The 115,343-nt window shown below is 72.0% G+C and carries 95 protein-coding genes, 1 pseudogene and 1 riboswitch; of the genes and pseudogenes, 27 read left to right on the top strand and 69 right to left on the bottom strand.

The genetic code is table 11. From position 1 onward, the window contains the following. Nucleotides 1-79 precede the first annotated feature (79 nt). The gene (eccD, locus tag RM609_RS26600) at nucleotides 80-1,522 is read right to left on the bottom strand and encodes a type VII secretion integral membrane protein EccD (RefSeq protein ID WP_311614105.1); all 1,443 of its coding nucleotides are present in this window, start codon (nucleotides 1,520-1,522) and stop codon (nucleotides 80-82) included. Between the two features lie 218 nt (nucleotides 1,523-1,740). On the opposite strand from eccD, the gene eccCa reads away from it, so the two are divergent. From eccCa to RM609_RS26575, 5 genes are all read left to right on the top strand, one after another. Next, nucleotides 1,741-5,691 (top strand): type VII secretion protein EccCa, encoded by a 3,951-nt coding sequence (gene eccCa / locus RM609_RS26595; protein WP_311614104.1) that lies wholly within the window; start codon nucleotides 1,741-1,743, stop codon nucleotides 5,689-5,691. 126 nt (nucleotides 5,692-5,817) lie between these two features. Continuing rightward, on the top strand, nucleotides 5,818-6,264 hold the full coding sequence (locus RM609_RS26590; RefSeq protein WP_311614103.1) for a hypothetical protein: 447 nt from the start codon (nucleotides 5,818-5,820) through the stop codon (nucleotides 6,262-6,264). Between the two features lie 17 nt (nucleotides 6,265-6,281). Next, on the top strand, nucleotides 6,282-8,615 hold the full coding sequence (locus tag RM609_RS26585) for a hypothetical protein (protein WP_311614102.1): 2,334 nt from the start codon (nucleotides 6,282-6,284) through the stop codon (nucleotides 8,613-8,615). After that, nucleotides 8,615-9,721: a hypothetical protein gene (locus RM609_RS26580; protein WP_311614101.1), complete on the top strand. Its 1,107-nt coding sequence runs from the start codon at nucleotides 8,615-8,617 to the stop codon at nucleotides 9,719-9,721. The genes RM609_RS26585 and RM609_RS26580 overlap by 1 nt, the downstream gene beginning before the upstream one ends. Before the next feature lie 407 nt (nucleotides 9,722-10,128). Continuing rightward, nucleotides 10,129-11,175 carry a hypothetical protein gene (locus RM609_RS26575; RefSeq protein ID WP_311614100.1) on the top strand — a complete coding sequence of 349 codons (1,047 nt, stop codon included), beginning with the start codon at nucleotides 10,129-10,131 and terminating at the stop codon, nucleotides 11,173-11,175. Here RM609_RS26575 and RM609_RS26570 read toward each other — a convergent pair. After that, nucleotides 11,085-11,936, bottom strand: coding sequence for a helix-turn-helix domain-containing protein (locus RM609_RS26570; protein WP_311614099.1), 852 nt, complete (start codon nucleotides 11,934-11,936; stop codon nucleotides 11,085-11,087). The genes RM609_RS26575 and RM609_RS26570 overlap by 91 nt on opposite strands. A 273-nt stretch (nucleotides 11,937-12,209) precedes the next feature. On the opposite strand from RM609_RS26570, the gene RM609_RS26565 reads away from it, so the two are divergent. Beyond that, on the top strand, nucleotides 12,210-12,686 hold the full coding sequence (locus tag RM609_RS26565; protein WP_311614098.1) for an ATP-binding protein: 477 nt from the start codon (nucleotides 12,210-12,212) through the stop codon (nucleotides 12,684-12,686). A 62-nt stretch (nucleotides 12,687-12,748) separates the two neighbouring features. Here RM609_RS26565 and RM609_RS26560 read toward each other — a convergent pair whose 3' ends face one another. The 5 genes from RM609_RS26560 to RM609_RS26540 all read right to left on the bottom strand — a co-directional run bounded on the left by RM609_RS26560 (nucleotide 12,749) and on the right by RM609_RS26540 (nucleotide 16,576). Continuing rightward, the gene (locus tag RM609_RS26560) at nucleotides 12,749-13,057 is read right to left on the bottom strand and encodes a WXG100 family type VII secretion target (RefSeq protein WP_311614097.1); all 309 of its coding nucleotides are present in this window, start codon (nucleotides 13,055-13,057) and stop codon (nucleotides 12,749-12,751) included. A 53-nt stretch (nucleotides 13,058-13,110) separates the two neighbouring features. Then, on the bottom strand, nucleotides 13,111-13,428 hold the full coding sequence (locus tag RM609_RS26555) for a WXG100 family type VII secretion target (protein WP_311614096.1): 318 nt from the start codon (nucleotides 13,426-13,428) through the stop codon (nucleotides 13,111-13,113). 78 nt (nucleotides 13,429-13,506) lie between these two features. Next, entirely contained in the window at nucleotides 13,507-14,670 is a 1,164-nt protein-coding gene (locus RM609_RS26550; RefSeq protein ID WP_311614095.1) for a S8 family serine peptidase, read from the bottom strand. A gap of 82 nt (nucleotides 14,671-14,752) precedes the next feature. Next, entirely contained in the window at nucleotides 14,753-16,114 is a 1,362-nt protein-coding gene (locus tag RM609_RS26545) for a hypothetical protein (RefSeq protein WP_311614094.1), read from the bottom strand. Nucleotides 16,115-16,132: 18 nt separating this feature from the next. Further along, a complete protein-coding gene (locus RM609_RS26540) occupies nucleotides 16,133-16,576 on the bottom strand; it encodes a DUF2563 family protein (protein ID WP_311614093.1) in 444 nt (147 codons plus the stop codon). A 359-nt stretch (nucleotides 16,577-16,935) separates the two neighbouring features. On the opposite strand from RM609_RS26540, the gene RM609_RS26535 reads away from it, so the two are divergent. Further along, nucleotides 16,936-17,226: a DUF397 domain-containing protein gene (locus RM609_RS26535; RefSeq protein WP_311614092.1), complete on the top strand. Its 291-nt coding sequence runs from the start codon at nucleotides 16,936-16,938 to the stop codon at nucleotides 17,224-17,226. 43 nt (nucleotides 17,227-17,269) lie between these two features. Here RM609_RS26535 and RM609_RS26530 read toward each other — a convergent pair whose 3' ends face one another. From RM609_RS26530 to eccB, 4 genes are read right to left on the bottom strand one after another with little or no spacing between them, the layout of a single operon-like run. After that, nucleotides 17,270-18,724, bottom strand: a complete 1,455-nt coding sequence (locus RM609_RS26530) for an outer membrane protein assembly factor BamB family protein (protein ID WP_311614091.1) — start codon at nucleotides 18,722-18,724, stop codon at nucleotides 17,270-17,272. Between the two features lie 46 nt (nucleotides 18,725-18,770). After that, the gene (locus RM609_RS26525; RefSeq protein WP_311614090.1) at nucleotides 18,771-20,348 is read right to left on the bottom strand and encodes an outer membrane protein assembly factor BamB family protein; all 1,578 of its coding nucleotides are present in this window, start codon (nucleotides 20,346-20,348) and stop codon (nucleotides 18,771-18,773) included. Between the two features lie 43 nt (nucleotides 20,349-20,391). Then, nucleotides 20,392-21,708: a type VII secretion-associated serine protease mycosin gene (gene mycP / locus RM609_RS26520; RefSeq protein WP_311614089.1), complete on the bottom strand. Its 1,317-nt coding sequence runs from the start codon at nucleotides 21,706-21,708 to the stop codon at nucleotides 20,392-20,394. 9 nt (nucleotides 21,709-21,717) lie between these two features. Then, nucleotides 21,718-23,280, bottom strand: coding sequence for a type VII secretion protein EccB (gene eccB / locus RM609_RS26515; protein ID WP_311614088.1), 1,563 nt, complete (start codon nucleotides 23,278-23,280; stop codon nucleotides 21,718-21,720). Between the two features lie 194 nt (nucleotides 23,281-23,474). Between eccB and eccE the strand changes: the two genes are divergently transcribed. The 3 genes from eccE (at nucleotide 23,475) to RM609_RS26500 (ending at nucleotide 28,783) form a co-directional block, all read left to right on the top strand. Continuing rightward, nucleotides 23,475-24,812 carry a type VII secretion protein EccE gene (gene eccE, locus RM609_RS26510; RefSeq protein WP_311614087.1) on the top strand — a complete coding sequence of 446 codons (1,338 nt, stop codon included), beginning with the start codon at nucleotides 23,475-23,477 and terminating at the stop codon, nucleotides 24,810-24,812. Further along, on the top strand, nucleotides 24,812-25,594 hold the full coding sequence (locus RM609_RS26505; RefSeq protein WP_311614086.1) for a hypothetical protein: 783 nt from the start codon (nucleotides 24,812-24,814) through the stop codon (nucleotides 25,592-25,594). Before eccE ends, RM609_RS26505 begins: the two co-directional genes overlap by 1 nt. A 276-nt stretch (nucleotides 25,595-25,870) precedes the next feature. Continuing rightward, the gene (locus tag RM609_RS26500) at nucleotides 25,871-28,783 is read left to right on the top strand and encodes an SCO5717 family growth-regulating ATPase (protein WP_311614085.1); all 2,913 of its coding nucleotides are present in this window, start codon (nucleotides 25,871-25,873) and stop codon (nucleotides 28,781-28,783) included. Between the two features lie 66 nt (nucleotides 28,784-28,849). Here the strand turns inward: RM609_RS26500 and RM609_RS26495 are convergent, their stop codons facing one another. The 9 genes from RM609_RS26495 to rimP all read right to left on the bottom strand — a co-directional run bounded on the left by RM609_RS26495 (nucleotide 28,850) and on the right by rimP (nucleotide 42,419). Continuing rightward, nucleotides 28,850-29,815, bottom strand: a complete 966-nt coding sequence (locus RM609_RS26495) for a bifunctional riboflavin kinase/FAD synthetase (RefSeq protein ID WP_311614084.1) — start codon at nucleotides 29,813-29,815, stop codon at nucleotides 28,850-28,852. Between the two features lie 52 nt (nucleotides 29,816-29,867). Continuing rightward, nucleotides 29,868-35,018 (bottom strand): hypothetical protein, encoded by a 5,151-nt coding sequence (locus tag RM609_RS26490; RefSeq protein WP_311614083.1) that lies wholly within the window; start codon nucleotides 35,016-35,018, stop codon nucleotides 29,868-29,870. 283 nt (nucleotides 35,019-35,301) lie between these two features. Next, entirely contained in the window at nucleotides 35,302-36,204 is a 903-nt protein-coding gene (truB, locus tag RM609_RS26485; RefSeq protein WP_311614082.1) for a tRNA pseudouridine(55) synthase TruB, read from the bottom strand. After that, nucleotides 36,204-36,668 (bottom strand): 30S ribosome-binding factor RbfA, encoded by a 465-nt coding sequence (rbfA, locus tag RM609_RS26480; protein ID WP_311614081.1) that lies wholly within the window; start codon nucleotides 36,666-36,668, stop codon nucleotides 36,204-36,206. Before rbfA ends, truB begins: the two co-directional genes overlap by 1 nt. A gap of 54 nt (nucleotides 36,669-36,722) precedes the next feature. Further along, nucleotides 36,723-37,019: a DUF503 domain-containing protein gene (locus RM609_RS26475; RefSeq protein WP_311614080.1), complete on the bottom strand. Its 297-nt coding sequence runs from the start codon at nucleotides 37,017-37,019 to the stop codon at nucleotides 36,723-36,725. Between the two features lie 139 nt (nucleotides 37,020-37,158). Further along, a complete protein-coding gene (gene infB / locus RM609_RS26470) occupies nucleotides 37,159-40,239 on the bottom strand; it encodes a translation initiation factor IF-2 (protein ID WP_311614079.1) in 3,081 nt (1,026 codons plus the stop codon). 156 nt (nucleotides 40,240-40,395) lie between these two features. Then, complete coding sequence (locus RM609_RS26465) at nucleotides 40,396-40,677, bottom strand: YlxR family protein (RefSeq protein ID WP_311614078.1); 282 nt, start codon at nucleotides 40,675-40,677, stop codon at nucleotides 40,396-40,398. 210 nt (nucleotides 40,678-40,887) lie between these two features. After that, a complete protein-coding gene (gene nusA, locus RM609_RS26460) occupies nucleotides 40,888-41,880 on the bottom strand; it encodes a transcription termination factor NusA (protein WP_311614077.1) in 993 nt (330 codons plus the stop codon). 2 nt (nucleotides 41,881-41,882) lie between these two features. Then, nucleotides 41,883-42,419, bottom strand: a complete 537-nt coding sequence (gene rimP / locus RM609_RS26455) for a ribosome maturation factor RimP (protein WP_311614076.1) — start codon at nucleotides 42,417-42,419, stop codon at nucleotides 41,883-41,885. Nucleotides 42,420-42,661: 242 nt separating this feature from the next. On the opposite strand from rimP, the gene RM609_RS26450 reads away from it, so the two are divergent. Genes RM609_RS26450 through RM609_RS26440 form a run of 3 tightly spaced genes read left to right on the top strand, consistent with a single transcriptional unit; the run spans nucleotide 42,662 to nucleotide 44,632 of the window. Further along, nucleotides 42,662-43,219, top strand: a complete 558-nt coding sequence (locus RM609_RS26450) for a hypothetical protein (RefSeq protein ID WP_311614075.1) — start codon at nucleotides 42,662-42,664, stop codon at nucleotides 43,217-43,219. Beyond that, nucleotides 43,216-43,662, top strand: a complete 447-nt coding sequence (locus RM609_RS26445; protein ID WP_311614074.1) for a DUF4439 domain-containing protein — start codon at nucleotides 43,216-43,218, stop codon at nucleotides 43,660-43,662. Before RM609_RS26450 ends, RM609_RS26445 begins: the two co-directional genes overlap by 4 nt. 34 nt (nucleotides 43,663-43,696) lie before the next feature. Continuing rightward, nucleotides 43,697-44,632 (top strand): aminoglycoside phosphotransferase family protein, encoded by a 936-nt coding sequence (locus RM609_RS26440; protein ID WP_311614073.1) that lies wholly within the window; start codon nucleotides 43,697-43,699, stop codon nucleotides 44,630-44,632. A gap of 17 nt (nucleotides 44,633-44,649) precedes the next feature. On the opposite strand, the gene RM609_RS26435 is transcribed toward RM609_RS26440, so the two are convergent. The 9 genes from RM609_RS26435 to RM609_RS26395 form a co-directional block, all read right to left on the bottom strand. Beyond that, on the bottom strand, nucleotides 44,650-45,183 hold the full coding sequence (locus RM609_RS26435) for a GNAT family N-acetyltransferase (RefSeq protein ID WP_311614072.1): 534 nt from the start codon (nucleotides 45,181-45,183) through the stop codon (nucleotides 44,650-44,652). Between the two features lie 36 nt (nucleotides 45,184-45,219). Further along, on the bottom strand, nucleotides 45,220-46,065 hold the full coding sequence (locus RM609_RS26430) for a GNAT family N-acetyltransferase (protein WP_311614071.1): 846 nt from the start codon (nucleotides 46,063-46,065) through the stop codon (nucleotides 45,220-45,222). Between the two features lie 156 nt (nucleotides 46,066-46,221). Then, complete coding sequence (gene ispG / locus RM609_RS26425; RefSeq protein ID WP_311614070.1) at nucleotides 46,222-47,379, bottom strand: flavodoxin-dependent (E)-4-hydroxy-3-methylbut-2-enyl-diphosphate synthase; 1,158 nt, start codon at nucleotides 47,377-47,379, stop codon at nucleotides 46,222-46,224. Between the two features lie 182 nt (nucleotides 47,380-47,561). Then, complete coding sequence (locus RM609_RS26420; protein ID WP_311614069.1) at nucleotides 47,562-48,863, bottom strand: M50 family metallopeptidase; 1,302 nt, start codon at nucleotides 48,861-48,863, stop codon at nucleotides 47,562-47,564. Beyond that, nucleotides 48,860-50,134: a 1-deoxy-D-xylulose-5-phosphate reductoisomerase gene (gene dxr / locus RM609_RS26415; RefSeq protein WP_311614068.1), complete on the bottom strand. Its 1,275-nt coding sequence runs from the start codon at nucleotides 50,132-50,134 to the stop codon at nucleotides 48,860-48,862. The genes RM609_RS26420 and dxr overlap by 4 nt, the downstream gene beginning before the upstream one ends. Before the next feature lie 75 nt (nucleotides 50,135-50,209). Then, nucleotides 50,210-52,144, bottom strand: a complete 1,935-nt coding sequence (locus RM609_RS26410) for an acyl-CoA dehydrogenase family protein (protein ID WP_311614067.1) — start codon at nucleotides 52,142-52,144, stop codon at nucleotides 50,210-50,212. A 174-nt stretch (nucleotides 52,145-52,318) separates the two neighbouring features. Next, entirely contained in the window at nucleotides 52,319-53,764 is a 1,446-nt protein-coding gene (locus tag RM609_RS26405; protein WP_311614066.1) for an aldehyde dehydrogenase family protein, read from the bottom strand. Between the two features lie 244 nt (nucleotides 53,765-54,008). Next, the gene (locus tag RM609_RS26400; protein WP_311614065.1) at nucleotides 54,009-55,613 is read right to left on the bottom strand and encodes a PucR family transcriptional regulator; all 1,605 of its coding nucleotides are present in this window, start codon (nucleotides 55,611-55,613) and stop codon (nucleotides 54,009-54,011) included. A 103-nt stretch (nucleotides 55,614-55,716) separates the two neighbouring features. Then, the gene (locus RM609_RS26395; protein ID WP_438828542.1) at nucleotides 55,717-57,810 is read right to left on the bottom strand and encodes an ATP-binding protein; all 2,094 of its coding nucleotides are present in this window, start codon (nucleotides 57,808-57,810) and stop codon (nucleotides 55,717-55,719) included. Between the two features lie 352 nt (nucleotides 57,811-58,162). Here RM609_RS26395 and gabT point away from each other — a divergent pair, with 352 nt between their 5' ends. Together gabT and RM609_RS26385 are read left to right on the top strand one after the other, a co-directional pair. Beyond that, a complete protein-coding gene (gene gabT / locus RM609_RS26390) occupies nucleotides 58,163-59,515 on the top strand; it encodes a 4-aminobutyrate--2-oxoglutarate transaminase (RefSeq protein WP_311614063.1) in 1,353 nt (450 codons plus the stop codon). Between the two features lie 352 nt (nucleotides 59,516-59,867). After that, nucleotides 59,868-60,464: a phosphatase PAP2 family protein gene (locus RM609_RS26385; protein ID WP_311614062.1), complete on the top strand. Its 597-nt coding sequence runs from the start codon at nucleotides 59,868-59,870 to the stop codon at nucleotides 60,462-60,464. Here RM609_RS26385 and RM609_RS26380 read toward each other — a convergent pair. From RM609_RS26380 to RM609_RS26365, 4 genes are read right to left on the bottom strand one after another with little or no spacing between them, the layout of a single operon-like run. Beyond that, on the bottom strand, nucleotides 60,461-61,903 hold the full coding sequence (locus tag RM609_RS26380) for an NAD(P)/FAD-dependent oxidoreductase (RefSeq protein ID WP_311614061.1): 1,443 nt from the start codon (nucleotides 61,901-61,903) through the stop codon (nucleotides 60,461-60,463). The two genes, RM609_RS26385 and RM609_RS26380, sit on opposite strands and share 4 nt — an antisense overlap. A 5-nt stretch (nucleotides 61,904-61,908) precedes the next feature. Next, nucleotides 61,909-62,715: an ABC transporter permease gene (locus RM609_RS26375; protein ID WP_311614060.1), complete on the bottom strand. Its 807-nt coding sequence runs from the start codon at nucleotides 62,713-62,715 to the stop codon at nucleotides 61,909-61,911. Then, nucleotides 62,715-63,644 carry an ABC transporter permease gene (locus RM609_RS26370; RefSeq protein WP_311614120.1) on the bottom strand — a complete coding sequence of 310 codons (930 nt, stop codon included), beginning with the start codon at nucleotides 63,642-63,644 and terminating at the stop codon, nucleotides 62,715-62,717. The genes RM609_RS26375 and RM609_RS26370 overlap by 1 nt, the downstream gene beginning before the upstream one ends. A gap of 2 nt (nucleotides 63,645-63,646) precedes the next feature. Then, nucleotides 63,647-64,849 carry an ABC transporter ATP-binding protein gene (locus RM609_RS26365; protein ID WP_311614059.1) on the bottom strand — a complete coding sequence of 401 codons (1,203 nt, stop codon included), beginning with the start codon at nucleotides 64,847-64,849 and terminating at the stop codon, nucleotides 63,647-63,649. Nucleotides 64,850-65,207: 358 nt separating this feature from the next. Between RM609_RS26365 and ybiA the strand changes: the two genes are divergently transcribed. Then, nucleotides 65,208-65,834: a riboflavin biosynthesis intermediates N-glycosidase gene (ybiA, locus tag RM609_RS26360; protein WP_311614058.1), complete on the top strand. Its 627-nt coding sequence runs from the start codon at nucleotides 65,208-65,210 to the stop codon at nucleotides 65,832-65,834. Here the strand turns inward: ybiA and RM609_RS26355 are convergent. Continuing rightward, the gene (locus tag RM609_RS26355) at nucleotides 65,768-66,568 is read right to left on the bottom strand and encodes a DUF4190 domain-containing protein (RefSeq protein ID WP_311614057.1); all 801 of its coding nucleotides are present in this window, start codon (nucleotides 66,566-66,568) and stop codon (nucleotides 65,768-65,770) included. The genes ybiA and RM609_RS26355 overlap by 67 nt on opposite strands. Nucleotides 66,569-66,696: 128 nt before the next feature. Between RM609_RS26355 and RM609_RS26350 the strand changes: the two genes are divergently transcribed. After that, nucleotides 66,697-67,719, top strand: coding sequence for an adenosine deaminase (locus tag RM609_RS26350; RefSeq protein WP_311614056.1), 1,023 nt, complete (start codon nucleotides 66,697-66,699; stop codon nucleotides 67,717-67,719). Between the two features lie 16 nt (nucleotides 67,720-67,735). Further along, nucleotides 67,736-68,458, top strand: coding sequence for a glycerophosphodiester phosphodiesterase (locus tag RM609_RS26345; protein ID WP_311614055.1), 723 nt, complete (start codon nucleotides 67,736-67,738; stop codon nucleotides 68,456-68,458). A gap of 6 nt (nucleotides 68,459-68,464) precedes the next feature. Here RM609_RS26345 and RM609_RS26340 read toward each other — a convergent pair whose 3' ends face one another. Then, a complete protein-coding gene (locus tag RM609_RS26340) occupies nucleotides 68,465-69,628 on the bottom strand; it encodes a polyamine ABC transporter substrate-binding protein (RefSeq protein ID WP_311614119.1) in 1,164 nt (387 codons plus the stop codon). A 131-nt stretch (nucleotides 69,629-69,759) separates the two neighbouring features. Further along, nucleotides 69,760-71,211: a gamma-aminobutyraldehyde dehydrogenase gene (locus RM609_RS26335; RefSeq protein WP_311614054.1), complete on the bottom strand. Its 1,452-nt coding sequence runs from the start codon at nucleotides 71,209-71,211 to the stop codon at nucleotides 69,760-69,762. A 166-nt stretch (nucleotides 71,212-71,377) separates the two neighbouring features. Between RM609_RS26335 and RM609_RS26330 the strand changes: the two genes are divergently transcribed. The 5 genes from RM609_RS26330 to RM609_RS26310 all read left to right on the top strand — a co-directional run bounded on the left by RM609_RS26330 (nucleotide 71,378) and on the right by RM609_RS26310 (nucleotide 76,501). Next, nucleotides 71,378-71,881 carry an Lrp/AsnC family transcriptional regulator gene (locus RM609_RS26330; RefSeq protein WP_311614053.1) on the top strand — a complete coding sequence of 168 codons (504 nt, stop codon included), beginning with the start codon at nucleotides 71,378-71,380 and terminating at the stop codon, nucleotides 71,879-71,881. Further along, nucleotides 71,866-73,245, top strand: coding sequence for an aspartate aminotransferase family protein (locus tag RM609_RS26325; protein ID WP_311614052.1), 1,380 nt, complete (start codon nucleotides 71,866-71,868; stop codon nucleotides 73,243-73,245). The genes RM609_RS26330 and RM609_RS26325 overlap by 16 nt, the downstream gene beginning before the upstream one ends. Nucleotides 73,246-73,547: 302 nt before the next feature. After that, a complete protein-coding gene (locus tag RM609_RS26320) occupies nucleotides 73,548-74,285 on the top strand; it encodes an ABC transporter ATP-binding protein (protein WP_311614051.1) in 738 nt (245 codons plus the stop codon). After that, nucleotides 74,267-75,478 carry a hypothetical protein gene (locus RM609_RS26315; RefSeq protein ID WP_311614050.1) on the top strand — a complete coding sequence of 404 codons (1,212 nt, stop codon included), beginning with the start codon at nucleotides 74,267-74,269 and terminating at the stop codon, nucleotides 75,476-75,478. The genes RM609_RS26320 and RM609_RS26315 overlap by 19 nt, the downstream gene beginning before the upstream one ends. A 102-nt stretch (nucleotides 75,479-75,580) precedes the next feature. Continuing rightward, nucleotides 75,581-76,501 (top strand): DMT family transporter, encoded by a 921-nt coding sequence (locus tag RM609_RS26310; RefSeq protein ID WP_311614049.1) that lies wholly within the window; start codon nucleotides 75,581-75,583, stop codon nucleotides 76,499-76,501. Nucleotides 76,502-76,573: 72 nt separating this feature from the next. Here the strand turns inward: RM609_RS26310 and RM609_RS26305 are convergent, their stop codons facing one another. The 9 genes from RM609_RS26305 to rpsB all read right to left on the bottom strand — a co-directional run bounded on the left by RM609_RS26305 (nucleotide 76,574) and on the right by rpsB (nucleotide 86,525). Next, a complete protein-coding gene (locus RM609_RS26305; protein WP_311614048.1) occupies nucleotides 76,574-77,608 on the bottom strand; it encodes an ABC transporter ATP-binding protein in 1,035 nt (344 codons plus the stop codon). Beyond that, nucleotides 77,608-79,221 carry an ABC transporter permease gene (locus RM609_RS26300; protein WP_311614118.1) on the bottom strand — a complete coding sequence of 538 codons (1,614 nt, stop codon included), beginning with the start codon at nucleotides 79,219-79,221 and terminating at the stop codon, nucleotides 77,608-77,610. Before RM609_RS26300 ends, RM609_RS26305 begins: the two co-directional genes overlap by 1 nt. 119 nt (nucleotides 79,222-79,340) lie before the next feature. Next, nucleotides 79,341-80,432 (bottom strand): thiamine ABC transporter substrate-binding protein, encoded by a 1,092-nt coding sequence (locus RM609_RS26295; RefSeq protein WP_311614047.1) that lies wholly within the window; start codon nucleotides 80,430-80,432, stop codon nucleotides 79,341-79,343. Further along, a riboswitch (TPP riboswitch) is annotated at nucleotides 80,428-80,533 on the bottom strand. It overlaps the preceding gene by 5 nt. Before the next feature lie 79 nt (nucleotides 80,534-80,612). Continuing rightward, complete coding sequence (gene rlmN, locus RM609_RS26290; protein WP_229349131.1) at nucleotides 80,613-81,719, bottom strand: dual-specificity RNA methyltransferase RlmN; 1,107 nt, start codon at nucleotides 81,717-81,719, stop codon at nucleotides 80,613-80,615. A gap of 109 nt (nucleotides 81,720-81,828) precedes the next feature. After that, on the bottom strand, nucleotides 81,829-82,938 hold the full coding sequence (locus RM609_RS26285; protein WP_311614046.1) for a phosphatidate cytidylyltransferase: 1,110 nt from the start codon (nucleotides 82,936-82,938) through the stop codon (nucleotides 81,829-81,831). Beyond that, entirely contained in the window at nucleotides 82,938-83,495 is a 558-nt protein-coding gene (gene frr, locus RM609_RS26280) for a ribosome recycling factor (RefSeq protein WP_311614045.1), read from the bottom strand. The genes RM609_RS26285 and frr overlap by 1 nt, the downstream gene beginning before the upstream one ends. Before the next feature lie 184 nt (nucleotides 83,496-83,679). Continuing rightward, the gene (gene pyrH / locus RM609_RS26275; protein ID WP_311614044.1) at nucleotides 83,680-84,459 is read right to left on the bottom strand and encodes a UMP kinase; all 780 of its coding nucleotides are present in this window, start codon (nucleotides 84,457-84,459) and stop codon (nucleotides 83,680-83,682) included. Between the two features lie 162 nt (nucleotides 84,460-84,621). After that, the gene (tsf, locus tag RM609_RS26270; RefSeq protein ID WP_311614043.1) at nucleotides 84,622-85,458 is read right to left on the bottom strand and encodes a translation elongation factor Ts; all 837 of its coding nucleotides are present in this window, start codon (nucleotides 85,456-85,458) and stop codon (nucleotides 84,622-84,624) included. A gap of 176 nt (nucleotides 85,459-85,634) precedes the next feature. Further along, complete coding sequence (gene rpsB / locus RM609_RS26265; protein ID WP_311614042.1) at nucleotides 85,635-86,525, bottom strand: 30S ribosomal protein S2; 891 nt, start codon at nucleotides 86,523-86,525, stop codon at nucleotides 85,635-85,637. Between the two features lie 314 nt (nucleotides 86,526-86,839). Here rpsB and RM609_RS26260 point away from each other — a divergent pair. Then, nucleotides 86,840-87,328 (top strand): annotated as a pseudogene (locus tag RM609_RS26260) (peptidoglycan DD-metalloendopeptidase family protein); the annotation flags it as partial. A 135-nt stretch (nucleotides 87,329-87,463) separates the two neighbouring features. Here RM609_RS26260 and RM609_RS26255 read toward each other — a convergent pair. The 18 genes from RM609_RS26255 to proS all read right to left on the bottom strand — a co-directional run bounded on the left by RM609_RS26255 (nucleotide 87,464) and on the right by proS (nucleotide 102,273). Next, on the bottom strand, nucleotides 87,464-88,021 hold the full coding sequence (locus RM609_RS26255; protein WP_311614117.1) for a TetR/AcrR family transcriptional regulator: 558 nt from the start codon (nucleotides 88,019-88,021) through the stop codon (nucleotides 87,464-87,466). A gap of 74 nt (nucleotides 88,022-88,095) precedes the next feature. After that, nucleotides 88,096-88,932 carry an RNA polymerase sigma factor WhiG gene (whiG, locus tag RM609_RS26250; RefSeq protein WP_229349119.1) on the bottom strand — a complete coding sequence of 279 codons (837 nt, stop codon included), beginning with the start codon at nucleotides 88,930-88,932 and terminating at the stop codon, nucleotides 88,096-88,098. 246 nt (nucleotides 88,933-89,178) lie between these two features. Beyond that, entirely contained in the window at nucleotides 89,179-90,360 is a 1,182-nt protein-coding gene (gene dprA, locus RM609_RS26245) for a DNA-processing protein DprA (RefSeq protein ID WP_311614041.1), read from the bottom strand. Beyond that, complete coding sequence (locus RM609_RS26240; protein WP_311614040.1) at nucleotides 90,357-91,964, bottom strand: YifB family Mg chelatase-like AAA ATPase; 1,608 nt, start codon at nucleotides 91,962-91,964, stop codon at nucleotides 90,357-90,359. The genes dprA and RM609_RS26240 overlap by 4 nt, the downstream gene beginning before the upstream one ends. Further along, nucleotides 91,964-92,323: a YraN family protein gene (locus tag RM609_RS26235; protein ID WP_311614039.1), complete on the bottom strand. Its 360-nt coding sequence runs from the start codon at nucleotides 92,321-92,323 to the stop codon at nucleotides 91,964-91,966. The genes RM609_RS26240 and RM609_RS26235 overlap by 1 nt, the downstream gene beginning before the upstream one ends. Before the next feature lie 145 nt (nucleotides 92,324-92,468). Further along, nucleotides 92,469-92,777: a DUF2469 domain-containing protein gene (locus tag RM609_RS26230; protein WP_126916304.1), complete on the bottom strand. Its 309-nt coding sequence runs from the start codon at nucleotides 92,775-92,777 to the stop codon at nucleotides 92,469-92,471. A 39-nt stretch (nucleotides 92,778-92,816) separates the two neighbouring features. After that, nucleotides 92,817-93,335, bottom strand: coding sequence for an NUDIX hydrolase (locus RM609_RS26225; RefSeq protein ID WP_311614038.1), 519 nt, complete (start codon nucleotides 93,333-93,335; stop codon nucleotides 92,817-92,819). Between the two features lie 44 nt (nucleotides 93,336-93,379). Next, nucleotides 93,380-94,126, bottom strand: coding sequence for a signal peptidase I (gene lepB, locus RM609_RS26220; RefSeq protein WP_311614037.1), 747 nt, complete (start codon nucleotides 94,124-94,126; stop codon nucleotides 93,380-93,382). Nucleotides 94,127-94,251: 125 nt separating this feature from the next. After that, nucleotides 94,252-95,289, bottom strand: a complete 1,038-nt coding sequence (gene lepB / locus RM609_RS26215; RefSeq protein WP_311614116.1) for a signal peptidase I — start codon at nucleotides 95,287-95,289, stop codon at nucleotides 94,252-94,254. Beyond that, nucleotides 95,228-96,277 carry a signal peptidase I gene (lepB, locus tag RM609_RS26210; RefSeq protein ID WP_311614036.1) on the bottom strand — a complete coding sequence of 350 codons (1,050 nt, stop codon included), beginning with the start codon at nucleotides 96,275-96,277 and terminating at the stop codon, nucleotides 95,228-95,230. Before lepB (RM609_RS26210) ends, lepB (RM609_RS26215) begins: the two co-directional genes overlap by 62 nt. Next, on the bottom strand, nucleotides 96,270-97,112 hold the full coding sequence (gene lepB, locus RM609_RS26205; protein ID WP_311614035.1) for a signal peptidase I: 843 nt from the start codon (nucleotides 97,110-97,112) through the stop codon (nucleotides 96,270-96,272). The genes lepB (RM609_RS26210) and lepB (RM609_RS26205) overlap by 8 nt, the downstream gene beginning before the upstream one ends. A gap of 45 nt (nucleotides 97,113-97,157) precedes the next feature. Next, on the bottom strand, nucleotides 97,158-97,508 hold the full coding sequence (gene rplS, locus RM609_RS26200; protein ID WP_311614034.1) for a 50S ribosomal protein L19: 351 nt from the start codon (nucleotides 97,506-97,508) through the stop codon (nucleotides 97,158-97,160). 131 nt (nucleotides 97,509-97,639) lie between these two features. After that, nucleotides 97,640-98,455: a tRNA (guanosine(37)-N1)-methyltransferase TrmD gene (gene trmD / locus RM609_RS26195; protein WP_311614033.1), complete on the bottom strand. Its 816-nt coding sequence runs from the start codon at nucleotides 98,453-98,455 to the stop codon at nucleotides 97,640-97,642. Continuing rightward, on the bottom strand, nucleotides 98,455-99,012 hold the full coding sequence (gene rimM / locus RM609_RS26190) for a ribosome maturation factor RimM (protein ID WP_311614032.1): 558 nt from the start codon (nucleotides 99,010-99,012) through the stop codon (nucleotides 98,455-98,457). The genes trmD and rimM overlap by 1 nt, the downstream gene beginning before the upstream one ends. A 90-nt stretch (nucleotides 99,013-99,102) precedes the next feature. Next, entirely contained in the window at nucleotides 99,103-99,342 is a 240-nt protein-coding gene (locus RM609_RS26185) for an RNA-binding protein (RefSeq protein WP_014153811.1), read from the bottom strand. A 2-nt stretch (nucleotides 99,343-99,344) separates the two neighbouring features. Further along, entirely contained in the window at nucleotides 99,345-99,782 is a 438-nt protein-coding gene (gene rpsP, locus RM609_RS26180) for a 30S ribosomal protein S16 (protein ID WP_311614031.1), read from the bottom strand. 216 nt (nucleotides 99,783-99,998) lie between these two features. Next, the gene (locus RM609_RS26175) at nucleotides 99,999-100,592 is read right to left on the bottom strand and encodes a hypothetical protein (protein ID WP_311614030.1); all 594 of its coding nucleotides are present in this window, start codon (nucleotides 100,590-100,592) and stop codon (nucleotides 99,999-100,001) included. Nucleotides 100,593-100,857: 265 nt separating this feature from the next. Beyond that, nucleotides 100,858-102,273, bottom strand: a complete 1,416-nt coding sequence (proS, locus tag RM609_RS26170) for a proline--tRNA ligase (protein WP_311614029.1) — start codon at nucleotides 102,271-102,273, stop codon at nucleotides 100,858-100,860. Nucleotides 102,274-102,625: 352 nt separating this feature from the next. On the opposite strand from proS, the gene RM609_RS26165 reads away from it, so the two are divergent. Next, complete coding sequence (locus RM609_RS26165; RefSeq protein ID WP_311614028.1) at nucleotides 102,626-103,453, top strand: class I SAM-dependent methyltransferase; 828 nt, start codon at nucleotides 102,626-102,628, stop codon at nucleotides 103,451-103,453. 66 nt (nucleotides 103,454-103,519) lie between these two features. On the opposite strand, the gene ffh is transcribed toward RM609_RS26165, so the two are convergent. From ffh to nsdA, 5 genes are all read right to left on the bottom strand, one after another. Beyond that, the gene (gene ffh, locus RM609_RS26160; RefSeq protein ID WP_311614027.1) at nucleotides 103,520-105,064 is read right to left on the bottom strand and encodes a signal recognition particle protein; all 1,545 of its coding nucleotides are present in this window, start codon (nucleotides 105,062-105,064) and stop codon (nucleotides 103,520-103,522) included. 76 nt (nucleotides 105,065-105,140) lie between these two features. Next, nucleotides 105,141-107,546, bottom strand: a complete 2,406-nt coding sequence (locus tag RM609_RS26155) for a [protein-PII] uridylyltransferase (protein WP_311614026.1) — start codon at nucleotides 107,544-107,546, stop codon at nucleotides 105,141-105,143. Nucleotides 107,547-107,562: 16 nt separating this feature from the next. Continuing rightward, nucleotides 107,563-107,901: a P-II family nitrogen regulator gene (locus tag RM609_RS26150; RefSeq protein WP_311614025.1), complete on the bottom strand. Its 339-nt coding sequence runs from the start codon at nucleotides 107,899-107,901 to the stop codon at nucleotides 107,563-107,565. Then, nucleotides 107,898-109,184, bottom strand: coding sequence for an ammonium transporter (locus RM609_RS26145; protein ID WP_311614024.1), 1,287 nt, complete (start codon nucleotides 109,182-109,184; stop codon nucleotides 107,898-107,900). Before RM609_RS26145 ends, RM609_RS26150 begins: the two co-directional genes overlap by 4 nt. A 319-nt stretch (nucleotides 109,185-109,503) precedes the next feature. Beyond that, entirely contained in the window at nucleotides 109,504-111,021 is a 1,518-nt protein-coding gene (gene nsdA / locus RM609_RS26140; RefSeq protein WP_311614023.1) for a transcriptional repressor NsdA, read from the bottom strand. A gap of 414 nt (nucleotides 111,022-111,435) precedes the next feature. Here nsdA and RM609_RS26135 point away from each other — a divergent pair, with 414 nt between their 5' ends. After that, the gene (locus RM609_RS26135) at nucleotides 111,436-112,098 is read left to right on the top strand and encodes a bifunctional DNA primase/polymerase (RefSeq protein WP_311614022.1); all 663 of its coding nucleotides are present in this window, start codon (nucleotides 111,436-111,438) and stop codon (nucleotides 112,096-112,098) included. Between the two features lie 88 nt (nucleotides 112,099-112,186). Here the strand turns inward: RM609_RS26135 and ftsY are convergent, their stop codons facing one another. Further along, entirely contained in the window at nucleotides 112,187-113,431 is a 1,245-nt protein-coding gene (gene ftsY / locus RM609_RS26130) for a signal recognition particle-docking protein FtsY (protein WP_311614021.1), read from the bottom strand. A gap of 209 nt (nucleotides 113,432-113,640) precedes the next feature. Between ftsY and RM609_RS26125 the strand changes: the two genes are divergently transcribed. After that, a complete protein-coding gene (locus RM609_RS26125) occupies nucleotides 113,641-115,146 on the top strand; it encodes a purine-cytosine permease family protein (protein WP_438828540.1) in 1,506 nt (501 codons plus the stop codon). Nucleotides 115,147-115,343 lie beyond the last annotated feature (197 nt).

Below are 115,343 nucleotides of genomic sequence, written 5' to 3'. Positions count from 1 at the left end.
GGCGCGTACACAAACGGCCACTGGACACAGTACCAGCCCGGGGGCCTGATTCCGGCCCTGGGGCACGGCCCCGCGCAGGTCAGCTGCCCGCGAGGCCGCGCGCCCTCGCGTAGACGTCGAGAACGGCGAGGCAGAGGGGGACGAGGGCGAGCAGGACGGCGCTCTCGACCATGTCGGAGGCTCTCCCCCAGAAGGGTGACAGCCCCTTGCTGGGGATGATCAGCGCGACGGCGGTGAGCAGGGCCGCCACGGCGGCGACGGCCACGGTGATCCAGACCGTACTGATGTCGGAGGCGCCGCCGTGGGCACCGGAGAGCGGGCGCAGGGCCAGGCCGAGGACGAGCAGGGCGAGCCCGGCAAGCCCCGCGCCGAGGACGGTGGCGACCTGCGAGGTGTAGCGGAAGAGCCGGGCGCGCAGGGTCATGGCGAGCCCGGCGGCGAGGGCGAGGGCCGGGGCCCAGGGGCCGGTGGAGAAGGAGAGGACGGCGGCCGAGCCGACGACGACGGCCGAGCAGCCGCCCACGAGGCCGAGCAGCAGCTCGTGGCCCCGGCGGGCCCGCGCGGCGACGCGCTCGGCGTCGACGGGCACGGTGTCGGCGCCGCTCCGGGGCTCGTCCAGGTCGTCGCCGGCGGCGCGGGGCGCCGTGTAGCCGATGGGCAGCCGGGCGGCGCGGGCCGAGAGGGCGGGGAGGAAGGCGAGGGCGCCGATCGCGACGACGGCGCAGACGGCGGCCGCGGCGGAGGGCACGGCGCCGGTGAGGATCATCCCGAAGGTGGCCAGGACGCCGGTGGCGGAGGTCACGACAGTGGCGACGAAGGGGGCGTCGCCACGGGGGGTGACGGCGACGAGGACGACGGAGGCGATCAGGACGGTCGCGCAGCCGAGCAGGAACTGGAGGCGTCCCGCGCCCTGGCCCGCGGCGGGGCCGATGACGCCGGACCCGGCGATCAGCAGGTGCGGTACGGCCGCCAGGCCCAGGGCGACGGCCGAGCCGCGGTCCCCGTAGACCCGGGCCCGTACGCCCGCGTAGGCGGTCAGGAGGACGGCGACGGCACCGGCGACGATGCCGGGCAGGCCGTGGGTGTCGTGGCGCACGGGGTCGGCGTACCAGAGGACGAGGCCCAGGAGGACGAGCAGCAGGGCGGCGCCGGTGAGGCCCGCGGCGCGCAGCATGCCGGTGTTCCACAGGGCGCGGTCGCCGGTGACGGCCGTGGCCACGGCGTCGGAGACGTCGTCGTGGACGGCGGGCGGCAGGGATTCCGCGAACGGGCGGAGGGTGAGGATCTCGCCGTCGAGGACGCGCTGGGCCACGAGGGTGCGGGCGCCGTCGAGGACGGTGCCGTCGCGGCGGACGAGGTGGTAGCCGGTGGGGGCGCCCACGGGCTGGGCGCCTCCGGTCAGCCGGAGGATCTCGGGGTGGACGTCGGCGACGGGGAGGTCCTCGGGGAGGGCGACGTCGACGCGGCTGTCGGGCGCGACGACGGTCACCCGGCAGAAGCCGGTCGTGGCGGACGTACTCACCCGGATTGCTCCCTGATGCTGTCGGTGGTGTCTTAATTTGCTGCTGATTCAGATGTTTGGCCGACGGGTGGTCACCAACGGTGGCACTCGCGGCTGGTCACCCTACCGGGGGCGAACTCCCATACGCCGATAGGATCACCGTCTCGCGAGGGGCGGCCGGGGCCACAGGGGTGCCGGGCGGGAAACGGCCCCTCGGTGCAGAGGGGTTGAGCCGTTCCGTGACCCAGGTCGTCGTCAAACGCCAGCCTCGGGCCCTGCCGCCCGAGCTGCCGAGCGAGGAACTGCGGCTGGAGGCTCCTCCGGAGCTGCCGCGCGGCCGTCAGGAGGGCTTCCTGATGCAGCTGCTCCCCACGCTGGGCATGGCCTCGTCGATGGTCTACTTCTTCATGCCGGGCGCCAACCCCATGATGAAGATCATGGGCGTCCTGATGATGATGTCGACGCTCGGGATGACCGTCGCCATGGTCGTGCGGCACCGCCAGGGCACGCAGGGGCAGATGGCGGACGCGCGCCGCGACTACCTCAGATACCTCGCGCAGACCCGGCGCACCGTGCGGCGCACGGCGCGGGCGCAGCGCGACGCCCAGCTCTATCTCCACCCCTCCCCCGACCAGCTGTGGTCGGTGGTCGCCGAGGGGTCCCGCGTCTGGGAGCGGCGGACCGCCGACGACGACTTCGCGCAGGTGCGCGTCGGGCTGGGCGCGCAGCGGCTCGCGACGCCGCTGGTGGCCCCGGAGACGGCGCCCATAGACCAGCTGGAGCCGCTCACGGCGGGCGCGATGCAGCGCTTCCTGGCCGTGCACGGCTCGCTGGACGGGCTGCCCATGGCGGTGTCGCTGCGCGCCTTTTACCACGTCACCCTCTCGGGAGACCCCGACACGGTGCACGGCTGCGCGCGGGCGCTCGTCGCCCAGCTGGCCACGCTGCACTCCCCCGAGGACCTGGTCGTCGCCGTGGTGGCCGGGCGCGGCGCGGCGGCCCGCTGGGAGTGGACGAAGTGGCTGCCGCACGTGCAGCTGCCGGGCACGGCCGACGGGGCGGGCACGCGCCGGCTGATCGGCGACGACCTCGGCGAGCTGGAGGAGCTGCTGGCGCCTCGTCTGGAGGGGCGTCCCCGCTTCGGCCGTGACACCCGTCCCCTGGTGGAGCAGCCGCACGTGGTGCTGTTCCTGGAGGGCGCCGCGGTGCCGCCGGACTCGCTCTTCGCCTCGCCGGAGGGCTTGCAGGGCGTCACCGTCGTGGAGGTCGTGCCGGGCGGGCTGGACGAGCTGCGGGGCGGGCTGGCCATCAGCGTGGCGCCGGGCGCGCTGCGGCTGCGGTCGCAGGTGGCGGCGTACGACGGGGTGCCGGACACGCTGTCCCCGGAGGCCGCCGAGGCGCTCGCGCGACAGCTCGCGCCGCTGCGTCCGGGCAGTGGCGAGGAGGACGAGCCGCTGCTGGCCAACTGGGACTTCACGGAGCTGCTGGGGCTGGGCGACGCCGGCGCGGTGGACGTCGCCCGCACCTGGCGGCCGCGCACGCCCGCCGAGCGGCTGCGCGTGCCGATCGGCGTCGGCGAGGACGGCGCGCCCGTGATGCTCGACCTGAAGGAGGCCGCGCAGGACGGCATGGGCCCGCACGGCCTGTGCGTGGGCGCCACGGGCTCGGGCAAGTCCGAGCTGCTGCGCACGCTGGTGCTGGGCCTCGCGGTCACCCACTCCTCGGAGACGCTGAACTTCGTCCTCGCGGACTTCAAGGGCGGCGCGACCTTCGCGGGGATGTCCGGGCTGCCGCACGTCGCGGCCGTCATCACCAACCTCGCCGACGACCTGACCCTGGTCGACCGCATGCGCGACTCCATCACGGGCGAGCTCCAGCGCCGCCAGGAGCTGCTGAAGTCGGCGGGCAACTACGCCAACGTCCACGACTACGAGAAGGCGCGGGCCGCGGGCGCCGCCCTGGAGCCCCTGGCTTCACTCGTCCTGGTGATCGACGAGTTCAGCGAGCTGTTGACGGCCAAGCCGGACTTCATCGACATGTTCATCCAGATCGGCCGGATCGGCCGCTCCCTGGGCGTCCATCTGCTGCTGGCCTCGCAGCGCCTGGAGGAGGGCCGGCTGCGCGGGCTGGAGACGTACCTGTCGTACCGCGTCGGCCTGCGCACGTTCTCGGCCGCCGAGTCGCGTACGGCGCTGGGCGTGCCGGACGCCTACCACCTGCCGACGGTGCCGGGGTCGGGCTATCTGAAGTTCGGCACGGACGAGATGACCCGGTTCAAGGCCGCGTACGTCTCCGGCACGTACCGGGCGGGCGGGCCGGCCGGCGCGGACGGCGGGGCGCTGCCGGTCGAGCGGCGCCCGGCGCTCTTCACCGCGGCGCCGGTGCCGGTGACGTACGCGGCTCCGTTGGTTTCGGCCTCGGCACAGGTGGGGGACGACACCTTCACCGACACCGTCCTCGACGTGGTCGTACGGCGGCTGGAGGGCCAGGGCCCGCCCGCCCACCAGGTGTGGCTGCCCCCGCTGGACCGGGCGCCGTCCCTCGACCAGCTGCTGCCGCCGCTGGCGGAGGTCCCGGGCCGGGGCCTGACGGCCTCCGACCCCTCGCGCCAGGGCCGGCTCGTGGTGCCGCTGGGCATCGTCGACAAGCCCTTCGAGCAGCGCCGCGACGTCCTCCACCGGGACTTCTCGGGAGCGGCGGGCCACATGCTCATCGTCGGCGGCCCCCAGTCGGGCAAGTCGACGCTGCTGCGCACACTGGTCACCTCCTTCGCCCTCACCCACACCCCCGCCGAGGTGCAGTTCTACGGACTCGACTTCGGTGGCGGCGGCATGAGCGCCGTCGACGGCCTGCCGCACGTCGGCGGCGTCGCCTCCCGCCTCGACCCGGAGCGCGTACGCCGCACGGTCGCCGAGGTCGCGGGCATCCTGGCCCGCCGCGAGGAGTTCTTCCGCGCGCGGGGCATCGACTCCATCGCCACCTACCGGCGGCGCAGGGCCGCCGGCGACTTCGCCGACGAGGCCTGGGGCGACGTCTTCCTCCTGGTCGACGGATGGGGCAGCTTCAAGCAGGAGTACGAGCTCCTGGAAGGCGTCGTCACGGACATCGCGGCGCGCGGCCTCGGCTACGGCGTCCACGTCGTGGTGACCGCCTCCCGCAACATGGAGGTCCGCCCCGCCCTGAAGGACCAGCTCCTCAGCCGTCTGGAGCTGCGCCTCGGCGACACGATGGACTCGGAGTTCGACCGCAAGGTCGCCGCCAACGTCCCGGCCGGCGTCCCCGGGCGCGGCCAGCTCCCCGAGAAGCTCCACTTCATGGCCGGCCAGCCCCGGATCGACGGCGGCAGCGACCCGGCGACGCTGACGGACGCGACGGCCGACCTGCTCACGGCGGTCGGCGCCGCCTGGACCGGGCCCAGCGCCCCGCGCGTCCGGCTGCTGCCGCGCATGCTGCGGGCCGACGAACTGCCGAAGGGCTCCGAGTTCCCGGAGCGCGGCGTGGCCATCGGCCTCGACGAGACCAGCCTGGAACCCGTCTTCGTCGACTTCGAGACCGACCCCTTCTTCCTCGTCCTCGGCGAGAGCGAATCCGGCAAGACGGCGCTGCTGCGCCTGATCGCCAAGCAGCTCACCGCGCGCTACGGCCCGGACGAAGCGAAGATCGTCGTCGGCGACTACCGGCGCTCCCTGCTGGACGTCATCCCGGACACCCACCTCCTGGAGTACGCCCCGATCGCCTCGTCCCTCACCCTCCACGCCAACGCCCTCAACGGCCTGATGGAACGCCGCGCACCTCAGCCCGGCGTCACCCCGCAGCAGCTGCGGGACCGCAGCTGGTGGTCGGGCCCGCGCTTCTTCGTCATCGTCGACGACTACGAACTCGTCGCCACGGGAGGCGGCGGGAACCCCCTGGCGGTGCTGACGGAGAACCTGCCGTTCGCGCGCGACGTGGGTGTCCACTTCATCGTCGCGCGGAACTCGGCGGGCGCGTCGCGCTCCATGTTCGAACCCTTTATGCAGCGGGTGAAGGAGCTGGGCGCGCAGGGCGTCGTCCTGTCCGGCGACCCGGGCGAGGGCGACATCCTCGGCGGCGTCCGCCCGCGCCCGATGCCGCCGGGCCGGGGCTACTTCGTCTCGCGCAAGCGGGGGACGCCGCTGGTGCAGGTGGGGTGGGTGCCGGAGCAGCCGTAGGCGGGCGGGCGGCAGGAATCCGCCAAGAGATCAACAAGGGGGGTGCGTCACATGCGCCCCCCTTGTTAGCTTCGAACGTACGAATGCCTTGTCGTACAGGCGACTTGGCGACGATCTGGGGGGATCGTGACGTTCGAGAACGAGTGGGCAGAGCTGCGCGCCGACGCGGTGGCACGGACGCGGCTGAACGGGGTGCCGGGCGGCGCCGGTGGGGGGCCGGATCTCTCTTCCTCGGCCGCGAAGAAACGGTCAGCCGTATCGGCCCTGGAACAGCACATAGAACCGGACTCGCAAGCCGCCGGCCGGGTGGCGGACGAGACGTCCGAGGCCGCGGCGCGGGGCTTCCAGGACTGGGCCACGGGAGCCGGCATCACCGCGGCCCTGAAGGGCTGGCGCGCGTCGGTGAAGTCCCTCCAGGGCCGCCTCGCCGCCGACAAGGCGGCTCTGAGCGGCACGACCCGGCTGTTCACCGGCACGGACGCGGGAATCGCAGGCCAGTTCCCACTCCTGAAGCCGGGCGGCGACCCGCTGACGGCCAACCCTCCTTTCCCGTCGCGCGTAGCGAACTACTGAGGGGGCTCAGGACCACCATGCTCACGTACCACCAGGTCCTGACGACGGACCTCGCCCTCCTCACGACCGCGGCCGAGCAGTGGGACGCGGCGGCGAAGAAGTTCGAGTCCGTGCAGAAGGACTACGAGAGCCAGGTCAAGGCCATCGCCACCGACGGCTCCTGGACCGGCCAGGCCAACCTCGCGGGCAAGTCGGCCATGCAGCTGACGCACGACCAGTACACGGCGGCGGCGAAGGAGGCCCGCGCGCTCGCCTCCTTGCTGCGGGACGCCCATGCTCAGTTCACGGAGTTGCGGGGGAAGCTGAAGTCGGTGATCGCCGATGCCGGGAAGGACGGAATGCGGATCGGCGACGACGGGCGCGCGACCTGGACCAAGCGCGACGACCCCGCCGTCCTGCACGATCCCGATGCCCCAGCGGCGATCGCCAAGGCCGAGAATTCGTGGAACCAGCGCATAGCCGACGTAGTCCGCGCCTTCGACGACGCGGACCAGGGCGTCAAGCTGGCACTGACGAGTGCGGTCCAGAACACCGATGTCTTCAACAGCGGCCTCAACGGTTTCAACGCCCGGGCGGAAGGCGACATCGAGAAGGTCGAAGCTCGGGAGGCAGCCGAGCTGGCGACCAAGCTCGACTCCACCGGCCACCTCGACGCCAAGGACATGGCGGAGATGCAGCGCCTCTTCCGCGACAACAGCCACGACAAGGCGTTCAGCCAGACGCTCCTCAGCAGCCTCGGGCCCGAGAACCTCATCAAATTCACCAGCAGGGTGAACGCCGTCAGCCACGGCTCGGTCGCCGACAAGAACGCCTACCTGACACTCGACAAGGGGATGTCCGAAGCCCTCGCGACAGCCACCCGGGTCCCTGTCTTCAACGAGGGCGGCAAGCCGCTCAAGCCGGGCACCTTCGAATACAACGAGCAATACAAGAACTGGCTCGGCAGTTCCGACGGCAAGTTCTACAAGTCGTGGATGAACGACCTCAAGACCGCAGGTGTGCGGAAATACGACTACGACGGCATCACGGACGGGCTGCGGATCGGCGAGGGACACGAGCAGAAGGTCCGGGGATACCAGGCGCTCGTCACGATGATGCAGAACAGCGGCGACTACAACGCACAGTTCATGCAGGACCTGACGGACGACATGATCAAAGCGGAGCGCAAGGACAAGAACATCTGGGATCTTTACGGCCCCTTCGGGGGCAGGAAGCAGGACTGGTTCGCGCACGACCCGGTAGACCACGCTCTGGGCATCATGAGCAAGAACCCTGCCGCCGCCACGGCCTTCTTCGACCCCGAAGCCGCGATCTATGACCGAGACGCGAATGACGGCACGGGTGCATACCTGAAGAACGACAGGTTCGAATATCTGCGCGAGAAGCGCGACTGGGCCGTCAGGGACACCGTCGATATACTCGGGCAGAGGGAAGTCCACGGCCCGGATGCCGAAACCGACGACGGCCACAAGGGCTTCGGAGCTGCCCTGCAGAGCGCGGCAACGGGCCGCATTCCGGGCCAGGCCGCGACGGAGAGCCACCCGCACCACACGGAAACACAGACGCGGGTCTTCGAGGAGATCGCAACGAAATACGGCGAACTCACCAAGGCCAATCAGAGCGGCATGCCGGAGAACATCCGCCAGAATATGGCCCATGTGCTCGCCGATTATCCATCGGATGTCCACGACATTTTGGGCAAGGGCGGAGACATCGGCAGCCTGGACTCGGACCCGGGCCGGGCACACATTGACCGGGCCGGCCTCACCCAGTTCATCAGAGCCGCCTCGGAAGACGGCTCCGCGTTCCATATCATTCACCATTCGCAGAGCGCCGAAGCGGCCGAGAGAATCCACGGAATGAGCCGGGGCGACTTCCTCGGCAGGCCTCAGGGCGATGACACCGCCATGGGGCACGTGACCGAAGCGGGCAGAACGCTCGGTGCGCTGGATCGCATCAAGGCCGACGTCATCAGCGACCACCAGAACAGTGAGATATTCCGTAACAACTGGAACTCCAAGATCAATTACCATGTGCTTGGCGCTCCCCTCACTCTCATTCCTTATGCCGGAGACGGAATTCAGCGTTTGGTGGACGTAGGGACCTCCGAGTATGCGAACCATCTGAACGACAAGGTCACGGCGGACAGCACAGACCAGCTGATCTCCCAGTACGTCGGCGGCCAGCGGGAGCTCGAGAAGATGATCAGCAAACATGCCGACGCCCTCGGCGTCCCGTCGAAGGAGCTCATCGCAACGGGCACGCGCGGGCAGGATCTCCTGCTCGGGGCCGACAGCAGCTACGCGGACGGTATCGGGCGTGCCGGGCGAAGCACGGGCGGTGTCAACTGATGTTCCATCGCAGTTCTTCGTCGACATCTCCGAGGCGAAGAAAACTGGCGGTCGCCGTACTGGCACTGATCGTCGCGGCCGGCGCAGTCGCCTTCGCCGTCTCCAGGCCCTGGGAGACCACGGCACCTCAGCGGAGCATGTGCTGGGAGACTCTTTCCCGGCAGGACGCCGATTCGCTCCTCAAAAGCCCCACACCCGACTACGCCACGTACGACGGAAACGGCCCCCTCGATCTCACCCGGACGCAGAAGTGCCTCGTCTCGACGACGCCGAAGACTCCGCGCGACGATCTCTTGGACCCGCTGGCGTTCGTTGTCGAGTACGGCGGGGCGGAGAAGATCTGGCCGTACGGCGTCCGGTCGTTCTCGGAAGGCCCTCAGCTATACCGTGACCACTTTCCCCTGGGTAACAGCCTCAACGGGTGGACCGGAAACAAGAACGCCGCGGTGTGGCTGCCTGATGCATGCACCCGAAATGCGGCGAGCGGCGGAAATCCCGTCAAGGTCTCCATCGACCTCAGGGACGGCCAGGAGAAGGAGTGGGGCCCCGAGGAAACCCGCCGGCGCGTGACCGCAGCCCTCATGAAGACGGCCACCGGTCTGGCCGAAAAGCTCGGCTGCTCCACACCAGCCTTCCAGGCCGCGTCCTCGCCGCCCTCCCTGCCCACGCCTCAGGACGTAAACCCAGAGGGGGTTTGCGGGTTGACCGGTTTCGCCCCACTCACTCGGACACACGCGCAATACGTCCATAACACGGTGTCCGGAAGTGACTACCGCATGTGGAGTTGTGTACTCACAACCCCCGAAGAAGACTCCCGGGGCCAAGAGAGCGCGGGTTTCGCAGCATTCACCATCACCCAGAATCAACAATTGATCGCCGAGTACGAGCGACAGCGCTCCCGGTCCACGAAGGAAGCGCCTCCCTCAACCACATTGCTGAACTGTGACGCCACGAAGACGCTGGCGCACCTCGCCTATCCAGACGGCGGCAAAGCCCCTGCGGACCTCGACCGAGCCAGGGCGAATCTCGTCCCTGAACGGGACCTTTTCGATCAGTTCACGCTGGCGGTGTCCAAGTCGCTGAGATGCGATCGTACTGCGGCGTGACTTGAACGGAGCAGGGCAACATCCGCTCTCCCAACACCGGAACACGGGAAACATGACAGACCAGGCACAGGGTGACGTGTCACCCACCCATGACAACCAGTCACCTCAGCAAGGCAGCCAGAGCCTGGCGCAGGAGCTTCGAATATTTCTGATCGTTGTGCTAGCCGCAGGCGCTGTCTTCGCCCTGCTATTTCCGGTTAAACCAAGCAACACGTACGGCATATTCGACGAGAGAACCAGGAACTTCAGCTGTGGATCAGTCGTCTTCCCGAAAGGGCCTTTCGAAGAACGCTGCTCCATGGCCCACACACAACGTCTGGGGTTCGCAGGCCTCGGCCTGGCCGGAGCGTTCGTCTTGACGGCGGTCGCTCTCGCGAAGGCCGGTACCAGTCGAACGGAGTAGCTCAGTGCACCGCCAGAGCGTCATCCGATCAGCCGTTGTTCTCGCCTTGCTGGGCGGGATACTGACGGCCTGCGGCAGCATTTCCTCGAAAACGGAAGAGCCCAGGAGCGCGTCCGAGATCACCGACACCCTCGAGTTGATCCGCAGCGTGAACGACACCATGAAGTCCACGACGTTCCACTCCTCCGGCACGACAACCGCCCTCGACGGCGGCCAGGCGGAGACGTGGTCCGACCCACGCACCGGCGTCCACAGCACGGTGAAGGCAGGCAAGAACGGCGACACGTACTGCGAGGACGGCACGATATATCTCGGCGCGGCCATCGCTGCCGATACTTTGCAGAGGGTCGAGCACTCCCCGGTGACGGTGCCGGACTCTCTCGCCGGCATCTACGTGGCCACCAAGACCAAGTCGAGCTGCGACAGCCTCTACACCGTCTCCGAAGGCGCGGACCTCGCTCCGGAACAGAACTCCACGGTCAACGGGATCAGAACCATTGCCATGGTCACCACAGGTCAAAGCGCTTCCGACCAGAGCAGGGACGTCTATCAGATCGCGGCCACGGGGAAGCCGTACATCCTCCAGATCCAGTCGACCCGCGACGGCCGTACCAGCACGACCGTCTACGACTCGTTCGGCGACAAGGTTTCGATCCATATGCCACCGGCTGACCGGACGATGTCGATCGACGAGTTCCGCGCACGGGTCGTCCACCGGCGAACCGGCCGCGGTCCCGCCTGGGGTAGGCGGTCTCTAGAGGAACTGGTCAAGCTCGCCGCGCTTGGCGGCCTCTATGAAGTTGCGCAGGCCCTCACGGGTGGTGGTGACGAGCTCGTGGGGGCGGGCGGTCTCTCTGAGTATGGGGGTGCCGTCGGCGGTGAGGCCGACCTGGATGCAGGCGTTTCCGCCGCCCGAGCAGTAGGGCTCCTGCCACTTGATCTCCGACATGGCCGGTCCTCTCATGCTTCCTTGGCGATTGCGTGGATCAGTTCACGGGACTGTTTCAGCGACAGCGTCTTGCGCTCTGCGCGCTCGAACAAGCCGCGGTAGTTCTCCAACTGGTGCTCAGCGGTGAGGAAGACCGTGGTGTGCGCGGCGTCCAGTTGAACCGTGTCGAGCTGCGAGACCGCCCCGTAGGCGTAGAACACAGTCTGCCCAGCACCGGGGAAGCCCCCTGCGGCAAAAGGCAGGACACGGATTCGCACGTGGTCCCGCTCACTCACGGCCAGGAGATGCTCAAGCTGAGCGAGCGCAGCCTTGCGGCCCCCGAACTGCATACGCAATGCCGCCTCGTGGATGATCGCATCGAGCTGAGGTGGTTCCTTGTGGTCCAGTACCGCTTGCCGCCGCATGCGGTGAACGAGCCTGAGCTCCACTTCCCGGGTCGGCAACGGCTGCACCGCCTCCTCGAAGATCGCCCGTGCGTGATCCTCTGTCTGAAGCAGCCCGGGAATGTGGACGCTGGATGACGTGCGCATCTTGCGCGCACCATCCTCCAGCTCGGCGATGTCGAGGTACCCCGGAGGCAGAGACCCCCGGTACTCCTCCCACCAGCCCTTGTCCCGCTCGTCCGCCAACGCCACCAGCGCTTCCACGAGGCTCTCGTTCGCACAGCCGTAGTTGCATGCCAGGGTGCGCAGGCGGCCCGGGGTGATCCCCACGCGGCCGGCTTCAAGGTGGCTGACTTGATAGGCCTTGATGTTGATCAGCGCACCCGCGTCCTGGGCGCTCATGCCCGCGGCCTCGCGAAGCTTGCGCAACTCGATGCCCAGGCGTCGCTGCCGCTGCGTGGGATGGCTCCTCGACGGCATCCGACCCCCTCCTTGCGATCTATGCGAAGCATGCCGTGGCGTCAGGGGCCACGTCCACCGACAGGGTTGTCTTTGCGGACAAGGTTGTCCGGCGTGCCCGAGTGCCCCTACATTCGGTGACGCACCGCTCACACGCGACAGAGCCGGAAGCGCACCGCGCGAGCATGCCCAACTCTCCCTGGAGTGGGTGTACCCGCGCCCAGGGAGGCAAGCCACCGGCACAGGTCAGCGTGCCAGAACTCCCAACTGCCTCAGCACTTGGAGTGTCCGCGCATGAGCAACAGCGCACTCCGTCCACTGGAGACGTCGGCCGTGCCGACGCCCGCCAACTTCAACTACTCCCTCGGCTTGCCCGGAGGCCCGTACTGCCTTGGCGCCGCGCGCAATCTCGTACGTACCGTGCTGCGTGAACACGAGCTCGGCGATCTGGCTGAGCTCGGCGTCCTCGCGGCGTCCGAACTCCTCGCCAGTGCCTACGCGTTCACGCCCGGGCGTGAGACCCACCTGTCGATGCGGTGGCGCTTCGGCGTGCTGAGACTGACCGTGTTCGACGAGCACCCCGCGCACGAGGCAGCGGAAATCATCGCCGCGTGTCTTGAGCGGCGGAGGGAGGCGCTGTCATTGCTGGATACAGTCGCCGACACGTGCGGCCGGATCTGTGGGCTGGCCGAGGCCGACACGCCCCTCCGCGGGAGCAAGGTCTGGGTAGTGCTCCCGCGAGAGGCGGGAGCGCTCTACGCACGGATCTGAGCACGCGGAAGGGTGGGCTCCCGCTGTGCGGCTGCCCACCCCCGGTGCTCTGCGGACCAGGCTCAGTAGCCCTCGGTGAAGAGCCGTGACGCCTTCACGTCCGTGACCTGGTAGTGGTCGGCGCCCTCCTGGATCTTTGCCGAGACCCGCTCGAGGATCTCCCCGATCTTGTTCGCCTTGTCCTGGAGACGCTTCTGGGCGTCCTCCATCGCCGTCTTGGCCTCGCCCTCCCAGCCGGCAGAGACGTTGGCGACGGCCGACTTCATGGCCGCGATCTCGTTCTGGATCACGCCCGCCGCGCCCTTGATCTGCCCTGCGGTCTCCCGCAGGGAGGCGTAAGTGACAAGGAGTTCGCCACCGTTTGTTGCCATTTTCCCGCTCCCCATGTCGTGTTTGGGCGCTCAGGGCCCAGCTGTTCTGACTACTAGCTGTACTGGTCGATGGCGCTGGCGGAGCCAACGCTCGATGCGATTTCCTGGTCGGTGGCGCCGGTGAGGGTATGCGTCTTGGCCACCGCCTCGCTGACGTGGTCAATGAGGCGCCGCACGGCGTCGTGCTCCCTGTTCAGCTCCTCCTGCGCGGTCTTGAACACCGTGCTGGCCTGGCCCTTCCATGCGCCGTCGACGGTCGCGATGGCATTGGACAGGGTGCGCAGGTTGGCCGTGAACGCCTGGCTCGACTGGTCCATGGCGTTCTTGAACGTCCTGAACGCGTCGTCATTGACCTTCTGAGTGTTCGACATGTTTCACCATCCCCCATGAGTTGATTGCGAATCGGTACGTTTCGGATTCGCGCTTTGTGATTCGGCCCGTGCCCCTTGCTATTGCCGTCGGCGCCGCGCCATCAACGTGGTGACCGCGACACCGGCGATCGCTACGATGCCGATACCGACGCCCCACGACAGAGCGGTACCGCCGCCCTTGGCGGAGCCGGGCTCTGCGGCGGAACGGCGGTTCGGAGTCGCCGATGACGTCGAGCCACTCGAAGGCAGCGGCTTCGGCGAGGCGGATTCGCCGGCGGCGAGCAGCGGGTTGACGTCAGCGGGGCCGGGATCGCCCTCGCCGTCCAGGAGGACTTTGCGGGGGCGGACGATACCGTAGCCGATGTACGGGCTCGGGATCTTGCCCGTGGTCGGCTTGCCGGCGGTTTCCAGCAGGACCCTGAGGACCTGGTTGTTTGTCCAGTCCGGGTGTTTGGACCAGATCAGGGCGGCGGAGGCGGAGGCGAGGGCGGTGGCTTGGCTCGTGCCGCCGCCATCGCAGAACCCCTCGCTCTTGGTGCAGCGGCCCGGGATGTTCTCCCCCGGCGCGGCGAGGGCCACGTTGCTGGCGCTGTTCGACCACTTGGTGACCGTGCTGGTGCTGTCGATCGCGCCCACGGATACGACTCCGGGGATTGCCGCGGGGTAGTTGGGCAGGTTCCCCTTGTCCCTGTCGTTTCCTGACGCGGCGAAGATGAGCGCCCCCTTGGCCAAGGCGTGCCTCACCGCTGCTTCCGTCTGCGGCGACTGGCTGATGTCTCCGGGGGCACCCATCGAAATGTTGATGACACGAGCGCCGTGATCCACCCCGTAGCGGATTGCTCTGGCCATGATCGGATCACTGGCATCCGCAAGTCCCGCGCCCACGGTTCTGACGGGCAGGATCCTGGCTCCCGGCGCCAGCCCTTGGATTCCGCCTCCATCCCCGGCTCCTGCGATCAGCGTGGCCATATTCGTTCCGTGGCCGACTTTGTCGACGTCGGCTCCCAGGGGCTTGTTGGACACGTCGTCGCCCTGGACCGTTTTCCCCTTCAGTTCAGAAATCGACGAGTCGACCCCCGTGTCCACCACCGCGACGGTGATGCCTTCTCCCCGGCTCACAGTCCACATCTGCTGAGCCTGCATGGCGTCCAGATACCACTGCCGTGACGCCATCTCGTCCGCTACGGCATGCGGAGCGGTACCGCAGAGAGTCAGCGTTGCGGCGGCCAGGAGAGAGGGCACCGGCAGAGTGCGGTGTCTCAGGCGGTGGGGCCCGCGTGGCATTGGTCCGAAGTCTCCTTGAGAAGGGTGTGCAAGAGGCGAGCTACTCGATGACGGGCGGGACTGTGTTGCGCCGCCCACCTGTCCATGTCTCCTCATCCTCCGTGAGGTACGAAGGTCGGCCGCCAGTCGACCGCCGGGCAGCTCCAGGCGCGACGGCACCGACATGCGGCACCGCGCCCGGTGCCTGCGTCCCGCGTACGAGCCCGGAACCACCTTGGGTGAATTCCGACCTCGCGCGGGACAACGCCTGCTCCGAGACCGAACCACGGGGGCTGCCGACAACGCCACCCGGCTCGGAGGCCGACCTCCGGCCGACACCGATGCCGTGCGCACCGGGCATGCCAACAGCCGCTCCGGGGTAACCGCCCGCCCCCATCGGACCGCGACCGGGCAGACCGCGCTCGTCGCCGACGACCGTCCCCCTCGGCAGCTTCGCGGTGACGGCCCCGCCTCCCGGACGAGCCGGTAGACCTCCCACGATCCCTTCGTCCGGGCGTGGCAAGCCAGCACCCCGGGGCATGGTCAGGCCACCCGGCATCGGGGGCAACACGGGAGGTGGCCCGCCGGGCCCCTGCGGCGCAGGGGCACCGCCGTGATGCTGAACGGGATCAGGTGCCGGGACAAGTGTGTGGGACGACGGCAGAACAGTCGTTGAATCGACGTTCGTTCCCGATGTCGACCCGGCACCGGGGGCCGTTGCCGCCCCCGCGCCGACGCTTCCGTGTCCGACCGTGCCCGGAAGCAATGCACCGGTTGCCGCACTGTCGACATGAGGTGCGGCAAATGCCGCCCCGCCGGAACCGCCGACGGCATGCGATGAAGGCGACCCGAAAGACCCGCCGTCCGTCGCATGTCCGCTTGAAGGCGATGCCTCATAGGGCCGCTCCCAGCCTTCTTCCGGCGCGGCCTGCAACGCTGGCGGCAGCACAAACCGCGGCTCCTCCAGCCTCCCCAGATCCGCCTGCACCGTCCGGTAATACGAATCCAGCGTCCGCATCGCATCCACCGCGTGCTGGCGGTCCGTCTCCGCTGCCTTCAGGCGCGCCCGCTCCTTCTCCGGGTCCGTGAAGCACACGGACCCGGTCGGCTTGGGCATGCTCGACCGGGCCTTGGTCAGGCCCTCGGACGCGTGGTCCATCGCCGAGCCGACCGACGAGACATAATGCGCCAGCTTCGTGGTCTGCATGACCATTTGCTCGCCCCACTTGCGGAAGGCGTCGCCGCCCTCGCCCTCGAGTCTGACGCGGCCGACGTGTTCCTTCAGGTCCCTGCTGATCCCGTCCAGATCCGCGAAGGCCTTCTTGAGGGCCTTTCCGACTTCGTGCAAATGTTCCGGCTTGGCATCGGCCACCATGGCGTACAGCGCTTCGTGCGGCTTTCCCTGGAATTCCGCGTCCGACATTCCTGTCTCGTCCTCCCCCTAGAGTCCGGTCCCGCCGGTTCCCGCGGGCGTGCCGGGTGCGGTGCTCCGGGTGGTCGGGCCGTGTTCGTACGCGTGCGCGCGCTCCTGGATCGCCCGCATCCGGGCGGCCTCGTCCGCGTCGATACCGTCGTAGCCGCGCTCGGCGACGAGCGCGGCGAGGCCCATGGCCTCGACCTGATCGCCGAAGACCTTCGAGAGGGTCTCCAGCCTCGCGTGGACCGCGTCGTACAGCGCAGCCAGGCCTTCGGCCGAGCCGAAGCCCCTGCCAAAGGCGTCATGAGCGACCTTCTGGTCGCCCATCGACTTCGGTGAGGCCGCGGACGTCTCCAGGTCGGCCAGCACCTTGTCGATGCGGTTCTTGAACGTCGTCAGCGTCTCGGCCTCTTTGGCCAGGTGGTCGTTCGTCCCCCGGGCGTCCATCCCCAACTTCCCCTCCCCCATGTGCTCGTCACTGTAGTCACAGGCACTGACACGCTCCGACCAAATTCCGCCAGGCGCGCGTCAGATATGCGTCAGGCCGCGGCTACCGCGAGGTGGGCGACCAGGGTCCTGGGGCGAGCCGGACGCCATCCGGGCGTGCGGAGGTCGGGGATGAGGCGGGTGGTGCGGCGGATTCACCTGTGCGGGTGGATACGCGGAACGGTTGGGTCATGGAATGAACCGCTTTCCCCGCTTCGGATATTGAGTCGATCGATGGACAGGTGGCCGAACTCCCGTCGCCACGCCCCCGCCGATTGCTAGCGTCGGCGGCGGTGCCTCGCACCCATACCGTCGGTTGATCGGAAGAGGAGTCCCGCGCAGTGGCCACAGAAGAAGAGAAGGAAGCGCTGTACGCCATGGACATCTCGGGCGCCGAGTGGCTCAGCGCCCCGGGTGACACTTCCGAGGTGCGTGTGGAGATCGCGTATCTGGAGGGGGGCGCTGTCGGAATGCGGGCCTCGAACGACCCCGACACCGTGCTGCGTTACACCGCGAGCGAGTGGGAGGCGTTCGTCCTGGGCGTGCGTGACGGGGAGTTCGACATCGAGGTCGAGGACGGTAGCGGCGACAGCGTCGCCGCTACCGGCGCCCCGGGCGACGCCAAGGAGTAACGGCCGGCGTGGGGCGTACCGGGTGCCCCCGGCGCGCCCCCCGTCACGCGTCCGGTGCGCTGATCGCGAAGATGATGCCGTCGTTCTCGCCGCCGATCGGCCCGTCGTTGACCAGGAGCAGGCGGTCGTTCACCAGGTGGGGGGCGCCCGGCGCCTTGCCCATCGCGGCTTCGTTCTTGCGGTCGCGATCGTCGTTCGAGTGGTCGACCGTGCGTACTTCCTTGCCGGTCGCCGCGGATACGTACGCGGTCCGGCCGGGGCGGTCGGGTGTCGCGGGGATGAACGTGGCCAGTTGGCCCTTCCGTACGGCTACCGGGATCGTGACGCGGTTGGCGTCGCCCTTGTACGTCCAGCGTTCCTTGCCGGTGGTCAGGTCGTAGGCCATCGTCACGCCCTGGCCCGCGACGTACAGGCCGTCCTTGTCGACCAGCGCTCCGGTGCAGCCGGACGTCACGAGGAAGCACGTGCCCAGGCGCCAGTAGCTGTTGTAGGGGACGCGTGTCTTCTCCTTTCCGGTGCCCGGGTCCAGGACGACGAAGTCGTACCGGTTGTCCGTGCCGCCGACGCCGGGCGACTGCGAGAGGACCAGCGGGTCCGTGGAGATGACGGACACGAAGCCGTCATTGCGCTTGAGGGACGTGGTCCACTTCGGCTTGTCCAGTTTCCTGGGGTCGAGTGAGCGGATCTTGATTTCGCGGTCCCCGCAGTAGGTGATGGCGATCAGCTGTTTGCCGCCCGCCGCGTCGGCCCATTCGCAGGCGTTCTGCTTCTGCTGGTCCACGCGCTTGCCGTCGGCGAGGCCGCGCGTCTGCTCGCCGTCCTTCCAGGCGGTGTAGACGTGGCCGTCGTGGACGGCGAGCTTCGGGCCCGACTTGCCCCACTTCTCCGGGTCGAGGCTGTCCCCCGCGTCCTTCTCGTCCATCAGCAGCTCGTCCCACACCCGGTGGCCATCGCGCAGGTCGATGGCCTTGAGGTTCATGCAGTGGTTGCCGAACATGACGGCGACGACCGCCACGTCCCCCTCGGTGTCGCGGGAGGCGGCGCAGAGCGAGCCGGTGAGGAGGAGGGACCACTTCTTCTCGCCGGTCCTGATGTCATAGGCCGTGACCACGTCCGGCTCGGCCTTGACGACGAGCGTCGAGGTGAACCAGGTGCCGAGGGACTGTGCCATCTTGTCGTCGGGCTTGGTCCGCGACTTCGCCCACCAGACGGCCGCCCCCGCGGCCCGCGCCTGACCGCCGTCCTTCTTTCCCTGCTTGGAGGAGTCGTCGCCCATGGCGGACCACAGGGCCCAGCCGCCCGCCGAGAGCAGCAGGACGAGCGCCAGACCGACGAGCACGGCGGGCCTGCGCCACAGCGGACGGCGGGGGGTGAAGTTCCCGCCGAGGCTGGAGACGGGCCGCTGGGACGGCACGGTCGGCGGCGGTGCGACCTGCGGATGGCCCGGGGCCGTCGGGGGGTGCGGGTATCCGTACGAGGGGTGATGGGGTTGTGTCACTGACGGGGCTCCTGGATCGCTGTTCTCATTCGGGGACACGCACGCGTCAGTGGAAGGCCATCATCATCGTGCTGCCGGTCATGCCTTCCATGACGGCCACGTAGAAGTGGTCGTCATGGAAGTAGGCGATGCCTCGACGAGCGATGTCGTATTCGCGTTCGTTGGACTCCTGCGGCAGCCGCATGAAGTCGGCCGCCTTGCCGTCGGCCGGGTCGAGGGAGAGCAGCTTTCCGCTCTCGTCCTTCGTGGCCTGCTGGTAGACCAGCAGCCGTCCGTCCCGCATGGTCACGGGGCGGTTGCTGCGGTTGCCGCTCAGCGTGGTGCTCCAGCGCTGCTTTCCCGTGGTCAGGTCGATCGCGACGACGGCGTTGGGGTTGGCGCCGTCGTTGGTGTACTCCTTGCCGGCCGTGGACAGGTAGACCGTGTTCCCGTCGACCACCGCCATACGGCAGGAGGCCAGCTCACCGAAGGTGCAGTCCGAGAGGTCGTAGGGTCCGGCCGAGACGGATATCAGGGTCTTCAGCCGGCCGTTCTCGTCGAGGCTGGCGAGGTCCGAGGGGTCGTTGTCGTTCTCCCGGCCGACCACCAGGACGGCGGGCTTCACGGAGAGGACGTTCTTGACCTTGATGCCGTCCGGGACCTTCCAGATCCAGTTCTCATTGCCGGTCCTGGGGTCGACGTTCATGACGTAGATCCGCCCGAAGGCCTGGCACTGGGCGATGGTGAGCCGCCCGGAGCCGTCGGTGAACGAGCCGCGCTCCTGGCAGCCGTAGTCGTGGGGCTTGCGGCGGCTGCCGTCCGCGATGGCGAAGACCTTCGGGTCGCCGCCGTCCGCCACGGATATGACGCCCTGGCCGATCGTGATGTCGGCCGAGCTGGCGCTGCTGCTCAGGCCCTTGTCGTTGGTGAGTTCCTTGGACCACAGCACACGGCCGCGCGCCAGGTCCACGGCCATCACCATGTTGCAGTCGTAAGGACCCTTGCCGTGGATGACGGCGGCGACGCCGTCGGCGGGCTTCGCGGAGCTCTTGCAGGTGTACCCGCCGTCGGGGGCGGGGATGGTCCAGGCGACCTTGCCGGTCTTGCCGTCGTACGCGGTGACCGCCCGGCTGGTGGTCACGGCGACCTTGTCCTTGGCGAACCACAGCGGCCCCAGCGGGTGGGACTCCTTCTTGTCCTCCTCCGGCAGGGCCGCCACCCAGTCGAGCTTGGCGGCGACGGCCTGGGGCGGGCCCTTCGGCTTCGGTGAATCGTTTCCGCCGCGGCCCCAGAGCAGCCAGCCGCCCGTGCCCGCTCCGGCCACCAGCAGCAGCCCCAGCCCGATGATCAGGGCCTTGCGCCGCTTGCCGCCCCCGCCGGAACCCTGGGTACCACCGGAGCCCTGCCCGCCACCGGAGCCCTGGGCACCGGCGGCGTCCGAGGTGCCCGGCGTCGCCGGTCCGAACGCGCCGGGCGCGGGGCCGAAGCCGGCCGGGCCGCCTTGGGGCGCGGTGATGGGGGACGCCGGGACGGTGCTCGGGTCGCGCTGGTCGTAGCGGGTGTCCCAGATCTGGGGCGGCCGCTGCCGCGGGGCCTCCGGCGGGAGTTCGCCGCCGTGCGGGGGGTGGGGTGGTGGCTGAGTCATGGATTCCTTTCTGCGGTGCCGCCCGCAGCGGCCGATGGGGCGCTCACGTGTCCGTACGGACGCGGCGGCGGTTGCGGTCCCGTACGACGACGGCGGAGCCGGCGATCGCGGCGACCAGCGCGGCGGTGCCGCCCAGGGCGTAGGTGGCCAGGCGGGCCTGTCGCTCCTGCGGGCTCTCGCCCAGGGGGAGGGCCGCGGGTTCGGGGGCGGCGACGGGGTGGGCCGGGCCGCCGGGGGCGGTGACGCGGTCGAGGGGGTGGTCGTCCTCGGTGAGGGCGCGGGCGGGGTCGACGACGCCCCAGCCGATGTAGCGGTCGCGGCCGACGGACGGGCGTTCCGCGGTCTGCTCGATCTGGGCGACCACCTGGTGCTGTTTCCAGTCGGGGTGTTTGGCGCGGATGAGCGCGGCGACCCCGGCGACGTAGGGGGCGGAGAAGCTGGTGCCGTGGTCGACGCACTGTCCGCCGCCGGGGACGGTGGAGACCATGTCGACGCCGGGCGCGGCCACACCGACGAAGTCGCCGGACTGGGAGAAGGGCGCCCGCTCGTTGTTGCGGTCGGAGGCTCCGACGGCGAGGACGCCGGGGTAGGCGGCCGGGTAGGTGGCCTTGGCCTGGCCGTCGGCGCCGTCGTTGCCGGCCGAGGCGACCACGACGACGTCGTGGGCGAGGGCGTACTGGACGGCCTGTTCCAGGTCGGAATCGGGGCGCAGCGGGGTGGCGGTGTCCTGGGAGATGTTGATGACGCGGGCGCCCGCGTCGACGGCCTGCCGGATGCCGACGGCGAGAGTGCGGGAGGTGCCGGTGCCCTTCTCGTCGTTCTGCCGGATCGGGATGATGACCGACTCCGGGGCGATGCCGACGAATCCGCTCGTCGGGGAGGGGCGGGCGGCGATGATGCCGGCGACCTTGGTGCCGTGGCCGACGGGGTCGACGGTGGGACCCGCGGGTCCGGCGGCGGGGCCGGGTGCCGGGGCGGGGCCCTGGCCGCCCGGGTCCTTGGCGCCGGTGAGCAGGTCGGTGCCGCTCCTGGCGTCGACGGCGTCCTTGAGCTGCGGGTTGAGGTTGTCGACGCCGGTGTCGATGACGGCGACGCGGACGGGGTTGCCGTGGCCGTCCCTGCCCCGGGTGTCCTGCCAGAGCTGGTCGAGGAGGACGCGCTGGAGCGACCAGGGGGTGCCCTTGATGGGTTTGGCGGGGTAGGTGCACTCGCCGCTTCCGTCCAGGGCGACCGGGGCCGGGGAGGTGGGAGCGGGCGCCGCCCCCGTGGTGAGGGCGGTCAGCAGGGTGGCGGAGAGGAGGGTGGCGGAGCGGAGGGCCTGCGTTCGCTTACGGGCGTTCGTTCGCTTACGGGCGTTCACGGGCGTTCCTCACGAACCCTGTGGCTGCTTGGCGCTGTTGGTGTCCAGCCGTGGCCCGGTCGGCAGGAATTGGGACCAGTTCGCGGGTACGGGCACGGGCTCGACGTCCTTGTAGCCGAGCCGGACGCGGGCCTGGTCGGCCTCGGGCACCGTGGGCTGCTCGCCGGACCGGGCCCCGCCGGGCTCCTCGCCGATCCTCGACTTGTCGGTGGCGCTGTCGTTGTTGGACTGCACGGCGTAGCGCAGGCCGGTGTCGGTGACGAGGAAGACCGCGCCGCTGTGGGTCTGGCGCCCGGTGACCTGGCGGTAGAGGAGGCCGGAGCCGGGGGTGACATAGGCGCTGGTGGCGCCGTCGGGGAGGGGCGCGGGGTAGTCCTTGCCGGTCCAGACGCCGAGGCCGGGGGTGCCGGAGGCGTCGAGGCCGCCGAAGAGGGCGCACACGGTGCCGCCGCCGGCGAGAGGGTCGCCGGCGCCCGCGAGGCGGGGCACCTGGGCGGGCCAGTGGTCGCCGCCGTGGAACTCCTCGGCGTCGGGGGTGAAGTCGGCGGCGCTCACGCGCTCGGGGGCGCCGGCCTGGCCGAGGGGGGCGAGGTCGCGGCTGCTGAGGAGGAGCTTGGCGACGAACTCCGAGACGCGGGCGACCTTGCCGGGCAGCACGACGTAGTGCTGGGTGGTGGCGCCCGTGGGGGCCTGGAGGATCATGCCGACGCGGTTGGCCCCGGTCTTGAGGGTGGGGACGCCCGCCGGTTCGCCGACGCGGCCGCCGACGGCGGGGACGGTGATGGGCGTGCCCTCGCCGAGGGTGCCCAGCCACTCCTTGGTGACGTGCTGGGGCTGGGCGCCGTCGGGGAAGAGGGCGCGGAGGAGGACACTGCGGTCGGCGGGGTCCTGGTGCTGCCAGTCGGGTCCGCCGATGAGGTAGCGCGTGCCCTTGGGGTCGACGAGGTAGCGGGCGTCGTCGGGCCCCTGGACGTAGAGGGCCTGCGCGCCGCGCAGCCGTCCGGCGCCGTCGAGCGCCCTGGCCTTCGGGTCGTTCGCGGAGAAAAGGAAGACCGCTTTCTGGGTGGTTTTCCCATTGCCGCCGGGTTGTTGGCAAACCGCCCACTGTTTCGGTTTGCCCGCTTGGGCCGCCGTGGGCATTCGGTCCGGTGCGTACGGAATGCCGAGAGTGGGGCCGCGCGGAATATGTCCGTCGTCGAGCTCGGATTCCCGGACCTTGATCACTCCGGCCTTGCCGGGGGCGAGGAGCAGCCGGGCGGAGGCGAGATTGAGGACGGGGTGGAGCTGCTTCCTGCCGTCCGTCTTCAGCACGACGTAGCGGGTGGTGGAGTCGCTGCCGACGATCACATGGGCGGCGACGTCGTCCCATCCCTTGGGCGCCACGGGCCGGAACACACCCCAGGCGCCGAAGCCTGCGACGAGCAGGGCGCCGATGACGATGCCGGGCAGGACCGTGCGCAGCGGACGCGGGGCGCCTTCTTCGGAACCGGTGGGCGAGGGCTGAAGAAAAGCGGCAACCGTCCGTTTCTTCGCGAAGGTGTAGGCGTTGAGTTCGTCCCGCCGTGATGCCATCTCGAGCTGTTTCTCCCCAGTTTTCGCCGTGGCTTCCCTCGGTCGCCCGGCGCGGCCCTATCGGGTCCGGTGTCGTACCGAGCCTCTACTATGCCCGTAAGTGATCGACACCTGTCGCCGGGGGAGGGTTCCCGAGGCGGCATCCGATTTCCCGGCGGGTGTATTCCGGGATGTGCGAGGGGGCTTGACGGGTCGTGGCTGCCATGACGCGCGTACGGGCCGGGAGGGGTCCGGAGTCCGGGAGGCGTCCGGAGTCCGGTGCGCGGACCGCCGGTGCCGGGGGTATCGCCGGTGCCGGGGGTGTCGTTCCCCGGCCGGCGCCGGGGCACGGGACGCTGGGCCCGGTCCGGCTGCCGCAGCTGGTGCTGCTGGAGCTCGCGGCGGCCGTGGTGCTCGCCGGCTGGGCGGGTGGACGGGTGGCGCTCGTCCCGGCCGTCGTGGTCGCGGCGGTGCTGGTGGCGCTCGCGTTCGTACGGCTGGGACGGCGGCCCGTCATGGAGTGGCTGACCGCCGTGGCGGCGCTGCGGCGACGGGCGCGGCGCGCGACGGCGCAGCCGGTGCCGCCGGGTACGGATCCGCGGCTGGCGCCCCTGGTGGAGTGCGAACCGGCGCTGTTGACCGAGACGTTCACCGACCGCGACGGGCAGCCGGTCGGACTGGTCGGCGACGGTACGTTCCTGACGGCCGTGCTGCGCGTGGACGCCGTGGACCGGCCGCTGCGGGCCGCGCGGACCGAGCGGGCGCTGCCGCTGGACCTGCTGCGGGACGCGATGGACGTGGACGGCGTCCTGCTGGAGTCGGTGCAGGTGGTGCAGAGCACCCTGCCGGCGCCCGCCCCCCATCTGCCCGCGCAGGCGCTGCCCGCGCGGAACTACGCGCTGCTGCACGAGATGAGCGGCGCCCCGGCAGTGCGGCAGACCTGGGTGGCGCTGAAGTTCGACCCGGAGCTGTGCCCGGAGGCCGTGGCGGCGCGCGGCGGCGGCGCCGAGGGGGCGCGGCGCTGTGTGCTGCGCGCGGCGCGGCAGCTGGCCAGCCGGCTGCCGGGCGCCGGATTCACGGCGACGCCGCTGTCCGAGCAGGAGCTGATAGCCGCCCTCGCGGCGGCGGCCGACCTCAACCCGGCGGCCACGGCGCAGGCGGCCCGTATCGGCTCGCCCGGGCGGCGCACGGCGGAGACCTCGCGCGCCTGGCGCTGCGACGACCGCTGGCACTCGGCGTACTGGGTGAGCCGCTGGCCCCGGCTGGGGGCGGGCGGCGCCGGTCTGCCGCAGTTGGCCGCGCTGCTCACGTCGCTGCCCGCGCTGTCGACGACGCTGAGCCTGACGCTCGGCCGGGGGCGGATGCTTGAGGGGCGGCACGCGCCGACGCTTACCGGGCATGTACGGATATGTGGGCGCAGTGCGGATGAATTGGGCGCGGTGCGGCGCGAGTTGGAGCGGGCCGCCCGGGCGGTGAAGGTCGGGCTGGTCCGGCTGGACCACGAGCAGGTGCCGGGCGTGCTCGCCACGCTGCCGCTGGGAGGGACGCGTTGATGAACACTCCGGTGACGGACCCGGACGGGGTTGCGGACCCGGCTGGGTTGGCGAACCAGGCCGGGGCGTCGCCCGCCCGCCGGGCGCGGTTCGGCTTCGGGCTGCTCGGGCCGCGCCGCGGACGGCATGAGCTGGCGCCCGACGAGTTCGCGTCGCTGGCGCTGCCCGTGGGCGACGACGGGGTGGTCATCGGGTCCGACGAGCAGGGCGCGCCCGCCGTCCTGGGCCTCGGGCGGCCCGTTCCCTACGAGGTGGTCCTGGTCGGCGGCGCGTGGACGGCCCAGGTCATCGCGCTGCGCGCGGTCGGTACGGGGGCGCGGGTCGCCGTCGAGACCGGGCGGCGGCAGCTGTGGACGCCGCTCGCGCAGTCGGCGAACAGCGGGCAGCAGTGCGTCACGCTCCACGACGTCGGCCGGATGCCGCCGCAGGGGCCGTCCGTGCACAGCCCCGTGCTCGTCGTCCGCGACTGCGGGGCCCGGCCGCCGCGCGGCCGTACGGGCCCGGCGCCCTGGCAATCGGTGCTCACCCTGCTCCCCTATCCGAGTCCCACCACGCCGCGTCTGATGGCCCAGGCGGACCTGGTGGGCGTTCAGCGGGTCGCGCCCGACGAGGCACGGCAGATCGGCCGGACGATGAACCTGCCGCCGGAGGACGTCGAAACGCTGTCCGCGCTCCCCGATGGCGTCACGCTTTGGTGCACACGTTCGTCACGAATGCGTGTCACCACCCGGCCGACCGAGCCGGAGACGGGTCTGCTGGGAGCCGCCCGGCGCATGGAGTGACACCCGGCTCCACCGGCGTGGGAGCGGTGTCCCCGCCTCCGCGCGGGGAAGCCTTGCCGCACCGAGGGGCGGGTGGTGGGGCGGGGGCGGGCCTGCCGCGGAGATGCGGATGACGATTAGTCTGTAAGAACGTACGCACGCACTGGAAAGCCCGACGCCGGTTCTGTCCTGCGACAGATGGGGAAATCCGGGCGGTCGGGGCGACAGTAACGGTCGGCCCCGCCAGCTGAGTCCACCGAAACCCATGGGCAGCCGACCACACCAGCAGGAGGCATTGTGAGCAGCGATCGGGACGAGATCCGAGCGGCCGGGAAGACAGCCGGCGAGGACCGGTCCGACGCCGACCACGGTCCGGGGTACGAACACGAGCCCGAACACACGGGCGAGTTCACCATCGACTACACGCCGCCCGCGTGGTACACGCAGGGCGCGTCGGCGGCGGCGCCCGCGCCCGTGCCGCCGGTCGCTCCGGTTGCGCCGGTCGCGCCCGTTACTCCTGTTGCGCCCGTTGCGCCTACTTCGTCCGCTCCGAGCAGCGAGGAGGCGCGGGCCGCCGCGACTCCGGCGCCCGCGCCGGCCGAGGCCCCGGCGCCCACGTGGACCCCGCCTCCCGCGCCCCAGGCCTCCCTGCCGCCACTGCCGCCCAACTTCCCGCCCGCGGCTCAGCAGACCGCTCCCCCGGCCGCCTGGCCGCCGCCCCCGCAGGCGCCGTACCCCGCCGCGCCGGGTCATGGGATGCCGCACCCCGAGGCGGACGCGCCGGTCGCGGCCCAGGGCACCGATGCCGGGGAGCCGGTGGACGCCCCGGTGACGGAGAGCGACACGCCCGCCGCCCCGGCGGCGCCCGCCGGTGACGAGGCCCCGCGGCCCGTGTCGGCCGCGTCGACCACTTCGTCCCAGGACGGGGACGGTCCGGCGGGCGACGCCACCCGGATGGCCGACGCCGACACACGGCAGTCCGCGGACGCGTCCCCGGAGGCCCTCGCGCCGACCGGTGACGATGCCCCGGGCGACCCTGACAGCGTGCCGGCTGCCACTCCGTCCGGCGACGGCACGCCGCCCGTCCCGGGCATTCCGAGCGCGCCGACCGGCCCCGCCGACGTGCCGACCACCGCTCCGGCGGGCGACAGCGCCCCTGCCGTCCCGGGCGCACCGGTCACCCCCGCGCCGACCGGTCTCGACGGCGTGCCGACCACTGCTCCGTTCGGCGACGGCACCCCCGGCGCTCCCCCCGTGCCGAACGCCCCCGCGCCGGCCGGCCCGTACGGCGTGTCGGCCGCCGCCCCGATCGGTGACGGCGCTCCCGGCGTGCCGAGCGCGCCCGCTCCGACCGATGACGGCGCCCCCGCGTTCCCGGGCGCACCGGCCGTCCCCGGTACTCTCGGCGCCCCCAACGCCCCCGCCCCCTGGGGCGCCCCCGTCGGGCCCGCTCCGTACGGTGTGCCGGGCGTGCCGCCCGGTCCCGTGCCCGTGGCGGAGGTGCCCGGCGCGGTACTGGCGCAGCCGGTCCCCGGCGCCCCCGTGCCGCCCGGCATGCCCGGTGCGCCCGGCATGCCCGTTCCCAACGCCGCCTCGCCGCAGGCCGGTTACGGCTACCCGCGCCCCGAGGGTGCGCCCGTGCCGCCGTCGTACGACGGGTACGGCTACCCCCGGCCGGACGGCGCGGCCATGCCGCCCTCGCCCGCGCCCCAGGACGGCTACGGCTATCCGCGACCGACCGCGCCCGCGGAGCCCAACGCGTACCCCGGCGCGCTGCCTCCCACCGCCGCGCCCGGGCAGCCGCAGCCCGGTATGCCCGGTACGCCCGGGACGTATGCCCAGCCGGGCGCGCCGGTCCCCGGCATGCCCTTCCCCGGCACCGAAGGGGCGGCGGCCCACCAGCCGCAGCCCGGAGCCCTCCCGCCGGCCATGGACCCGGCGGCGCACCCGGGCGCGTACCAAGCCCAGGCCCCTGGCCAGGCTCCGGGTCAGGCCCCCGGTCAGCCCGGTGTCCCCGAGGTCCCCGTCGACCCCCGGGCCGGCGGCTGGCCGACCGTTACGCCGGAGCAGCGTCAGCGGTCCGTGCACGGCGCGCCGCTCGGCTTCACGGCGGCGGTCGAGCTGTCCTCCGAGCGGCTGCTGAAGGCGAAGCAGAAGCCGAAGAAGCAGAACCCGGCGGCCCGCTTCAAGTTCGGCGCCAAGAAGGAGGAGGCCGAGCGGCAGCGCAAGCTGGAGCTGATCCGTACGCCCGTCCTGTCCTGCTACCGCATCGCGGTCATCAGCCTCAAGGGCGGCGTCGGCAAGACGACGACCACCACCGCCCTCGGGGCGACGCTGGCCACCGAGCGCCAGGACAAGATCCTCGCGATCGACGCCAACCCCGACGCCGGTACGCTCGGCCGCCGGGTGCGCCGCGAGACGGGCGCGACCATCCGCGACCTCGTCCAGGCGATCCCGCACCTCAACAGCTACATGGACATCCGCCGTTACACGTCCCAGGCGCCCTCCGGACTGGAGATCATCGCCAATGACGTGGACCCGGCCGTCTCCACGACCTTCAACGACGAGGATTACCGGCGCGCCATAGACGTGCTGGGCAAGCAGTACCCGATCATCCTCACCGACTCGGGCACCGGTCTCCTCTACAGCGCGATGCGCGGGGTCCTCGACCTCGCCGACCAGCTGATCATCATCTCCACGCCGTCCGTGGACGGCGCGAGCAGCGCCAGCACCACCCTCGACTGGCTGGCCGCGCACGGCTACGGCGAGCTGGTCTCGCGCAGCATCACCGTGATCTCGGGGGTCCGGGAGACCGGAAAGATGATCAAGGTCGAGGACATCGTCTCCCACTTCGAGACGCGCTGCCGGGGCGTCGTGGTCGTGCCCTTCGACGAGCATCTGGCCACCGGCGCCGAGGTCGATCTGGAGATGATGCGGCCGAAGACCCGCGAGGCGTACTTCCACCTGTCCGCCATGGTCGCCGAGGACTTCGTCCGCGCCCAGCAGCAACAGGGCCTGTACGCGGCTCCCCACCAGGCCCCGCCGATGCCGGGCGGCTACGCGCCCGCTCCCGCGCCTGCTCCCGAGGCGCAGTACAACCCGTACGGCCAGGGCATGCCCCCGGCCCAGCCGGGCCCGTACGCACAGCAGCCCCAGCATCCCCAGCAGCCGCCCCAGCCGGACGGCTGGTCCCTGCCGCCGCAGCAGTAGGCACATGGGAAAGCGGAGGGCCCCGGGCGCGTACATCGCGCCCGGGGCCCTCCGTCGTAGCGTGCGCTAGCCGGCGACGACCGCAGCCTCGTGCGCGGCGACCAGGTCGCGCGCCTGCTTCACGTCCTGGGCCATGCGGTCCAGCAGCGCGTCGATGGACGCGAACTTCTCCATGCCGCGCAGATACGCGAGGAAGTCCACGGCCGCGTGCATCCCGTAGAGGTCGAGGCCGACGCGGTCGATGGCGTAGGCCTCCACCGTCCGCTCGGTCGCGTCGAACTGCACGTTCGTCCCGACCGAGATGGCGGCGGGCATGGCCTCGCCGTCGACGGTCAGCCAGCCCGCGTACACCCCGTCGGCCGGGATCGCGGTGTGCGGCAGGGTCTCCACGTTGGCCGTGGGGAAGCCGAGCTCGCGGCCGCGCTGGGCGCCGCGCACGACGACGCCCTCCACGCGGTGCGGCCGGCCGAGGATCTCCATGGCGCCCGCGACGTCGCCCTCGGCGACCAGCCGCCGGGTCAGCGTCGAGGAGAACGGCAGCCCGCCGCCCGCGTCGCCCGAGACGAAGAGGTCGATGACCTCGACGTCGAAGTCGTAGGTGCCGCCGAGCTCCTTGAGGAATTCGACGTTGCCCGCGGCCCGGTGGCCGAAGCGGAAGTTGGGGCCCTCGACGACGAGCTTGGCGTGCAGCTTGTCGACCAGCACCTTGACCACGAAGTCGGCGGGCGACAGCTTCGAGAACTCCGCCGTGAACGGCAGGACCAGCACCGCGTCCACGCCCAGCTCGGCGATCAGCTCCGCGCGCCGGTGGTGGGGCGCCAGCAGCGGCGGGTGGCTGCCGGGGCGCACGACCTCGCTGGGATGCGGGTCGAAGGTGACCACGACCGAGGGAACGCCCAGCGACCTCGCCCGGTCCACCGCACGACCGATGATCAACTGGTGTCCGCGGTGCACGCCGTCGTACGAGCCGATGGTGACGACGCTGCGCCCCCAGTCCTGGGGGATGTCCTCCAAGCCACGCCAGCGCTGCACTGTCCCCGCTCCTCGCCCGAACCCGAACCTTTGTCTGTCTGATGACGCAGGTCTAAGAGTGCCATGCCGGTTGGCGGCGTCCCGCATCGGCCGGTGCGGTGCCGGTCACGTCGGCTGGGTGCGTGGGATCCGATGCGCCCCCCTGACCCCCTCCACCCCCCTTCTCACGCCCTGCGGTCAGGCGGATACGGGCGCTCGGGCCCACGACCACGGCCCACTGGGCTGGCGCGGATTTCAGCCAACCGCGAACCTGGCCGCCGAAGACCGGGATCTCCCGGGCGAGCTGGGTCAGTCTCCGGTCGAAGCAGGCGGCGCCCTCGGGCGTACGCGCCATCAGCAGGCCCGTGCGGTGCACGAGGTCACGGGTGCGGGCCTCGGTGCGCTCGGCCGCGCCCGCGGCCACCGCGCGCAGCAGGGCGTCGAGGACGGTGGCGTCACGGTCGTACGGCCCGTACTCCTCGCGTTCCATCAGCACTTCGAGCAGTTCCTGGCGCAATGGGCGCGAGGTGGCCGTGCCGGGGTCGGCGAGGACGGGCGCGAGGGCGCGGCGCACCTGGGGCGTCCCGGTGCGCAGCAGGTCGACGACGAGCGGGAAGAGCACGGAACGGGTGGTGGGGCCGCACTCCAGGCGGCGGTCGACGAAGTCGGCGGCGTTGGCCGCGCCCTCGGGGCGGTGGTCGACGTGCTCTCGCACCAGCGTGGTGATCCGGCGGGCCAGGGTGGCGGGGGCGGAGATCCCGGCGAGGGTGCGCAGCACGGCGGCGGGCCGCTCCCCCGGCTCGTACAGGCGCGCCCGGAAGGCGTCGAGCACCTGGTCGGGGTGGGTGCCCAGGGCGGGGGCGAGCATGTCGGGCGGGAGGTCGGGCTCGCCCGTGGCGAAGCCCGCGAGGGCCTGTGGGAGGTACCGGGCGCGGGTGTCGGGGTCGCGGACGAGCAGGGCGAGCGCGGTGCCGTGCAGGGTGCCCTCGTCGGGCCGCTCCAGGAGGGCGAGCGCGGCGTAGCGCAGCAGCTCGCGGTCGGCGGACGTGACGACGTGCGGGGCGGTGCGCAGCGCGTACGCGGCGGCGGCCACGTGGCGCTCGACGCGGTCGTCGTGGGCCCAGCGGTCCACGGCCCGGCACAGCGCGGACGGCTCGTCCTCGGCCAGGGCGGCCAGCAGTTCGTCGGCCCGGGGGTGGGCGGCCTCCACCAGCGCCTCGGTCAGGTCGTCCACGGCCCGGCGGCGGTGGGTATGGAGGAGGGCCTGGGCGGCGGTGGCGACGGTGAGGCGGACCCTGGCCCCGGCGGGGGTGATCTGGAGGGGGCGCTCGTCGGCGAACCAGCGGCACAAGAGGGGCTGCGCGGCGCAGGGGTCGGCGGTGAAGAGGGTCACGACGGCGGTCAGGAACCGGTCGGCGAGCGATGCCGCGGCGTCGCCGGACGTACGCCGACGGGCGGGCGGCGCGGCGGCCGCGGCACCCTTACGGGCGGGGCCGTCGGCGGCGTCGCGCTCGCCGGCCTCGCCGCCCTCGTCCGGCATGGCGGGCGTGGTGGGCACCTGTGGTTCCTGAGGCTCTACCTCTACGTCTGCCCCTACCTCCAGCTCCACCTCCAGCTCGATGGACTCGATCGGCTCGTCCGGCCCGGCGGGCTCCTGGGCTCCGCCCGGCTCCTGACCGTCGGCGGAACGGGTCCGGGCCCACGCGTCCGACCATCCCTCGCTGTACGGCACACCGGGTTCGCGAGGCTCGTGGGGCTCGTAGGCCCCGGGGTGGGCGGAGGTGTAGGAGATGACGCGCTCCTCCTCCGGGACGGCCTTCCGGGGCCGCCCCAGCACCGGGGGGCGCCCGGCACCGTTCCACTCCTCCCCCGCGCCCCGCGTCTGGCCGGGGACACGCGCCGCCCGGCCACCCCAGGGGGCGCGCGCGTCGCCGTACGCCCCGTCGTCCGGCCGCCCGCGCCCGTTGGCGCCCTGCCCCTGTCCGGGCACCCATGCCGCGCCGCGTCCCCGGGCGCCGCCGGACGCGCGGTCCGCCCGGCCGTTCCCCGCGGCCCCGCGCCCGTCGGCCCAGTCGGACGCCTCCGGCTCGCCCCCACCGCTCCCCGCGGCGTGCCAGGCCGCACCGGCGCAAGCCGCCGCAGGCCCCCCGCGCCGGGCCCCCGCCCGGGGCGCTCCCCGCTCTTCGCCGGCCCGAGCCTCGTCCGCGCCGCCGTCCGGAGCGCCTCGGCCCGCGATGCGGCCTGCGGCACCGGCATCTGCGGCAGCGGCCGCCGCCCTGGACGTCCCACGTGCATCGTCCGACTCACCGATCCCGGCCCCGGGAGACCCTGCGGCGTACCCAGCGCCACGGCCCCCGTCCGGCGCCGGGGCACCGCTTTGCCCCGGGACCCGCCCGGCCATGCCGGGCCCCTGGACTCGGGCCCCGTTCACGCCGGCCCCGGCGGTCCCATGGGCCCCACCCGTCCCGGCCCGGTGCGCACCGGACCCTGGCGTGTCCGCCCTGGCCGCACCACCGGCAGCGCGCGCCCCCGCGCGCCCCCCAGCCGCCCGCGCCCCACCGCGCCCGGCCCCGCCGGCCCCGTGGGCCCTCTCCCCGTCTCCCCCGTCTCCCTCCCCGGCTCCGCCGGCCCGGGCCGCATCCCCGCGCGACTGCCCCGGCACCGCCGCCCGCGCCGTCCCGTCCGCCGACTCCGCCGACCCCGTCGACGGCGGGGCCGACAGGGCCGCCGCCTCCGGCATGACACCCGGGGGCGGGCCGTCGGCCGGGATCAGGACGCGCAGGAGCTCCAGGCGGTCGGCGAGGCCGAGCGGCAGCCGCAGCCAGAACCAGGGGCCGAACTCCGCGAGGCCGCCCAGCGTGCGTCCGGCCTCGCTGTCGAAGCCCCCGACGGCCAGGGAGCGGGCCGTGACGCGCTCGGCCAGGAGGCGGAGCACCCCCAGGTACGGCGTGGCGTCGGGGACGCGCAGCAGGGTCTCGCCCAGGAGGTGGGCGGCCCACCAGGCGGGGTCGCCGAGGCGACGGCCGGCGCCCTCCTCCTTGGCCTCCGCCTCCGCGGCCCGCTGGGAAAGGGTCTCGATGGCGTGGACGAGGGCGCTCAGGCGGCGGGAGAGCTCCGTCGGGCCCGAGCGCCGGGCGAGCAGGAGCATGGCCTGGAGCACTGGCCCGATCCGGTGGCGCGGAACCGGCAGCGGGCGCGGCGGCTCGGCCGGGCCCCCGCCGCGCTTACGGCGGCCCTTCGTCCCGCCGCGGCCGGCCGCGGAGCCGGGCGGCGGCGGCACATGGCCGCCCGGCGTGGGCAGCGGGCCCTTCCCGCCCGTGCGGGAGGGCAGCCGCACGGCGGCCTCGGCGGGCGGGCCCGCCGGCTCGTACCAGCGGTGGACCAGCGCGTAGAGCGCGGCGTCGAGGTCCAGGTGGGAGCCCTGCACCCAGTCGGCGAACTCCTCGTGGGCGAAGCGGTAGCCGGAGCCGGCCGGGACGAGCAGCCCCTCCGTGAGGACGGCGGAGGCCCAGCCCGTGCGCCAGGGGAACAACTCCTCGAACGCCTCCCGCTCCAGCTCCCCCTGCCCCGGGCCGAGGCAGCGCCGGGCGGCCTCGTGGACCTGCCCGGCCACCCGGGCCGCGAGCCGGCGGACGGCGGGTCCGCGCAGCGGCGGGCGGCGGGACGCGGCGAGGCGCACGGCGATGCGCAGACAGATCAGGTCCAGGTAGGCGGAGAAGACGCCCCACCGGTCGGGGGCGGCCTCACCGGTGCCTCCGGCGCCCACCGTGCCGTCGGGCAGCGCCGCCCGGACCTCGGCGAGCAGCCGCAGGGCGAGGGGGTGGGCGGCGTCGGCGGGGTCGACGGCGCCCGGGGGGATGCCGTAGGAGGCCCGGACCTCGGCGGCCTGGGCGTGGGTGAGCCCGGGCAGCCGTGAGCAGGGCGGCAGGGCCCGGGGACCCGAGGGCGGGGGCAGGGCGCACGGGCCGCCGCCGGGGCGGTGGAGGACGCCGGTCGGGAAGAGGGCGCCGGCGGTCTCCCAGTGCTCGGGGCGGCAGGCGACGATCAGCCGGGAGGAGGTCTCCTCCAGCCAGCGGACGGTCGCGGTGGTCCAGGCGGGCAGGGCGTGGGCGAGGACGGGCGGCATCTCCTCGGGCCCGTCGAGGAGGACGAGCAGGGGGTGCCCGACCCGGCGGGCGAGCCCGGCGACGGCCTCGGGCGTGGCGGCGGAGGTGTCCCCGATGGTGCCGGCGGGGCCCGCCGAGGCGGTGACGATGCGCCCGGCGGCCTTGAGGGACCGGGCGATGGCGTCCCGGACGCTCTCGTCGCCCACGCGCAGGTCCGCGCCGCGCAGCCAGAGGGTGGGCGCGGGCTGGGCGCCGCGCGCCCGGCGGCCGGCGAGCGCGCCGAGCTCGGTGGTCCGGCCCGTCCCGGGGTCGCCCACGAGGCCGAGCACCAGGGCGTCGCTCTCCGCACCGGGCTCCCCGTCCAGGAAGCGGGCGAACTCCCGCTCGGTCTCGGGGCGCTCCACGGGGTCGCGCCAGACGCGCGGGGTGACGACCGAGCCCAGGGCGGTGGCGGTGAGCTGGAGGGCGCCGGCCAGATTGAGGTCGGAGCCGAAGGCGGGGACGGTGGCGGAGTTGCGGTCGAGGAGCTCGGCGAGCGCCCCGCCCGGGCAGGACGCCGCGGCGGCCCGGAGCGGGATGGCGAATCCGGCGGCCCGGCGGTCGGCCTGGAGCGCGGTACCGAGGACGGCGACGACCGCCCCCGTACGGGCGTCGAGAACGGGCCCGCCGGTGGCCTCCTCGCCGAGCCGCAGCCCGGAGCGGCCGGACAGGGACAGCTCCAGCGCGGCGCCGAGCAGATGGAAGCGGTCGGTGGCGGTGTAGGTGACCGGGACGTCACCGATGATCCGCGCGTCGTACCAGCGCCCGGCGCGCAGCCGGACGTCCTTCTCGCCCTCGAAGCCCACGGCCGCGGCGACCGGCAGCGGGGGGACGCACAGGCCCTCGGTGCGCACCAGTGCCAGGTCGTACTCGGGCAGTGGCGTGACGTTCTCAGCGCCGACGACGCAGGTCAGATCGCCCGAGGCGTGGAGCACCAGCCGGGCCAGTCCATCGACCGCCTCATGGCTGGTGATCAGGGTGCCGCGGTCGTCGGCGAGGAATCCCGTACCCCGCTCGCGGCCCGCGAGGTCGCGAATGCGTACGAGTGATTCCTCGGCATCGGTCCGCCGACCGTTCATCTCCGTCGAACCTCCCCGGCGTGCTGGTCCCCACGACGGTAGGCAGCGGATGATCGGCGAAACCAGATCACATCCTGAACGCGCCCCCTTCCACCCCCCTGGTTCACTCCGAGCGCCTGCCCGTTGGGGTGAATCATCCGTCCCGGATGGATAGAGACCAGTGGGAGGGGGACCGTGGGGCGGGGGGGCGTCGTGACGACGCGCTCCCCGCCCCACGGTGGGTCCGGCCGGAGCCGGAAAAGGGCCGGGGCCGGGAAAGGGCCGGCCAGGCCCGCCGGCTCGGCTAGACGAAGACCGCCAGGCTCTTGGCCCGTCCGCCCTGGTTCTCCACCAGCACGAGGAAGCGGCCGTCCGGTCCGTAGACCGCGATCGGGCCCGTGGTGTCGAACAGCGGCACCTTGATCCGGACGCCGTTGGCCAGCAGCTTGGCCTGCTCCTCGTTCACATCCCAGCGCTGGAAGGCGGCGGCCGCCGCCTCGGCGACAGGCATCACGCTCAGCTCCTCCTGGAGCTGCTCGAGCGTGCGGGCGTCGCCGATCCCGTAGGGGCCGACGCGGGTGCGCCGCAGCGCCGTGAGGTGGCCGCCGACGCCCGTGTCGGCGCCCAGGTCACGGGCGAGCGCCCGGACGTAGGTGCCGGAGGAGCAGACGACGGACACCAGCAGGTCCTGCACCGGGGTGCCGTCCTCCGCCTGGGCGGGGATCACGGCGTGGAGGGTGAAGGACGAGACGGTCACCGGACGGGCGGGGATCTCGAAGTCCTCGCCCTCGCGCGCCCGCTTGTACGAGCGCACGCCGTCGATCTTGATCGCGCTGACCTTGGACGGGACCTGCATGATCGCGCCGGTGAGCTTGGCGATGCCCGCGTCCATGGCCTCCCGGGTGACCCCGGAGGCGTCGGTGGAGGAGGTGATCTCCCCCTCCGCGTCGTCGGTCACCGTGTTCTGCCCGAGGCGGATGGTGGCCACGTACTCCTTCTCGGTCAGCGCGAGGTGACCGAGGAGCTTGGTGGCCCGCTCGAGGCCGAGGACGAGCACGCCGGTCGCCATCGGGTCGAGCGTCCCCGCGTGGCCGACGCGCCGGGTACGGGCGATGCCCCGCATCTTGGCGACGACGTCGTGCGAGGTGAAGCCGGCCGGCTTGTCGACGATGACCAAGCCGTCCGGACCGCTGTACTTCTCCTTCATCAGGCGCCGGCGCCCTTTTCGTCGGTCGCGTCCTCATCGTTCTCGCCCGGCTTGCGGTACGGGTCCGCCTCGCCGGCGTACGTGGCGCCCGAGGACGCATCGCGCACCTGGGCGTCCGAGGTGCGCGCCCGGTCGAGGAGGTCCTCAATCGTCCGGGCGTTCTCCGGCAGGGCGTCCGCCACGAAGGTCAGCGTCGGCGTGAACTTGGTGCCCGCCGCCCGGCCGACCTCGGAGCGCAGGATGCCCTTGGCGCTCTCCAGTCCGGCGGCGACGCTGGCCCGCTCCTCGTCGTCACCGTAGACCGTGTAGAAGACCGTAGCCTCCCGCAGGTCACCGGTGACCCGGGTGTCCGTGATGGTCACATGCGAGCCGAGCCGCGGGTCCTTGATTCCGCGCTGCAGCTTCCGGGCGATGACCTCGCGGATGAGGTCCGCCAGCCTCTTCGCCCGCGCGTTGTCGGCCACTGGTCCGTCTCCTTCTCGTCTTCCTGCATTGTGCTCTCGGCGCCGCCGACGCGCTCAGTCGTCGTGCTCGCCGTGGAACCGCCGTCGTACCGACAGCAGCTCCACCTCGGGCCGTGCGGCGACCAGGCGCTCACAGCGGTCCAGTATGTCCGTGAGGTGCCCCGGGTCCCCGGACACCGCCGCCACCCCGATGGTGGCCCGGCGGTAGAGGTCCTGTTCGCCGACCTCCGCCACGCTCACCGCGTATTTGCGGTGGAGCTCGGCGACGATCGGACGGACGACGGAGCGCTTCTCCTTCAGCGACCGGACGTCGCCGAGGAGGATGTCGAAGGACAGAGTCCCTACATACATGTGTAACGGGTGAGGCCCACCCGGGAGGCGTGAGGTGTGCCCGTACGTGGTGTACGGACTCCTCGAACCGTACACGCAACGGCCGGGGCCGATCGACGGAAATATTTTCCGCCGACCGGCCCCGGTCGAGCTACACGGTTCAGCCGCGCGGCTTCTCGCGCATCTCGTACGTCGCGATGACGTCGTCGATCTTGATGTCGTTGAAGTTTCCGAGGTTGATACCGCCCTCGAAGCCTTCGCGGATCTCGGTGACGTCGTCCTTGAAACGACGCAGACCAACGATGTTGAGCTCCTCCGCGATGACCTTGCCGTCGCGGATGAGGCGCGCCTTGGTGTTGCGCTTGACCTCGCCGGAGCGGATGAGAACACCCGCGATGTTGCCCAGCTTGGACGAGCGGAAGATCTCGCGGATCTCCGCCGTACCGAGCTCGACCTCTTCGTACTCCGGCTTCAGCATGCCCTTGAGGGCCGCCTCGATCTCCTCGATCGCCTGGTAGATGACCGAGTAGTAGCGGACGTCGACGCCCTCGCGCTCGGCCATCTGCGTGGCACGGCCCTCGGCGCGGACGTTGAAGCCGATGACGATGGCGTCGGAGCCGGTCGCCAGGTTGATGTCCGACTCGGTGACCGCACCCACACCGCGGTGCAGCACGCGGATCTCGACCTCTTCGCCGACGTCGAGCTGGAGCAGCGAGGACTCGAGAGCCTCCACCGAACCGGACGCGTCGCCCTTGATGATGATGTTGAGATCCTGCACCAGACCGGCCTTGAGCACCTTGTCGAGGTCCTCGAGGGACACCCGGCGGGTGCGCTTGGCGAAGGCGGCGTTGCGCTCGCGCGCAGCGCGCTTCTCGGCGATCTGGCGGGCCGTACGGTCCTCGTCGACGACGAGGAAGTTGTCGCCGGCGCCCGGGACGTTGGTCAGACCGAGGACGAGGACCGGAGTCGACGGACCCGCCTCCTCCACGTTCTGGCCCTTGTCGTCGAGCATCGCGCGGACACGACCGTAGGCGTCACCGGCGACCATCGTGTCGCCGACGCGGAGGGTACCGCGCTGGACGAGGACGGTGGCCACGGCGCCGCGACCGCGGTCGAGGTGGGCCTCGATCGCGATGCCCTGCGCGTCCTGCTCCGCGTTGGCGCGCAGGTCGAGCGCGGCGTCGGCGGTGAGGACGACGGCCTCGAGCAGCTTGTCGATGTTCAGGCCCTGCTTGGCGGAGATGTCGACGAACATCGTGTCGCCGCCGTACTCCTCGGCCACCAGACCGAACTCGGTCAGCTGACCGCGGACCTTGGTCGGGTCGGCACCCTCGACGTCGATCTTGTTGACCGCGACCACGATCGGCACGTCGGCCGCCTTGGCGTGGTTCAGGGCCTCGATCGTCTGCGGCATGACACCGTCGTTGGCCGCCACCACGAGGATCGCGATGTCGGTCGACTTGGCACCACGGGCACGCATGGCGGTGAACGCCTCGTGACCCGGGGTGTCGATGAAGGTGATCTTGCGCTCTTCGTCGTTGACCTCGGTCGCGACCTGGTAGGCACCGATGTGCTGGGTGATGCCACCGGCCTCGCCCGCGACCACGTTGGTCTTGCGGATCGCGTCGAGGAGTCGCGTCTTACCGTGGTCGACGTGACCCATGACGGTCACGACCGGCGGACGCGCGACGAGCATTTCCTCGCCGCCCTCGTTCTCACCGAACTCGATGTCGAAGGACTCGAGCAGCTCGCGGTCCTCCTCCTCGGGGCTGACGATCTGAACCTGGTAGTTCATCTCGCCGCCGAGGAGCAGCAGCGTCTCGTCGGAGACGGACTGCGTGGCGGTGACCATCTCGCCGAGGTTCATCATCACGGCGACGAGCGACGCCGGGTTGGCGCCGATCTTCTCCGCGAAGTCGGTGAGGGAGGCACCACGGGAGAGACGGATCGTCTCGCCGCCGCCGCGCGGCAGCATCACGCCGCCCACGGACGGGGCCTGCATGGCCTCGTACTCCTGGCGACGCTGGCGCTTGGACTTGCGGCCACGACGGGCCGGACCACCGGGACGGCCGAAGGCGCCCTGCGTGCCACCACGGGCACCCGGACCACCGGGACGACCGCCGAAGCCGCCACCCGGACGACCGGCGAAGCCGCCGCCGCCACCGCCACCGGGGCCACCGCCACCGGGACGGCCGGCGAAGCCGCCGCCACCACCGGGACGACCGCCGCCACCCGGACCGGCCGGACGACCGGCGAAGCCGGGACGACCGGCGCCGCCACCGGGACGACCAGCGCCGCCACCGGGACCGCGACCGCCGCCACCGGGGCCCGGACGCGGGCCGGCAGCCGGACGCTGCGGCATCATGCCCGGGTTCGGGCGGTTACCGGCCGGAGCGCCGCCGGGACGCGGGGCGCCACCGGGGGCACCCTGCGGACGGGGCATGCCGCCCGGGGTCGGACGGGCACCGCCCTGACCCTGCGGACGCGGGGCACCGCCGGGGCCGCCCTGCGGACGCGGGGCACCCGGACCGCCGGCACCCGGACGCGGGGCGCCACCCGGACGGGGGGCCTGAGGACGGGCCATGCCGGTGGAGCCACCGGAGGTGAAGGGGTTGTTGCCCGGACGGGGACCGGCCGGACGGGCGCCACCGGGACGCGGGGCACGCTCGCCGGGGCCACCGGCACGCGGGGCACGCTCGCCACCGGGACGGCCACCCTCACGCTGGGCGGGACCCGGACGGGCGCCACCGGGGCGCGGGGCACCGGGACGCGGCGCGGCGGGGCGCTCGGACGGCGTGGCCGGGGCCGGGGCCGGCGCGGAGAACTCCGCGGCGGGCACCGGGGTGACCGGAGCCGGCTTGGCCGGGGCGGCCGGAGCGGGCTTCGGGCCCGGACGCGGACCGGGCGTCGGCGCGGAGCCGGCGGCCGGCGTCGCCGCGGCGGGCTTGGGGGCCGCGGCCGGCTTGGGGGCCGGGGCGGCGGGACGGGGGGCCTGTGCACCCGGAGTGGGGGCACCAGGCTTCGCGGGCGCTGCCTTGCGCGGCGCCGCGGGCTTCGCAGCGGACTTGCCGGCGCTGCCGCCGGGCCCCTGCAATGCGTCAGTCAACTTACGGACGACCGGCGCCTCGATGGTCGAGGACGCCGAACGGACGAATTCACCAAGTTCTTGGAGCTTGGCCATGACGACCTTGCTCTCCACTCCGAACTCCTTGGCGAGTTCGTATACCCGGACCTTAGCCACTTCGCTCCTTCTAGGTCCGGGTGTCCGCCGGACCGTCGCTACTTCATGGGCGTACTCATCGCGTACTCATCGAGTGCTCATCGCAATCTCGACCTACTTCCAACTCGCGAGGTACCTGACATGGGTCTCCCCCGCGTGTGAACGCGGGGCCGATCTCTACTGCTGACCGGTCTGTTCGATATACCGGCGAAGTTCCGCCGTGTCGAGCGGCCCCGGGACCTTGAAGGCCCGGAGAAACGCCCGGCGGCGCACCGCCAGATCGAGGCAGACCAGTGTGGGATGCACGGAGGCACCCCGGCCGGGCAGCGTACCGCGAGGGTCGGGGACGCACGATCCCTCGATCACCACGGTCCGCAGCAGTTCACCCTTGGCCGCTCGCTCCCGGCACCCCACACAGGTGCGCTCAGGGCATGCGCGGGCATGCGTCCGGCCAGACACTGATTAAGTCTACCTCCCCGCGCGGACCTCACCCCTTCGGGGCACTGGTCGTGCGCGTATGCGTTTCGGCCATGATCGGCTGGTTTCCCGGGCCCTTCCCGGCTCCGCCAAGGGCGGAAGCGGCCCGGCAAGGTCGTTTTACGGACCTTTCGGGGCCGCTCGGGGCGCCGTGTGCGCGCCCCCCGCCGCTTCCGGACGCCGGTACGCGACTCAGTCGCGCTCGGACGGCTGCTCGGTGTCCGGACGGATGTCGATCCGCCAGCCGGTCAGCCGGGCCGCGAGCCGGGCGTTCTGCCCTTCCTTGCCGATGGCGAGGGAGAGCTGGTAGTCGGGGACGGTCACCCGGGCGGAGCGGGCGGCCATGTCGACGACCTCCACCTTGCTCACCCGAGCGGGGGACAGCGCGTGCGCCACCAGCTCGGCCGGGTCGTCCGACCAGTCGACGATGTCGATCTTCTCGCCGTGCAGCTCGGCCATGACCGCGCGGACACGGCCGCCCATCGGGCCGATGCAGGCACCCTTGGCGTTGAGGCCGGAACGGGTCGAACGCACCGCGATCTTGGTGCGGTGACCGGCCTCGCGGGCGATGGCGGCGATCTCCACCGAGCCGTCCGCGATCTCCGGGACCTCCATGGCGAAAAGCTTCTTCACCAGGTTGGGGTGGGTACGCGAAAGGGTCACGGACGGGCCGCGGACACCCTTGGCCACACGGACGACATACGTCCGCAGCCGGGTGCCGTGCTTGTACTCCTCGCCCGGTACCTGCTCCTGGACCGGCAGGATGGCTTCCAGCTTGCCGATGTCGACCAGGACGTTCTTGGGGTCCTTGCCCTGCTGCACGACGCCCGCGACGACGTCGCCCTCACGGCCGGCGAACTCACCGAAAGTGATCTCGTCCTCGGCGTCGCGCAGACGCTGGAGGATGACCTGCTTCGCGGTGGTCGCGGCGATCCGGCCGAAGCCGGAGGGGGTGTCGTCGAACTCGCGGGGCTCCTCGCCCTCGGCGAGGTCCTGCGGGTCCTCCTTGGCCCACACCGTCACATGTCCGGTCGACCGGTCCAGCTCCACGCGGGCGCGGCGGCGGCTTCCCTCGGTGCGGTGGTAGGCGATGAGGAGGGCCGACTCGATCGCCTCGACCAGCAGGTCGAAGGAGATCTCCTTCTCTCGCACCAGACCCCGCAGGGCACTCATGTCGATGTCCACGGCTACGCCTCCTCTTGAATCTCGTCGGATTCGTCTTCATCGGCCGCGGCGTCGCCCGCGGCCGTCTTGCGGTTGAACTCGATCTCCACACGCGCCTTCGCGATCTCGGCGAAGGCCAGGCGGCGGGCGGTGGGCTTGCGGCCCTTGACGCCCGGCACCTCCAGGTCGAGCCCCTCGTCGTCCACGGCGACGATCCGCGCGACGAGCTCGCCGCCCTCGGCGAGCTGTACCTTGATCAGCCGGCCGGTGGCCCGGACATAGTGCCGGAGCTGCGTCAGGGGACGGTCGGCACCCGGAGAGGTGACCTCGAGAACGTAGGGGGCTCCGCCCATCGCATCGGTCTCGTCGAGCGCGGCGGAGATGTCGCGGCTCAGGTCCGCGCACGCGTCCAGCTGGACGCCCTCGTCGGAATCGACCACGATGCGCAGCACACGCCGCTTTCCGGCCGGTGTCACCTCGACCTCTTCCAGCTCCAGCTCCCGCGCGCTCACGAGAGGGGCCAGCAGCTCGCGCAGCCGCTCGCTCTGGGTGGTGCTCATCCGGGTGACTCCTCGGCCGCGTGTGCTGTTGTGGGAAAGACGCGTGTCAGGTCAAAGCCTATCTGTTCCGGCAGCCGACTGACGATTCGGTGCCCGGTCCACGGCCGACGGGTCCCACGCCGGTACGCTCGCGTGCGGCGATCACTCGGGGCCAGACCCGTGGGAACGCCCGCCCCACCAGGACCCCGACGGGCCGGCGTGCCCGGCGCGCCGCACAGAGCCCACCAGGCGGAAAGAGGAACGTGCCGCTCACGACGACGACGCGGGGCGCGAATGGCCCGCGCAGACGCAGGGTACTGGCGGGTGGTGCCGCCGCCCTGCTGGCCGGCGGCGGCGGGGCGCTGCTCTCCGCCTGTTCCTCCGCCTCCTCCGGCGGCGGCCCGGACGCCGCCGAACGCTCCCCCGGCGCGGCACGGCTGAGGGAGCGTGCGGCGCGGGACACCGCCGCGCTCCTGGAGCGGTACGACGCCACGCTCGCCGCGCACACCGCCCTGACGGCCCGGCTGCGGCCGCTGCGGGCCGAAGTCGCGCGGCACGCCGAGGCGTTCGCCGCCCCCGGGCCGGAGTCCCCGTCAGCTTCCACCTCCGCCTCGGCGTCGCCCGCCGCGCCGGCCGCGCGCGTCGAGGTGCCCGGGGAGGAGAAGGCGGCGCTGGCCGCCCTCGCGGACGCCGAGCGGCGCACCGCCGACGCCCGGACCGCCGCCCTGGGCTCCGCGCCGCCCGAGCTCGCCCGGCTCCTCGCCTCGGTGGCGGCGGCGGGCGCGGCGCACGCCTATCTGCTGACGGAGGGCGGCTCATGACGACGGCTCGGACCGGGCGCGCCCGGCAGGAGACGGTGGCCGCCGCGCAGGCGGCGCTCGCGGCCGAGCACGCGACGGTCTACGGCTACGGGATCGTCGGCGGGCGCGTCGACGACACGCGGGCGGGCGAGGCCCGTGAGGCCCACGACGCCCACCGGGCCCGGCGGGACGCGATGAGCCGCGCGGTACGGGCGCTGGATGCCGAGCCGGAGGCGGCCGCCGCCGCGTACGCCCTGCCCTTTCCCGTGGCGGACGGGGAGGCGGCGGTGCGGCTCGCGGCGGAGCTGGAGCGGCGGCTGACGGCGGTCTACGCCGATCTCGTCCGGGCCGCCACGGGGAGTCTGCGCGCCGAGGCGGCGGCCGGGCTGCGGGAGGCGGCGGTCCGGGCGGTGCGCTGGAGCGGTGGCAGCGTAGCCTTCCCTGGGCTCGCCGATCGGGCCTGATCAGCACAGAAGGCAGGAAAGGGAACGCTCAGGGATGGCCATCACGAACGACCGCCTCGAACCGCCGCAGCGGCTGGTTCGGACCCTGGGCGCGGACCCCGCCGCCGGCGAGGACGCCCGCCGGTGGCTCTCGGACCTCCCGGACATCGCCCGGGAGTGGCTGACGCGCTGGGAGCTGACACCCGAACGGGTGCAGTGTCCCGGCGGCCGCACCAGCATGGTCGTCCTCGTCCGGCAGGCCGACGGCACGCCCGCCGCGCTCAAGCTCTCCCCGCCCGACGGCACGACCGCGGCCGAGCACGCCGCGCTCGCCCACTGGGACGGCCGCTCGGCCGTCCGCCCGCTGCGCGTGGACGCCGAGGGCGGTGCTCTGCTCCTGGAGCGGCTGCACGCCGACGTCAGCCTGCGTTCGCTGGCCGAGCAGAAGGCGCAGCTGGAGGCGGCGGCGACGCTCCAGCGGCTATGGGTGGCGCCGCCCGAGGAGCACTCTCTCGCCACCGTGACCGACCGCTCGGCGGCGCTGGCCGAGGCGCTGCGCGCGTGGCGCGAGCTGCCGTGGGCGGCGGACGCCCGGGAGCTGGTCGACGAGGCCGTCGAACTGCGGGACGGTCTGACGGCGGACGCCCCGGCGGAGCCGCCGACGCTGCTGCACGGCGAGTACCACCAGGGCAACGTCCTGGCCGCCGACCGTGTGCCGTGGCTGGCGATCGCGCCCCGCCCGCTGGTGGGCGAGCGGGCGTACGACCTGGCGTGGCTGGTGCGCGACCGGCTCGACACGCTGCTGGCGGCGCCGGGCGCGGCGGCCGCGGCGCGGCGGCGGGTGACGAAGCTGGCGGAGTCCCTGGAGGTCGACGCGGACCGGCTGCGCGGGTGGACGGTGTTCCGGGCCGCGGCCGCCGGGATGCGGGAGCTGTCGCTGGGCGCGCGGGGCCGGGGCGAACTCCTCCTGGAGTTCGCGGACTTGCTGTAATACCGGCCGGGCCGGGCTCACCCCGGCAACGGCAGCGAAGCCCCCATCACCGCGTACGGACTCGCGGCACTTGGAAAGACCACATGGCGGGCCAGGTCGCGGTAGCCCAGCTTGCGGTAGAGCGCCCGGGCCGGGCTCTCCTTGTCGATGGCGGAGAGGATGGAGCGGGGCTCCGTCGCGTCGGCTGTGATCGTCGTGATGAGGGCGCGGCCGATCCGCCGGTTCTGGTAGGCGGGGTGGACGTGCAGCTCGGTGATGACGAAGGCCTCGTCCAGCCAGCCGTCCAGTCCGTTGGCGCGCAGATACGGCTCGACGACCGTGGACCACCAGTGCGAACGGTCGTTGGGCATGCCGTAGACGAAGCCCACCAGCCGGCCCTCGGGCGTGGTGGCCCCCAGGGCCCGGGCGCCGGGGCAGGTGAGGTGCCGGAGCACGATGTGGCGCCGGACGTCGACCTCCTCGATTGTCAGCCCGAAGGCGAGGGCCTGGACGGCCAGCGCCTCGTCCACCCGGGAGGCCAGGTCGAGCGGGCCGACCACGATGTCATCCATGCCCGGGAGGCTACCCATGTGCGATCCCGTGCCTCATCAGAACAGCACGCTCATGAACGCGCCGACTTCCCGGAAGCCCACGCGGCGGTAGGTGGCGCGCGCGGCGGTGTTGTAGTCGTTGACGTAGAGGCTCGCCACAGGAGCGACCTCGCGCAGCGCGTAGCCGAGCACGGCGGCCATGCCGGTCACGGACAGCCCCTTGCCCCGGTGCTCGGGGGCGACCCAGACGCCCTGGATCTGGCAGGCCAGGTCCGTGGCGGCGCCGATCTCGGCCTTGAAGACGACGCGGCCGTTCTCCACGCGGGCGAAGGAGCGCCCGGAGCCGACGAGCTCGGCGACGCGTGCCTGGTAGAGCAGGCCGCCGTCGCCGGCGAGCGGGGAGATGCCGACCTCCTCGGTGAACATGGCCACGCACGCGGGCATGATCGTCTCCATCTCGTCCTTGCGGACGCGGCGGACGAGGGGGTCGGGGGCGATCCCGGCGGGCATGGCCCGGGCGACCATGAGCGGCTGGTGGGGGCGGACCTCGCGAGCCGGACCCCAGTGGGGCTCCAGCAGGCTCCACAGCTCGGCCGTGGCCGGGGCGGGGCCGACGATGGAGGAGCAGCGGCGTCCGCTCCGGCGGGCGCGGTCGGCGAAGGCGCGTACGGCCTCGGGGCCGGCGCAGATGGGGACGAGGTTGGCGCCGGCGTAGCAGAGGGACTCCAGGCGACCGCCCGCGTACCAGCCCCACATCTCGCCGCCGAGCCGCCAGGGGTCGAGTCCGGCGATCTTGACCCGGGCTGCGACGAAGGCGTTGGCGACGGGATCGCGGTCGAGGACGGCGAGGGCGGCGTCGAGATCGCCGGGCTCCAGGACCCTGGTGGTGGTCGTCGTCAGCACGTGTCGCAATGCCTCACCGTCGCGGGCCCGAGGCCGGGGGGAATCAGGTCCTGGCACTGTACCTCCCGGCCCCGCCGCCCACCCGCCTTGCCGCCGATATGGCGCCGCCCCGCCCGGTGCGCGGACGGGGCGGGGCGGAAGCGGGGGTGCGGGCGGTCAGCCCGCGACGCTGATGGTGGGCTCGCCGGAGGCGACGCCGTCCTTCTCCATCTGCTCGGCGATCTTCATCGCCTCCTCGATGAGGGTCTCGACGATCTTCGACTCGGGGACGGTCTTGATGACCTCGCCCTTCACGAAGATCTGGCCCTTGCCGTTGCCGGAGGCGACGCCGAGGTCGGCCTCGCGGGCCTCGCCCGGGCCGTTGACGACGCAGCCCATGACAGCGACGCGCAGGGGCACCTCCATGCCCTCCAGGCCCGCGGTGACCTCCTCGGCCAGCTTGTAGACGTCGACCTGGGCGCGGCCGCAGGACGGGCAGGAGACGATCTCCAGGCGGCGCTGGCGGAGGTTGAGGGACTCCAGGATCTGGATGCCGACCTTGATCTCCTCGGCCGGCGGGGCGGAGAGGGAGACGCGGATGGTGTCGCCGATGCCCTCGGAGAGCAGGGCGCCGAAGGCGACGGCGGACTTGATGGTGCCCTGGAACGCCGGACCGGCCTCGGTGACGCCGAGGTGCAGCGGGTAGTCGCACTGGGCGGCCAGCTGGCGGTAGGCGTTGACCATGACGACCGGGTCGTTGTGCTTGACCGAGATCTTGATGTCGCGGAAGCCGTGCTCCTCGAAGAGGGACGCCTCCCAGAGGGCGGACTCGACGAGCGCCTCGGGGGTGGCCTTGCCGTACTTCTGGAGCAGGCGGCGGTCCAGCGAGCCGGCGTTCACACCGATGCGGATCGGGGTCCCGGCGTCGCCGGCGGCCTTGGCGATCTCCTTGACCTTGTCGTCGAACTGCTTGATGTTGCCGGGGTTGACCCGGACGGCGGCGCAGCCGGCGTCGATGGCGGCGAAGACGTACTTCGGCTGGAAGTGGATGTCCGCGATGACCGGGATCTGCGACTTCCTCGCGATGATCGGCAGCGCGTCGGCGTCGTCCTGGGTCGGGCAGGCGACGCGGACGATCTGGCAGCCGGAGGCGGTCAGCTCGGCGATCTGCTGGAGGGTGGCGCCGATGTCGGAGGTGCGGGTCGTCGTCATCGACTGGACCGAGACGGGGGCGTCGCCGCCGACGGCCACGGAGCCGACCTGGATCTTGCGGCTGACCCGGCGGTCGGCGAGCTTGGTCGGAACGGAAGGCATTCCAAGCGAAATCGCTGTCATCTGGCGAGCAACCCCAAGGTTTGAATCATTGGTCCCGAGATCGGCGGGCTCCGGCATCCGAGGTTACGGCACGGGATCCCTTCGGGGCACATCAGCCAGTCCCGGCCGGACGGGCTGGAATCAGCCCGTCCGGCGTTCGAGGACCGGGTCCCGGGGCGGAGCCCCGGGAAGAAGGCCACCGGCTACGTCAGCCGCACCGGATTGACCACGTCGGCGATGAGCACCAGCAGCGTGAAGCAGACGAAAATGCCCGCCACCACATACGCCACCGGCATCAGCTTCGCCACGTCGAACGGACCGGGATCCGGCCGCCGGAAGACCTTGGCGAGGTTCCGCCGGACCGACTCCCACAGCGCGCCCGCGATGTGCCCGCCGTCCAGCGGGAGCAGCGGCAGCATGTTGAAGAGGAACAGCGAGAGGTTGAAGCCGGCGACCAGGAAGAGCATGGTCGCGATCTGCTGCGACGGCGGGATGTCGAGGTTGAACACCTCGCCGCCGACGCGGGCCGCGCCGACCACGCCCATCGGCGAGTCGGGCTTGCGCTCGCCGCCGTCGAAGGCCGCGTTCCACAGGTCCGGGATCTTGCCGGGCAGGGCGATCAGCGACTCCACGCCGGACTGGACCATGTCGCCCATGCGGTCGACGGACTGGCCGAAGGACTGCTGGACGACGCCCGTGGCCGGGGTGAAGCCGAGGAAGCCGGCGGTGACGTACTCGCCCTTGATGGGCGTGCCCTTGCCGTCGTACTTCTGGACCTGGTTGGAGATGAGGTCCGCGCGGAGGGTCTTCTCGACGCCGTCGCGGACGACGGTGATCGTGGCCGGTCCCGTGGTCCTGCGGATCTCCTTCTGGAGCGTGGTCCAGCCGTCGACCTTGTGGCCGTCGAAGGCGACGATCCGGTCCTTGGGCTGGAGGCCGGCCGCCTTGGCCGGGGAGTCCTTGGCGCCCTTGGGGCACTTGTCGGTGGCGGCGCTGGCGGAGACCACGCAGTCCGAGACGGCCGAGACGGTGGTCGTCTGGGTGTTGACGCCGAAGGACATCATCACGCCGAGGAAGATCGCGACGGCCAGGACCAGGTTCATGAACGGGCCCGCGAACATCACGATCACGCGCTTCCAGGGCTTGCGCGTGTAGAACATCCGGGTCTCGTCGCCCGGCTGGAGCTCCTCGTACGCCGCCGAGCGGGCGTCCTCGATCATGCCGCGCCACGGGGAGGTGGAGCGGGCGCTTATCCGGCCGTCCTCGCCGGGCGGGAACATGCCGATCATGCGGATGTAGCCGCCGAGGGGGACGGCCTTGATCCCGTACTCGGTCTCGCCCTTCCGCCGCGACCACAGCGTCGGCCCGAAGCCGACCATGTACTGCGGCACACGGATGCCGAACATCTTCGCCGTGGACAGGTGCCCCAGCTCGTGCCAGGCGATGGAGAAGAGCAGGCCCACCACGAAGACGACTATCCCGAGGATCGTCATCAGCATCGTCATGCGCGGGCCTCCGAGGTCGCTTGCGCCGTACGGCCGCCCGTGCGGGCCGCCAGTTCACGGGCCCGGGCACGCGCCCAGGTCTCCGCCTCCAGGACGTCCGAGAGGGTCAGTCGAGTTCCCACGGCGGGGATGCCGTGCTCCGCGACCACCTCGGCGACGGTGTCCACGATCCCATTGAACGGCAGGTGTCCGCTCAGGAACGCGTCGACGCACTCCTCGTTCGCGGCGTTGAAGACGGCCGGGGCGGTCCCGCCGAGCGTACCGACGTGCCGGGCCAGGCCCACGGACGGGAAGGCCTCCTCGTCGAGGGGGAAGAATTCCCAGGTGGAGGCCTTGGACCAGTCGAAGGCGGGGGCGGCGTCGGGCACCCGCTCGGGCCAGCCCAGCCCGATGGCGATGGGGCCACGCATGTCCGGCGGGGTCGCCTGCGCGAGGGTGGAGCCGTCGGTGAATTCCACCATCGAGTGGACGTACGACTGCGGGTGGACGACGACCTCGATGCGCTCGAACGGGATGTCGTAGAGCAGGTGGGCCTCGATGACCTCCAGGCCCTTGTTGACCAGGGTGGCGGAGTTGATCGTGATCACCGGGCCCATGGACCACGTGGGGTGCGCCAGGGCGTCCTTCGGGGTGACGGTGGCCAGCTCGGCCTTGGTCCGGCCGCGGAAGGGGCCGCCGGAGGCCGTGACGACCAGCTTGCGGACCTCGGCGCGGGTGCCGCCGAGGAGGGCCTGGAAGAGCGCGGCGTGCTCGGAGTCGACCGGGATGATCTGGCCGGGCTTGGCGAGGGCCTTCACCAGCGGACCGCCGACGATCAGCGACTCCTTGTTGGCCAGGGCCAGGGTGCGGCCCGCCTCCAGGGCGGCGAGGGTGGGGGCCAGGCCGATGGAGCCGGTGATGCCGTTGAGGACCGTGTGGCACTCACCGCGGGCCACCTCGGTGGCCGCGTCCGGGCCCGCCAGGATCTCCGGCAGCGGCTCGGTGCCGTAGCGCGCGGCCAGCGCCTCGCGCAGCGCGGGCGCCTTGTCCTCCTGCGCCACGGCCACTGTGCGGACCCTCAGTCTGTGCGCCTGCTCCGCCAGCAGTTCCACCCGTCCGCCGGCGGCGGACAGCGCGGTCACCGTGAACCGCTCGGGATTGCGCAGCACCAGGTCGATGGCCTGGGTGCCGATCGAGCCGGTCGAGCCGAGGATCACGATCTCGCGCGGGCCGTCGTGGTCACGGCCGGGGGCGGAGTAACGCAGGTGGGGGTCAGCGAGGCAGTCCGTCATCCCCCCATTGTGGCCGTACCGCCGGTCCGCCCCGACAGGGCGTCCGGCGATACGGCGCGACGGGCCCGGTGCCCGTCAGCGGATCGGGCGGTGGACGTTCTCCGCCTTGGAGGGGCCGGGGGTGGCGTCGGCGATCCAGGGGCCCTCGCCACTGGGGTCGACGATGCCGTTCTCCAGCCACTCGTACGAGCCCGCCAGCACCCCGGAGACGACCTTGCGGTCGAGGTCGTCGGTGTTGGTCCACAGCCGCCGGAAGAGCTCCTCCACCCGGATGCGGGACTGCCGGCAGAAGGCGTCGGCGAGCTGGTACGCCTCGGCGCCGTTCTCGCCGCGCAGGCGCAGGTGCTCGGCGCGGACGCAGGCGGCGCTCATCGCGAAGAGCTCGGCGCCGATGTCGACGATCCGGCCGAGGAAGCCCTGCTTGGTCTCCATGCGGCCCTGCCAGCGGGACATGGCGTAGAAGGTGGAGCGGGCGAGCTTGCGCGAGGACCGCTCGGCGTACCGCAGATGGCCCGAGAGGTCGCGGTGGCCGGCCGGATGGAACTCGGAGTACGTGCGCGGCAGCTGTCCGGGGCCCGCGACGAGCTTGGGCAGCCAGCGGGCGTAGAAGCCGCCCGCGCGGGCGCCGGCCCGTGCCTTGTCGCCCAGGGACTTGTCCGGGTCGATGAGGTCGCCGGCCACGGAGAGGTGGGCGTCGACAGCCTCGCGGGCGATCAGCAGGTGCATGATCTCGGTGGAGCCCTCGAAGATCCGGTTGATCCGCGAGTCGCGCAGCATCTGCTCGGCGGGGACCGCGCGCTCGCCCCGGGCGGCGAGCGAGTCGGCGCTCTCGTAGCCCCGGCCGCCGCGGATCTGGACCAGCTCGTCCGTCATCAGCCAGGCCATCTCGCTGGCGTAGAGCTTGGCGAGGGCGGCCTCGATCCGGATGTCGTTGCGCTCCTCGTCCGCCATCTGGCTGGACAGGTCGACGACCGCCTCCAGGGCGAAGGTGGTCGCGGCGATGAAGGAGATCTTCGAGCCGACGGCCTCGTGCTTGGCGATGGGCTTGCCCCACTGCTCGCGGGCCGAGGACCACTCGCGGGCGATCTTCAGTGCCCATTTGCCGCTCGCCGCGCACATGGCGGGGATGGACAGCCGGCCGGTGTTGAGCGTGGTCAGCGCGATCTTCAGGCCGGAGCCCTCGGGGCCGATCCGGTTGGCGGCGGGCACCCGCACCTGGTGGAAGCGGGTGACGCCGTTCTCGATGCCGCGCAGGCCCATGAAGGCGTTGCGGTTCTCCACGGTGACGCCCTCGGCGGCCGCCTCGACGACGAAGGCGGTGATGCCGCCCTTGTGGCCCTCGCTCTTGGGCACCCGCGCCATCACGACGAGGAGGTCGGCGACGACGCCGTTGGTCGTCCACAGCTTCACTCCGTCGAGGACGTAGTCGTCCCCGTCGGGCACGGCGCTCGTCGCCAGCCGGGCCGGGTCGGAACCCACGTCCGGCTCGGTCAGCAGGAAGGCGGTGATGTCCGTGCGCGCGCAGCGCGGCAGGAACTTCTCCTTCTGCTCCTGCGTGCCGAAGAGCTTCAGCGGCTGGGGCACGCCGATCGACTGGTGCGCGGAGAGCAGCGCGCCAACGACGGGGCTCGCGGAGCCGACGAGGGCGAGGGCCCTGTTGTAGTAGACGTGGTTGAGCCCGAGACCGCCGTACTTGACGTCGATCTTCATGCCGAAGGCGCCGAGCTCCTTGAGCCCGCCGACCGTCTCGTCGGGGATCTTCGCCTCGCGCTCGATGAGCGCGCCGTCGATCCGGGTCTCGCAGAATTCCCGGAGCTTGCCGAGGAACTCCTCGCCCCGCCGGACGTCGTCCGGCGCCGGGGTGGGATGCGGGTGGATCAGATCGATCCGGAACCGGCCGAGGAAGAGCTCCTTGGCGAAACTGGGTTTCTTCCAGTCCTGCTCGCGCGCCGCCTCGGCGACCTGGCGTGCCTCGCGCTCGGAGACCGGTCGTACGGATGGTGCGGTCATGTGGCACCTCACCGCGTGAGTCGGGGTGATGGTCCCGGTCGACTACCGACCGGTGCTACTCGTCCGTATGTACCTACCCGATCCGTACCGGATCTACCAGCCCCCGCGCAGTACTGGCCGCCGCCACCCATGCGGGTGACGGCGGCCAGAACCGCGTTTCAAGAACCCGGTGGCTCAGAGGTCGAGGCCGGTGAGCACGAGCACACGCTCGTACGTGTAGTCGTCCATCGCCCAGCGGACGCCCTCGCGGCCGACGCCGGACTGCTTGGCGCCGCCGTACGGCATCTGGTCGGCGCGGTAGGACGGGACGTCGCCGACGACCACGCCACCGACCTCCAGGGCGCGGTGGGCGCGGAAGGCGGTCTGGAGGTCGTGGGTGAAGACACCGGCCTGGAGGCCGTACGGGGAGTCGTTGACGGCCGCGAAGGCCGCCTCCTCGCCCTCGGCCTTCGAGATGGTCAGGACCGGGCCGAAGACCTCCTCGCAGGCGATGGTGACACCGGCGGGGACGTCGGCGAGCACGGTCGGGGCGTACGTCGCGCCGTCGCGCTTGCCACCGGCGAGCAGCGTGGCGCCCGCGGCGACGGCCTCGTCCACCCAGGACTCGACGCGCTTGGCGGCGTCCTCGCTGACCAGCGGGCCGACGTCGGTGGACGCGTCGGACGGGTCGCCCGTCACCTGCGCCTCGACTGCCGCGACGACCTTCGGCAGCAGCCGCTCGTAGAGCGAGGCGTCGGCGATGACTCGCTGCACGGAGATGCAGGACTGGCCGCCCTGGTAGTTGGAGAAGGTGGCGATGCGCTGCGCCGCCCAGTCCAGGTCCGCCTCGGAGGACCAGTCGGCGAGGACGACGGCCGCGCCGTTGCCGCCGAGCTCCAGGGTGACGTGCTTGCGGGGCACGGAGTCGAGGATCGACCAGCCGACCGGGCCGGAGCCGGTGAAGGAGATGACGGGCAGCCGCTCGTCCTGGACGAGGGCGGGCATCCGGTCGTTCGGGACCGGCAGGACGCTCCAGGAGCCGGCGGGCAGCTCGGTCTCGGCCAGGATCTCGCCCAGGACCAGGGAGGAGATCGGGGTGGCCGGGGCGGGCTTGAGGATGATCGGGGCGCCGACGGCGATGGCCGGGGCGACCTTGTGGGCGCTCAGGTTGAGCGGGAAGTTGAACGGCGCGATGCCGAGGACCGTGCCGCGCGGGACGCGGCGGGTCAGCGCGAGGCGGCCGGTGCCGCCGGCGTCGGTGTCCAGGCGCTGGGCCTCGCCGGCGTTGAAGCGGCGGGCCTCCTCGGCGGCCCAGCGGAACACCGAGACGGCACGGCCGACCTCGCCGCGGGCCCACTTGATGGGCTTGCCGTTCTCGGCGGAGATCAGCTGGGCGATCTCCTCGGTGCGCTCGGCGAGCCGCTTGGCGACGTGGTCGAGGGCCGCGGTGCGGACGTGCGCGGGCGTGGCCGCGAACTCCTCGCGCACGGCGTGCGCGGCCGCCACGGCCTCCTCGACCTGCGCCTCGGTCGGCACGCTCACGGTGCCGACGAGACGGCCGTCCCAGGAGTTCGTGACGTCGAAGGTCTCCTCGCCGGTGGCCTCACGGCCGGCCAGCCAGAACGCGATGGGAGCGGTCACGGGTTTCCTCCGGGGGTGCGGATGACTTGGGGCTCCCTCACCGTAGGCGCGCGGCGCGCGCTGGTCGCTTGTCCGTGGTGGAGCGCGCGGGGGCGGCGGTACGCCACTGTGGCGGGGTGGGTTCGGCACCGCCGGGTACGTCGGCTGGTGGCCGAGCGCCGTCGCGGCGGGTGTTCTTCCGCCGCGACGGCGCTCAGCCCACGGCGACGTGCACGGCGGTGCCGAACCGCCCTCAGCCGAACCGCTACGACGGCCCCGTCGTCGCCTTCAGCGCCAGCCACAACTCCATCCGCACATCCGGATCGTCCAGCGACCGCCCCAGGATCTCCTCCACCCGACGCATCCGGTACCGCAGCGTGTGGCGGTGGACGCCCAGGTCGGCGGCGGCCGCGTCCCACTGGCCGTGGCGTGCGAGCCAGGCGCGGAGGGAGGCGACCAGGTCGCCGCGCCCGGTGGCGTCGTGCTCGTGGAGGGCGCGCAGGAGCCCGTCCGCGAAGGCCCGTACCGCGTCGTCGGCGAGCAGGGGCATGACCGAGCCGGTCGCGACCTCCTCGTGCTCGACGAGGGCGCGGCCCCGGCGCCGGGCGACGGACAGGGCCTGTTCGGCCTGGTGGAAGGCGGCCCCGGCGGCCGCGGGCCGGGTGGGCGCCGAGAGGCCGACGGCCACACCCGGGGCGGCCGGGCCGCCCTCCCGCTCCGCCCCCGCGGCCCCGCGCCGCGCCTCGACCGTACGGGCGTACGCGATGCACGCGGCCACCGCCGCCCCGCCGTCCCGGGCGAGGACGACGACGCGCTCGCCCTCCGGCACCACGAGCACCGGCTCGGCCGCCCGGCTCGCCGCGGTCTCGGCGGTGTCGGCGAGCACGCCGAGCTCGCCCTCCGGATCGGTATCGGCGGCCTCCGCCACCAGCATCCGGAAGGGCTCGTCCAGCAGCGCCCCGTACAGCTCCCCCGCGACGGCCCGCGCGTGGCCCGGCTCGTCCGCGAGCAGCATCCGCAGCACCGCCGCGCCCAGCCGCGCCTCCGCGTCCTGGAGGGCGCGCGAACGCTCGGTGGTCAGGGTGAGGAGGGCGACGGCGGAGTTGACGGCGTAGCGCCCGGCGGTGCCGAGGGGCGCGTCCGTGCCCACGGCGAGGACGCCGCGCGTGCGGCGGCCGGAGCCGAGGGACTGGAGCTCGATCCGGTCGCCGCCCTCCGCCCCGGCGGCGTCCGGGCCGAGGACGGCGCTGGCGGGCGCGGGCCGCTCCCGCAGCCGTTTCACGTCGGCGCCGAGCCGGGCCGCGCGGCGGGCCGCCCAGCCGGGCGCGGCGGCGACGACGGCGCCGGAGGCGTCGTAGAGCGCGGCCCACCCGCCGAGGTGGGCGGCGAGCCGGGCGAGGAGCGCGGCGGGGCCCTCGGGGGCGAGGGCGGCGCGGGTCAGCTCGCGCTGGGCCTCGAAGCCCGCCGTGACCGCGTGGTACTGGTCGGCCGCGGCGGCCGCCGAGACGGCCTTGGTGATGGCCAGGAACGGGGTGCGGCGGGGCACCTCCAGCAGCGGCAGGCCGTCCTCGGCGGCCGCCTCGACGAGGGCGCCGGGCACCTCGTCGTAGTTCACCCCGACGGCGAAGCCGAGCCCCACCACGCCGGCCCGCACCAGGCGGCGTACGTAACTCCGCATCTCCTCCCGGTCCGCGGCGTCGATCTTCATCGCCGTGATCAGCAGCAGTTCCCCGCCGTCCATCCACGGCACGGGGTCGGCGAGCTCGCTGACGTGCGCCCAGCGGACGGGCGTGTCCAGCCTGTCCGCTCCGGCGAGCACGGTGAGCCTGAGCGCGGAGTGGTTGACCAGAGAGGCGAGCGTGAGGGGCATGGAACCTTCGGCCGGGTGGTGCGGAGAGAGTGCCGTCCCGTATGAACGGCTGTGACCGATTCTGCCTCAGTGGAGCATTGCGTAGAAAGCGGGAACCCGCCGGTCAGCGCTCCAGGTCGACCAGGACGGGGGGCGTGCTGCCGCCCCGTACGGACGTCACGGACAGCACCGCGTGCCCGGCTGGCACGCCGTGGGCCAGCTCGGAGGCGGACCAGCGCTCCCGCTCCACCTTGCGGACGGTCACGGACTGGGCGGTGACGGCCCGGCCCGTGATCACCCGGCGGATGACATGGGTGACGCGGGTGAGCGGCTCGTGGGCGATGACCTGGCGGTCGGTGACGTCGCGGGTCTCCACCCACTCCTTGCCCCAGACCTCCGCGAAGCGCGCGCCGTCCCAGGTGGTCACCCCGGAGAAGGCCATCCGGCAGCCGACGGAGCCCAGCAGGGCGCTGCGCAGCGCCTCGGGGACGTCGTCGAGGGTGCGCAGGGTGAGCACGGCTCCGGCGTTGGTGGAGCGCAGCCGCGCCAGGCCGCGTACGGACTCGGGGGTGACGGTGTGGGTGGCGTCGTCGAGGACGAGGCAGGCGAACAGCGAGCGGTCGGCGCGGCCGGCGGCGCACTCCGTGAACTGGGCCAGGATCAGCCGGGCGAGCATCCGGGACGCCTCGGCGTGGCCGCGCTCGGGGAGATCGATCCGGACGCGCAGCGGGTGCTCCAGCGTCCGTAGCGAGAAGGTCCGCCCGGGGCGGGTGGTGTCGAAGAAACCCGCGAAGGCGGGCCGGTCGAGGAGGGCGAGCCGGTCGGAGAGCAGCGGCCCGGGGTCGCCGTGCCGTTCCGCCTGGCGCTCGCGGGCGTCGAGTTCGCGGACGAGCGCCTCCTGCCCACGTGCCGCGAGGGCGGTGCGCAGCGCGCCGGTCGCGGCGGCGGAGCCGTCGAGGAGGTCGCGCAGTTCGGGGACGGCCGGGAAGCGGCCGTGGGCGGCCCGGAAGGGGCCGAGGAGCTGGGCCAGGGCGGTGGCGGCCCGGCGGCCGTCGTCGCCGGGGAGACCGGCGACGATGTCCCCGACGAGTCCCTCGGCGAGGACGGCGGCGGCTTCGTCGGGGTCGTCCGTGCCGCCGTACAGGTCGAGGTCGTAGGCGGAGTCCGGGCGTCCGATGCGGACCACGACGTCGAAGGCGTCGTCGGGGGCGAGCCCTGCGCCCGCCGCCCCGACGGCGACGACCGCGGTGCGCCCGGCGAGCGCCTGGAGGCACAGCGACTCGAGAACGGGCCGCACCAGCCGCGCGGACTTGCCGCAGCCGGGCGGCCCGACGGCGAGCAGGGAGGTGCCCAGCAGCGTGGGGTCGAGGGCGGCGCCGACGCCCCGGTGGCCGTAGGGGTTGCGCTCGTCGTCGGTGGCGGTGCCGATGCGGACCTGGCGGGTGGCGAGGTCGTGGACGGCGGCGCGTACGGGCAGGTCGCGCGCCCCGGAGGGGTGGGCGCAGGCGGCGGCGCCGTGTTTGACCACGGCGTCGGTGAAGGCGGCCAGCCGGTCGGGGCGGACGCGCGAGGCCTCCCAGGCGCGCCCGATGCGGGCGTGGTCGACGTCGTTCATCAGCCCGGCCCTGGCCTCCGCCGCGAGCCGGTCGGCGGCGGCACCCGCCCCCGAGGCGCGCAGCCGGGGCCATTCGGCGGGGTCCTCGTCCGGCGCGGCGGGAGCGGTCGGCGCCTGCTCGCCGGAGTCGTCCCACAGGCGGCGCAGGGCGGGCGCGGCCCAGCGGCGCCAGACCTGGGGCCAGCGCCCGAGACGGCCGAAGACGACGGCGAGGACGAGGGCGACCAGGACGTAGTAGCCGTAGACGACCCAGACGGCGAAGATGCCCTCCTCCCGCCAGGAGTCGGGCGTCAGGGCGAACAGCGGCCAGATCCAGTAGTGGCCGAGGTAGCCGTTCCACAGCAGGGACCACAGCAGCCAGCCGCACAGCAGGGAGATCACCGCGCTGCTGATCAGTTGCCGGCCGGGGATCCGGTCGGGCTCCTCCGGCGGCCGGGGCCGGTGGCCGAACGTCCACACGCCGGGCGCCGCTTCCGGGCGCGGGGTGCGCAGCCAGGACAGGAACGGGGCGCCGGCGGCCCCGGCGGCCGGAGGCGCGGCGTCCGGGCGCGGCGGCACGGCCGCCTCGACGGGCGGTGGCACGGCCGCACCGGCCGGGGGCACCGTGGGCCGGGCGCCCGGCGTGGGCGTGCCGGGCGGCGTGGGTGCCGCAGCCGGTGCGGGTGCCGCGGGCGGCTCCCCGGGCGGGCCCGCCTGGCGCGGCGGACGGCCCCCCCGCGCGCCCGGCGTCTCCCTACCGCCTCCCGTGGTCTGCTCGGTGTCCCTCACTGCCCCTCGCCCCCAGCCGGCCGTCGCGCCGCGCGTGCCTGAAGTCTCCGACCGGCCCAATCTAGTGGGACACCATGTCCGATACGGACAACGGGACGCGCGCACTTCTCCCGATCGGAACATGCCGCGCTCCCCTCGCCGCACCTAGCCTGCGACCAAAAGCCCGTACGTTCCCCCTGGAGCTCTCATGACCGAACTGTCCGGAGGCGCCGCCCTCCCCCAGGAGCGCCGCGTCGTCACTGCGATCCCCGGCCCCAAGTCGCTCGAGCTCCAGGCCCGCCGCCTCGAAACGGTCGCGGGCGGTGTGGGCTCCGTCCTGCCGGTGTTCACCACCCGCGCGGGCGGCGGCGTCATCGAGGACGTCGATGGCAACCGCCTGATCGACTTCGGCTCGGGCATCGCCGTGACCTCGGTCGGCGCCAGCGCCGAGGCCGTGGTGCGCCGCGCCGCCGCGCAGCTCGCCGACTTCACCCACACCTGTTTCATGGTGACCCCCTACGAGGGTTACGTGGAGGTCTGCGAGAAGCTCGCCGAGCTGACCCCGGGCGACCACGCCAAGAAGTCCGCGCTGTTCAACTCGGGCGCCGAGGCCGTCGAGAACGCCGTCAAGATCGCCCGTGCGCACACCAAGCGCCAGGCCGTCGTCGTCTTCGACCACGGCTACCACGGCCGCACCAACCTGACGATGGCGCTCACCGCCAAGAACATGCCGTACAAGCACGGCTTCGGCCCGTTCGCGCCCGAGGTCTACCGGGTGCCGGTGGCGTACGGCTACCGCTGGCCGACCGGCGCGGAGAACTGCGGCCCCGAGGCCGCCGCCCAGGCCATCGACCAGATCACCAAGCAGATCGGCGCCGAGAACGTCGCCGCGATCATCATCGAGCCGGTGCTGGGCGAGGGCGGCTTCATCGAGCCGGCCAAGGGCTTCCTGCCGGCGATCGTGAAGTTCGCCAACGACAACGGCATCGTCTTCGTCGCGGACGAGATCCAGTCCGGCTTCTGCCGCACCGGCCAGTGGTTCGCCTGTGAGGACGAGGGCGTCGTCCCGGACCTGATCACCACCGCCAAGGGCATCGCCGGCGGTCTGCCGCTGGCCGCCGTCACCGGCCGCGCAGAGATCATGGACGCCGCCCACCCGGGCGGTCTGGGCGGCACCTACGGCGGCAACCCGGTGGCCTGCGCCGGTGCCCTGGGCGCCATCGAGACCATGCTCGAGCTGGACCTCAACGGCAAGGCCAAGCGCATCGAGGAGGTCATGAAGGGCCGCCTCGCCGCGATGCAGGAGAAGTTCCCGGTCATCGGCGACATCCGCGGCCGCGGCGCGATGATCGCGATCGAGCTGGTCAAGGACCCGGCGACCAAGGAGCCGAACGCGGAGGCCGCCGGCGCGCTCGCCAAGGCCTGCCACGCCGAGGGCCTGCTGGTCCTCACCTGCGGCACCTACGGCAACGTGCTGCGCTTCCTGCCGCCGCTGGTCATCGGCGAGGACCTGCTGAACGAGGGCCTCGACATCATCGAGGGCGCGTTCGCGCGTCTCTGAGCCGGCTGTGAGCCAGTTGTGAGCCGGTGAAGAACCTGTGCGGGGCGGGTGGTGGACGGGTGATCCGACTATCGGATCGCCCATCCCTGCCGTACGGTTTCTGCAGATGAGTGAAACACCCCGTCCGCAGGGGACTGCGGACGATGCCGTGCCGTCGCTTCCCCGGCGCCGGCCCGGCCGTGCCTTCGCGCACAGCACTGGAGCCCTCGGCTCCGGACATCCTCACCGATCGGACGGTCGCCCGCCCCATACCCCCCGGGGCGCGCGGTCCACCGGCCGGACCGGCGGCCCTGGAACTTCCCCCCCTGTTCCGGGGCCGTCGGCATTCCTCTTCCCGGCCCTCTTCCCGGCCGTGTGCGTGGTCCTCTTCGCGCTCGTCACCTGGCAGGTCGCCGCGCACGGGCCGCTGCGCGCCCTCGACGAGCGGCTGGGCCGTACGGTCGCGGGCGCGGGCGCCGTGCCGTCTTGGGGCGCCGAGTTTCTGGCCGATCTGGGCAATACGGTCGTGGCGGTGCCGGTGCTTCTGGCTGCCGTCGTCTTCGCCGCCGTGCGCGGGCGGCGGTGGCGGCCGCCGGTGGCCGCCGCGCTGGCGATGGTGGCGGTGCCCTTGCTCGTCGTGCCGCTGAAGTGGTGGATCGGGCGGGCGGGGCCACCGGCGATGGGGGCCGGGCCGCATGACGGGTTCTTTCCTTCTGGCCATGCGGCCACGGCGGCCGTCGCCTACGGGGCGGCGGCGTTGCTGGTCTTCCGGCGGTGGTGGTGGGTGGCGCCTTATGTGCTGCTCAACCTCGGTGTCGGTCTCGGGCTGGTGCGGCAGGGGTATCACTGGCCGCTGGATGTGGTCGGGGCGTGGTGCCTGGCGGGGGTCGTGCTGTGGGTGCAGGCCGGTGGTCGCGTTGTGCCCACCCGTCCCGCCCTGCGGGACGATTGCCCACAACGCGGCAGCTAACTGTCGAAACCCAGCCCCAGTTTGTCCATCGTCCTCAGCCAAACGTTGCGGCGACCGCCATTCGTGTCAGCCCGGGTCATCGCCCACTGGGTGATGCCGATCCCCACCGACCGGACCGGCTCGGGCGGGAACGGCAGCGGCTTGCTGCGGACCATCTCCAGTTCCGTGCGCTCGGTGCGCGCGCCGGAGAGCAGGTCCAGCATGACGTCCGCGCCGAAGCGGGTCGCGCCGACGCCGAGCCCCGTGAAGCCCAGCGCGTAGGCGACGCGGCCGCCGTGGGCGGTGCCGAAGAAGGCGGAGAAACGGGAGCAGGTGTCGATCGCGCCGCCCCAGGTGTGCGAGAAGCGCACCCCCTCCAGCTGCGGGAAGCAGCGGAAGAAATGCTCGGCGAGGCGCTGGTACGTGGCCGGGTGGTGGTCGTACTCGGCCCGTACGCCGCCGCCGTAGCGGTAGACGATGTCGTAGCCGCCCCACAGCACGCGGTTGTCCGCCGTCAGCCGGAAGTAGTGGAAGTGGTTGGCGCTGTCGCTGAGCCCCTGGCGGCGGCGCCAGCCGACGGAGGCCAGCTGCTCCTCGGTGAGCGGCTCGGTCATCAGCGCGTAGTCGTAGACGGGGGCGATGTACGGGCGGAGCCGCTTGACCAGGGAGGGAAAGGCGTTGGTGCCCAGCGCGACGTGGCGGGCGAAGACCCGGCCGTAGGGGGTGCGGACGGCCAGTCCGGCGCGGCGGGCGGAGAGCTCGGTGCCGGGGGTGTGCTCGTAGATCCGTACGCCGAGGCCCAGGCAGGCGCGCCGAAGGCCCCAGGCGAGCTTGGCCGGGTGGAGCATGGCGACGCCGGTGCGGTTCCACAGGCCGGCGAGGAAGGTCGGGGAGTCGGCCTCGGCCCGCATGGCGTCGCGGTCGAGGAAGGTGTGGCCGGTGACGCCGAGGGCCTTCGCCCGCGCGGCGGCCTCGCGGAGCTCCAGGGCCTGGTGGGGGGCGGTGGCCACGTCGATCTCGCCGGTGCGCTCGAAATCGCAGTCGATGCCGTGGCGGGCGAGGGTGGCCTCGATGCCGTCGAGGTTGCGGTGGCCGAGCTCCTCCAGCGTGCGGAGCTCGGCGGGCCAGCGGGCGTGGCCGTTGGCCCAGCCGTGGGTGAGGGAGGCGGCGCAGAAGCCGCCGTTGCGGCCGGAGGCGGCCCAGCCGGTCTCCTGGGCCTCGATGAGGACGACGTCCCGGCCGGGGTCGCGTTCCTTGGCCAGGAGCGCGGTCCACAGGCCGGAGTAGCCGCCGCCGACGACGAGCAGGTCGCAGTGCTCGTCGCCGACGAGCGCGGGGAGCGCCTCCGGCCGGGAGGGGTCGTCGAGCCAGTAGGGGCGAGGGGTCGCGTCGGAGAGTGCTCGTACAGCGGGGATCCGGGGAGCTCCCCCGGATTGGTGCGGTATGGCACCGACGGCCATGGTTCTCAGCTCCTTCTCGGGCGTCTCCCGACGAGCTGGCCGACGAGGACGCACAACACGGCGATGGCGAACATCGCCGTTCCGATGACATTGATTTGTACGGGTGTGCCCCGTTGTGCGGATCCCCAGACGTACATGGGGAAGGTCACGGTCGAGCCGGCGTTGAAGTTGGTGATGATGAAGTCGTCGAACGAGAGCGCGAAGGAGAGCAGCGCTCCGGCGACGATGCCGGGGGCGGCGATGGGCAGGGTGACCTTGCGGAAGGTCTGCCACGGGGTGGCGTAGAGGTCCTGGGCGGCCTGTTCGAGGCGCGGGTCCATGCTCATCACCCGGGCCTTGACGGCGGTGACCACGAAGCTCAGGCAGAACGTGATGTGGGCGATGAGGATGGTCCAGAAGCCGAAGCTGACGCCCATGTTGAGGAAGAGGGTCGCCAGGGAGGCGGCCATGACGACCTCGGGCATGGCCATCGGCAGGAAGACCAGGGTGCCGGCCGAGGTGCGGGCCCGGAAGCGGTAGCGGGCGAGCGCGAAGGCGATCGCGGTGCCCAGGAGGGTGGCGCCGACGGTCGCCCAGAGGGCGATCCACAGGCTCAGCGAGAGCGAGCCGCACAGGTCGGCGACGCCGCAGGGGTTGGTCCAGGCGTCGGTGGAGAAGCGCTGCCACTGGTAGTTGAAGCGGCCGTTCGGCTTGTTGAACGAGAAGATCGTCACCACGACGTTGGGCAGGATCAGGAAGGCGAGGGTGGCCAGCCCGGCGATCACGACCAGGTTCCGGCGCAGTCCGCGCCCGAGGCGGTTCAGAAGTGCCATCAGACCAGCTCCTCCGTCCCGGACTTGCGGATGTAGACGGTGACCATGGCGAGGATCGCGGCCATGAGGAGGAACGACAGGGCGGCCGCCGTCGGGTAGTCGAGGACCCGCAGGAACTGGGACTGGATGACGTTGCCGATCATCTTCTGGTCGGTGGAGCCCAGCAGCTCGGCGTTGATGTAGTCGCCCGTGGCGGGGATGAAGGTCAGCAGGGTGCCGGCGACGACGCCCGGCATGGACAGCGGGAGGGTCACCTTGCGGAAGGTGGTGAGCGGCCGGGCGTAGAGGTCGCCGGCGGCCTCGTGGAGGCGGCTGTCGATGCGTTCGAGCGAGGTGTAGAGCGGCAGGATCATGAACGGGAGGAAGTTGTAGGTCAGCCCGCAGACCACGGCGAGCGGGGTGGCGAGCACGCGGTGGCCCTCGGTGACGCCCAGCGCGTCGGTGACGGCGAGGACGTGCAGCGCATCGAGGGCGCGGACGACGGGGCCGCCGTCGGAGAGGATCGTCTTCCAGGCGAGGGTGCGGATCAGGAAGCTGGTGAAGAACGGCGCGATGACGAGCACCATCAGCACGTGGCGCCAGCGGCCCGCGCGGAAGGCGATGAGGTAGGCCAGCGGGTAGCCCAGCAGGAGGCAGAGCGCGGTGGCGGTCGCGGAGTAGGCGACGGAGCGCAGGAACTGCGGGTAGTACTCGGTCAGGGCGTCCCAGTAGGTGGCGAAGTGCCAGGTGACCTTGAAGCCCTCTTCGAGGGAACCGGTCTGTACGGAGGTCGACGCCTGGTAGACCAGGGGGGCCACGAAGAAGACGAGCAGCCAGAGGGCGCCGGGGAGCAGCAGCCAGTAGGGGACGCGCTTCCTGCGGAGGACGGCCTTGTGGAGGGCGCCGTCGGCGGAGGGTGCGGGAGGGTGGTCGGTGGTGGCGGTCGTCATCGTCACGTACCCGCCTCTCGCGCGTCGGTGCCCGCCTCGACGACGTCCGTGCCGGCCTCGTCCGGCTTTCCGGCGGACACGGCCTGGGCCGAGTCGAGACCGAAGCCGTGGTCGGGGTTCCAGTGGAGGACGACGTCGGCGCCGGGGACGAGGCGCGGGTCGCGCTCGATGTTCTGCTCGTAGACGGACAGGCCGGACGCGGCCGGGCTGTCGACGAGGTACTGGGTGGAGACGCCGATGAAACTGGACTGCGCGATGCGCCCGGTCAGGCGGTTACGGCCGTCGGCGATGGTGCCGGCGTCGTCGGCGTGGGTGAGCGTGATCTTTTCCGGCCGTATCCCGACCAGGAGTTTCTCGCCCACCCGGGCGCCGACTGTACATCGTTTCCCCGGAAGGGTGAGTTTGGTATCGGAGACCCGCAGAAGGACGTCGTCGCCGGCGGTGCCGACCACATCGGCGGTGATGAGGTTGGAGGTGCCGAGGAAGTTGGCGACGAATGTGGTGCGCGGCGTCTCGTAGAGGTCGGCGGGGGCACCCATCTGCTCGACGCGTCCGGCGTTCATGACCGCGACCGTGTCGGCCATGGTCATGGCCTCCTCCTGGTCGTGGGTGACGTGGATGAAGGTGATGCCGACCTCGGTCTGGATGCGCTTGAGCTCGAGCTGCATCTGGCGGCGCAGCTTGAGGTCGAGGGCGCCGAGGGGCTCGTCGAGGAGGAGGACGTCCGGGTGGTTGATCAGCGCGCGGGCGACGGCGACGCGCTGCTGCTGGCCGCCGGAGAGCTGCTGGGGCTTGCGGCGGGCGTAGTCGCCGAGCTGGACGAGGTCGAGCATCTCGTCGACCTGCTTACGGACGGACTTGACGCCGCGCCGGCGCAGGCCGAAGGCCACGTTCTCGTAGATGTCCAGGTGGGGGAAGAGCGCGTAGCTCTGGAAGACGGTGTTGACGGGCCGCTTGTACGGGGGCAGGGCGGTGACGTCCCGGCCGCCGAGCTCGACAGTGCCGGTGGTGGGCTCCTCCAGGCCGGCGATCACGCGCAACGTGGTGGTCTTGCCGCAGCCGGAGGCTCCGAGCAGGGCGAAGAAGGAGCCCGCGGGCACCGAGAGGTCGAGCGGGTGCACGGCGGTGACGTCGCCGTACGCCTTGCTGATGCCGGTGAGGCGGACGTCGGTGCCGTTGCTGCCTGTCGTGGCGAAAGCCGTCATGGTCGTGGGTCCAGGGGGGTCGTGGGGAGGACGCAGAACACGTAACAGTGACACACGATGGGACGTGGTCTCATACGGGCCGTGCCGCGCTCGGGGCCGGGGCGGCCTCGCACAGTGCCGGATCGTCGGTCCATCGCGTACTCCTCACCGGGCCCGGGCGTCGGGGCGGGTGTGGTTCCCACGGGAATGGTTGCCGATCCTGGCAGAGCAATTGACTTGCGACAAGTGATTCCGTCGCCATCATTTGACGGGACGACGGATTCGGTGTGGCCCCCTCGGTGGCTCCCCTGCCCCGCGCGGGGCCGTTGTCAGTGTCCGTCGCCACACTGGTAGCGGCATGGAACGGGGAGGAAACAACATGATCAAGTCAGGTGCGGAGGTCGCCGACGGGCCGCGCTCGGTCGAGGAGCTCACGGCGGCCGTGGCTCGCGGTGAGCGGGTGAAGTACGTGAACTTCTGGGGGCACCGGCCGCGCAGGGACGGCGCCGTGGGGCCCGGCTGCTTCAGCCAGTGGTGGCCGTCGCCGTTCACGGTGGACGGGGCGGTCTACGCGACGGCGGAGCACTGGATGATGGCCGGGAAGGCGCGGCTGTTCGGTGACGCCGAGGCCGAGGCCCGGGCGCTCGCGGCGGGCCATCCCAAGCAGGCCAAGGACGCGGGCCGCGCGGTGCGCGGCTTCGACGAGGAGGTGTGGCGCCGCCACCGCTTCGCCCTGGTCGTCGAGGGCAGCGTGCACAAGTTCGGGCAGCATCCGGAGCTGAGGGAGTATCTGCTGGGCACCGGGGACCGGGTGCTGGTGGAGGCGAGCCCGCTCGACCGGGTGTGGGGCATCGGCCTGGCCGCCGACGACGAGCGGGCCGGGGATCCGGCCCGCTGGAACGGTCTCAATCTGCTGGGTTTCGCACTGATGGAGGCGCGTCAGCGGCTGGCGGCGGGCATCAGCGGCCCGGCCGGCGACCCGGGGCCGGGCGGCACGGCCATATAGGCGCCGTAGGTGGCGTCGTCGGGGTTGTCGTCCCCGGCCGGGCCGGTGCTCCCGCGCACCCCCACGGTGATGAAGACGACGAGCATCACGGCCGTCAGCAGCAGCGTCACCCCGCCCAGGATCAGCCCGGTCAGCGCCTGGCCGCCGTTGGTCGCCTCACCGGTGTTGGCCTTGGTCCGGCCGATCGCCCCGAAGACGATCGCCATCACTCCGATGACGACGCCGAAGACGATCGTCCAGCACATCAGCACACCGATGACGCCCAGCACGAGCGAGGCCACGCCCAGGCCGTTGTTGGGCACCCGCCCCGCGTGTGGCCAGCCCTGCCCGTAGCCCGGGGCGCCCCAGCCGTAGTGGCCGGTGCCGTAGGCGGTCTGCCCGTAGGGGCTCCGGTCGTACGGTCCGGCCGCGCCCGGCACGCCGTAGGGCGCCCCCGGCTGCGGCGGGATGCCCGGCTGCGCGTAGCCGTACGGGCCGGGCGGGTACGCGCCCGGGGTGCCCGGCCCGGTGGGTGCGAGGGGCACGGGCGGCACGGCACCCGGCTCCGGGGCGACCGGGGCGTCCGGGGCCGCGGGCGGCGCCCCGGGGAGTCCGGCGGCCGGTCCGGGGACGGGCGGCGCGGGCGGCACCGGCGGGGTGCCGGGCTTGTCGAGCGGTACACGCCGCTCCGGCGGAGCCCAGGGGTCGTCGTCCCGGCGCTCCTGCTGCGCGTGCGCGTCGTCCTTCTCGGACATGGCCCTCCCCACTCGATACCCCGTCATGCTAAGGCCTGAGCACAGCGGCGGCGGCATCCGTGCATACGATGATCGGCACGCCGTTGACCCGGCCGGACCGAACGACCCGAGCAGCCCTGGAGGCCCGCATGTCCCCACTCGACTCGTTCATCGCAGGGCTCCCCAAAGCGGAGTTGCACGTCCACCACGTGGGTTCGGCCTCCCCTCGCATCGTCGCCGAGCTGGCGGCCCGGCACCCCGACTCCCCCGTGCCCACGGACCCCGAGGCGCTCGCCGACTTCTTCACCTTCCGTGACTTCGCGCACTTCATCCAGGTCTACCTCTCCGTCGTCGACCTGATCCGCGACGCCGAGGATGTCCGGCTGCTGACCTTCGAGGTCGCCCGTGACATGGCCCGGCAGAACATCCGCTACGCCGAGCTGACCGTCACCCCCTACAGCTCCACCAAGCGCGGCATCCCCGACGTCGCCTTCCTGGAGGCCATCGAGGACGCCCGCAAGGCGGCGGAGTCGGAGCTGGGCGTGGTGCTGCGCTGGTGCTTCGACATCCCCGGCGAGGCGGGCCTGGAGGCGGCCGAGGAGACGGCCCGGATCGCCTGCGACCTGGGGGCCGACGGCCTGGTCTCCTTCGGGCTCGGCGGGCCCGAGATCGGGGTGCCCCGGCCGCAGTTCAAGCCCTACTTCGACCGGGCGATCGCCGCCGGCCTCCACAGCGTGCCGCACGCCGGCGAGACCACCGGGCCGCAGACGATCTGGGACGCCCTCACCGAGCTGCGCGCCGAGCGCATCGGTCACGGCACCAGCGCCCCGCGGGACCCGAGGCTGCTGGCCCACCTCGCCGAGCACCGCATCCCGCTGGAGGTCTGCCCCACCTCCAACCTGGCCACCCGCGCGGTGACCGACCTGGAGCTGCACCCCATCAAGGAGATGGTCGCGGCCGGTGTGCTGGTGACCGTCAACAGCGACGACCCGCCCATGTTCGGCACGGACCTCAACACCGAGTACGCGGTCGCTGCCCGACTGCTGGACCTGGACGCCCGGGGCGTCGCGGCGCTCGCCAGGAACGGCGTGGAGGCGTCGTTCATGGACCCGGCGGGCAAGGCCGCGCTGACCGCCGAGATCGAGGCGTACACCGCCACCTGGCGGGGCTGACGTCACAATGAGGCCCATGGTCTCCACGGACTCCGCCGCCCCGCGCACCCCGGCCGCCTGCGTCGCCGTCGCCCACCGCGGCGACCCGTACGTCCACCGCGAGAACACCCTGCCCTCGATCCGTTCCGCGCTGGGGGCGGGCGCGGGCGCGGTGGAGATCGACGTCCGGCTGACCGCCGACGGGGTGCCCGTCCTGCTGCACGACGCGACGCTGGGGCGGCTGTGGGGCCACGAGCGGGCCCTCGCCGCGCTGTCGGCGGCCGAGCTGCGGGGGCTGACCGGGGGCGGGGTGCCGACGCTCGTCGAGGCGCTCGACGCGACGGCGCGGGACCACGGTGCACGGCTGTTCATCGACCTGCCGGACCCGTCGGCCGCGGGCGCGGCCGTCGCCGAGGTCCGGTCCGCCGGGGCCCGGGAGCGGGTCTACTACTGCGGCTCCCCCACGGCCATGCTCGCCGTCCGCCAGGCGGACGCGGACGCCGAGATCGCGCTGACGTGGACCACGCTTGCCCCGCCGCGCCCGGCCCTGCTCGCCGAGGTGCGCCCGCGCTGGCTCAACTACCGCTTCGGGCTGGTGAGCGAGGAGCTCGTCGCCCGGGACCACGCCGCGGGCTTCCTCGTCTCGGCCTGGACCGCCGACACCCGGTGGACCATGCGCCGGCTGCTGCGCGCGGGCGTGGACTCGATCACCACCAACCGTGTGGGCGCCCTGCGCTCGCTGCTCCCGCCCCAGAGCTGAGGCGCGTCACAGCCCGACGATCTCGTTCCACTCCTTGGTGAAGGCGGGGCGCTCCTTGGGCGTCATGTCGCGGGCGGTCGAGAGCCGCCCGCGCATGTCCTCGGTGGGGAAGACCAGCGGGTTCCCGGCGAGCTCGGCGAGCTCCTTCTCCTTGGAGGAGGCGAGGACCTCTCGCGCGGCCGGCACCGGGCAGACGTAGTTGACCGCCACGGCCAGCCGGGCGGCGACCTCGGGCTGGTAGTAGTAGTCGATCAGCCGTTCCGCGTTGCGCTTGTGGGCGGCGAGGTTGGGGATCATCAGGCTCTCGGCCCACAGCTCGGCGCCCTCCTGGGGGACGACGAACTCGATGTCGGGGTTGTCGGCCTGGAGCTGGATGATGTCGCCGGAGTAGGCCTGGCAGGCCAGGACGTCCCCGGAGGAGAGGTCCTTGATGTAGTCGTTGCCGGTGAAGCGGCGGATGTGGCGCTTGCGGACCAGGGTGCGCAGCTGGTCCGTCATCCGGTGGAAGTCGTCGGCGGTCCAGCGGGTGACGTCGGCGCCGTTGCCCAGCATCAGCAGCGCGAACGCCTCGTCCATGCCGGCGAGCAGCGTGACCTTGCCGCGCAGATCGTCGGCCCACAGGTCGGAGGTGTGGCGGATCTCGCGGCCGAGCTTCTTGCGGTTGTAGGCGATGCCGGTGATCCCGGACTGCCAGGGGACGGTGTGCAGCCGGCCGGGGTCGAAGGAGGCCCCGCGCAGCAGCGGGTCGAGCTCGCGGGCGACGTGCGGCTGGGCCGCCCGGTCCATCGTCTGGACCCAGCCCAGGCGGACGTAGCGGGAGGCCATCCAGTCGCTGACGACGATGATGTCCCGGCCGGTCTGCTGGTGGTTCATCAGGGCCGGGCTGATCTTGCCGAAGAACTCGTCGTTGTCGTTGATCTCCTCGGTGTACTTCACCGAGATGCCGGTGCTCTTCTCGAAGTCGTCGAGGGTGGGCCGCCGCTCCGGGTGCTTCTGGTCGGTGTCGATGTAGAGCGGCCAGTTGGCGAAGGCGAGCCGGTGGTCGCGCTCGGAGCGGTCCGGGGCGGACCGGTCGCGCGGGGCGACGTACGCGGCGGGGACCCCGCATCCGGCGAGCGCTGCGGCCCCGGCGCCGGCGCCCAGCGCGCGCAGCAGGGTACGGCGGGACAGGGGCTTCACGGGCGTCTCGCATTCGGGGACGTGCGGGGCGGGTGGGGGGCCGGTCGGCCGGGCGTCGATGATACGCGCACACGCGTACGGAACGTACGCGTGTGCGCGACCCCCGCTCCCGCGGGCGGGCCTCAGCCCAGCGACGTCATGACGTGCTTGATGCGGGTGTAGTCCTCGAAGCCGTAGGAGGAGAGGTCCTTGCCGTAGCCGGACTTCTTGAAGCCGCCGTGGGGCATCTCGGCGACCAGCGGGATGTGGGTGTTGATCCACACGCAGCCGAAGTCGAGGGCCTTGGACATCCGCATCGCCCGGCCGTGGTCCTTGGTCCACACCGAGGAGGCCAGGGCGTACTCGACGCCGTTGGCGTAGGCGACGGCCTGCTCCTCGTCCGTGAAGGACTGGACGGTGATCACGGGGCCGAAGACCTCGTGCTGGATGATCTCGTCGTCCTGCTTGAGGCCGGAGACGACGGTCGGGGCGTAGAAGTAGCCCTTCTCGCCGACGCGGTGGCCGCCGGCCTCGACCTTGGCGTGGGCGGGGAGCCGCTCGATGAAGCCGGTCACCTGCTTGAGCTGGTTGGCGTTGTTGAGCGGGCCGTAGAGGACGTCCTCGTCGTCCGGCTGCCCGGTCTTGGTGTCGGCGGCGGCCTTGGCGAGGGCGGTGACGAACTCGTCGTGGACGGACTCGTGGACGAGCACGCGGGTGGCGGCCGTACAGTCCTGGCCGGCGTTGAAGTAGCCGGCGACGGCGATGTCCTCGACGGCCTTGGCGATGTCGGCGTCCTCGAAGACGACGACCGGGGCCTTGCCGCCGAGCTCCAGGTGGACGCGCTTGAGGTCCTTGGAGGCGGACTCGGCGACGGACATGCCGGCCCGTACGGAGCCGGTGATGGAGGCCATGGCGGGCACCTTGTGCTCGACCATCAGCCGGCCGGTGTCGCGGTCGCCGCAGATGACGTTGAAGACGCCCTTGGGGTGGCCCAGCTCCTCCAGCACCCCGCCGATGATCTCGGCCATCAGGACGGTGGAGGCGGGGGTGGTGTCGGAGGGCTTGAGGACGACGGTGTTGCCCGCGGCGAGCGCCGGGGCGAACTTCCACACGGCCATCATCATCGGGTAGTTCCACGGCGCGACCTGCGCGCAGACGCCGATGGGCTCACGGCGGATGATGGAGGTCATCCCCTCCATGTACTCACCGGCGGAGCGGCCCTCCAGCATCCGGGCGGCGCCGGCGAAGAACCGGATCTGGTCGACCATCGGGGGGAGCTCTTCGCTGCGGGTGAGCCCGAGCGGCTTGCCCGTGTTCTCCGACTCGGCGGCGATCAGCTCCTCGGCGCGCGCCTCGAAGGCGTCGGCGATCTTGAGGAGGACTTTCTGGCGCTCGCCGGGCACGAGGTCGCGCCAGGCGGGGAAGGCCGCCTCGGCGGCGGCCATGGCGGCGTCCACGTCGGCTGCACCGGACAGCGGGGCGGTGGCGTACGCCTCTCCCGTGGCCGGATTGATGACCTCGGTGGTCCGCCCGTCGGCGGCGTCGCGGAACTCGCCGGCGATGTAGTTGCGCAGGCGGCGCAGCTCGGTGGTCACGATGTGCCACCCCTTCTGTCGGATGTCCGATCGGTGAGACGCCCAGCCTAGTCACTGAGGTGACGCTTTCGGCAGACCCGTCAGACATGAACAACGGAATCAGTGTTTCCATGACCTCTTGACAACGGATTTCATCGCCCAGGGGTTGTCACACCACCGAGTCCTCATGCACAGTGGGGATGTGGCCACTCGTAACCCCGAAGCGAAGAACCTGACCAGCGCACAGCCGGTCGACGCCGTCTCCCTGGCGATCATCGAGCAGCTCCAGGAGGACGGGCGCCGCCCCTACGCGGCGATCGGCAAGGCCGTGGGACTGTCCGAGGCGGCGGTCCGCCAGCGTGTGCAGAAGCTGCTCGACCAGGGTGTGATGCAGATCGTCGCCGTCACCGACCCGCTCACCGTGGGTCTCCGGCGCCAGGCCATGATCGGCATCAATGTCGAGGGGGACCTCGACCCGGTCGCGGATGCCCTGACCGCGATGGACGAAGTGGAGTACGTGGTCGTGACCGCGGGCTCCTTCGATCTCCTCATCGAGATCGTCTGCGAGGACGACGACCATCTCCTCGAAACGATCAACAAGCGGGTCCGGACGCTGCCCGGGGTCCGCTCCACGGAGAGCTTCGTCTACCTCAAGCTCCGCAAGCAGACCTACACATGGGGAACCCGATAGCCGTGAGCAAGGACCTCAGCAGGACGGCGTACGACCACCTGTGGATGCACTTCACCCGCATGTCGTCGTACGAGAACGCCCCCGTGCCCACCATCGTGCGCGGCGAGGGCACCTACATCTACGACGACAAGGGCAAGCGCTACCTCGACGGTCTCGCCGGCCTGTTCACGGTCCAGGCCGGTCACGGCCGCGTCGAGCTCGCCGAGGCGGCGAGCAAGCAGGCGCAGGAGCTGGCCTACTTCCCGGTGTGGAGCTACGCCCACCCCAAGGCCGTCGAGCTGGCCGAGCGGCTGGCGCACCACGCCCCCGGGGACCTCGACAAGGTCTTCTTCACCACCGGCGGCGGCGAGGCCGTGGAGACCGCCTGGAAGCTGGCGAAGCAGTACCACAAGCTCACCGGCAACCACAGCAAGTACAAGGTGATATCCCGGAACGTCGCCTACCACGGCACCCCGCAGGGCGCCCTGGCCATCACCGGGCTGCCCGCCCTGAAGGCGCCCTTCGAGCCCCTGGTGCCCGGCGCGTACAAGGTGCCCAACACCAACATCTACCGGGCGCCCGTCCACGGCGACGACCCGGAGGCCTTCGGCCGCTGGGCCGCCGACCAGATCGAGCAGCAGATCCTGTTCGAGGGCCCGGAGACCGTCGCCGCCGTCTTCCTGGAGCCCGTGCAGAACGCGGGCGGCTGCTTCCCGCCCCCGCCCGGCTACTTCCGGCGGGTCCGCGAGATCTGCGACCGGTACGACGTGCTGCTCGTCTCCGACGAGGTCATCTGCTCCTTCGGCCGGCTGGGCACCATGTTCGGCTGCGAGAAGTTCGGCTATGTGCCGGACATCATCACCTGCGCCAAGGGCATGACGTCGGGCTACTCCCCCATCGGCGCGGCGATCGTCTCCGACCGGATCGCGGAGCCCTTCTTCAAGGGTTCCAACACCTTCCTCCACGGCTACACCTTCGGCGGCCACCCGGTCTCCGCGGCCGTGGCGCTCGCCAACCTCGACCTCTTCGAGCGCGAGGGCCTCAACCAGCACGTGCTGGACCACGAGGCGGCCTTCCACGCGACCCTGTCGAAGCTCCACGACCTGCCGATCGTCGGCGACGTGCGCGGCAACGGCTTCTTCTACGGCATCGAGCTGGTGAAGGACAAGGCCACCAAGGAGACCTTCAGCGGCGAGGAGTGCGAGCGCCTGCTGTACGGCTTCGTGTCCAAGAAGCTCTTCGAGAACGGCCTGTACTGCCGGGCCGACGACCGCGGCGACCCGGTCGTCCAGCTGGCGCCGCCGCTGATCTCCGACCAGTCGACGTTCGACGAGATCGAGCAGATCCTGCGGGGCGTCCTCGCGGAGGCCTGGACGAAGATCTGACCGAAACCGAAGATCTGACCGAATCCCACCCCCGGTCACGGCCCACGCCGGCGCGCCCCTCCCGCGCCGACGTGGGCCGCGGCACGCGCGCGTGGGCGACGGCGCGCCTCCCGCGCGTTAGCCGTGATACCACCGTGCAAACCTCGTCGCATGAGCCCGATGGGAGGAAAGTGAGGCACTAAAGCGCCGAGCCTGGACGGAGGCTAGGATCCCGGTTCCGTACGGTGCCAGTGACCCAATGGCCTCCGGTTCGTTCACCCGGACAGGGGAACGAACCCTCTCAGCGACCCGAGGTGCTCGATATGGTGGCCCCGCCGGACAACGACGTGCTCTGGGCACGCGGCCTGCACTACTCCTACAGCGGTTCCCCCGCCCTCGCCGGGGTGTCCATCGGGGTCCGGGAGGGCGAGATCCTCGCCGTGACCGGACCACGCGGCTCCGGCAAGACCACGCTCCTCAAATGCCTGTCGGGCCAGCTCCTGGCCGACCCCGGCGAGGTGTGGTTCAACAGCGCCCCCGTACACACCCTCTCCCGCTCCGCCCGCGAGCGGCTGCGCCGCGACCGCTTCGGCTGGATCGACAGCGAACCGCACCTGGTCCCCGAGCTGACGGGCTGGGAGAACGCCGCCCTGCCCCTGCTGGTGCGCGGCACCGGCCACAAGACCGCCAAGCAGACGGCCACCGAGTGGCTCGAACGCCTCGACGTGGGCGACTGCGCCCGCAAACGCCCCCAGGTGCTCACCCAGGCCCAGCGCCAGCGCGTCGCCATCGCCCGCGCCCTGGCCGCCGAACCCACCGTGGTCTTCGCCGACGAGCCGACCGCCCCGCTGCACGCCGCCGACCGCGCCCAGGTGCTGCGCACGCTCACCACGGCCGCCCGCTCCCACCAGATCACCGTGGTCCTGGCCACCCTCGACGACGAGAGCGCGGCCCTCGCCGACCGCACCGTCTCCCTCGTCGACGGCCGCCGGGGCGGCGCGTTCCCGGCACCCGAGGCGACCGACGGGGAGGGCAGGGCCGCGTGCTCAGTCTCCGCCTAGCGCGCGGCGCCCACCCGCTCGTCCTGCTGCGGCGGCTGCTGGTCGCCGTCGCCTCCTCAGGCGCCGGTTTCCTGCTGCTGTGCTCCCTGGGCTACGCGGTGGCCCACCCGAACGCCACGGAACAGTCGGTGGTGCGGCTGCTGTGGTGCGCCGTGCCCGTGGCCGCCGTCACCCAGTTCGCCGTCACCGTGGCCCGCAGCGACCCGGCGACCCGCCCCCGCGACGGGCTCGACGCCATCGGCTTCGGCCCCGTCCGCCTCTCCCTCCTCGCCGCCACCTCGACGGCCCTGTCCTGCGGGCTCGGCAGCGCCGCCGCCCTGCTGGTCTACCTCGAACTCCGCGGCGACCTCGGCGGCACCCCCGTGAGCGGCGCGGCCTCCGGGCTGCTCGACGGGGACGCCGCCCTGCCCTGGGCCGCGACGCTCACGCTGCTCGGGCTGCTCCCCGCGCTGGCGGCGGGCGCGTGCGCCATCGCACTGCGCCCGCGCAAGGAGCGTGGCGGAGGCGCGTCCGGGACCGCCTCCACGGCCTCGGCACCCGCCTCAGCCAAGGACGACCGCCGAGGCCACGCGGGCCTCCCCTGGGGTGTGGCGACCATCGCCTGCGGTCTCGCCCTGGAGGCGTACGTGGGGCACGCCCCGGCCCCCGCGCCGGACAGCCTGCTGACCCTGCCGGGCCAGGACGGCGGCACCTCCCCCGGGCTGATGGGCGGCTGGCTGCTCGCCTCCCTCGGCCTGGTGCTGGCCGGCCCCGGCCTCACCCACTGGAGCGGCACCCTGCTCTCGGCCGGGCGGCCCGGCCCGATGCGGCTGCTCGCCGGCCGCATACTCCAGGACACGGCGAACCGGCTGGGGCGGCCCCTCGGGGTGCTGTGCGCGGTGGCCGCGGGCACGCTCGCGGCCGTCGAGCTGTACGGCGCGGCCTGGGAGCGGTCGGGCCCCCGCCCGTTCGGGCCGCTCACGGGGCTGGGCGCGGCCGTGGTGATGGCCTGTGTGACGGCCACCGCCGTCACCGCCGCCATCGACACCCGGCACTCCCGCGCCGAGACCACCGCGGCACTGCTGCGGCTGGGCATCCCCGCCTCCCTGCTGCGCGGTGCGGCGGCCGTCCGCACGGGCGTCCTGCTGATCGTGCTCGCTCCGCTCACCTGGGTCATCGCCCAACTGACGGCACTGCCGCTCACCCGGTCTTGACCAGTTCTTGACCGAAGGCAACTCCGGCGCCGAAATCCACGTCTGCTCAGAAGTACGTCTGCTTCCTGAGCACGACGGCTTTTCAGGCGAACGGAGCTACTGGTGATCATCGGCCTTGTCACGGCTGTCACGGCCTCGGTGTGTTACGGCACGGGATCGGTCCTTCAGGCCGTGGGGTCCCGGAAATCGGCCCGGCAGGAGGCCGCGACGGCGTCCTCCACGGCCACCACCCAGCACGGCGGGCCCAGCCTGGCCTCCACCGCGAAGGCCGCCGTGACCTGGGAGTTCATGGTCGGTACGGTCCTGGACTTCATAGGCTTCGCCCTCGGCGCCCTCGCCGCCCGGATGCTGCCGCTGTTCCTCTCCCAGACCGTCATCAGCGCCAACCTGATCGTCACCGCGCTGCTGAGCATCAAGCTGCTCGGCATCAAGCTCAACCGCAGGGAGTGGACGTCGATCGGCGTGGTCTGCTCCGCCCTGATACTGCTGGCGACCGCCGCCGGCCACGAGGGCAACGGCGACGCCGCGCGCTCCACCCACTGGTGGCTGCTCGTCATCTCGGTCGTCCTGATGGGCGGCGGCTGGATCGCCGTCCACTTCCTCGGCTCCCGGGCCGCGATCCTCGCCGGCCTGCTCTCCGGCCTCGGCTTCGGCGCGATCGGCGTGGGCGTCCGCATCCTCGACGGCATCGACCCCTTCGACCTGCCCACCCTGCTCGCCGACCCGGCCCTCTACGCCATCCTCATCTCCGGCTCCGTCGGCATGTACCTCCACACCGTCGCCCTCCAGATCGGCTCCGTCAACGGCGCCACGGCGGCCCTCGTCGTCGGCGAGACGGTCCTGCCGGGCATCATCGGCGTCCTGTGGCTGGGCGACACGTCCCGCGCGGGCTTCGCGTGGATGGCCGTCCTCGGCTTCCTCCTGGCCGTGGCGGGCGCGGTGGCGGTGGCGTGGTTCGGCGAGCCGGACAGCCATTCGGCGGCGCCGCAGGCGGAGAAGTCACCAGAGCCGACAACCGTATGACAAACGCCGGAGGGGCTGGATTAATCCAGCCCCTCCGGCGTTTGAGGAGCGGGGTCCGGGGCGGAGCCCCGGTTACGGGAAGGGGCGGGACTGGGGCAGAACCACCACGTCCTCCACCCGGAACACGACCGCCACTCGCTCCCCCACCTCCGGCGCCGCGCCCAGCGCACACGCCGCCTCGATCTCCGGCCCATCTTCGGGCCGCAACCGCACCCCCACCCGCTCCCCCCGGAACGTCCGGGCGACCACCACGCACGGCAACCCGTCCGCCGCCGGAACCACCCGCACCCCACCCGGCCGCACCAGCACCGCGCACTCCCCCCGCGCCGATCCCTCCGGCACTGGGAGCGCGCCCCACACCGTCTCCGCCCGCTCACCCGTGACCGTCGCGGCGACGACGTTGTCGAAGCCCAGGAAACGGGCCACGAACTCCGACGCCGGCCGCCGCCACACCTCCAGCGGGGTACCGGCCTGGGCGATCCGCCCGTCGCGCATCACCACCACCCGGTCGGCGAGCGCGAACGCCTCGCCCTGGTCGTGGGTGACGGCCAGCACCGTCGTCCCCAGCCGCCCGAACAGCCCGCGCAGCTCCACCACGAGCCGCTCGCGCAGGCCCCGGTCGAGCTGCCCCAGCGGCTCGTCGAGCATCAGCAGCCGGGGTTCCGGCGCCAGCGCCCGCGCCAGCGCGACGCGCTGCTGCTCGCCGCCCGACAGCGCCCCCACGGCCCGTTTCTGCGCGCCCGGCAGGCCCACCAGGTCGAGCAGCTCGGCCACCCGCCGCTCGGACTCGGCGCGCCCGGTCCCCCGTACGCGCAGCCCGAAGGCGACGTTCCCGGCGACGTTCCGCTGGGGGAAGAGCTGGTGGTCCTGGAACATCAGGCCCACCCCGCGCCGGTGCGGGGGCACCCCGCTCTGGTCGCGCCCACCGAGCAGCACCCGCCCGGCGTCGGCCGGCTGGAGGCCGGCCACCACGCGCAGCAGCGTCGACTTGCCGCTGCCGCTGGGGCCGAGCACGCACACGGTCTCGTGGTCGGCGACGTCGAGGTCCACCGCGTCCAGCACCGCGCGCTCGCCGAAGCGGACGGTCACGCCTTCGAGGCGAAGCATCAGAACTCTCCCGTACGGTCGGTGCGCACACGCTCCAGCACCAGCAGCGCCGCCGCGCACACCAGCATGAGGATCGTGCTGAGGGCCATGGCCTGCCCGTAGTTGAGCTCGCCGGGGCGGCCCAGCAGCCGGGCCACGGCCACCGGCAGGGTGGGGTTGTCGGGGCGGGCGATGAAGACGGTGGCGCCGAACTCGCCCAGCGACACCGCGAACGCGAAGCCCGCCGCGATGCCCAGGGCCCGGCCCACCAGCGGCAGGTCCACCTCCCGCCAGGCCCGCAGCGGGGACGCGCCGAGGACCGCCGCCGCCTCCCGCAGCCGGGTGTCCACCGCGCGCAGCACGGGCAGCACGATGCGGACGACGAAGGGCACGCCCACCAGCGCCTGGGCCAGCGGCACCAGGATCCACGAGGTGCGCAGGTCCAGCGGCGGCTCGTCCAGGGCGATCAGGAAGCCGAAGCCAACGGTCACGGCGGAGGTGCCCAGCGGCAGCATCAGCAGCGCGTCGAAGCCGCGGACGAGCCTGCCCTCCCGCCGGGTGAGGGCCGCAGCCGCGAGGCCGCCGACGACGACCGCGATGGCGGTGGCGGCGAGCGCATAGGTGAGCGAGTTGCCGATGGTGTCGAGCGCGGCGACGGTGAACGTGCCGCCGCCCGCGCCCGCCGAGGCGAGGGCGCGGTAGGAGGCGAGGCCGTAGCCGTCGGGGCCCTCGAAGGAGCGCAGGACGAGCACGGCGAGCGGCAGGACCACCAGCAGCGCGATGACGGCGAGGACGGACGTCAGCAGCGCCCACTGGCCGGCGCCGCGCGGGCGGCGGGCGGTGCGGGAGGCGTCCACCAGCCGCAGCGTCGCCTCGCGGCGCCGTACGGTCCGGGCGTGCACGGCCAGCAGCGCGGCCACGACCACGAACTGGAGCAGGGTGAGGACGGCGGCCGTCGGCAGGTCGAGGAGCTGCGCGGTCTGCTGGTAGATCTCCACCTCCAGCGTGGCGTAGCGGGGCCCGCCGAGGATCTGGACGACGCCGAAGGAGGTGAAGGTGAAGAGGAAGACCATGAGGGCTGCGGCGGCCACGGCGGGGCCGAGCGCGGGCAGGGTCACCCGGCGCCAGGCGGCGAACCGTCCCGCGCCGAGGACGCGCGCCGCCTCCTCCTGGCGGGGGTCGAGCTGGGCCCACAGCCCGCCGACGGTCCGGACGACCACGGCGTAGTTGAAGAAGACGTGGGCGAGGAGGATCGCCCAGACCGTGGTGTCCAGGCGGACGCCCCACAGCTCGTCCAGCAGCCCGCCCCGGCCCACGAGCGCCAGGAACGCCGAGCCGACGACGACGGTCGGCAGCACGAACGGGACCGTGACGACGGCTCTGAGCAGCCGTTTGCCGGGGAAGTCGAGGCGCGCGAAGACATAGGCGCCGGGCAGGGCCAGCAGGAGGGTGAGGGCGGTGGAGGCGGCCGCCTGCCAGAGCGTGAACCACAGGACGTCGCGGATGCCCGGGTCGGTGAGCACCTCGCCCACACGGGCGAACTGCCACCGGCCGCCGTCCGTGAGGCCGCGGGTGACGATCGAGGCGACGGGGTAGGCGAAGAAAACGCCGAAGAAGGCGAGCGGCACGGCCATCAGGCCGAGCCGCGTCGCCGTCCGGCGGGCGCCCGCCCCCTTCCGGGCGGCGGACGGTCCGGCGGGCGCGCCGGTCACTTCGGGGCGTGTCGCTTCGGAAGGTGTCACTTCGGGGCGTGTCACTTCAGGACGAGCGAGGACCATTCCTTGACCCAGTGGTCGCGGTTCTTGGCGATCTTCTCCGGGGCGAGGGTCTGCGGGTCGGGGACCTGCGCGCCGTACCGGGTGAAGACCTCGGGCAGCTTGGCGTCCCGGACGACCGGCTTGACGTACATCTGGAGGGGCATGTCCTCCTGGAACGTCCGGCTCAGCATGAAGTCGATCAGGGCCTTGCCGCCCTCGGTGTTCTTCGTGCCCTTGAGCAGGCCGGCGAATTCGGTCTGCCGGAAGCAGGTGCCGGTCGCGACGCCGGTCGGGCCCTCCTTGGGCAGCGGGTTCGCGCCGACGACCTCGGCGGGCGGGCTGGAGGCGTAGGAGACGACGAGGGGCTTGTCGCCCTTGGCCTTCTTGCCACCCGCGGAGCCGGAGAAGCGCTCGTTGTAGGCCTGCTCCCAGCCGCTGACGGCCTCGACACCGTTGGCCTTCAGCTTGGTCCAGTAGTCCTTCCAGCCGTTGTCGCCGTACTTGGCGACGGTCGCGAGCTGGAAGGCGAGGCCGGGCGAGGAGGTGGCGGCGTTCTCGGTGACGAGGAGGTTCTTGTACTCCGGCTTGATCAGGTCGTCGAACGTCTTCGGCGGGTCCAGCTTGTGGTCGGCGAAGTACGCGCGGTCGTAGTTGACGCAGATCTCGCCGGTGTCGACGGGCGTGACGCGGTGCTCGGCGGCGTCGGCCTGGAACTCCTTGTCCACCCCGGCCAGGCCCTTGGCCTCGTAGGGGGTGAAGAGGCCGTTGTCGAGGGCCCGGGAGAGCAGGGTGTTGTCGACGCCGAAGAAGACATCGCCCTGCGGGTGGCTCTTGGAGAGGATCGCCTGGTTGACGGCCTGGCCGGCGTCGCCGCCCTTGACGACCTTGACCTTGTAGCCGGTCTGCTTGGTGAATTCCTGGAGCACGGAGTCCGAGGCGACGAACGAGTCGTGCGAGACGAGGGTGACGGTCTTGCCGCCCGACGCCTCATCGCCCTTGTCGCCGGAGCCGCCACAGGCGGCGAGCGCGGGAAGGCCGAGGGCGGCGACGGCCGTCGCCACGACGGCACGCCGAAGACTGGTGTTCATGGTGGTGCTGACTCCCTACGCCGGTACTAACCGGATCAGGTCCGAGGGTCTGCGGGCCGTGCCGCACTCTCAGCGCCCTGGGCGCTCCCCTGTCGGAATGTTCATTTGTGCGAAAGGCACCGTATCAGTGCCGTGTGAGAGGCGGGCGGCGGCGCCCGGGAGGCGCCGGCGCACCGCCGCTCAGCGCTCGGTGGCGGCCAGCTGGCCGCAGGCGCCGTCGATCTCCTGGCCGCGGGTGTCCCGTACGGTCACGGGCACGCCGTGCGCGGCGATGGCCTCGACGAAGGCCCGCTCGTCCTCCGGGCGGGACGCCGTCCACTTGGACCCGGGGGTGGGGTTGAGCGGGATCAGGTTGACGTGGACCCGCTTGCCCTTGAGGAGCCGGCCGAGCAGGTCGCCCCGCCAGGCCTGGTCGTTGATGTCGCGGATCAGGGCGTACTCGATGGAGATCCGGCGGCCGGACTTCTCCGCGTACTCCCAGGCGGCGTCCAGGACCTCGCGGACCTTCCAGCGGGTGTTGACCGGCACCAGGGTGTCGCGCAGCTCGTCGTCGGGCGCGTGCAGCGAGACCGCGAGACGGCACTTGAAGCCCTCGTCGGCGAACCGGTGCATGGCCGGGACCAGGCCGACCGTGGAGACGGTGATACCGCGCTGGGACAGGCCCAGGCCGTCCGGCTCCGGGTCGGTCAGCCGGCGGATGGCGCCGACGACGCGCTTGTAGTTGGCCAGCGGCTCGCCCATGCCCATGAAGACGATGTTGGACAGCCGCGCCGGGCCGCCGGGCACCTCGCCGTCGCGCAGGGCGCGCATGCCGTCGACGATCTGGTGGACGATCTCGGCGGTGGACAGATTGCGGTCCAGCCCGGCCTGGCCGGTGGCGCAGAACGGGCAGTTCATGCCGCAGCCCGCCTGGGAGCTGATGCACATGGTGACCCGGTCCGGGTAGCGCATCAGGACGGACTCGACGAGCTTGCCGTCGTGCAGCCGCCAGAGGGTCTTACGGGTCGTGTCGTCGTCGCACGAGATATGCCGCACCACGCTCATCAGGTCCGGCAGCAGCTCACCGGCGAGCTTCTCGCGGGCCGCCGCCGGGATGTCCGTCCACTGCGCCGGGTCGTGGGCGTAGCGGGCGAAGTAGTGCTGGGACAGCTGCTTGGCGCGGAACGGCTTCTCGCCGATCGCGGCGACGGCCTCGCGGCGCTCGGCGGGGCTGAGGTCGGCGAGGTGCCGCGGGGGCAGCTTGGCTCCGCGGGGGGCGACGAAAGTGAGTTCTCCGGGTGCAGGCATGGTCCCACCAGTGTCGCAGACATACGGAGGGGGCCCGCCGTCCTGTGGACGACGGACCCCTCACGTATCGAACACCTACCGAAAACCCCAGGTCAGGAGCGGTCGGGTACTAGGAGCCGACAAAGGCCACCATCAGCAGCCACACCACCGGCGCGGTCGGCAGGAGCGAGTCCAGCCGGTCCATGATCCCGCCGTGGCCGGGGAGCAGGGCACCCATGTCCTTGATCCCCAGATCCCGCTTGATCATGGATTCACCGAGGTCGCCGAGCGTGGCGCTGACCGCCACGGCGAGGCCCAGCAGCAGGCCCTGCCACCACACACCGTCGTCGATCAGCAGCTGCATGCACAGCGCGCCCGCCACCATCGCGAACAGCACCGCGCCGAGCAGGCCCTCGCGGGTCTTGCCGGGGCTGATGCGCGGCGCGAGCTTGTGCCTGCCGAACCGCCAGCCCACCGCGTACGCCCCGGTGTCGCTGACGACCGTCAGGATCAGGAACGTCAGCACCCGCCAGGCGCCGTCCTCCGCGGCCAGCATCAGCGCCACGAAGGTGGCGAGGAAGGGCACGTAGAACGCCGCGAAGATACCGGCCGTGACGTCCTTGAGGTAGTCGTCCGGCGCCTCCGTCATCCGCCAGACGAGCACGGCGAGCGCGGTGAAGGCCATGGCCACCCACGCGCCCTCGGCGCCGTTGACATAGCCGGCGACGATCATCGCGGCACCGCCGATGGCCAGCGGCACCAAGGGGGCCTTGATGTTCTTGCGCTCGGCGAGCCGGGACGTCAGCTCCCACAGCCCGACCACCACGGCGACCACGATCACGCCGAGGAAGACGGGCTTGTAGACGAACAGGGAGGCGAGGATCACCGCGCCGAGGCCGACCCCCACCCCTATCGCGGCACGCAGATCACGCCCCGCGCTCTTCTTCGCCGGGGGCCCCTGTGGGGCGGCGGGCTCCTGCGGCCGGATGTCGGGCTCCTGTTCATCGCGGAACAGGGGGCCACCGATGTGGGCGGCCCCCTGGTCACGGTCGGCTCCGTCGTCCTGGTATCCGCCTGATCCGGGCACAATGGGCATGGGCCGAGTCTGCGCCGCGTCACCCGCGACGTGCAGAGGACCCGCCGATGGGGGCACCTCCCGGCCGTAGCCGGGGGCGGTTCCCTGGCCGGTGGACCCCCAGTGGCCGGCGCGTGGCGGGGCTCCCCAGGATGCGTCGTTCATCAGACCTCGAGCAGCTCGGATTCCTTGTGCTTGAGCAGCTCGTCCACCTGCGCGACATACTTCGCGGTGGTGTCGTCGAGCTCCTTCTCCGCGCGGCGCACGTCGTCCTCGCCGGTCTCCTTGTCCTTGACCAGCTTGTCAAGAAGGTCCTTGGCCTTGCGGCGGACGGCGCGGATCGAGACCTTGGCGTCCTCGGCCTTGGTCTTGGCGACCTTGACGAAGTCGCGGCGGCGCTGCTCGGTGAGCTCGGGGAACGTCACCCGGATGATGTTGCCGTCGTTGCTCGGGTTGACGCCCAGGTCCGAGTCGCGGATGGCCTGCTCGATGTTGCGCAGCGCGCTCTTGTCGAACGGGGTGACCACGGCCATGCGCGGCTCGGGCACCGAGAACGACGCCAGCTGATTGATGGGCGTCAGCGCGCCGTAGTAGTCGGCCACGATCTTGTTGAACATCGCCGGGTGCGCACGCCCGGTGCGAATCGCCGCGAAGTCCTCCTTGGCGACCACAACGGCCTTCTCCATCTTCTCCTCGGCCTCGAGGAGGATCTCTTCGATCACCACTTGCTCCTGGTGTTATCAGTAAGCAGAGCCTCGCCCCTGCGCGCGTCTTCTCCTGCACGGTGTCCGACCGGCAGGCAGTTGTCCATCCCCGTGCCGAGGTCTTCCCCCGGCGCGGTGTTGCCGTCCATGGCGGGGGCGGCCGATTCCTCGGCCGCCCGGCGCGGACGGCGTACGGGCCTTGTCAGTCCCGCGTGCCCTGGTCGCTCACGAGCGTGCCGATCTTCTCACCCTTGACCGCGCGGGCGATGTTGCCCGCCGCGAGCAGCTCGAAGACCAGGATCGGCAGCTTGTTGTCCATGCACAGGCTGATCGCGGTGGCGTCGGCGACCTTGAGACCGCGAGCCAGCACCTCGCTGTACTCGAGGGCGTCGAACTTCACCGCGTCGGGGTTCTTCTTGGGGTCGGAGTCGTAGACCCCGTCGACGCCGTTCTTGCCCATGAGGATCGCCTCGGCGTGGATCTCCAGGGCGCGCTGGGCGGCGGTGGTGTCGGTGGAGAAGTAGGGCATGCCCATGCCCGCGCCGAAGATCACGACGCGGCCCTTCTCCAGGTGGCGCACGGCGCGCAGCGGGATGAACGGCTCGGCGACCTGGCCCATGGTGATACCGGTCTGGACCCGGGTCTCGACGCCTTCCTTGGCCAGGAAGTCCTGGAGGGCGAGGCTGTTCATCACGGTGCCGAGCATGCCCATGTAGTCCGAGCGTGCGCGGTCCATGCCGCGCTGCTGGAGCTCGGCGCCGCGGAAGAAGTTTCCGCCGCCGATGACCACGGCGATCTCGTAGCCCTCGCGGACCACGGCCGCGATCTCACGGGCGATGGCGTGCACGACATCGGGGTCGACGCCGAGTCCACCGCCACCAGCGAAGGCCTCACCTGACAGTTTCAGCAGGAACCGACGGCGTTTGTCCTGGTCGGTGCCGGTGTCACCGGCGGCCTGCGTGGCGTCCGCGCCCTGATTCATTGGAGTTCTCCTCGTGCACATACGAAGAAGGCCACTGCCGGATGGATCCTTTCGGTTCCCTCTGCGGCAATGGCCTCCTCGTCACATCAGCGGCCGGCCGGTGAGCGGCCGACTGCGTACGACCCTAGCGGGTCGCGGGTCATTCGCTGCCCTGCGGACGGCTCAGGCGCCGACGCGGATGCGGGCGAAGCGCTTCAGCGTGACGCCGGCCTCGTCCAGGATCTTCTGGACGGTCTTCTTGTTGTCCTTGGCGAAGGGCTGGTCCAGCAGGACCTGCTCCTTGAAGAAGCCGGTGACGCGACCCTCGACGATCTTCGCCAGGGCGGCCTCGGGCTTGCCCTCCTCGCGAGCGGTGGCCTCGGCGACGCGGCGCTCGTTCTCCACGGTCTCGGCCGGGATGGCGTCACGGGAGAGGAACTTCGGCGCGAAGGCGGCGATGTGCTGCGCGACGTCCTTGGCGACCTCGGCGTTGTCCTTGTCCAGCTCGACCAGGACACCGACCTGCGGGGGCAGGTCAGCGGCGGTGCGGTGCATGTAGGCGTAGACCTTGCCGTCGGCGAACTGCGCGAAGCGGTCCACGACGATCTTCTCACCGAGGGTGACGTTGGCCTCGTCCACGAACGCCTGGACGGTCTTGCCGGCCTCGATCTCGGAAGCCATGAGGGCCTCGACGTCGGCCGGGGCGCTCTTGGCGATGTGGGCGGCCAGGGCGTCGGCGACGGCGACGAACTTCTCACCCTTGGCGACGAAGTCCGTCTCGCACTTCAGCTCGACGATGACACCGGAGGTGTTGTCCTCGGCGATGAGGGAGGCGACGGCGCCGTTCTCGGTGGTACGGCTCTCGCGCTTGGCCACGCCCTTCAGGCCCTTGACGCGGACGATCTCGACGGCCTTCTCGAGGTTGCCCTCGGCCTCGTCGAGCGCCTTCTTGCAGTCCATCATGCCGGCGCCGGTCTGCTCACGGAGCTTCTTGACGTCAGCGGCGGTGTAGTTCGCCATCCTTCAATCCTTCTCGTCACTGCGCCCCGCCGTGCCACCCGGGCATCCGGCAGGGCTGGTCCGTCTTGAGGTCACCACACCTGTCGGCTCCCGTCCCGCTGACGGGGTCCGACAGTGGATCCGCCGGATGACGGCGGGGGCGTGACGCCCCCGCCGTCATCCGGTACGGCAAGGCGTCAGGCCTGCTCGGCGTCCGCGGCCGGCTTCTCGGCCTCGGCAGCCTCGGCGGCCGGCTCGGCGGCGGCCTCAGCGGCCGGCTCGGCAGCCTCGGCGGCCGGCTCGTCGGCCTTCTTCTCGCCCTCGAGCAGGTCGCGCTCCCACTCGGCCAGCGGCTCGCCGGCGGCCTTGTCGGCCTTGACGTCACCGGTGGCGGCACCGGAACGGGCGATGAGGCCCTCGGCGACGGCGTCGGCGATCACGCGGGTGAGCAGGGTGACGGAGCGGATGGCGTCGTCGTTGCCCGGGATCTTGTAGTCGACCTCGTCGGGGTCGCAGTTGGTGTCGAGGATGGCGACGACCGGGATGCGGAGCTTGCGCGCCTCACCGACGGCGATGTGCTCCTTCTTGGTGTCCACGATCCAGACGGCGCTCGGCACCTTCTGCATCTCGCGGATACCACCGAGGGTCTTCTCCAGCTTGGCCTTCTCGCGGGAGAGGACCAGGAGCTCCTTCTTGGTGAGGCCGGAGGCGGCCACGTCCTCGAAGTCGATGAGCTCGAGCTCCTTCAGGCGCTGGAGGCGCTTGTAGACGGTCGAGAAGTTGGTGAGCATGCCGCCCAGCCAGCGCTGGTTGACGTAGGGCATGCCGACGCGCGTCGCCTGCTCGGCGATGGCCTCCTGGGCCTGCTTCTTCGTACCGACGAACATGACGGAGCCACCGTGCGCGACGGTCTCCTTGACGAACTCGTAGGCGCGGTCGATGTACGACAGCGACTGGAGCAGGTCGATGATGTAGATGCCGTTGCGCTCCGTGAAGATGAAACGCTTCATCTTCGGGTTCCAACGACGGGTCTGGTGACCGAAGTGGACGCCGCTCTCCAGCAGCTCCCGCATCGTGACGACGGCCATGGCCGCGCTCCTTGAAATACTCGGTTCCACGACGGCCGGGCGGCCGCCGCTCCTGACGCCCCGACGCGCCTGCCGCGAACGAATCCCTTGCGAGGAGCCGTTTCACGGACCGAGAGACACGGCCACCGTGCTGCCCGAGAGGGTCTGACGCGTCAGTGGCGGGGCGTGCGAAGTCGACCCGGTGACCCGGATCGCCATGAGAAGTGTACGGGACCGGAGAACCCCCGGGTGACGGCGTTGTCCACAACCCGCGAGTAGTCCACAGATCCCGTTCAAGATCCCCACGGTCCGCCGGTCCCCGCCATGGTTACTCCATGCGACGACCCGACTTCCCTCCCGGGCTCTCTCCCGGACTCTCCGCCCGGCTGCGCGGCACGGCCGGACGAGCACTCGCGCTCTGCGCTCTCACAGTCCTGGTCATGGTCCTGGCCTGCGCGACAGCCGTGTCCGGCCCCGCTCCCCCGGCCCCCGGGCCACCGCGCCCCGGAGGTGACCGGTCCTGGCCCGTCGCGGGCGCCCGAGGCGCCCGGCCCCTGGTCCTACGGGCCTGGGAACCGCCCCCGGCACGCTGGGCGGCGGGCCACCGGGGCGTCGACCTCGTGGCCGGGCCCGGCCGGCCGGTCCGTGCGGCCACCCCGGGACGGATCTCCTTCGCGGGCCGGATCGCGGGGCGAGGAGTGGTGTCGGTGGAGCTCGCCCCCGCATTGCGGACGACATACGAGCCCGTACGGGCGACGGTCCGCGAGGGCGACCACGTCAGCGCCGGCCAGACGATCGGCGTCCTCGAGGCGGGCTCGGCCCACTGCCCGGGCCACGGCTGTCTGCACTGGGGCCTGCGCCACGGGGAGGACTATCTCGACCCGCTGACCCTCCTGCCCCCATGGATACTGCGCCGCGCCCCGTCCCGGCTGTGGCCGGTGGAGGGAGTGGGCCCCCTTCTAGCCGCAGACGCCCCGCAGGGCCATGGCGACGGCCGCCTCCGTGATCCGGTCCGGTTCCTCCGCGGCGCCGAGCTCGATGCGGCGCACGGCGGCGTCGACGACTCCCTGGAGGAGCATGGCCGCCAGTCGGGGCTGGTCGTGGCCGAGGGTCTCCAGCGCCTCGACGACCATGGCGATCAGGCCGCCGTGGGCGGCGCGGATCTTCTCCCGGGCGCCGGGGTCCAGCTCACCCGCGGAGATGGCGACCACGGCCCGGTGGCGGCGGTCGCCGACGAGCGACAGCTGCTGCCGCACATATGCCTCGATCTTCCCCCCGGGCGTGTCGGCGCGCTCCATGGCGGCCTCGACCTCCGCCGCCCAGACGGGGAAGTCCACGGCGCACAGCTCTTCGACGACGGCGGCGCGGGAGCGGAAGTACTCATAGACCGAGGACCGTGCGAGCCCGGTGCGCTCGGCGAGGGCGGGGAAGGTCAGGGCCTCCGTCCCGCCTTCGGACAGCAAGGAGCGCGCGGCGTCCAGGAGGGCGCCGCGCTGCATCGTCCGGTGCTCGGCCACTGAGGCCGCTCGAATCCTGGGCACGGTCCCACTTTACGGACACGCCGCGTCGGGGACGACGTTGGAGGGACGATTCAGCGTCCGACGTCCGCCAGCTTGGCCCTCAGCTGGAGGACGGACTTGGTGTGGATCTGGCTGACCCTGCTCTCGGTGACCCCGAGCACGTGGCCGATCTCGGCGAGGGTGAGTCCCTCGTAGTAGTAGAGGGTGACCACGGTCTTCTCCCTGTCGGGGAGGGTGTTGATCGCCCGGGCCAGCAGCCGGCGCAGTTCGTGGTCCTCGGCCACCTCGACGGGGTCGTCGGCGGCGGTGTCCTCCAGGGTGTCCATCAGGCTGAGCCGGTCGCCGCCCTCGCCGCCGACGTGCAGCAGCTCCTCCAGGGCCACCACATTGGCCAGCGACAACTGACTGAAGACGGAGTGGAGTTCCTCCAGGGAGATGTCCATCTCGGCCGCGACCTCCGCCTCGGAGGGGGTGCGGCGCAGGGCGGCTTCCAGGGTGGCGTAGGCGCGCTCGACGGCACGGGCCTTCTGCCGGACCGAGCGGGGGATCCAGTCCAGGGCCCGCAGTTCGTCGATCATGGCGCCCCGGATGCGGGTGATCGCATAGGTCTCGAACTTGATGGAGCGGGTGGGGTCGAACTTCTCGATGGCGTCGATCAGGCCGAAGATCCCGGAGGAGACGAAGTCGGCCTGCTCGACATTGGGCGGCAGCCCGACGCTGACGCGGCCCGCCACGTATTTCACCAGGGGTGAGTAGTGGAGGATCAGTTGCTCCCGCAGCCGGTCGTCGCCCGAGGCCTTGTACGACCGCCACAGCTCGTCGAGCGTCGAGGGTGCGGGAGGGCGCACGGCGCCGCGCGCTGCGGGCGGTGCCGCCGCGCGGTCGGACCCGGAGGTGTGCTGGGGCATTCGTCGTTTTGAGCCGTTCTGCTGTGACTTGGATCGGGTAGTACGAATGGCTGGATTCCGTGAGCGTAGCGTGACCGTGGCGCTGCGGTGAGCGATGAGCCCCTCCGGTATTGGTGGAGGGGCGCGGATGTCCTCCGCAGGTCCGCGTTCCGCGGCGGCGGCCATCGGGGCGCCCGGGGCCGCGCGGAGCCCGCCGTATCGGCCGGCTCGGCCCACCCCTTAACCCTTTCACCCGATCACCCCAGGTCAAGCACCGCCTCGCCGCGCGCCGGGGCGCCGTCCGAGGGGCTTGGAGGTCCCCGAGGTTGACGCCGCGTCAGCCAACTGCCAGAGATCGCCCAGTCGTTCCACGAACCCCAGCGCCTGGAGTTCGTACAGACTGCCGAGTGTCCGGTCCGGGCCCATCCCGGCGTTCCGGGCAATGAGCGCGAGCTCGGCGCCGCCTTTTCCGGGGACGGCTTCCAGTGTTCTGGCGGCCGCTTCGGGCAGCAGATCCCTGGCCACGACGGGTCCCCTGCGCTCGGGGGCCAGCTCGCCCATGTCGCCGATCAGCTCGGTGATCTCGTCGGCGTCGGTCACCAGACAGGCTCCTTCCCGCAGCAGTTCATGGACCCCGGCGGAGAGGCCCGAGGTGACCGGCCCGGGCACTCCCATGGTGTGGCGTCCCAGTTGTCGCGCGTGGCGCGCGGTGACGAGCGAGCCGCTGCGGTATTCGGCTTCCACGACCACGGTGCCCCGGGTGAGCGCGGCGATCACACGGTTGCGCAGGACGAAGCGGCTGCGCGTGGGGTGCCCACCGGGTGGCAACTCGGCCAGAACGAGACCTTGTTCCGCGATCCGGCCGAGCAACTCGGCGTGTCCGCGCGGATAGGGCACGTCGATTCCCGAGGCCAGTACCGCCATGGTGGCCCCGCCGGCGGCCAGCGCGCCCCGGTGAGCGGCCCCGTCGACGCCGAAGGCAGCGCCTGAGACGACCACCCATCCGCGCTCCGCGAGTCCGGAGCCGAGCACGGCCGCCACATAGGACCCGTAGTCGGTGCAGGCGCGGGCTCCGACGACGGCGACCGACCGCAGCGCCCACAGTCGTACATTCGGACTGCCATGGACCCAGAGGCCGATGGGGCGGGCGTCCCCCAGGTCGTTGAGCTGTCCGGGCCATTCGACGTCGCCCGGGCAGATGAAGCGCCCGCCCATCCGGGCGACGGTGGCGAGGTCGCGGGCCGGGTCGCGGTGGGCGGCGCGGGCCCGGCAGCCTTCGAGCCGGTCCGGACGGGCTCCCTTCGGCGGCGGTCCCGCCCCGGTCAGGCCGTGGAGCAGGGCCTCGGCACCCATCTCCCTCAGCCAGCGGCCCACGTGTTCGTCCCCCGGCTCCGTCAGCCCCGTGAGCGCGGCACGCGCCAGCCGTTCCCGCGGTCCGGGCCCGCTCATGTCCAGCCTCCGGCGGGGACCGAGCCGCGCCGGACGCCCGTGCGCAGTTCCAGTGCCTGGGCCACGTCCCCGACGTCCGGCCGGGGGTGCCCGGCGAGGTCCGCGATCGTCCAGGCGACCCGGAGGACCCGGTCCAGCCCTCGCGCCGTCAGCAGTCCGCGCTCCATGTCCCGTTCGGCCTCGGCGAGGGCGCCGGGTGGCATGCTCCAGCGGGTGCGCAGCTCATGTCCCGGTACTTCGCTGTTGGTGCGCCAGGGTGTGCCGGTGTACCGGGCGGCGGCTCGCTCGCGGGCGAGGCGGACGCGCGCGGCGACATCGGCCGTGGACTCCGCCGGAGGGCCGGTGAGCTCGGCGCGGGCCACAGGTTCGACGGCCACTCGAAGATCCACACGGTCCATCAGCGGCCCGGACAGCCGCCCCAGATAGCGTTTGACGGCCCGGGGCGGGCAGTCGCAGCCGTCGCCGGTCATACCGCGCCGGCCACAGGGGCAGGGGTTGGCCGCGAGGGTGAGCAGAAAGGCGGCGGGGAGGCGCATCACTCCGCCGGTGCGGGCGACGACGACGTGTCCGGACTCGAGCGGCTGGCGCAGGGCGTCGAGCACTCTGCCGGAAAACTCAGGGGCTTCGTCGAGGAAAAGTACGCCGTTGTGCGCGAGGGAGACGGCTCCCGGCCGGGGCAGCCCGGAGCCGCCGCCGATCAGCGCGGGCATGGACGCCGAGTGATGGGGCGCGCAGTAGGGGGCGCGGTCGATCAGGGGCTGGCCTGCGGGCAGGGTCCCGGCGACGGAATGGACTGCTGTGACTTCGAGTGATTCTTGGGGTGTGAGAGGCGGGAGCAGTCCGGGAAGTCGTTCGGCCAGCATGGTCTTGCCGGCCCCCGGGCTGCCCACGAAAAGCAGGTGGTGACGTCCGGCGGCGGCCACCTCCAGTGCCCGGCGGGCCCTGGCCTGTCCGGCGACCTCGGCGAGGTCGGGCGGGCGCTCGCCGGGCCGGGCCCCGAACCCGCCGCCGGCGCCCGGTACCGCCAGCCCCGCGAGCATGGGGTCGGGCCGCCCCTCCCCCGGTGGCTCCTCGTCCTCCTCGGGGACGGGCTCGTCCGCCAGCACCGCGATCAGCTGACGCAGGCTGCGAACGCCCAGCACGGACACCCCGGGCACCAGGGCGGCCTCGGCCGCCGTGCGTTCGGGGACGACGACCTGGCGGTATCCGGCGTCGGCGGCGGCCAGGACGGCGGGGAGGATGCCGCGCACGGGACGGACCCGGCCGTCGAGACCGAGCTCGCCGATCATCATCAGGTCGGCGATCGCCCTGGGGTCGATCCGCTCGGCGGCACCGAGGACCGCGCAGGCGACGGCGAGGTCGAAGCCGCTGCCGCCCTTGGGCACGGAGGCCGGGCTGAGGCCCACGGTGAGCTTCTTCTGCGGCCAGTCCGCGCCCGAGTTCACCACGGCGGCCCTCACCCTGTCCCGGCTCTCGCTGAGGGATTTGTCCGGCAGGCCGACGAGGGTGAAGGCGGCCACTCCCGGCTCCAGATCGGCCTGGACCTCGACCACCACGCCGTCCACCCCGGTCAGGGCGACCGAGCACGTCCGCGCGAAGCCCATCACGCCACCCCCTTGGCGTGCTCGACGAGGGGCGCGCCCCGGTCCGGGACGACCACGCCCACGAGATCGATGCGCACTCCGCCCGGTGGGGCTCCGCCGTGGTGGGCCAGCCACCGCTCGGCGAGCTCGCGCAGCCGCGCGGCCTTGGTGGCCGTGACGGCGGCCATCGGATGTTCGAACCGCCCCGCGCGGCGGGCCTTCACCTCGCAGATCACCAGGACGTCGCCGTCCAGGGCCACGATGTCCAGCTCACCGGCGCGGCACCGCCAGTTGCGGGCCAGCACGGCCATCCCGGCCCCGGTCAGCCGGCGTGCCGCCAGATCCTCCCCGTACCTGCCGAGCCCCCCTCGGGCGTTCATCGGCACCACCTCCCGGTGCCGACTATGACGCCCCCGCCCCCAACTTTTGGATCTTGGTGGATAACTCGGTGGTTGTGGAAAACCCCGTCACCCGATCAGTGAATGAACGGACCAATCACAAACGGACCAATCGCAAACGGTCCGATCACGTCCCCGGCAGATCAAGATCGGTCTTGTTGAGCTCCTCGATGTTCACGTCCTTGAACGTGAGCACCCGGACCTGCTTCACAAAGCGCGCCGGCCGGTACATGTCCCACACCCACGCGTCCGCCATCGAGACCTCGAAGAAGACCTCGCCCTGTACCGAGTGCACCTGCATCTCGTAGTCGTTCGTCAGGTAGAAACGGCGCTCGGTCTCGATCACGTATTTGAACAGACCGACGACGTCGCGGTACTCCCGGTAGAGCTTCAGCTCCATCTCGGTCTCGTACTTCTCGAGGTCCTCGGCGCTCATGGCATGTTCCCCTTCAGCCGTGCGTCCCCCCATTGTGCGTCAGGCGCGCTCGGTCTCCAGGAGCACCGGCGTACTCGGGGGTCCCTCGTCGAGCAGCGCCCGCAGCAGCCCGGCGAGTCTGGTCGGGTACACCGTCTCATGCGTCGCGAGCAGTTCTTCGCAGGTCCACCAGCGCAGCCCCGAGAGGCTGCGCCGCTCCAGCTCCGTCCCGCCGCCGGACCAGGTGGGCCGCTGTGCGGTACGGGCCAGGTAGTAGCGCTCGTCCTGTTCCCAGCGGCGGCCGTCGAAGGGGAACGAGCAGCTGCGCGTCCAGAGCACCGGGCCGAGTTCGATCTCGGTGACGCCCGTCTCCTCGGCCAGCTCACGGCGCGCGGCCTCCTCCCAGCCCTCGTCGCCCTCCAGTCCCCCGCCGGGGGTGAACCACCAGGTGGTGCCGGGGTCGTCCGGCTCGTAGCCGTGCAGCAGCAGAATCCGGTCGTCGGGGTCCAGCAGGACGACCCGGGCGGCCCGCCGCGTAGCGCTGCCACCACCGCCGTCACCGGCCGCCGCCTCAGTCATGCCGCGTCCCCGCCGCCTCACCCACAGCCACCGCCACGGCCGTCTCACCCATGCCCATGGGCCACCGCCGCCTTCCCGCCGCGTGCCGCCCGCTGCGCGAGCGCGCCCACCGCCGCACCTCCCAGGATGAGCACCGCGCCCGCCACCACGCACGTCGTGATCAGGGGCAGCGGGCCCGGCCGGGACGTGCCGCCGGGCAGCCCCGCGAAGCCACCGGGGCGCTCGATCATGCCCCAGCCGGACACCGGCCAGGCCTTGGCGTCCACCCGGGCCCGTACCGCGTCGCGCGGCACCGTGCCCTGTCCCGCCTCGGTCATATGGCTGCGGGAGTCCAGCGAGTCGGAACGGTGGTCGCCGAGGAGGAACAGCCTGCCCTCGGGGACGGTGGCCGAGAAGCCGGTGGGCGAGGCCGGGCCGGAACCCTCCAGATAGGGCTCCTCCACAGGCTTGCCGTTGATCGTCAGACGGCCCTGTTTGTCACAGCACTCGATGTGATCCCCACCGACGCCGACGACCCGTTTGACCATCGGGACGTTGCCCCAGACCTCGTCCTCGAAGACGACCACGTCCCCGCGCCGCACCTCGCCGCCGTCGATCCGCTGGGCGAGGATCCGGTCGCCGCGCCCGATCGTGGGCGCCATGGAATCCGTGGGCACGGTGTACGGCCGGTACAGCAGGGCGGCCCAGCCGAAGCCGCCGAGGAAGAGCAGACAGCCGACGGCCACGGCCAGCCCGGACAGTACCCTGCCCGCGCGGCCGCGGCCGTCGGCGCCACGTTGCACTCCGCTCATCGCGTCCCCATCCCCCGTCCGCCGGTCCGAAGATGCCCGCACCCTACCCGGGGGTACGGGCTTCGGTCAGCCCCTGGCGGAGGCCGATGGGGAACGGCCCGTCACACGGCCCGTCGCACGGCTCGTCAACCCTTCGCGGCGGGGACGACCACGATGGACCGCTCGGCCTTCCGCAAGGTCCGGCGCCGGCGCCACAGCACCAGCGGCACCGCGCCCGCGAGCCCGAACACCGGCGGGGCGGCGGCCGCCGCCGCGCTCAGCCCCGGCTGGTCGAAGGTGCCGGGGACGGGCAGCGTCGCCCAGCGGTTGATCGGCCAGGCGACGACGATCGCGCGGCCGACGACCTCGTCCTCCGAGACCGTGCCCTGGAACCTGTCGAGCTCCTGGTGGTAGCGGGAGTCGAGGGAGTCCTGGCGGTGGTCGCCCATCACCCAGATCCGGCCCTTGGGCACCTTGATCGGGCCGAAGGGCTTGTCACCGCAGGGCGTGTTCCCGGGGAAGATGTACGGCTCGTCGAGCGCCTTGCCGTTGACCGTCACCGGCTCGTTGTTGCCCTTGCACTCGACGGTGTCGCCGCCGACCGCGATGACCCGCTTGATCAGGTCCTTCTCCTCGGCCGAGGGCATCAGGCCGATGAAGCTGAGCACCTTCTGGACGCCGCCTGCCACCGGGCCCTGGTCGGTGGCAGGGCTCTCGCCCAGCCAGCCGCCCGGATCGTGGAAGACGACGACCTCGCCGCGCTCGGGTTTCGAGCCGAACCACGGCGTGAGCTTGTCCACCAGCACCCGGTCGCCGCGCTGGAGGGTGTTCTGCATCGACTCGGAGGGAATCGAGAACGCCTGCACCAGGAAGGTCTTGATGAGCAGCGCGAGCACCAGCGCGATGCCGATGAGGAGCGGCAGCTCCTTCCAGAAGGATCGTTGCTTCTTGGGCTCGTCGCGGCGCGCGCCACGGCCCTCGCCGCCGCTGCCGCCGCGCCCCGCGCCGTCCTCGGACGCGGGGGGCTCCGAGGACGTCACCGTCGTGGCGTCCTGGCCGGGCCCGGCCGCCTGGGACCTGGCCTCCTGCGGCACATCGCCGCCGGACGGTTCCCCGGACGGCTCATCCGTCCGCCCGGGCCGCCTTTCGGGCTCTCCGTGACCGGAACGCGCGCCGACCGCCACATCCCCCACATCCACTCCTCACTCCACGCTGCCGCCCGCGATACGTACGACGCAGGCCCATCACTCCCATAACGAGCGGGAGTTCCGCAGGGGTCGGGAGCAGGATCAATCCTTCATGATCCGTGGGGGACAGACTATGCGGCGAACCGCCCGCTCGCGCATCCGCGCGCGGCGCGTCCCGTACCGAAGCGTACGTGCCCGGCTCGGTCAGCCGCCGCCAGTGGTCCAGCGGCCAGGCGATCAGCACCGCACGCCCCACCACCCCGTCCTCCGCGACGGTTCCCTGCCCCGGCTGGTCCAGGTGGTAGCGCGAGTCGGCCGAGTCGGAACGGTGGTCCCCCATGACGAAGAGCCGGCCCTTGGGGACCTTCACGTCGAACGTCATCTGGGAAGGAGGATTTCCCGGATGGACGTAGGGTTCGTCGAGCGGCGTTCCGTTGACCGTGATTTTGCCGTCCTTGTCGCAGCACTTGACCCTGTCGCCGCCGACGCCCACCACTCGCTTGATGAGGTCCTGCTCGTCGGCCGAGGGCAGCAGGCCGATGAAGGTGAGCGCCTGCTTGGCCTGTTTGATCCCCACCGGGTCGTTGCGGGACTTCCACTCGTCGCCGAGCCATCCCCCGGGGTCCTTGAAGACCACCACGTCGCCGCGCTGCGGCCGGGTCCCGAACCAGGGCGTCAGCTTGTCGACCAGCACCCGGTCGCCGATCCGGATGGTCTCCTCCATCGAGCCGGACGGGATCACGAAGGCCTGGACGAGGAACGTCTTCAGTACCAGGGCGATCAGCACCGCGACGCCTATGAGGATCGGCACTTCCTTGAGCACCGAGCGCTGCCGGCGGCGGCGCTGCTTCGTGGCGGTCCGTTTCGCGGCCCTGCGCCGCTCCGCCCGTCCCCCGGTCCCCGGGGGCGGCCGGTCCCCGGGCGCCGCCACCGGGCGGGCGGCCGGCGCGGCCGTACGGACGCCGGTGCGGCCCCTGCTACCCATGCGGGCCACCTACCCCGTGCCCCGGGCCCGGAGCGGGTACGTCCGCGAAGGCGCCGGTCCGGCCCAGGGAGGTCATCCGGCCCAGCGGCCAGCCGATCCAGTCGGCGCGTCCGATGACGCGGTCCACCGGAACCATGCCGCCGCCCGGCTCGCCCAGATGGTCCCGGGAGTCACGGGAGTCGCTGCGATGGTCACCCATGACCCATAGCTTGCCCTCCGGCACCACCACATCGAACGGAACTTGGGAGGGAACGTCCCCCGGGTAGAGGTATTCCTCCAGCACCGGATGGCCGTTGATCTCCAGCCTGCCCCACTTGTCGCAGCAGCGGACCCGGTCGCCGCCGACGCCGACGACGCGCTTGATGTAGTCGGTCTCGGAGGGGCGCATCAGCCCGACGGCCGCCGCGCCCTTGCGGATGACCGTGGTCACCGCGTTCTCCGAGGGCCCCTCCTGGACGAAGGAGTCGGTGCCGTCGAAGACGATCACATCGCCCCGGCCCGGCTCGTCCCCGAAGCGATAGGCGAGCTTGTTGACGAGCACCCGGTCGCCGACCTGGAGGGTCTTCTCCATCGACCCGCTGGGGATCAGGAAGGGCTGCACCACATAGCCGCTGACCAGCAGCAGTGAGACCAGGCAGAGGGAGAGCAGCACCCCGGCGCGCCGCAGCGGCCCGCCGTCCGCGTACCAGCGCCAGGCGGCCTTGAGCCGGGAACGCCAGGAACGCCGGGTAAGCCGGGAAAAACGCGCGGAGCGCGACCCCTGCTCCTCACCCTGTGCGGGTTCGGGAGAGCGGTCGCGCTCCGGAAGCGATGCGAGCTGTGCGTCGGTGTCCATCGGGCCGAAAGCCTATCCGGCCGTTCCCGGACGCCGTCGGGAAGCTCAGTTGTCGCGCTTCTCCTTGATCTTCGCGGCCTTGCCGCGCAGCTCACGGAGGTAGTACAGCTTGGCGCGGCGGACGTCACCGCGGGTGATGAGCTCGACCTTCTCGAAGATCGGGCTGTGCACCGGGAAGGTGCGCTCGACGCCGACGGAGAAGGAAACCTTGCGGACCGTGAAGGTCTCGCTGATGCCCGCGCCCTGGCGGCGGATGACGACACCCTTGAACTGCTGGATGCGGGAGCGGTTGCCCTCGATGACGCGAACGTGGACGTTCACGGTGTCACCGGGACGGAAGGCCGGGACGTCGGTGCGCAGCGAAGCGGCGTTGACGCCGTCGAGCAGGGAAGACATATTCGTCTGCTTCCTCGCCGATGCCACAGGTCATCAGCGGAATTCGTACGGAAAAGAGAAAGGTACCTCGCACACCGGGCGGACGTCGGTCCCCCTGTGGCAGGGGCGCACGCCGGACGCAAGGCAACGGCTCATTCTTCCACGTCGGGAGCCACTCGCCCAAATCGGCCGTCCTCGCCGGGGCCCCAGCCGAGGATCGAGAGCATCTCGCGGTCCTTCTTGTCGAAGGCGGCCGGGTCGGTGCGCTCGAGGAGGTCGGGGCGGTTGGCGGTGGTGCGGCGGAAGGCCTCGTCGCGGCGCCAGCGGGCGATCTTGCCGTGGTGGCCGCTGAGGAGGACGTCGGGGATGCCGCGGCCGCGCCACTCCGGCGGCTTGGTGTAGACGGGGCCTTCCAGGAGGTCGGCCATGGCGCCGGGGGCGAAGGAGTCGTCGCGGTGCGACTCGGCGTTGCCGAGGACGCCGGGGAGGAGCCGGGCGACGGCCTCGACCATGACGAGGACGGGGGCCTCGCCGCCGGCCAGGACGTAGTCGCCGATGGAGAGCTCGCGTACGTCGTAGTGGTCGCCGTACTCGTCGATGACGCGGCGGTCGATGCCCTCGTAGCGGGCGGGGGTGAAGACCAGCCACGGCTTCTCGGCGAGCTCGACGGCGATCTCCTGGGTGAAGGGCTTGCCGCTGGGGGTGGGCACGACGATCGTGGGACGGACGCCCTCCGCGCCGGACCCGATGACCGCGTCCAGCGCCTCGCCCCAGGGCTCGGGCTTCATCACCATGCCGGGGCCACCGCCGTAGGGGGTGTCGTCGACGGTGTTGTGCTTGTCGTGCGTCCACTCGCGCAGATCGTGGACGCGTACGTCGAGCCGGCCGCGGGCGCGGGCCTTGCCGACGAGCGAGACGTTCAGCGGCTCGAGGTACTCGGGGAAGATCGTGACGACGTCGAGGCGCATTACTCCTGCTCCTCCTCGGCGTCGCGGGCGCTGGCGACCTCGGCCTCGTCGATGTCGAGGAGGCCGCGCGGCGGGTCGACGACGACGCGCTGCTCGTCGAGGTCGATCTCGGTGACGATCTCGGAGACGAAGGGGATCATCACCTCGGTGCCGTCCGGACGCTCGACGATGAAGAGGTCCTGGGAGGGCAGGTGGGAGATCTCGGCGATCCGGCCGACGGCGGTGCCGTCGACGGTGACGACGTCGAGGTCCATCAGCTGGTGGTCGTAGAACTCCTCGGGGTCCTCGGGAGTCTCGTCCGGGTCGACGTCGGCGATCAGCAGGGTGTTGCGCAGGGCCTCGGCGGCGGTGCGGTCGGCGACACCGGCGAAGCGCAGGAGCAGCCGGCCGCTGTGCACCCGGCCGGTCTCGACGGTCAGCGGGCCCGTGCCCGCGGGGTCCGTGGCCAGTACGGCGCCGGGTCCGAGCCGCAGCTCGGGCTCGTCCGTACGTACCTCTACGGTGACCTCGCCCTTGATGCCGTGGGCACGGCCGATCCTGCCGACTACCAGCTGCACAGTCTTATTCCTTCTCGCATGGTCTTACGAACGCGACAACGGGCCGGGAAGGGAAACCCTTCCCGGCCCGTGCCGGTGCTCTGTCGCTTCTCAGCGGACCTGGTCCACGTCGACGAGGTCGACACGGATGCCACGGCCGCCGATGGCGCCCACGACGGTGCGCAGGGCGCGGGCGGTACGGCCGTTGCGGCCGATCACCTTGCCGAGGTCGTCCGGGTGGACCCGGACCTCCAGCACGCGCCCACGGCGCAGGTCGCGCGAGGCGACCTGCACGTCGTCGGGGTTGTCGACGATGCCCTTCACGAGGTGCTCAAGGGCCTCCTCGAGCATCCTCAGGCCTCGGTCGACTCAGCGGACTCGGCCTCGGCGGCCTCGTCCTTCTTCTCCGACTTCTTGGCCTTCGGGGTGATGGCCTCACCCTTCGCCTCGCCAGCGGCGTTCACACGAGCCTCGAAGAGGTCGCTGAAGTCGCGCTTCTTCTCCTCGGCGACCAGCATCGGGGCCGGGGCCGGCAGACCCTTGAACTTCTGCCAGTCGCCGGTGACCTTGAGGATGGCCAGGACGGGCTCGGTCGGCTGGGCGCCGACGCTCAGCCAGTACTGGGCGCGGTCGCTGTCGACCTCGATGCGGGAGGGGTTCTGCACCGGGTGGTACAGGCCGATCTCCTCGATCGCACGGCCGTCACGGCGGGTGCGGGAGTCGGCGACGACGATGCGGTAGTGAGGCGAACGGATCTTGCCCAGACGCTTCAGCTTGATCTTGACTGCCACTGGAGTGGTGTCTCCTGGTCTTGACGTGGTTGGGCACAACGAGATGCCACGTGGGGTTTGCGGTACTCGGGGTGCCCGATGGACGCGTCAGCCGGAGGAGAGAGGGGTCCTATGCGACTGTCGAGTACAGCGACCCATTGTGCCACACCGATCGCGGGGCGCCGAACGGGCCCGGGACCGCCGGAGCGGACCGGGCGCGATCGGGGACACCCCGTCTCAGCCAACCGGGACGGCGGGCTCCGGGATCCGGAAGGGCTGGCCGCAGCCGCCGCACATGATCGGCGCCTGGGCGAGCACGGACGGCACGACGCGCACATTGCGCCCGCAGTCGCACACGGCCTTCACCCGCACCCCGCCGCCGGAGGAGCCATGGCGCGCGGCCGGGCCCCGGAAGGTGCGCGAGGTGTCGGCCGCGGTGGCGACGGTGTGCGCCTTGAGCGCCCGCTGGAGTCTCTCGATCGTGGGCCGGTAGCGCTTGCGCGCCTCCGGGTTGAGCACGACGAGCGAGAAGCCGCTGCTGGGATGCGGCTCATCGCTGTGGTCGAGCCCCAGCTCCTCGGCGATCGCCAGGAATCGCCGGTTGTGGTAGCGGCCGGCACGAGAGGTGTCCCGGACACCGCGGGCGGCCGCGATGCCGTGCACTGCCTCGTGCAGCAGCCTTTCGAAGGAGAGCTCGGCGCCACAGGCGGACGACGACTCTCCGATCAACGATTCGGGCGCGGCTAGATCCGGCAGCTCGGGGTGGAACCGCTGAATGTCGGCCCACGCCTGTGCCAGCTCTGCGGCGAGAACAGGTGGTGTCGTGCTCACGTCGTGACAACGAGCGGGTGCGGCCCGGTGTTCCGATACCGGGCCATCCCAAATAATTTGCACGTACCAGTCAGTTTCCCGCCTCATTCGTCCTGAGGAGGGCGGGTGCGCAGAACTGCGGAGAAGGAGGGATGAGACGCTCAGCTGTTCGCAAGGTGGGACGTACTGACTCATCAGTAAGCGGCAGTACGCCCCGCTCCGGCGCCCGTACAAGCGCGAACCCCCGGACGCGCGCCTGGGGAGCGCGCACCCGGGGGCGGGTGGATCAGTAGGCGCGCGCGACGATCGCGACGGCGCCCTCGGCGTCGTCGGTCTCCGGCACCGAGCCGTCGGGCATCACCAGGCAGCGCACGGTCACGGCCTGCTCGGCCAGCTTGGCCTCGCCCTCCGCGCCCAGCGTCGCCCACGGGATGCGGGCCCAGCCACCGGCGAGGGCGGCCTCGGCGGCCTCCTCGATGGTCGCCACGTCCGTCGTACGGGCCAGCCGGCGCTCGCGCGACTCGCGCAGCAGCTGCTCCTGGTCCTCCTCCAGGACCTTCGGCAGCAGCGCGGCCAGCTCGTCGATGCGCACCGGCTCCTTGCCGCCCGGGATGCGGCGGGCCAGCATCGCGGTGCCGTTCTCCAGGTCGCGGGGGCCGATCTCGATACGGACCGGAACGCCCTTGAGCTCCCAGTCGACGGCGCGCCGGCCGAAGGGGGTGTCGGTGCGGTCGTCGACCTGCACCCGCACGCCCGCCGCCTTGAGGACGTCGCCGATCTCACGGACCTTGGCGAGGACGGCCTCGTCGCCCTTGATGGCCAGGACCACGGCCTGCACGGACGCCAGCCGCGGCGGCACCCGCAGGCCCTTGTCGTCGCCGTGGGACATGATCAGACCGCCGACCATGCGGGTGGAGACGCCCCAGGAGGTCTGCCAGACCAGCTCCTGCTGTCCGCCCTTGGACAGGTAGGAGGTGTTGAAGGCCTTGGCGAAGTTCTGGCCGAGCTCGTGGCTCGTGCCCATCTGGAGGGCCTTGCCGTCGCCCATCATGCCCTCGAGGGTGAGGGTGTTGATGGCGCCCGCGAAACGCTCCTTGGGCGTCTTGCGGCCGAGCACCACGTCGATGCCCAGGACGTTCACCATGAAGTCGTAGTAGACGTCGCGGTGGATACGGGCCGCGTAGTCACGGGCGTCCTCGTAGGTGGCGTGGGCGGTGTGGCCCTCCTGCCAGAGGAATTCGCTCGTACGGAGAAAGACGCGGGGGCGCATCTCCCAACGGACGACATTGGCCCACTGGTTGATGAGCAGGGGCAGGTCGCGGTAGCTCTGCACCCACTTCGAGAAGTACTCGTTGATGATCGTCTCGGAGGTGGGCCGGACGACGACCGGCTCCTCCAGCTCCTTGCCGCCGCCATGGGTGACGACCGCGAGCTCGGGGGCGAAGCCCTCGACGTGCTCCGCCTCCCTCGTCAGGTAGGACTGCGGGATGAAGAGCGGGAAGTACGCGTTGGAGGCGCCCGCGTCCTTGATCCGGGCGTCCATCTCCTGCTGCATGCGCTCCCAGAGCCCGTACCCGTACGGGCGGATGACCATGGTGCCGCGCACCGGGCCGTTGTCGGCCAGTTCGGCCTTGTTGATCAGGTCCTGGTACCAGCGCGGGAAGTCTTCCGCCTGGGGGGTGAGAATGGGAGCCTTTGCCATGCTGCGAATGGTACGGGGCCCGTCAGGCCGAGTGTGAATCCGTCCGCCGGCGACCGTCTCTTCCCGGCCGCCGGCAGCTCTGCCCGTACATCCGGCACATGCCATCGTGACGGCGGGGCAAAGCTCGGCGTCACCCCCTGGACTCGGCGGCCGAAGCGGAGTTCCCTGGCATCGGGGGGTACTTCGCCACGGCCCGCGGAACGGTTCTTCCCGCGGCTCCGAGCACTCCGCGCGAAGCACCGGATACGCAGCACCGGATTTGAAGCACCAGGCACTCGGCACGGACAGCGGCACTTCATGGGGGCGGAACCACGGACCAGAACATGTGAACCGGCGGATTGGGGCGCTTTCGATGACACCAACGCTCGTGCGGCGGCACCGGCCGTCCCCGACCTCGCCCGAATCCCGGGCCCGCGACTGGGCGGAAATCCAGGAACGGATGCTGGTGCCGCTCTACGAGGCGGTGTACGAGCGCCTGGAGACCGGTCCCGGCACCCGGCTCCTCAGCCTCGGCTGCGGCTCGGGGCTGGCCCTGCTGATGGCCGCGGCCCGGGGGGCCGTCGTCTGCGGTGTGGACGCCGACGGGCGCAGGCTCGCGCTGGCCCGTGAACGGCTGCTGCCGGAGGGCTCCCCGGCGGGCGGCCCGCGCCTCGGCCTCGGCGGGCCCGAGGCCGTGACCGGGCCTGACGACCCGCTCTTCACGCTCGTCACCGCCTTCGACCCGCTCTTCTGCGCGGGCAGCGGCCCCCGGGGCCTGGCGCGGGGGCTCGCCCGCGCCGCCGCCTACGCGGCGCCGGGCTCCCCCGTCGTCCTGGCCGGCTGGGGCCCGCAGGAGCGCTGCGCGGCGTCCGGCGCGCTCCGGGTGGCCGCGCGCCTGGCCGATCCGATGTGCGCCCCGGCCCGCTGGCGCCCGTGCGGCCGTGACGACCTGGAGAACCTGGCCCGCGACGCCGGGCTGACCCCGGACGGCTCGGGCCGGGTCTCCTGCCCGTACGGCTACGCCGACATGGGCAGCGCGGTGCGGGGCCTGCTGTCGACGGGCGCCTTCGACGCGGCGGTCCGGGCGACGGACGAGGAGCAGGTCGCCAAGGAGCTCGTCGAGGCCCTCCACCCGTATCTGCGGGCCGACGGCACGGTGTGGATGCCGAATGTGTTCCGGTATCTGATCGCCCGGGTGTAGGCGTACGGACGACGGACAGCCCCCGGCGGTGCCGGGGGCTGTCGTCGCCTGGGGACCCGCCGGGGGTCAGCCCATGAACTTCTTGAACTCGTCGGGCAGCTCGAACTTGCCGTCGCCGCCCGTCGGGAGCTCGGGCATGCCGCCGGCCTGCGCCTGCTCACGGCGGGCGGCCGCGGCCTCCGCGTCGGCCTTGCGCTTCATCGGGTTGCCGGACTGGCGCTTGCCCTTGCCCTGCTTGATCTGCTTCTTCTTGCGGGCCGCGCCACCGCCCATGCCCGGGATACCCGGCATGCCCGGCATACCGCCGCCCTGGGCCATGCGGGACATCATCTTGCGGGCCTCGAAGAAGCGCTCCACGAGGTTCTTCACCGCGCTGACGTCCACACCGGAGCCCTTGGCGATACGGGCGCGGCGCGAGCCGTTGATGATCGTCGGGTCCTGGCGCTCGGCCGGGGTCATCGACTTGATGATCGCGGCGGTGCGGTCGACGTCGCGCTCGTCGAGGTTGTTGATCTGGTCCTTGATCTGGCCCATGCCCGGGAGCATGCCGAGGAGCTTGGAGATGGAGCCCATCTTGCGGACCTGCTCCATCTGCGACAGGAAGTCGTCGAGCGTGAACTCCTTGGGGCCCTTCGCCAGCTTGGCCGCCATCTTCTCGGCCTCGTCCTGGCTGAAGGTCTGCTCGGCCTTCTCGATGAGGCTGAGCATGTCGCCCATGCCGAGGATGCGGGACGCCATGCGGTCCGGGTGGAACGCGTCGAAGTCGTCCAGCTTCTCGCCGTTGGAGGCGAACATGATCTGCTTGCCGGTCACGTGCGCGACCGACAGGGCGGCACCGCCTCGCGCGTCGCCGTCGAGCTTGGAGAGCACGACGCCGTCGAAGCCGACGCCGTCGCGGAAGGCCTCGGCGGTGTTGACCGCGTCCTGACCGATCATCGCGTCGAGGACGAAGAGGATCTCCTGCGGCTGCACCGCGTCACGGATGTCCGCGGCCTGCTGCATCAGCTCGGCGTCGATGCCGAGGCGGCCGGCGGTGTCGACGATCACCACGTCGTGCTGCTTGGCGTTGGCGTACTCGACGGAGTCCTTGGCGACCTGGACCGGGTCGCCCACGCCGTTGCCCGGCTCCGGCGCGAAGATCGCGACACCGGCGCGCTCGGCGACGACGCCGAGCTGGTTGACGGCGTTGGGGCGCTGGAGGTCACAGGCGACGAGCAGCGGGGCGTGGCCCTGGCCCTTGAGCCAGTGGCCGAGCTTTCCGGCGAGGGTCGTCTTACCGGCACCCTGGAGACCGGCGAGCATGATGACCGTCGGGCCGCTCTTGGCGAAGCGCAGCCGGCGGGTCTCGCCACCGAGGATGGTGACGAGCTCCTCGTTGACGATCTTGATGACCTGCTGGGCCGGGTTCAGGGCCTGGGAGACCTCGGAGCCGGTGGCGCGCTCCTTGACCTGCTTGATGAAGGCCCGCACGACGGGCAGCGCCACATCGGCCTCGAGGAGGGCGATGCGGATCTCGCGTGCCGTGGCGTCGATGTCGGCCTCGGAGAGGCGGCCCTTGCCCCGGAGGTTCTTGAACGTCGCTGCGAGGCGGTCGGAGAGGGTATCGAACACGGTGGTCGCGAGTCCTTCTTGTCGTGAGTCAAGGCGGCGGCTGACCCCCAAGGGTATCCGGCCCTCCCCGGTGCGGTCAGCCGCCCAGTGACTCCTGGACTTCCCGGGCCGTCCGGGCGGCCTCCTCGGGCGGCAGCGGGCCGCCCCCGGCACCCGTCACATAGAACGCGTCCACGGCGCTGGCTCCCAGGGTGCTCACGTGTGCGCTGCGCACCCACAGCCCGGCTTCGTCCAGGGCGCGGCCGATGCGGTGGAGCAGTCCGGGGGCGTCCTGGGCCCGTACTTCCAGGACTGTCGCGTCCCGGGAGCCGCCCGGGGCCACGCTCACCCGGGGCGGCGCGTGGGGGACGCCGGAGCGCCGGCCGCGGTAGGCGGCCTCCCGCTCGGCCAGCCGCCCGGCGACATCGAGGGAGCCGTCCAGGGCCCGCGTCAGGTCCTCGCGCAGCCGTGCCGCCTCCGGCAGGGAGCCGTACTCGGCGGCGACGCGCCAGGTCAGCAGGAGGACCGGGCCGTCGAGGGCGCGGAGCTCGGCCGTGCGGACGCGCAGCCGGTGCAGGGCCAGCACCCCGGCGGCGGCGGGCAGGACGCCCGGCCGGTCGGGGAGCGCGATGAGCAGCTCGACGCCGACGGGCCCGTCGTTCCCGGCGCCCTCCGGGCGGGCCCGCAGGATGACGACCGGGGCGCCGGTGCGCCGGGCCTCGTCGGCGGCGGACGTCTGCTCGGGGGTGGGGGCGAACCTCTCGGGGCCGGGCGGGACGGGGCGGCCGTCGAGGGCGGCGGCCGCCCGGCGCACCAGGTCGGCCACCAGCGAGGCCCGCCAGGCGGTCCAGGCCGTGGGGCCGGTGGCGAGGGCGTCGGCCTCGGTGAGGGCGTGCAGCAGCTCCAGGACGGCGGCGGAGCCGACCGCGTCCGTGACCGCGCGGACCGTGGCGGGGTCGCCGAGGTCGCGGCGGGTGGCGGTGTCGGCCAGCAGGAGGTGGTGGCGGACGAGCGTGGCGAGGACGGTGGCGTCGTCCGGTCCGTAGCCGAGCCGGGCCGCCACCTGGCGGGCGGTCGTGGCGCCCGTCTCGGAGTGGTCGCCGGGCCGGCCCTTGCCGATGTCGTGCAGGAGCGCGGCGAGGAGCAGCAGGTCGGGGCGGCCGACGCGGCGGGTGAGGGCGGCGGCGCGCACGGCCGTCTCGACGAGGTGCCGGTCGACGGTCCAGCGGTGGAGGGCGTTGCGCTGCGGGCGGCAGCGCACGTGCTCCCATTCGGGCAGCAGCCGGGAGACGATTCCCTCGGTCTCCAGGGCCTCCCAGACGGCCACGGCGGGCTCTCCCGCGCCGAGGAGGGTGAGGAGCTGTTCGCGGGCCTCGGCGGGCCAGGGCTCGGGCAGCGGCGCGGCGCCGGCCATGCGGCGCACCGCGTGCCGGGACAGCGGGAGGCCCGCCTGGGCCGCGGCGGCCGCGGCGCGCAGCGGGAGCACGGGGTCGTGCTCGGGGCGGGCGGTACGGGCGAGGCCGACCTCGCCGTCCTGTTCGACGACCCCTTCCGCCAGCGGAGTCCTCTCGGGCGCGACGAAGCCGCCGCGTCCCCCGATGACGCGGCGCAGCCGGGGCCGTCCGGAGCGGGCGCGCAGGACGCGGCCGACCTCGCGCCAGGTGACGTCGGCGGCGTAGGAGACGGTGTGGGCGGCCCGGTACACCCCGCGCAGGAGGGCGTCGGCGTCGGGGAGGCCGAGGGCGGCGGCGACCTGGTCCTGTTCCTGGAGGGCGAGCCGGTCGGTGGCGCGGCCGGTGGCGAGGTGGAGGGCGTCGCGGGTGTCGAGGAGGCGGGTGCGGGCGGCTTCGAGGCCCTCGCGGGGGGCGTCGGCGAGCCAGGAGGCGGCGACGGCCCGCAGGGCGGTGGCGTCGCGGAGGCCGCCGCGCGCCTCCTTCAGGTCGGGTTCCAGCAGGAAGCGCAGCTCGCCCTGGCGGCGGGCGCGTTCCTCGCACAGCTCGCGCAGTTCGGGGAGCCGGGCGGGGGCCTGGGCGCGCCAGTCCTCGTAGGCGGTGGTGCGCAGGGCGGCGGTGAGGGCGGGGTCGCCGGCGAGGTGGCGGGCGTCGAGGAGGCCGAGGTGGACCTTGAGGTCGCTCGCGGCGGCCTTGCGGGTCTCGGCGGGGGTGCGGACGGAGTGGTCGAGGGCGAGGCCCATGTCCCAGACGGGGTACCAGACGCGGTCGGCGAGGGCGGCGATGCCGGGGGCCGTGGTGGTGCCGTCGTGGAGGAGGAGGACGTCGAGGTCGCTGCGGGGGGAGAGTTCGCCGCGCCCGTAGCCGCCGACGGCGACGAGGGCGACGCCGGGGGCGGGGCCGAGGAGCTCGCCCAGCCACTGGTCGGTGGCCCGGGCGAGCTCGGAGCGCAGGGGCGGGCCGGTGAGCCGTCCCTCGGTCAGGAGGCGCAGCCGGGCGGCCGCGTAGCCGCCGTGCCGTCCCGGCTGCGCCTCGGTGTCGTGCTCCGTCAACGGTGGCTCCTGGCGGTCACAGCGCGTCCGGGCCGCGCTCGTCGGTGCGGACGCGGGCGACGGTGTCGAGGGGGACGACCCAGACCTTGCCGTCGCCGATCTTTCCGGTGCGGGCGCTGCGGATGATGACGTCGACGATGTCGTCGGCGTCGTCGTCCTCGGCGAGGACCTCTATGCGGATCTTGGGGACGAGGTCGATGGTGTACTCGGCGCCCCGGTAGACCTCGGTGTGGCCGCGCTGGCGGCCGTGGCCGGTGGCCTCGCTGACGGTCAGGCCGTGGACGCCGAAGTCGCGCAGGGCGGTCTTGACGTCCTCCAGCTTGTAGGGCTTGACGATCGCGGTGACGAGCTTCACGCGTCCACCTTCTTGTCGGGCGTCCCGTTGGGGAGTTGCTGTGCGGGGGTGTGGTGGACGGAGCGGGAGGCGGCGGCCCCGCCGACGGCGGTGAAGTCGTAGGCGGTCTCGGCGTGGAAGGCCTGGTCGATGCCGGTGATCTCGTCCTCCTCGGCGGCGCGGAAGCCGACGAGCTTGTCGACGAGTTTGGCGAGCAGCCAGGAGACGGTGAAGGAGTAGGCCATCACCGAGAAGGCGCCGGCGGCCTGGCGGCCGAGCTGGGTGAGGCCGCCGATGCCGTCGGTGGCGAGGAGGCCGACGAGGAGGGTGCCGATGACGCCGCCGACGAGGTGGACGCCGACCACGTCGAGGGAGTCGTCGAAGCCGAGCCTGAACTTCCAGCTCACGGCCCAGGAGCAGACGGCGCCTGCGACGAGGCCGATGAGGATCGCCCCGAAGGCGTTGACGGCGGCGCCGGAGGGGGTGATGGCGACGAGGCCGGCGACGGCTCCGGAGGCGGCGCCGAGGGTGGTGAACGCGCCGTGCCGGATGCGCTCGTAGGCGAGCCAGCCGAGCATGGCCGCGCCGGTGGCGACCTGGGTGTTCATGGCCATGTTGGCGGCGGTGCCGTTGGCGGCGAGCGCGGAGCCGGCGTTGAAGCCGAACCAGCCGAACCACAGCAGTCCCGCGCCGAGCATCACCAGGGGCAGGCTGTGCGGGCGCATCGGGTCCTTCTTGAAGCCGACGCGCTTGCCGACGACGAGGACGGCGGCCAGGGCGCCGATGCCCGCGTTGATGTGGACGGCCGTGCCGCCGGCGAAGTCGATCACCTTGAGCTTGAACAGCCAGCCGTCGGCCTGCCAGACCCAGTGGGCGACGGGGAAGTAGACGACGCTCACCCACAGGGCGATGAACAGCGTCCAGGCGCTGAACTTCACCCGGTCGGCGAGGGCCCCGCTCATCAGGGCGGGGGTGATGACGGCGAACATCATCTGGAAGAGGGCGAACGCGAGGACGGGGATGCCCTCCTTGCCGCCGGTGAGGGTGTCGGGGTGGATGCCGCTCAGGCCGAGGTGGCCGAGGCCGCCCAGGAGGCCGGCGCCGATGTCGTCACCGAAGGCCAGGGAGTAGCCGTAGAGCACCCATAGGACGCTGACGACTCCCAGTGAGATGAACGACATCATCAGCATGTTGAGCGCGCTCTTCACCCGGACCATGCCGCCGTAGAAGAAGGCCAGGGCGGGTGTCATCAGCATCACGAGCGCGGCACTGATCAGTACGAACGCGGTATCTGCGCCATTCAATGTCGGTGTCTCCTCGCCGCCGCGGCCCAAGCCCCCGTGCGGGCGGTGTCTCTTCGGTGGGCCGTTGTCGCCTTGAGGCTGTCGCAGCGCGGTTTCAGCCGGTGCCATGGGCTGTTTCACGCCGGTGACGATGGCGGCGGGAGTGTTACGTCCCGGTGAACGGCAGGGCGGGCGCGGAGGATCTCCCCTACCCTGTCGGCCGCGGTGCCGCGCGAAGACACGGACCGGCCGTGGCGACCGCCCGGGGTGACCTGGCGTGGGGGAGCCGAGTCGGGCTGTACGGGAGGGTCGCCACGGCCGGGCAGAGGGGCCGGAAGGGTCAGACCGCGTGGGCGGCCTCCAGGGATTCCGGCAGGTGGACGGCGAGTTGGTCGGTCAGGTCGACGACTTCGGCGACGTCGCCGAAGTCGCGGTGGGCGTTGTCGACGGTCTTGCGCAGCCGGTTGTTGACCCGCTCGGAGCGGACCTGTTTGGCGATTCTCAGCGCCTTCTTCACGGGCTCCGCGCAGGCCTCCGGCTCGCGCTGGAGCAGGTGCACGGTGGCCATGCCGATCAGGTTGAGCGCATACGAACGCTGGTGCTCGTCGTCCTGGGAGAACAGCTCGACGGCCCGCTCCATCTTGGGCCGCGCCAGCTGGGCGTAGGTGGGGCTGCGGCCGGCCACATAGGCCAGGTCGCGGAAGGAGTGGGCGTTCTCGGCGTTGAGCTCGGCCTCGGAGAAGAAGCGGATCCAGTCGGGGTCGCCGTCGCCGGACGTGATGTCGGCGAAGCAGTCCTCGGCCATGGCGACCGCGCGCTTGACCTTGGCGGGCTGGCCCATGTTGGCGTAGGCGCGGGCCTCCATGGCGTGGAGCATGGCCTGGGTGCGGGGGGTGGCCGTCTCCCGGGAGCCGTACTGGCCTAGGTGGATCAGCTCCAGGGCGTCGTCCGGGCGGCCGAGGTGGATCATCTGGCGGCTCATCATGGAGAGCACGAACGAGCCCAGGGGGCGGTTGCCGGCCTCCTTGGCGGCGTGGAGGGCGAGGACGAAGTACTTCTGGGCGGTGGGGTGGAGACCGATGTCGTAGCTCATCCAGCCGGCCAGCTCGGCCAGCTCGGCGGCGACGTGGAACAGCCGCCGGGTGGTCTCGTCGGGCTGGGGCTCCTGGAGCAGGTCGGTGACCTCGTGGAGCTGGCCCACCACGGCCTTGCGGCGCAGCCCGCCGCCGCACTGGGCGTCCCACTGGCGGAACATCACGGTCGTCGACTCCAGCAGCTCCAGCTCCGGCTCGGAGAGCCGGGACCTGCGGGAGCGGTCGCGCTCGGCGCCGCGCGCGCCGTCCCGGCCGGCGGGGCCGGGCACCAGCCAGCGCTGCATGGGCTCGATGAGGGCGGGGCCGGCGGTGAGGGCGAGCGAGGTGCCGAGGAAGCCCCGGCGGGCGAGCATCAGGTCGCTGCGGGAGAACTCGCTGAGCAGTTCCACGGTCTGGGGGGCGGCCCAGGGCAGGTCCACCCCGCCGACGGAGGGCGACCGGTGGGCGACGCGCAGGCCGATGTCCTCGACGCCGACGACACAGCCGAAGCGCTCGGAGAAGAGCTCGGAGAGGATCTTGGGGATGGGCTCGCGGGGCTGCTCGCCGTCCAGCCAGCGGCGCACCCGGGAGGTGTCCGTGCTGATGTGATGGGCGCCCAGCTGCCGGGCCCTGCGGTTGACCTGGCGGGCGAGCTCGCCCTTGGACCACCCGCTGCGCAGGAACCATGAGTTCAGCTGTTCGTTCGGGCGTTTCTCACCCTTGTCGGCCCGGTCGGCCTTCTCGGCCCGATCGGTGCCGTCGGCACCACTGACATTGCCGCTCACGGGAACGCCCCCATCCACAAATCCGCAATTACGCGAGTACGTGTCCACACGTGCGTTCACCACGTCTGCGCGTGAACCGCCAACAGCTTGCCGCGTGTTGCGGCCGCCTGTCCGGCGCCGTCCATGCACCGAAAGTAATCCTACGATCACCGTTCAGGCGAGAGCGGTCCAGTAAACGCCACCATTCGCCACCCCAAGGAATGAACGTGTCCCGCGCACTTCGCGATTGACTTGACGCGGAGCAACCGCAGGAAAACCGGGCAACGGGTGGATCGTTGCGCGCCACGGCGCACGGCCTCCGGCGCACCACCCGTCGCACACCGTCGCACCGCCCCGGAGCAGACGTCCGCGACCGTGCGTGTCCGAGACACTCCGACACGTAACCAACTGCGAACACGACCCGTTGGAGGGGGCATGGGCTTCACTATCGGCGGCATCCGGGACCTGCGCTCGAGCTCTCGGCGCCGAGGCCGCGCGTCCGAGTACGCGACGACGGTCGCGGAGTACACCGGCCTGTGGGGCTGGGACGTGGTCCCGGGCGCCCGGGCCTCGCGCGGGGGCCGGGTGATCTGCTCGTGCGGAGCCGCCGACTGCCCCTCCCCCGGCGCCCATCCCCTCCCCTTCGCGTCGCCGGTCCCCGCGGGCTCCACGCTGGACGAGGCCGCGGCCGCCTGGGCGGAGGTGCCGGGCGCTGCCGTACTGCTGCCGGTGGGGCGCTCCTTCGACGTGCTGGAGGTCGCGGAGGCGGCCGGGCGGCACGCCCTGGCCCGGCTGGAGCGGATGGGGGTGCCGCTGGGGCCCGTGGCCCTCACCCCGGACGGCCGCGCGCTGTTCCTCGTCGCCCCCGGCGCGGCCGCGGAGCTCCCCCAGCTGCTCTACCGCATGGGGTGGGACGACGCCCGGCTCGATCTGCGCGGCCTGGGCCGCGGCGACCACATCACGGCCCCGCCGTCGGACTACGCGGGCCTGGGGCCGATGCGCTGGCTGCTGCCGCCCGCCCTCGACACGGCGGGCTGCCCCCCGGAGGCCCGCCTGCTGCTGGGGACGCTGGCGTATGTCTGCCACCGCTCGGCATGACCGCCTCCGGCGCGGTTCCGGGTAAGGGCGGGCCCCGCCGTGCTCACAGTCACGACGGGGCCCGTACGGATCGTTCTACGTCTTCCGGCTAGTCGCCGATCAGCGCGTCGACGAACGCCTCCGGCTCGAACGGCGCGAGGTCGTCCGCGCCCTCGCCGAGACCGACGAGCTTGACCGGTACGCCCAGCTGGCGCTGGACCTGGACGATGATGCCGCCCTTGGCCGTGCCGTCGAGCTTGGTGAGGACGACACCGGTGATGTCGACCACCTCGGCGAAGACCCGGGCCTGGACCAGGCCGTTCTGGCCGGTGGTGGCGTCGAGGACCAGCAGCACCTCGTCGACCGAGCCGTGCTTCTCCACGACGCGCTTGACCTTGCCGAGCTCGTCCATCAGACCGGTCTTGGTGTGCAGCCGGCCGGCGGTGTCGATGAGCACGACGTCCGCGTTCTCGGCGATGCCCTCCTTGACCGCGTCGAAGGCGATCGACGCCGGGTCGCCGCCCTCGGGGCCGCGGACCGTACGGGCGCCCACGCGCTCGCCCCAGGTCTGGAGCTGATCGGCGGCGGCGGCGCGGAAGGTGTCGGCCGCGCCCAGGACGACGGACTTGCCGTCGGCCACCAGCACCCGGGCGAGCTTGCCGGTGGTGGTGGTCTTGCCGACGCCGTTGACGCCGACGACCATCACGACGCCGGGCTTCTCCTCGCCGTTCGTCCCCACACCGGGCTCGGTGTGGACACTGCGGTCGGCGTCGGTGCCGATCAGGGCGAGCAGCTCCTCGCGCAGCAGCTCGCGCAGCTCCTCGGGGGTACGGGTGCCGAGGACCTTGACCCGCTCGCGCAGGCGCTCGACCAGCTCCTGGGTGGGCGCGACGCCCACATCGGCGGTGAGGAGGGTGTCCTCGATCTCCTCCCAGGTGTCCTCGTCGAGGTGCTCACGGGACAGCAGGGTCAGCAGACCCTTGCCGAGGGAGTTCTGGGAACGGGAGAGCCGGGCCCGCAGCCGCACCAGCCGGCCGGCGGTGGGCTCGGGAACCTCGATCTCGGGCTCGGCCGGAGCCTCGACCACGGGCTCCGGCTCCGGCTCCACGACGGGAGCGGTCTCCTCCGGGGCGGGGGCCTCGGGGAGCTCGACTTCCTCCACGGTGCGGCGGGGTTCCGGCCGCGGGGTCTCGGCCTCCTCGCCGACGTGCGGTTCGGCGGGCGGCGCGGTGACGGACGGGCTGCTCGGTGGAGCGGGGGGCAGCGCTTTCTTCTTGCGACTGCTGACCACGAGCCCGCTGATCGCGCCCAGCGCGACCACAGCGATGACTACAGCAAGGATGACGATGTCCATAACGCCCCCAGTATCCGGCACCCGCGCGCGAGGGCGCTGCGGCGGCTTCGGACAGGGCGTGTTCGTACTTTTCCACAAGGACCAATGGCACTAACCGGCCAAAGTTAGATCAAAGTACGATGGCGTGGGTTCACGCGACGCGCGTAGAGTCCCAACGTCCCTTTCTGCCCAGGCCCCGCCCTGCAATTCCCCCACACGGAGCCCCCGATATGGCCCCCACCATGGACAACGCTGCCGAAGGCGCCAACGTGTCCAGCGTCGACAGCGCCGCGAGCGCCGTCGAGACCCGCGGTATCGAGCCGGTACCCGACAACGAACGGCACGGCCGGGTCCGGGAGCTCTTCCCGACCTGGGTGGCCGCCAACATCAGCGTGCTGCTGCTCACCATGGGCGCGGCGCTGGTGGTCTTCAACAAGCTGAACTTCTGGCAGGTCATGATCGTCGCGGCGTGCGCCGCGCTCGTGTCGTTCGGCCTGGTCGGTGTGGTCTCCGTGTCGGGCAAGTGGGGCGGCGCGCCCGGCGCGATGCTCTCCCGGGCCACCTTCGGTGTGCGTGGCAACCTCTTCCCGGGCGCGATCCTGTGGGTCGCCCGCTTCGGCTGGGAGACGATCAACGCGGTCACCGGCGCGTACGCGGTGCTGACCGTGCTCGATCTGGTCTTCGGCGTGAAGAGCAACAACGTGCTGATCGTGATCACGCTGTTCGTCTTCGTCGCCTGCACGTTCCTGGTGAGCGGCATGGGCCGCAAGGTGCTCAACATCTGCAACACGTGGTCGACGTACCTCTTCGGCGTCTTCAGCGTGCTGGTGCTCGGCTACCTGATCGTCCACATCAAGTGGGACGACGTCTTCTCCAAGCCCGCCGGTACCACCGCGATGATGATCGCCGGCATCGGCACGATCGCCGCGGGCGGCATCAGCTGGGTCCCCACCGGCCCCGACTTCGCCCGCTACCTGCCGCACGCCGCCTCCGGCAAGAAGATCGCGGGTGTCACGGTCTCCGGCGCCGGCATGGTGATGGTCCCCATGGTGCTGATGGGCGCGGTGATGGCCGTGGCCACGCCGGGCCTCGCCGACGCGCCGGACCCGGTCTCCTTCCTCGGTGACCTCCTGCCGACGTGGCTCGCCGTGCCCTACCTGATCACCGCGATCGTCGGCATGCTGCTGATCAACTCCCTGTCGATGTACTCGGCCGGCTTCACCGCCCAGACGATGGGCGTCAAGCTGCCGCGCGCGCTGGCCGTGAGCATCAACGCCGCGATCTCGCTGATCGGCGGTCTGCTGCTGATGCTGGTCGCGAAGAGCTTCCTGAGCTCCTTCATCACCTTCCTGATCCTGCTGGCCGTCTCCTTCTCGGCCTGGATCGGCGTCTACGTCGTCGACATGGCCCGGCGGAAGAAGCGGGCCGTCCGCTACGACGCCGAGGCGCTCATGGACACCGGCCGCACCAGCAAGTACTGGTACGTGGGCGGCTTCTGCTGGCAGGCCATGACGGCCTGGGCCGTGGCCCTGCTGGCGGGCATCGCCTTCACCAAGTGCGACTGGTTCGCCGGGCCGCTGTCGGGCACGTTCGTCGGCAAGTACGGGCTGGGCTGGGCGGCGACGATCGTGATCTCGGCGGCCATCATGGCCGTGCTGCCGACGCCGCGTGAGGTTGCGGCGGAAGCCGCGGAGGCGGCGGAGCCGCGCCCGGAGCGGGAGAAGGTCGCCGCGTAAGCTTCGCGACAACGTGCGGAGGGCCCCCTTGCGGGGGCCCTCTTTGCGTTTCCGGCTGCCCGCCGGTAGGGGTGCCCGCGCCTTCGGCGCGGGTTTCGCCCACCCGCCCACCCGATCACCCGGAACCGCAGCCACGAGGTACTGACGGAAGGGGGCGGGGTGGGGTGGATGGGCCCTGGTAGGGGCGTAAAGAGCTC

The sequence above is a fragment of the Streptomyces hesseae genome (assembly GCF_031845785.1).
GTDB classification, from domain to species: Bacteria; Actinomycetota; Actinomycetes; order Streptomycetales; family Streptomycetaceae; genus Streptomyces; species Streptomyces hesseae.
This window is presented reverse-complemented; position numbering and strand designations above follow the sequence as displayed.

What these genes read in the sequence shown, in the direction of transcription:
- RM609_RS26585 (WP_311614102.1), top strand. Translation starts at nt 6,282, where the DNA reads ATGCTCACGTACCACCAGGTCCTGACGACGGACCTCGCCCTCCTCACG.
- RM609_RS26580 (WP_311614101.1), top strand. Translation starts at nt 8,615, where the DNA reads ATGTTCCATCGCAGTTCTTCGTCGACATCTCCGAGGCGAAGAAAACTG.
- RM609_RS26570 (WP_311614099.1), bottom strand. Translation starts at nt 11,936, where the DNA reads ATGCCGTCGAGGAGCCATCCCACGCAGCGGCAGCGACGCCTGGGCATC.
- RM609_RS26565 (WP_311614098.1), top strand. Translation starts at nt 12,210, where the DNA reads ATGAGCAACAGCGCACTCCGTCCACTGGAGACGTCGGCCGTGCCGACG.
- RM609_RS26560 (WP_311614097.1), bottom strand. Translation starts at nt 13,057, where the DNA reads ATGGCAACAAACGGTGGCGAACTCCTTGTCACTTACGCCTCCCTGCGG.
- RM609_RS26555 (WP_311614096.1), bottom strand. Translation starts at nt 13,428, where the DNA reads ATGTCGAACACTCAGAAGGTCAATGACGACGCGTTCAGGACGTTCAAG.
- RM609_RS26545 (WP_311614094.1), bottom strand. Translation starts at nt 16,114, where the DNA reads ATGTCGGACGCGGAATTCCAGGGAAAGCCGCACGAAGCGCTGTACGCC.
- RM609_RS26540 (WP_311614093.1), bottom strand. Translation starts at nt 16,576, where the DNA reads ATGGGGGAGGGGAAGTTGGGGATGGACGCCCGGGGGACGAACGACCAC.
- RM609_RS26525 (WP_311614090.1), bottom strand. Translation starts at nt 20,348, where the DNA reads ATGACTCAGCCACCACCCCACCCCCCGCACGGCGGCGAACTCCCGCCG.
- eccB (WP_311614088.1), bottom strand. Translation starts at nt 23,280, where the DNA reads ATGGCATCACGGCGGGACGAACTCAACGCCTACACCTTCGCGAAGAAA.
- RM609_RS26505 (WP_311614086.1), top strand. Translation starts at nt 24,812, where the DNA reads ATGAACACTCCGGTGACGGACCCGGACGGGGTTGCGGACCCGGCTGGG.
- RM609_RS26490 (WP_311614083.1), bottom strand. Translation starts at nt 35,018, where the DNA reads ATGAACGGTCGGCGGACCGATGCCGAGGAATCACTCGTACGCATTCGC.
- truB (WP_311614082.1), bottom strand. Translation starts at nt 36,204, where the DNA reads ATGAAGGAGAAGTACAGCGGTCCGGACGGCTTGGTCATCGTCGACAAG.
- RM609_RS26475 (WP_311614080.1), bottom strand. Translation starts at nt 37,019, where the DNA reads ATGTATGTAGGGACTCTGTCCTTCGACATCCTCCTCGGCGACGTCCGG.
- rimP (WP_311614076.1), bottom strand. Translation starts at nt 42,419, where the DNA reads ATGAGCACCACCCAGAGCGAGCGGCTGCGCGAGCTGCTGGCCCCTCTC.
- RM609_RS26445 (WP_311614074.1), top strand. Translation starts at nt 43,216, where the DNA reads ATGACGACGGCTCGGACCGGGCGCGCCCGGCAGGAGACGGTGGCCGCC.
- RM609_RS26440 (WP_311614073.1), top strand. Translation starts at nt 43,697, where the DNA reads ATGGCCATCACGAACGACCGCCTCGAACCGCCGCAGCGGCTGGTTCGG.
- RM609_RS26435 (WP_311614072.1), bottom strand. Translation starts at nt 45,183, where the DNA reads ATGGATGACATCGTGGTCGGCCCGCTCGACCTGGCCTCCCGGGTGGAC.
- ispG (WP_311614070.1), bottom strand. Translation starts at nt 47,379, where the DNA reads ATGACAGCGATTTCGCTTGGAATGCCTTCCGTTCCGACCAAGCTCGCC.
- RM609_RS26420 (WP_311614069.1), bottom strand. Translation starts at nt 48,863, where the DNA reads ATGACGATGCTGATGACGATCCTCGGGATAGTCGTCTTCGTGGTGGGC.
- dxr (WP_311614068.1), bottom strand. Translation starts at nt 50,134, where the DNA reads ATGACGGACTGCCTCGCTGACCCCCACCTGCGTTACTCCGCCCCCGGC.
- RM609_RS26410 (WP_311614067.1), bottom strand. Translation starts at nt 52,144, where the DNA reads ATGACCGCACCATCCGTACGACCGGTCTCCGAGCGCGAGGCACGCCAG.
- RM609_RS26400 (WP_311614065.1), bottom strand. Translation starts at nt 55,613, where the DNA reads ATGCCCCTCACGCTCGCCTCTCTGGTCAACCACTCCGCGCTCAGGCTC.
- gabT (WP_311614063.1), top strand. Translation starts at nt 58,163, where the DNA reads ATGACCGAACTGTCCGGAGGCGCCGCCCTCCCCCAGGAGCGCCGCGTC.
- RM609_RS26380 (WP_311614061.1), bottom strand. Translation starts at nt 61,903, where the DNA reads ATGGCCGTCGGTGCCATACCGCACCAATCCGGGGGAGCTCCCCGGATC.
- RM609_RS26375 (WP_311614060.1), bottom strand. Translation starts at nt 62,715, where the DNA reads ATGGCACTTCTGAACCGCCTCGGGCGCGGACTGCGCCGGAACCTGGTC.
- RM609_RS26370 (WP_311614120.1), bottom strand. Translation starts at nt 63,644, where the DNA reads ATGACGACCGCCACCACCGACCACCCTCCCGCACCCTCCGCCGACGGC.
- RM609_RS26365 (WP_311614059.1), bottom strand. Translation starts at nt 64,849, where the DNA reads ATGACGGCTTTCGCCACGACAGGCAGCAACGGCACCGACGTCCGCCTC.
- ybiA (WP_311614058.1), top strand. Translation starts at nt 65,208, where the DNA reads ATGATCAAGTCAGGTGCGGAGGTCGCCGACGGGCCGCGCTCGGTCGAG.
- RM609_RS26355 (WP_311614057.1), bottom strand. Translation starts at nt 66,568, where the DNA reads ATGTCCGAGAAGGACGACGCGCACGCGCAGCAGGAGCGCCGGGACGAC.
- RM609_RS26350 (WP_311614056.1), top strand. Translation starts at nt 66,697, where the DNA reads ATGTCCCCACTCGACTCGTTCATCGCAGGGCTCCCCAAAGCGGAGTTG.
- RM609_RS26345 (WP_311614055.1), top strand. Translation starts at nt 67,736, where the DNA reads ATGGTCTCCACGGACTCCGCCGCCCCGCGCACCCCGGCCGCCTGCGTC.
- RM609_RS26330 (WP_311614053.1), top strand. Translation starts at nt 71,378, where the DNA reads ATGCACAGTGGGGATGTGGCCACTCGTAACCCCGAAGCGAAGAACCTG.
- RM609_RS26325 (WP_311614052.1), top strand. Translation starts at nt 71,866, where the DNA reads ATGGGGAACCCGATAGCCGTGAGCAAGGACCTCAGCAGGACGGCGTAC.
- RM609_RS26320 (WP_311614051.1), top strand. Translation starts at nt 73,548, where the DNA reads ATGGTGGCCCCGCCGGACAACGACGTGCTCTGGGCACGCGGCCTGCAC.
- RM609_RS26305 (WP_311614048.1), bottom strand. Translation starts at nt 77,608, where the DNA reads ATGCTTCGCCTCGAAGGCGTGACCGTCCGCTTCGGCGAGCGCGCGGTG.
- RM609_RS26300 (WP_311614118.1), bottom strand. Translation starts at nt 79,221, where the DNA reads ATGGCCGTGCCGCTCGCCTTCTTCGGCGTTTTCTTCGCCTACCCCGTC.
- RM609_RS26295 (WP_311614047.1), bottom strand. Translation starts at nt 80,432, where the DNA reads ATGAACACCAGTCTTCGGCGTGCCGTCGTGGCGACGGCCGTCGCCGCC.
- rlmN (WP_229349131.1), bottom strand. Translation starts at nt 81,719, where the DNA reads ATGCCTGCACCCGGAGAACTCACTTTCGTCGCCCCCCGCGGAGCCAAG.
- RM609_RS26285 (WP_311614046.1), bottom strand. Translation starts at nt 82,938, where the DNA reads ATGAACGACGCATCCTGGGGAGCCCCGCCACGCGCCGGCCACTGGGGG.
- pyrH (WP_311614044.1), bottom strand. Translation starts at nt 84,459, where the DNA reads ATGAATCAGGGCGCGGACGCCACGCAGGCCGCCGGTGACACCGGCACC.
- tsf (WP_311614043.1), bottom strand. Translation starts at nt 85,458, where the DNA reads ATGGCGAACTACACCGCCGCTGACGTCAAGAAGCTCCGTGAGCAGACC.
- rpsB (WP_311614042.1), bottom strand. Translation starts at nt 86,525, where the DNA reads ATGGCCGTCGTCACGATGCGGGAGCTGCTGGAGAGCGGCGTCCACTTC.
- whiG (WP_229349119.1), bottom strand. Translation starts at nt 88,932, where the DNA reads ATGCCCCAGCACACCTCCGGGTCCGACCGCGCGGCGGCACCGCCCGCA.
- dprA (WP_311614041.1), bottom strand. Translation starts at nt 90,360, where the DNA reads ATGAGCGGGCCCGGACCGCGGGAACGGCTGGCGCGTGCCGCGCTCACG.
- RM609_RS26240 (WP_311614040.1), bottom strand. Translation starts at nt 91,964, where the DNA reads ATGGGCTTCGCGCGGACGTGCTCGGTCGCCCTGACCGGGGTGGACGGC.
- RM609_RS26235 (WP_311614039.1), bottom strand. Translation starts at nt 92,323, where the DNA reads ATGAACGCCCGAGGGGGGCTCGGCAGGTACGGGGAGGATCTGGCGGCA.
- RM609_RS26230 (WP_126916304.1), bottom strand. Translation starts at nt 92,777, where the DNA reads ATGAGCGCCGAGGACCTCGAGAAGTACGAGACCGAGATGGAGCTGAAG.
- RM609_RS26225 (WP_311614038.1), bottom strand. Translation starts at nt 93,335, where the DNA reads ATGACTGAGGCGGCGGCCGGTGACGGCGGTGGTGGCAGCGCTACGCGG.
- lepB (WP_311614037.1), bottom strand. Translation starts at nt 94,126, where the DNA reads ATGAGCGGAGTGCAACGTGGCGCCGACGGCCGCGGCCGCGCGGGCAGG.
- lepB (WP_311614036.1), bottom strand. Translation starts at nt 96,277, where the DNA reads ATGGGTAGCAGGGGCCGCACCGGCGTCCGTACGGCCGCGCCGGCCGCC.
- lepB (WP_311614035.1), bottom strand. Translation starts at nt 97,112, where the DNA reads ATGGACACCGACGCACAGCTCGCATCGCTTCCGGAGCGCGACCGCTCT.
- rplS (WP_311614034.1), bottom strand. Translation starts at nt 97,508, where the DNA reads ATGTCTTCCCTGCTCGACGGCGTCAACGCCGCTTCGCTGCGCACCGAC.
- trmD (WP_311614033.1), bottom strand. Translation starts at nt 98,455, where the DNA reads ATGCGCCTCGACGTCGTCACGATCTTCCCCGAGTACCTCGAGCCGCTG.
- RM609_RS26185 (WP_014153811.1), bottom strand. Translation starts at nt 99,342, where the DNA reads ATGCTCGAGGAGGCCCTTGAGCACCTCGTGAAGGGCATCGTCGACAAC.
- proS (WP_311614029.1), bottom strand. Translation starts at nt 102,273, where the DNA reads ATGGCAAAGGCTCCCATTCTCACCCCCCAGGCGGAAGACTTCCCGCGC.
- RM609_RS26165 (WP_311614028.1), top strand. Translation starts at nt 102,626, where the DNA reads ATGACACCAACGCTCGTGCGGCGGCACCGGCCGTCCCCGACCTCGCCC.
- RM609_RS26135 (WP_311614022.1), top strand. Translation starts at nt 111,436, where the DNA reads ATGGGCTTCACTATCGGCGGCATCCGGGACCTGCGCTCGAGCTCTCGG.
- ftsY (WP_311614021.1), bottom strand. Translation starts at nt 113,431, where the DNA reads ATGGACATCGTCATCCTTGCTGTAGTCATCGCTGTGGTCGCGCTGGGC.
- RM609_RS26125 (WP_438828540.1), top strand. Translation starts at nt 113,641, where the DNA reads ATGGCCCCCACCATGGACAACGCTGCCGAAGGCGCCAACGTGTCCAGC.